Below are 115343 nucleotides of genomic sequence, written 5' to 3'. Positions count from 1 at the left end.
GGAGAGTTTAAAGGGATTATTGGATATACTGAAGATGAGGTGGTGTCACAAGACTTTGTTTCAGAAACAAGAACATCTGTAATTGATGCTGATGCTTGTTTAGAGTTAAACGAGAACTTTTTCAAGGTAATTTCTTGGTATGATAATGAGTATGGATATGCTACTAAAATTGTAGATTTATTAGAGTATTCGGCTTCTTTATAAAAGCATAAAATATTTTGTAATATTGTATTCCCGCCAAAAGCGGGAATACTTTTTTAAACACTATTTATGGAAATAGCAATTATAGCACATGATGGAATGAAAGCTGAAATGGTTCAGTTTTTAAATGAACACAAAGAAGTTTTACGTCAAAAAAGTGTTCGGTTAATAGCTACAGGTACAACAGGAGAAAAAGCAGAAAAAGCAGGTTTTGAAGTAACAAAATTTTTATCAGGACCTATTGGAGGCGATGCGCAAATTGCTGGAAGAGTGGCAGAAGGAAAATGTCAAATGGTATTGTTTTTTAGAGATCCGTTAGCAAAACATCCGCATGAACCCGATATTTCTATGTTAATGCGTTTGTGTGATGTACACGATGTGCCGTTGGCTACAAATCCATCCACCGCAGAGTTGTTGATTAAAGCGATATAATAAAAAATCCACTTTCAAAAGTGGATTTTTTATTTATTCATGTTTTGAGATTGTCTTACTTAACAGCAATCATACTAATTTCTACATTTACAAACTTAGGGAGGTTAGCAACTTCTACTGTTTCACGAGCAGGAGCTGTAGCGTCATTAAAATACTCACCGTAAACAGCATTAATTTTTGAAAAGTTATGCATGTCTGAAATAAAAATAGAAGTTTTAATAACGTTTTCAAAAGTCATACCAGCAGCAGCTAATACTTCTTTCATGTTTTGCATTACTTGTTTGGTTTCTGCTTCAATAGAATCTAAAACTAATTCACCAGTTTCAGGGTTAATAGCTATTTGTCCAGAAGTGTATAAAGTATCTCCACTAAGTACAGCTTGGTTATATGGACCAATTGGAGCTGGAGCTTTGTCTGTTGTGATTATTTTTTTCATTTTAGTTTGAGTTTATAAAGTTGTTTGCTTTGTTAAAAGGGAAAAGTTAGATTTTTCTAACTTCTAAAATAAAACTCTATCTGGTGGTTTATTTTTATCCCACTTTAAATCGCTCAATACTGAAGATTTCACTCCAATAAAGAAATTGTATGAAGAATTAACACCAAAAGGAGTCCAATTAAAATTAAATCGCCAACTATCTAAATCTCTAGAAAAGTTTAATCTAGTGTAGGTGAAAGCGTTGTCTTTAATATCGTAACCAGAAGAAAAACCAACTTTCCATTTAGGCGAAAGCTCAACATCGCCGCTAAACATTAATGTATTATTACCTATTTGACTTGTTAACCCGTTATTTGTATAACTCATACTGTAAGCTAAATTAAGAGTCCAAGGTATTTTGGCTTTGTATAGTTCTGTTTCTTTTGTTTCGCTTTCTTCATTTTTGTTATTAGTGTTGTTAGGAAATCCATTAGTAGGTCCTATACCTTCCCCAAAAACATCAGGAGTGTCTTGTGCTCCATTACCGTTTTTATCATCATCACTATCTCCACCATCTTTGTTTTTTTCAAAATCTTTACTAGAAATAGAGTAATTAGCTGTTACTCCCAAGTTAGTCATTCTAAAGATATTGCCATTAATTTTATTTATTCTTTGGCCTTTACTGTTTACTTGATATGGGTCGAAGGTAGCATTCATATTTAAAGCTAGTTTATCTTTAAAAAAACGTGTACCAGCGTTGGCTCTTACAGGAGACCAACGTACACTGTCTAAGGCTAAATTATAGCTTGTGCTAAAATTTAAGTTGTTAAGAATGGTGATTTTTTTGTCTTCTTCATCACTATCGGGGTCTTTTGGGGCTACTTTAGCTTCTAAAACATTGTTTACAGAAATACCAATAGAGTTTGAAACTCCACTTCCAGGTGTTCCATAAATACCGCCTTCAAAGGGAGAGTAGGTTAGTAAGTCACTTGGATCAGAACTTTGGCGTACTGTTAAATCGTAATCATCAGCAAAATTTGGACGATATCCGTATGAAATAGAGGGTCTAATTGTATGTCGAATAGCCTTTAAACGTCCTTTTTTAAAGTTAAATGTACCATAAATATTGGTAGATAAAGAAACACCAAAATTATATTCATTATAACGTGTAAAACCACTAATAGTGTCGTTAACTGCCGCTCCTAAATTACCGTCTTTGTTTACTGCGGTAGGATCATATCTCTTTTTAATTTGGTCAAAATACCAAACATCTTTATAATTTACACTAGGTGATAATGTAAAATATTTAAAAGCTTTTAAACTGGTGTTGGTGCTTAAATTATGTTGAATCCCTTTTTTTGCCGTTTGAAACATTTTAGCAGTGAAAAATTCGTCATCTGTGGTGTTAATTTGATATTGCCCCTGCATACTATAATTCAATCCCATTTTTTGAATAGGATTCTTTTTAATTCCTCCTTTACCTGCAAATGGATAAATACGATCCATATTAAGTTGTAAAGAAGGAAGCGTCATAGTAATTGATTCTGTATTGGTGTTTTGTGAATGAGTAGCAGTTACGCTAAGGTTAAAAGGAGTGCCTACAAAATTTTTATAATAAGAAATAGACGAATTTAATGTGTTGTTTAAGAACTGAGAACTATTAAATTCATTTAAAGATTGACGGTAGTACTTACTGCTACCTAAGTTAACAGAGGCAGAAAAACGAGAGTTTGGACTCGCCTTAGAATCTTGACTATGAGTCCATCTAAGGTTAAAATTGGTGGATTTTTGATAATCGCTGAGACCACGTATTCCTTGAATAATGTTTTCAAAACGAGCACTAAAACTTCCACTAAATTTATAGCGCACATAATAGTTAGAGGAAGCATTTAACCCCCAACTGCCATTGGTGTATAAGTCTCCTAATACAGTTAAATCAAAGTAATCACTTAGTGCAAAGTAATAACCTCCATTTTGCATAAAAAAACCTTGGTTATTACTTTCCCCCCAAGAAGGAATAATAAAACCAGAAGTTCTTTTGTCTGTTAAAGGAAAATAAGCAAAGGGTAAATATACAGGAGTAGGAACATCTGCTAATACTAAATTACTACCACCAACTATAATTTTCTTACCAGGTACTAGTTTTGCTTTATTTGTTTGAATATAATAATCTGGTATTTTCTTTTTTGAAGTGGTAAATCGTAACCTTCTCATGTATATAGTGGAGTCATTTACTCGTTTTGTTTTTTCACCATAAGTAATAATTCCACCTTGATTTGTTTTAACACCGTAAACTAAAGCTTTTTTAGTTTTAAAGTTAAATAAAATAGAATCTTGTTCCGATTCTTGTCCACCTTGTTTAAACTGAGGTCTTTGATGGTATCCTGTACTATCTTTTATACCTTTAGCATATACCATATTATTCTTATAGTCTAAAATAATAATTCCAGCTTTTAAATCAATATCGGTGTATGTTACATGAGCTTTGTTGTATAAAGTAATTGTTTTATTTTTAGTACTTTGTATGGTGTAATCTTCAGCATCGTGGGTAATAATACCATCAATAACTTCTTTAGGCTTAATAGAGTCATTAACAACTGTGTCTCTTTTCTTATAAACAAGGTCGTTATTTTTTAACCCTATTAAAGTATCTTTAGCAGTATTATATGTAGAATCTTTATTAGTTTTTTGAATATTTATAGCCTCCTTAATAGGTTCTTGGGCAATACTTAATTGAAAACAAAAAAGAGATAGGGCTAAAAGTATGTAAGTTGGATTTGCTCGCAATATTATTAATACTATTTTTGTGTTATATTTAAAAACTTTGGCGTGTTATTTGAATGCCTATATTTTAAAAACCAAAAATAGTTAAATTTTATTGATGCAATTCTTAAATTTCCGTAAATATAATATATCAAAATCATGCTTAATTATTCTTACTTCTTTAACAGTTTTGTTAGGGAGTATAGCGTCGGTTTCAGCTCAAAAAAAGTATACTGTTGTTTTAGATGCTGGTCATGGAGGTAAAGATCCTGGAAACTTAGGGAATGGTTACAGAGAAAAAAACATAGCTTTAAGAGTAGCATTAGATGTAGGAAAAGAGCTATCAACATCAAAAGATATACAAGTAGTTTATACTCGAAAAAAAGATGTTTTTGTAGAATTACATAATCGAGCTAAAATTGCAAATGATAAAAAAGCAGATTTATTTGTATCTATACATTGTGATGCTTTTAGAAGATCTGATCCGCATGGAGCAAGTACGTTTGTTTTAGGATTGAGTGGAAACAAAGAAAACTTAGAGATTGCTAAAAAAGAGAACTCGGTAATATTATTAGAAGACAATTATAAACAAAATTACGATTATGATCCGAATTCACCAGAATCAGTTATTGGATTATCTGTACTTCAAGAAGAAAATTTAGAAAATAGTTTAGGTATTGCAGGTTTGGTACAAAATAACTTTGTAGCAATAAAAAGAAATAATCGAAAAGTAAAGCAAGCAAATTTTTTAGTTTTAAGAGAAACAGTAATGCCCAGTGTTTTAATAGAACTAGGTTTTTTAACAAATAAAAATGAAGGAAAGTTTTTAAACTCTAGAAAAGGGCAGCTAAAGATGGCAAAATCAATAGCGCAGGCAATTAGAAAATACTTTGAACGGTTAAAATTAAATACAATTAGTGAAACTATAACGGTAAACGCACCGCTAGTTGAAAATGAAGTAGTAAATAAGGTTGCAGAAAAAGATATACAAGTTGTAAAAAAAGAGAACATTTTAGAAAAAAAAGCATCTCTATCAAAACCTATATCTGCTAAAGTGATGTTTAGAATACAAGTAGCCGCATCAAGAAAAAAACTTTCAACAAGTAGTTTTAAAGGATTAGAAAATGTAGAGTATTTATTTATAGATAATTATTATAAATATTATTATGGAAACTTACCAAGTTTGTCTGAAATAAAAAAAGTTTTACCCAAAGTAAGAAGTAAAGGTTATAAAGATGCTTGGATTGTAGCTTTTAAAAACGGAAAACGAATTTCAATAAAAGAAGCATTGAAAAACCGTTAATTTAGAGGTATTCTATATATATACTCGCAAAATTATTATTATTTTCGCTCGTATAAATATATTCTATGTCTAAAGAACTAAAAACAGGAATTGTTGCTGTCGTTGTTATTGCACTATTTATTTGGGGTTATAATTTCTTAAAAGGACAAGATTTGTTCAGTGCAAACACAAGGCACTTTTTTGTAGAGTACAATAATATCAATGGTCTAAATGAAGCAAGTTCAGTTACTATTAATGGATTGAAAGTTGGAAAAGTTGATGAAATTCGTTTCAATCAAAACCCAGATAAAAAAGGAAATTTAATAGTGAAAATTTCATTAGACACTGACTTTCATTTTTCTAAAAACAGTATCGCTAAAATATATTCGGCAAGCTTAATGGGAGGGCAAAACTTAGCAATTGTGCCTAAGTATGACGGAGAAGTAGCAAAATCAGGAGATTACTTAAACGGAGAAGTTGAATCGGACATATTCTCATCTGTTGGAGAGAAATTAAACCCCATTCAAGCTAAACTAGAAAACGTATTAGTAGGAGCAGATTCCTTACTTATTGGGTTTAATCAAGTATTAGATGAAAAATCAAGAAAAAGCTTAAATAGAAGTATATTAGGCTTAGAAGGTACCATATATGATGTACGTAAAACTTTAGCTTCGGTTAATACATTATTGGCAAATAATAAAGAAAATTTAAATAAAACCTTTGAGAATACTAAAAAAATTACAGATAACTTTTCAAAAGTATCTGATGATTTAGCGAAAGCTAATTTAGGAGAATCGGTAAAAAAGCTTGAAGCAACTCTTGCAAATGTTAATGGCTTGTTAGCCAACATGAAATCAGGAAAAGGAACTTTAGGAAAGTTAATGACTGATGATAAAATGTATACTAATTTAACAAATGCCTCAAAAGAATTAGAAGAACTATTAAGAGAAATGAAATTAAACCCAAAACGTTTTGTACATTTCTCATTATTCGGAAAAAAGCCAAAACCATATAACGAAGAAAACAATCAAAGCAATACAAGTAACAACTAAATAAAACAACAACTAAAAATATTCTATAACCTCTTAAAAACTGAAGAAGTAAATAGTTATAAATAGAGTAAAAAAATTAATTAAAGACAATGGAGAATTACTTGCCAAACCTCTTTTTTGCAATTATTTTAATTGCAGCTATAGGGTATTTTGTAATGAATGTTCGTAAGCTAATACGAAACATTAAATTAGGAAAAGATGTAGATAGAACTGATAGAAAGCCAGAACGATGGAAAAATATGGCTAAAATAGCTTTAGGACAATATAAAATGGTACGTCGTCCTGTTTCAGGTATTTTACATGTTGTTGTATATGTTGGGTTTATTCTGATTAATATCGAAATGTTAGAGATTGTTATTGATGGATTATTAGGAACACATCGTGTTTTTCAACCAATAATAGGTAATACATTATACGGTTTCTTAATAGGTAACTTTGAAGTATTGTCAGTACTTGTTTTAATATCTGTAACGATTTTTTGGTTCCGAAGAAATATAGAAAAAGTGAAACGTTTTTGGAATAAAGAAATGGAAGGTTGGCCTAAGAATGATGGAAATATTATTCTATATTTTGAAATGGTGTTAATGAGTTTATTCTTAGTAATGAATGCTACAGATGTTACTTTTCAAGAGGCTGGAGTAGGAAATGTAGTTTCTCAATTTATAGCTCCTTGGTTTGATGGTTTTTCTAATGAATCTTTACATACTATTGAGAAAACAGCTTGGTGGCTACACATTATAGGAATTTTAATATTCTTAAATTATTTATATTATTCTAAGCATTTACATATATTACTAGCTTTCCCAAATACATTCTATGCAAATTTAAAACCCAAAGGACAGTTTAATAATTTAGAAGCTGTAACAAAAGAGGTAAAGATGATGATGGATCCAGATGCTGATCCGTATGCTATGCCTGAAGATGGAGAAGAAGAAGGAGAACCTGAGAAATTTGGTGCTTCTGATGTGACTGATCTAAATTGGGTACAGTTAATGAATGCTTACACATGTACTGAATGTGGACGTTGTACTTCATCTTGTCCAGCAAACTTAACAGGAAAAGAATTATCACCACGTGCAATTATGATGAAAACACGTGACCGTTTAGAAGAAGTAGGAAAAAATATTGATGCAAATGGAGGTACATTTAAAGACGATGGAAAACAATTATTAAATGATTATATAACACCAGAAGAATTATGGGCTTGTACAAGTTGTAATGCCTGTGTACAAGAGTGTCCTATTGGTATTGATCCATTATCTATTATTATGGATATGCGTCGTTATTTAGTAATGGAAGAATCTGCAGCTCCGCAAGAGTTAAATATGATGATGACCAATATTGAAAATAACGGAGCACCATGGCAGTATAGTCAAATGGATAGATTAAACTGGAAAGACGAAGAATAATTTTTTAATAATTAATTATGAATTACGAGTAAGAAATAAAGCGTAAGTCATAATTTAAAAACTCACAATTTATGGTAGTACCAACAATGGCAGAAATGAAGGCTCAAGGAAAACAACCTGAAGTGTTATTTTGGGTAGGAGCCGCAGGAAGTTACGATGATAGAGCAAAAAAAATAACAAGAGCCTTCGTAAAAATATTACAACAAGCAGGAGTTGACTTTGCAGTATTAGGCACCGAAGAAAGTTCAACAGGAGATGCAGCAAAACGAGCAGGGAATGAGTTTTTATTTCAAATGCAAGCTGTTACTAATATTGAAATTTTAAACGCTTACGAAATAAAAACAATTGTAACTTGCGATCCGCATTCATTTAATACATTAAAAAATGAATATCCTGAATTAGGAGGAAAGTATAAAGTATATCATCATACTCAATATATTAGCAAGTTAATCAAAGAAGGACGTTTAACTATTGAAGATGAAAATTTAAACGGTAAGCGTTTAACGTATCACGATCCATGTTATTTAGGACGTGCAAATGATGTATATGAAAGTCCACGTGAATTAATTCGTCGTTTAGGAGTAAAAATGACTGAGATGAAACGTCATAAGTCAACAGCATTATGTTGTGGAGCTGGAGGAGCACAAATGTTTAAAGAACCTGAAAGAGGAGATAAAGATATTAACGTGTTAAGAACAGAAGATGCTTTAGAAACAAATCCACAAATTATTGCTACCGGTTGTCCTTACTGTAATACCATGATGACTGACGGTGTAAAATTCAAAGAAAAAGAATCGCAAATACAAGTAAAAGACATTGCAGAGTTAATTGCAGAAGCAAATAACCTTTAGTAAAGAAATATAAAGTTTTCTTAAAAGTGTGTTACGAGAGTAGCACACTTTTTTCTTTGTAGTAAGTTTGTTGAAAAATAATTCAAAAACAAAAAAGAATGAGATACCTTTTTACCTTTTTATGCTTAGTGTTATTAATATCGTGTGATGATACCGATTTATCTCTTGATGGAAATGGAAACTTGGCAACAATAACATTTAATATTACGAGTACAAGTAATGACAACAATGGAAGAATTAAAACTGTTTTTCTAGAATCAGGTTTCTTTAAGTATGATAACACTACAACAACTAATGTTTTTCCTTATAAGAAATCGTATACAGATGAAATTAATTTTGCAGCTAATTTAGCTTTTGAATATGAAGATAAAGCCACAGATAATTTTAGTGTTTATACAATAACAATGGAAATTCTTAGAGATAATGTTTTGGTAGACAAAAGAGAATATTTTATAGATAAACCAGGAACAAAAGTAGGTTTTGATGCTGTAGTAAATAAATAAACGATTCATATAGTTGAAGATAAAAGGAAAGCTTAGCTTTCCTTTTTTTATGTCTAAAAAACTTATCTTTGAAAATCATATTATCTCAATGAAAAACTATATAAAAGCAGCACGTTTACGTACATTACCCTTATCGGTTTCAGGAATTATTTTAGGAAGTTTTTTAGGGGTTTGGCAACCTATACAAACTTCATTAGCTGAGCTTGATGTTGTTGATAAAACATATTTTAAAGTTAAACATATCGAGGTTTTTCCTTCAATATATATATTTTTACTTGCTATACTAACCACTATTGGTTTTCAAGTACTATCTAATTTTGCTAATGATTATGGAGATGGTGTAAAAGGGACGGATAATGAAAGAGAAGGAGAAGCACGTATGGTAGCTTCAGGAGCGATTACTCCAAAACAAATGAAAAATGCAATGATTGTTACAGGAGTTATTACAACTATTATTGCACTACTACTAATTTATGTTTCCTTTGGAAAAGACAACTTTTTGTATTCAATAATTTTTTTCGGGTTAGGGATAGCTTCGATAGTAGCAGCCATAAAATATACCGTTGGGAAATCAGCTTATGGTTATAGCGGATTTGGAGATGTTTTTGTTTTTATCTTTTTCGGATTGTTAGCAGTCGTTGGAACCTATTTTTTATATACAAAACAATTGAACTTTATCATTTTTTTACCAGCAATTACAGTTGGATTGTTGAGTACAGCGGTATTGAACTTAAACAATATGCGAGATAGAGAGAATGATGCGGTATCAGGAAAAAATACGCTTGTTGTAAAAATGGGAGCAGAATCTGCAAAAATGTATCATTACTTTTTAATTGTAGCGTCTTTTATAGTTGCATTACTGTACACGCTAATTACGTTTAAGTCACCATATCAATTCTTATTTATTATAGCTTATATTCCTCTACTAAAACATTTAGTTTTTGTCTATAAAAACAAAGAAGAAGCGTTGTTAGATGGAGAGTTAAAAAAAGTAGCTCTTAGTACCTTTTTATTTTCAATTTTATTCGGATTAGGTCAAATTTTGTAACTTCCCAAGAAAATTTAACACTATGAGAACTATTTTAGTTTTTTTCGGAACGTTTCTATTATTTATTAGCTGTAATAGTAAAGGAGCGAATCCAACCTCTTATGGAGAGCTTAAAACTTCAGGAAATTTTGACATTACCAAAGAAATTGTAGAAGCATCAGAAGTTGCATCAGAGAATAAAGAAGTAACAATTGAAAGAAAACTTATTAAAACAGGAGATATTTCTTTTGAAACAGATAATTTATTAGAAACAAGAAATTATATAGAGCAAGCAGTAAAAAAATATAACGGATACATTTCTGCTGATAACGAGTACAAATCTTCTCAAAATATTACTTCAAATTTAACGGTTCGAATTCCTTCAGAAAGTTTTGATACTTTTTTAAATGAGATTTCATCAAAAGTAGCAAGGTTTGATAATAAGAATATCTCTGTTAACGATGTAACAGAGCAATTTTTAGATGTACAAGCACGTTTGAAAGTAAAAAAAGAAGTAGAACGAAGATATAGCGAAATACTTAATAAAGCTAGTTCGGTAAAAGAAATTTTAGAAGTTGAAAGAGAACTAGCCAACGTAAGATCTGATATTGAATCGATGGAAGGACGTTTGAAATACTTACAAAATCAAGTGTCCTTCTCAACCCTAACAATTCGATTTTATAAAAAAGAAGTAAGTAAAGCTTATTCAAAAACTTTTGGAAGACGTATAGCAGATGCTTTTACTAACGGAATAGACAATATAAAATGGTTTTTTATCGGTTTGGTAAACATTTGGCCATTTATACTTTTAATAGTTTTATTAATAATACTCATAAAGAAACGAATTAAACGAAAAGAATAAATACATGAAAATTACTTTTTACGGTCACGCATGTTTTGGTATTGAAATTAACGGAACACATGTGTTAGTTGACCCTTTTATAACAGGAAACCCTCTAGCTTCAAATATAGATGTAGATAAAGTAAAAGCAGATTATATTTTACTTACACATGCGCATCAAGATCATGTATTAGATGTGGAATGCATAGCAGAAAGAACTGGAGCTACAATAATATCTAATTACGAAATAGTAATGTATTATGAAACGAAAAAATTCAAGGGACACCCAGTAAATCATGGAGGTACATATAAAAATGATGTGTTTTCTGCAAAGTATGTAAATGCTATTCACACTTCTTCATTTGCAGATGGAAGTTATGGAGGGCAACCAGGAGGGTTTGTAGTAACAGCAGGAGAAAAATCCTTGTATATTTCTGGTGATACAGCAGTAACTATGGATATGAAGCTAATACCGATGTCAACAAACTTAACAGCTTCAATATTTCCGATTGGTGATAATTTTACCATGGGAGTTGACGATGCTATCATAGCCAGCGACTTAGTAATTTGTGATAAAGTAATAGGGTGTCATTTCAACACCTTTCCTCCTATAAAAATAGATATAGAAGAAGCTAAAGAAAAGTTTTCACAAGCAAAAAAAGAATTAGTGATTTTAGAAATTGGACAAACAATAACTATTTAGGTAGCCTTTTTGGAGAGGTATTATATATATGAAAATAATCAAAATAATTTTAGGTGTTATAACAGTTTTAATTCTTACATTTTTCTTAACAGGATTAGTGGTACAAGAAGTTGTTTATACCAATGAAGTAACAATTAATAAGCCTGTGAAAGAAGTTTTTTCGGATTTTCAGGATGAAGAATTGATGAAAAAATGGATGCCAGAGGTGAAATCAATTGAAACTCTAGAAGAACAACCTAATAAAATAGGTAGTAAATATAAAGTGGTTGTTGAAAATCAAGGTAAATTGGTAACTATGACAGAAGAAGTATTAGCGTATAAAGAAAATGAAAAACTTACTCTTCACTTTGATGCAGAAAATATGCTAAAAACAGATGATTATACTTTTACTTCAGAAGAAAACTCAACTAAGATATTACAAACTACTACCTGTACTAGTGAATCGTATATAATGAGTTGTTTATTCCCGTACTTTAAAGGAGCTCTTAAAAAAATGAGTCAACAATATTTAGAGAACTTTAAAAAAGCTTCTGAAACTCATAACTAAAACACTTACAATTGATAAAAGCTACCTACCATAAATACTTACTAAACTTTAAACAAGCAAGTGGTACCTCTCGTGGAATTTTAAGAACTAAAGAAACTTGGTTTATAATTTTAGAAAAAGAAGGAAAGAAAGGTTTTGGAGAATGCGGTTTGTTCAGAGGTTTAAGTGCTGATGATAAAACTAATTATGAAGAGAAATTACAGTGGGTGTGTAACAATATTAATTCTGGCTTAGAGAAATTATTATTTGAACTCATAGAGTTCCCATCGATACAGTTTGGATTAGAACAAGCATTTTTATCCTTAGAAAGCAAAACACCGTTTGAATTATTTCCTTCTGACTTTACTAAAGGACAACAACAAATTTCTATAAACGGATTAATTTGGATGGGAGATAAAGCCTTTATGCAGCAACAAATAAAAGATAAGTTGCAACAAGGTTTTACTACCATAAAAATGAAAATAGGAGCGATTGATTTCGATACAGAGATAGCTTTGTTACAATCAATACGAAAAGAATTTTCAGCCAAGGAAATTGAACTTCGTGTAGATGCCAATGGAGCATTTTTGCCACAAAATGCCTTAGAAAAGTTACAAAGACTATCTGAATTAGAACTACATTCTATAGAGCAACCAATAAAACAAGGACAATGGCAAGAAATGGCAAGTTTATGTGAAAAAACACCATTACCAATTGCGTTAGATGAAGAATTGATAGGCGTGTTTTCTTTAGAAGAGAAAGAAAAATGTATAGCTACAATTCAACCCCAATACATTATTTTAAAACCAAGTTTGGTAGGTGGGTTTAAAGGAAGTAACGAATGGATTCAAATAGCATCCAACCATAATGCGGGTAATTGGATAACGAGTGCTTTGGAAAGCAATATAGGATTAAATGCAATAGCACAATGGACACATACGTTAAATAATCCGTTACCACAAGGTTTAGGAACAGGTAGTTTGTTTACCAACAATTTTGAAAGTCCGTTGGAAGTTTCAAATGGAAGTTTAGGGTATAATACGAACAAAAAATGGTACTTTAATATATAACAATGAATTTTATACAACAAGCATATAAAGGAGACAACCAGTGGTACTTATACTTATTAGTTATTTTTATAGTTTTATTTGGGTGGCAGTTTATAGGTGTAATTCCTTTAGCTGTAACTGCAATTTTACATTCTGAAAGTACAAGTGAGTTTTTAAGAGCAGCAGATGATAGCTTTATGAGCTTAGGAATAAATAAAAACATGTTTTTATTTATGATGGTGGTGATGTTTGCTTTTGGATTAGTTTCATTGTTTTTAGGAGTAAAATACATTCATAAAAGAGCTATAAAAACAGTTATAACAAGTAGAAATAAAATAGATTGGAATCGCTTTTGGTTTGGTTTCTTTGTATGGGGAATACTATCTGTACTAGTAGTATCTTCTGAGATTCTTTTAGCTTCTGAAAATTATACATGGAATTTTAAACCTCTGCCTTTTTTTACTTTAATGATAGTATCGTTTTTGTTTTTACCCATTCAAACGAGTTTTGAAGAATTACTTTTTAGAGGGTATTTTATGCAAGGACTTGGTACTTGGTTTAAAAACAGATGGGTTCCATTAATAGTAACTTCTGTAGCGTTTGGTTTACTCCACGGAGCAAACCCAGAAGTAGAGAAGCTAGGGTATATTTCAATGGTTTTTTATATAGGAACAGGTTTCTTTTTCGGAATTACCACACTAATGGATGAAGGAACAGAATTAGCATTAGGTTTACATGCTATTAATAATATTGTAGCTGCATTCTTGGTAACTACAGATTGGACCGTTTTTCAAACGGATGCTTTATTTGTAGATACTTCAGATCCTTCGGTAGGGATAGAGATGTTTTTACCAGTATTTGTTTTATATCCTTTAATGTTGCTACTGTTCTCAAAAAAATATGGCTGGAAAAATTGGAAAGAAAAACTATTTGGTAACATAGAGAAACCTGTAATAACAACAAAGTAGTACTCCAAATAAAGTGGACAATCTAAACTTTCATAATAGTTTTCAGTTAAACGGAAAGTCTTTTTCTAATGAAGATGACTTATTGACTTTTTCGAAGACTATAAACGATTCCGTATATCAATTTTTATCAGATTGGTTTAATGCAGAAGATTTTGTAGTAGTGCAAACATCAGGTTCTACGGGAAAACCTAAACCAATTCGATTGAAAAAAGAGTTTATGATAAACTCAGCAAAAGCCACTGGAACTTTTTTCAGATTAAAAGAAAATACTACAGCTTTATTGTGCTTATCAACCGACTATATTGCAGGGAAAATGATGCTAGTTCGTGCATTAACCTTAGGGTGGAGTATGGATGTGGTTGCTCCAACATCTGAAGTTGAAATTCTAAAAGAGTATGATTTTTCCGCGATGGTACCTTTGCAGTTAAGAAGCTCTTTGTCTAGTATTCATAAAATAAAGAAACTTATTGTAGGAGGAGGTGTTGTAGCAAATGATTTAATTGAAGCTATTCAAAATAAATCAACTGAAATTTATGCCACTTACGGAATGACAGAAACAATTACACATATTGCTGTTAAAAAGTTAAACAATATCATTTCGAACGATAGTGAGAAACCTCACTACAAGACACTTCCTAATGTACAACTCTCTCAAGACAATCGAAATTGCTTAGTGATTGATGCGCCAAAAGTAGCCGAAGAAAAAATTATAACAAACGATGTAATTCGTTTGATTTCTGATACCGAATTTGAATGGTTGGGACGTTATGATAACGTGATTAACTCTGGAGGAGTAAAGCTACATCCAGAGAAAATAGAAGAAAAACTCTCTAAAATTATTTCAAACCGCTTTTTTGTTACAGGTATCAACGATAAAAAACTAGGAGAGAAGCTAGTTTTGATAGTAGAAGGAGAGAAAAACGACGCCATTTCGAACGAAGTTAGAAATCTATTGGGGCTTACGAAGTATGAAATTCCGAAAGAAATTTATTTTGTAGAAAAATTTGTTGAGACAGAAACAAAAAAAATCCAACGTAAAAAAACACTCGCTAAAACTTTACCTCACTAAAAAGTATCGTTCACTTTTCTAATAAACTTGTTTACTCATTTATAGTTTTATAAAAATATAGTGTTAGCTAGTTTTATGTAAACTTTAAAACGAAAAACTATGTTTAAAAAACTATTTTATGTAATACTATTGTTGAGTTCAATAGCACTTACAGCGCAACAAAGAACAATTACAGGTATAGTTTCAGATGAATCAGGTCCGTTACCAGGAGTTACTATTGTGGTAAAAGGAACTACTATTGGAACTGAAACTGATTTTGATGGTAAATACTCTATTTCAGCTACACAAGGAGATGTTTTAGTATTTTCTTTTGTAGGGATGAAAACTGTAGAAGAAAAGGTAAAAGAAAGTTCTGTAATTAATATAATAATGAAGAGTGATAATCTTTTAGAAGAAGTTGTAGTAGCAGCCTACGGTATTTCAAAAAGGAGAAAATCATCGGCTTCAAAAGTTATTAGAATTAGAGGGTATAATCAAATTGAAAATAGAGATTCTTATGCAGGAAGAAGTGAAAATATTTTCAAAAGTCCTATAAATTCTCCCTTGTCTACATTTTCTATTGATGTTGATAAAGCTTCTTACGGTAATATAAGAAGAATGATTAATAGCGGTCAAAAAATACCAAAGGAAGCAGTTAAGATTGAAGAAATGATTAATTACTTTGATTATAACTATCCGCAACCTAAAGGAAAACATCCTTTTTCAATCACTACAGAAATTGTTAGGACTCCATGGAATAAAGACACTCAGTTAATAAGAATTGGGTTAAAAGGAAAAGAGTATAAACAAGAAAATTTACCAGCATCAAACTTAACTTTTTTGATAGATGTTTCAGGCTCTATGTCAGATCATAATAAATTACCTTTATTAAAATCTGCTTTTAAATTATTGGTAAATCAGTTAAGAGAAAAAGATAAAGTAGCAATTGTTGTATATGCAGGAGCAGCAGGGGTAGTTTTAAAACCTACCTCAGGAAATGAAAAAGAAACAATATTAGAGGCTTTGAATCAATTAGAAGCAGGAGGCTCAACGGCAGGAGGAGAAGGAATTGAGTTAGCTTACAAACTAGCAAAGGAAAATTATATAAAAGATGGAAATAACCGAGTTATTTTAGCTACAGACGGTGATTTTAATGTAGGAGCTTCAACCAATGCTGAAATGGAAGAGTTAATAGAAGAAAAAAGAAAATCAGGAGTATTTCTATCAGTGTTAGGTTTTGGTTACGGAAACTACCAAGATGATAAATTAGAAATTTTAGCAGATAAGGGAAATGGAAATCATGCGTATATCGACACGATGCAAGAAGCGCAAAAGGTATTTGGTAAAGAATTTGGGGGTACTTTATATACCATTGCAAAGGATGTGAAAATTCAGGTAGAATTTAATCCAGAAAAAGTAAAAGCATATCGTTTAATAGGATATGAAAACAGATTGTTGAATGATGAAGATTTTGTAGATGATACAAAAGATGCTGGTGAGTTAGGTAGTGGTCATACAGTAACAGCATTGTATGAAGTAATTCCTGTAGGAGTAAAAAGTAAATTTTTGAAGAAACTACCCAAATTGAAGTATACTCAAAATAAACAATTAGATAGTTTTAATAATGAATTATTAACGGTGAAGTTTAGGTATAAATTACCAAAAGGGACTAAAAGTATAGAGTTGGTAAAAACGGTTAAAAATGAAGTATTGGCACCAACGAATGATATGAATTTTATTTCAGCAGTAGCTTTATTTGGAATGCAATTAAGTAAATCAAAATTTAAAAATAAGACAAAAATTGAAGATGTACTTAGTTTGACAGAGGGAGAAATAGGAGAGGATAAAGATGGTTACAAAGCAGAGTTCGTTAGATTAGTAAAAACGTATAATTAAGAATAAAAAAACAGGGTTAAATGCCCTGTTTTTTCTAAAAAATCTTTAGCGTCAAAAGCTTTTTTATAATCAGCTAAACTCATTCCGAATCGTTAAGCATTGTAGTTCTCTTCTTTATCTATTTTATAAAGTTTGCTTTTTCTACTTATTTTTATTGGCCCACTCTTTTTGTTTCGTAGAAAATAGTAATAGTGAAAAGTTTGGTTGAGATAAATATATAAAAAAATCCAACGATTTTTATCGTTGGATTTATATGTTTTGAATAAGAAGATGTTTGTTATTCTTCCATAGAATGGTAGACATTATTTACGTCATCATCTTCTTCCAGTCTTTCTAAAAGTTTGTTTACCTCTTCTTTTTGTTCTTCTGAAATCGCAGTAGTGGTTGTTGGAATACGTTCAAATTCCGAAGAAAGAATTTCAATATTATTTTCTTCTAAATATTTTTGAATAGCGCCAAATTGTTCAAAAGGAGCATAAAGCATTACCGAACTATCTTCTTCGTCGGCAAAAACTTCTTCCACTTCAAAGTCGATCATTTCCATTTCAAACTCTTCTAAATCCATTCCTAAGGAATCTTCTTTTACTTTAAAGTTAACCACGTGGTCAAACATAAAAGCAACTGATCCAGAAGTTCCTAAATTTCCGTTACACTTGTTAAAAGCAGCACGTACATTAGCTACTGTACGGTTATTATTATCAGTAGCAGTTTCTACTAAAACAGCAATTCCATGAGGAGCATATCCTTCAAATAATACTTCTTTATAGTTTTCAGTACTTTTATCAGATGCTTTTTTAATAGCGCGCTCAACATTATCTTTAGGCATGTTGGCAGCCTTTGCATTTTGAATTACAACACGTAAACGAGAGTTGGTTTCGGGGTTTGGACCACCTTCTTTAACTGCCATAACGATATCTTTACCAATACGAGTAAAGGTTTTAGCCATAGCTGACCAACGTTTCATCTTTCTTGCTTTCCTAAATTCGAATGCTCTTCCCATGTGTATTCTGTTTTAATTTTGCTTGGCAAATGTAACTAATGCTATAAAATATTGCAATTAAAAATGTTTTTTGAAAATTACATCACCTGTTTGTTTATCATAAGCTTTCCAAGTTCCACTTTGTTTATCATTTTTATAATGCCCTTTAACTTTTGCTTTTCCGTTTTCATAATAGGACTTATAAGAACCATCTTTTAAGCCATCTTCTAAATCAACTTCAAATTTTAGCTTTCCGTTTTTATAGAACTCTTTGTATGATTTAGCGCTTAGGTCAGAAGGATGTATTGGCGGAAGCTTAAAAAATGTTGTGGAATTTTGAGTACTTGTAGAATCTTTGTAGGGAGCTAACTCTAATAGTAGTTTCTCTTTTAATTCTTTATCTTTTTTAGTGTTTATGTCAATGTTTTTAGGATCTTCAAAAACAAGAGAAATATTACTTTCAAATAAGTCATCAGAAGCAATTAGCTGCATTCCAATTTGTGAAAAGCAAGTAATATAAGGTTTGTTTTTTTGAAGTTCACGTCGAGTTTTGTTGTCAACTAAACTTAAAAGATCTTTATAGGAATTTGGAGTGTTTACATAAGCAAAGACACTAGATTTTTTCTCAAAATGATAATTAAAATCATCGAATTTTTCAGAGTTTTCTAGGGTGTATCCTATTAAGTGGTTGTTAATAATTTCTTTAATAGTATTTGGACTAGTACTAAAAACTACAAAATCATCAATAATGGTAAAGTAAGGTTTCTCCATTTTAGAAAACATGTTTCCTGCTAACATTTTAAAGAATCCTTTTAAATCGAAAAAGTTAATAGGATAACCTCTGTAATCGATTTGCTTGTATTTCAAAGGGGTGTTTTCTTTAATTTTTGAAAGGACAAGCTGAAGATTTTCTTTAGCGTCATCAATATCGTCAGCTTTAATAATAGCAGCGATATCTTTTTTGTTTTTTGAAAGCTCAGTGTTAAAATGAATTAAAGCTATTTCACTACCAATCCAACTATAAATGTTTTCAGAAACATTAATGTCTAACTTATCCTCAATCATCGCAAGTTGATCAGAATACACCTTAAAATCAGCAGGATTTTCTTGTTGGAGTTTCTCTAGATTACTATTGAATGTTTTAAAGTTATCAAAAGCAAAACTAAGGTATAAAGAGGTGTTCTTTGGAGCTACTTTAGCAACGCTACGCTTACCAGCCCCAGACTTTTGTAATACCTTTAAATAAGTTTGTGAATTAGTGTCAACGTTTGTGTAACCAGTAGCTTGAACGATAACTCCTTCCACAATGGATATGTCTAAACCAGAGTAGAAGAATGCTTCTTTATTTAAAAAATCTAAATTGCTAGAACTGGTAAAACAATTTAAATAATCTTTTAGATATTTATGTTGTAAATAGATATTAAAAAATCCATCAGTATCTGTTTTCTTTTTTATTTCTATAAAATTTATATCTCGTCCAATAACAGGATTCAAGTATTGGTCAATTGATTGTTCAACCAAAAGGTGAGTATAAGAAGCTATAACTTGGTTTTTAATAAAAGAAAGGTGTAAAGTTTCTCTAGTCTTCTTATTATACAGTTCTATAATTTCGTGTTCTTTGTATACTCGTTTCGTTACCTTATAGTCTTCTCCAGCCAAATTACTTATAGCTCTTTTTAGAAAAATAAGTTTAGAGAATTTTTGTAAATCCGCAACGTATAATAACCCATATTTTCTAGGACTAAATACATGTACTGAAATAACCAGATTACGTTCCCCAATAAAGTCAAAAATTTCCTTTTTTGCTTTAAAAGTTTCATCTAAACTATGTAGGCCTTCAGATAGTTTATTGATTTGTTGATTCTTTTGAAGATGCGTCCAAATTTCACTTGAGCTTATTTCATCCCAAGTGTCAATAGGTCTTTCAGTATCAACTATGAAAACAGCATCATCAGGAACTAGGTAAATAGACTTGATATTATCATTTTCAGATAAGGTGAAAATATACACTTGATAGATTACAAAGCCTATAACAAGGGCAATAATGCCCCAAAACACTTTCCTCTTCATGCTGTTTTCTGTGTTTTAAACTTGTAAAACTCCTAAATTAAAAGGCTTTTCAATAGGAGCGTGGTCAGCAGCTTCTATTCCCATAGAAATCCATGTTCTGGTGTCTAGAGGATTAATTACAGCATCGGTCCAAATTCTTGCAGCAGCATAGTAAGGAGATATTTGATTATCGTATCTCGATTTAATTTTATCAAATAATTCAGCTTCTTTTTCAGGAGTAATTTCTTCTCCTTTTTTCTTTAAAGCAGCTGTTTCAATTTGTAGTAATACTTTGGCAGCAGAGGCTCCACTCATCACAGCTAGTTCAGCACTTGGCCATGCAAAAATAAGACGAGGGTCATAGGCTTTACCACACATAGCGTAATTTCCTGCACCGTAAGAGTTACCAATAACTACCGTAAATTTAGGAACTACAGAGTTACTAACAGCGTTCACCATTTTGGCTCCGTCTTTGATAATTCCGCTATGTTCAGATTTACTTCCTACCATAAACCCAGTAACATCTTGTAAGAAAACTAACGGGATTTTCTTCTGGTTACAGTTGGCAATAAATCGAGTAGCTTTATCAGCTGAATCGTTATAAATTACCCCACCAAATTGCATTTCGCTAGGTTTGGTTTTTGCTCCTTTTGATTTTACAATTTTACGTTGGTTAGCAACGATACCTACTGCCCATCCATCAATACGAGCATATCCAGTAATAATGGTTTGACCATAGCCTGCCTTGTATTCTTCAAATTCAGAATTATCAACCAAACGCTTGATGATTTCCATCATGTCGTATTGCTCATTACGAGCTTTTGGTAAAATTCCGAAAATATCATCTTCATTTTCTTTTGGAGGAAAAGCTTCTTTACGATTAAATCCAGCTTTGTCATAATCTCCAATTTTATCCATTAAGTTTTTAATGGTATCTAAAGCATCTTTATCATCTTTTGCTTTATAATCGGTAACCCCAGATACTTCACAATGTGTAGTTGCTCCACCCAAGGTTTCGTTATCAATAGTTTCACCAATAGCGGCCTTAACTAAATAACTACCCGCTAAGAAAATACTTCCTGTTTTGTCTACAATAAGTGCTTCATCACTCATAATAGGTAAGTAAGCACCACCAGCAACACAACTTCCCATAACGGCAGCAATTTGGGTAATTCCCATGCTACTCATCACAGCATTGTTTCTAAAAATTCTTCCGAAGTGTTCTTTATCAGGAAAAATCTCATCCTGCATAGGTAAATAAACTCCAGCTGAATCTACCAAATAAATAATAGGTAATTTATTTTCAATTGCTATTTCTTGAGCTCTTAAATTTTTCTTTCCTGTAATAGGGAACCAAGCACCTGCTTTTACGGTAGCATCGTTAGCAACAACAATACATTGCTTACCGCTAACATATCCCATTTTTACAACCACGCCGCCTGAAGGACATCCACCATGTTCTTGATACATGTCTTCACCTGCAAAAGCAGCAATTTCGATAGACTTAGACTTATCGTCTAATAAATAATCAATACGTTCACGAGCTGTTAATTTTCCTTTCTCATGATGCTTGTCAATACGTTTTTGTCCACCGCCTAATTTAACTTTGGTTAAGCGTCTACGTAAATCTGATACTAAAAGTTTATTGTGGTCTTCGTTTTTGTTGAAGTTAAGATCCATGGTAAGTTATTTGTTTGCGTGTGCTAAAATAAGAAAAACAACGTACAAAACAAGGTGTTTAGGTGTACGATTGAATGATGTTTTCAACAGTGTTTTCTATTTCTTTATTTCTAGATTGTTTTAGTAAAATATAAGGTTCTGCCACCCGTTCATTACAGTTTTGTACTGCGCATGTTTCGCAAGTAACACCTACTGTTTTTTTAGTGAAAGTATCTTCATTAAAAAAATGAAGTTTTCTTTTTAAGTGTGGAGAAAGCAACATACCTATGCTAACACTACGATTAATTTTTTCTTTAAAAGGATCGGCAGTAGCCGCAGAAAGTACTAAATACTCTTTTTGAGAATTTTCGTACGACGAAATTTGAATTCCGTAAGCAGATTTTTTTTCTTCTGAAACTTCTAAATCCTGAATTGTTTTAATGGCAATCCATCTTCTGCAATAATGTTCATTGTTACGATTGGCGTGAGGAGACTGTTGTTGTGTAATATGTAGTTCTTTAGAAAGTCTATGTGCCAGAGAACCTTCTTTATGAGTAAAACGTAAAAAGAATAGGTTCTTAATATTAAAATGTCTTGGTAAAATGTTCGTTAAACGTTGATAAAACGTTTCGTCTGAACAATTATAACTTCTAATAATTTTGTGCAATTGTATAGGTTGCCAAGTTTTTAAAGAAAAAAGTTGTGTTAGTTTTTGAATTAAATCATCTTTCGGAATAATTAAAGCACCTGCAAAGTAAGAAGCTACAAAATTATTTAATACTTCATCAAAACTGTCAAATTTAATCCATGGAAATGTATATAACCTGTTTTCAATTTGTAAATAATTATAAGCTATTTCTTTAGCAAAAATGAATGTTCTCTGTGCTTCGTTTATATCGTTATATATAAGAAGTGTTTTGTTTTTTGGAATATAGATGTTTCTTAATTCAGATAATTTTTGATGTTTAGATAGTTCTTCGCTATCAATCGTATAACCGTATTCTTCAATTAAAATTTCTTCTAAGTCTTTTGAAGAAATAGGTTTGTTTGGATTGATTTGATAAGCCTTAATAAAATCTGTAACCTTTGTTTCAATATCCTCAAAATAGTTGTTGTGTGCTTCTTGGTACGAACGTAATGCAGCAAGAAAAAAGCTCTCTCTTGTTAAATTGTAGTTTTGAGAAATCTTAATAATGGTACTTATAAAAGCATTAACCTTTGCAGGAGCATTGGCAATGATGTCAATTAGATTATTTTCTTTAATACCAAATAGGTCAAGAGGAATCTCTTTTAAAATTTTCGATTGTAAAATTTCACCAATAGGGGCTAGGTTTTTATCTAATTTTAGAGATACCAAATGATCATAAGGTACTTCTAGCTTCTCAGAAAGAATAACAATTTTATCAGTTTTTGGATACTTTTTTCCTTTCTCAATTTCGTTTAAATACGATTTTGATAATCCTGTTAGTTTAGCTAATCCAAAGAGTGATAGATTTTTATCTGTACGTATTTGTTTCAGTTTTAACCCAAAAACTAATCTGATATATTCTTCTTCCAATGTGTTTTATTAAAATATTCGTAATTCAAAGGTATAAAAATTAGCGAATTAATAAAAATTTGTAATTTACATGTTTTTAGCGAACGTTCGCTTTTTTGTTTGAGTTCTTTTTTTTAATATTGAACTGTCAATCAATAAGTAAAAAATAAATAGATATGAATCAAGATGTTTTAGCAAAAGAAATTCAATGTGTAGGTTTTGATCAAACCGAGTATAAAAGTGTTTTGACCAATGAAGCCAAAGCATTTTTAATTCAACTTCAAGAAAAATTTAATCCTCAAAGACTTCAATTATTAGCTGAAAGAGAAATCGAACAAGCTTATTTTGATGCAGGAAACTATCCTTCTTTTCCTTTGGAAACGAAAGAGATAAGAGAGAGCGATTGGGTATGTGCTCCGTTACCTGAAGATTTGTTAGATAGGAGAGTAGAAATTACAGGGCCAGTAGAGCGTAAAATGATTATCAATGCATTAAATTCTGGAGCAAAAACGTTTATGGCAGATTTTGAAGATAGTAATTCACCTACAATTCAAAATATTTTAGATGGTCAGGTAAACTTACGAGATGCAGTAAATAAAACAATTTCATTTTACAACGCTGCAAAAGATAAAAGCTATGAGTTGAAAGACAAAGTAGCTACCTTGTTAGTAAGACCAAGAGGATTGCATTTAAATGAAAAACATTTGTTGATTGATGGTGTAGAAATGTCGGGTTCTTTGGTAGATTTTGGATTGTACTTTTTCCATAATATCAAAACCTTACGAGAGCAAGGAAGTGCAACCTATTTTTATTTACCTAAACTAGAACACTACAAAGAAGCACGTTGGTGGAATGATGTTTTTGTATTTGCGCAAGAATATATGGAGGTACCAAAAAAAACCATTAAAGCAACAGTATTAATAGAAACAATTACGGCAAGTTTTCAGTTGGATGAAATTATTTATGAGTTAAAAGATCATATGGCTGGCTTAAATTGTGGTCGTTGGGATTATATCTTTTCATACATTAAAAAGTTCAGAAATCATTCTGGTTTTATTGTGCCAAACCGTTCACAAGTAACCATGAGTAGCCCATTTATGAAGGCATATTCGTTACGAGTTATTAAGTCGTGCCACAAACGAGGTGTACATGCTATGGGAGGAATGGCAGCACAAATTCCTGTGAAGAATAATGAAGAGTTGAATAAAGAAGCTTTTGCTAAGGTTAAGAAAGATAAGGAGCAAGAAGTTAGGAATGGTCATGACGGAACTTGGGTGGCGCATCCTGGTTTAGTAGCAATTGCAATGGACGTTTTTAATACAACAATGCCCAATGCGAATCAGATAGATAAAAAGCTAGAAGATCTAACAATTACAGAAAAAGATTTAGTAGAATTACCAGAAGGTACTATTACTGAGCAAGGAATACGAGAAAATATCAATGTTGGTATTTTGTATGTAGAGTCGTGGTTAATGGGACAAGGAGCAGCTGCCTTGTATAATTTAATGGAAGATGCAGCAACTGCTGAAATATCTCGAACACAAGTATGGCAATGGTTACATAAAAACGTAATGATTGAAGATGGTAGAACGTTTACAGAGGGAATGTATGAGCAATTTAAAAAAGAAGAATTAAAAAAAATAAAAAGTTATGTAGGTGAAGACAGATACAATAACGGAAAGTTTGAGTTAGCTATTCAATTATTTGACGAGTTGATTTTAAACAAAGAATTTGTAGAGTTCTTAACCTTACCGGCATATAAATATTTATAGAGAAAAGCAATTTAAATTAAAAACTAGACTTGAATATTTAAATCTCGATTATCGAGAAAAAAGCCCTCAAAAATGCGGCAACATTTAAGAGGGCAAGCTATCAATAAAAATTAATAACCTTATCAATTACAAAATTATGAAAAATTTAGCACACGCTAATTATAGTTCTGCTTTACAAACAGTAAAAGAATTAAAGAAAAAGTTTGGATCAACTTGGAATTCAGTTTCTCCAGAGAATGCTGCTAGAATGGTAGCGCAGAACCGCTTTAAAACAGGTTTAGATATCGCTAGATATACCGCTGCAATTATGAGAGAAGATATGGCGGCTTACGATGCAGATTCATCTAATTATACACAGTCATTGGGGTGCTGGCACGGATTTGTAGCACAACAAAAAATGATTGCAGTAAAAAAACATCACAAAACAACAAGTAAACGTTATTTATATCTTTCAGGATGGATGGTAGCTGCTTTGCGCTCAGAGTTTGGTCCATTACCAGATCAATCGATGCATGAAAAAACAGCAGTTCCTGCGTTAATTGAGGAGATTTATGATTTTCTACGTCAAGCAGATGCTATTGAATTAAACGATTTATTTAGAAGATTAGAAAACGGAGAAGATGTACAGAGTGAAATTGATAATTTTGAAACACATATAGTTCCAATTATTGCTGATATTGATGCTGGTTTTGGAAATGAAGAAGCTACGTATTTGTTAGCTAAAAAAATGATTCAGGCTGGTGCTTGTGCTATTCAGATAGAAAATCAAGTTTCAGATGCTAAACAATGTGGACATCAAGACGGAAAAGTAACTGTACCACACGAAGACTTTATAGCAAAATTAAATGCAATTCGATATGCCTTTTTAGAGTTAGGCGTAGAAGATGGAGTTATTGTAGCAAGAACCGATTCGGAAGGAGCAGGATTAACTCAAAAATTACCCGTAAGTCAAGAGCCAGGAGATTTAGCTTCTCAATATTTAGCATTTGTAGAAGCTGAAGAAATTACAATTGATGAAGCAAAAGAAGACGATGTATTACTAAAACGTGATGGAAAGCTAGTGCGTCCTGTACGTTTGGCTAATGGTTTGTATAAGTTTAGAGAAGGAACGAATATTGATAGGGTAGTGCTAGATTGTATTACAAGCTTACAAAACGGAGCCGATTTGTTATGGATTGAAACACCTACACCACACGTTGGTCAAATAGCTAATATGGTAAATAGAGTACGAGAAGTAGTTCCTAGTGCGAAGTTGGTGTATAACAATTCGCCTTCGTTTAACTGGACGTTGAATTTCCGTAATCAAGTATATGATGAAATGGTTGCAGAAGGAGAAAATATGACGGGATACGACAGAAACAATTTAATGAATGCGGCTTATGATGGTACAGAATTGTGTCATAGAGCGGATGAGAAAATCCGTACTTTCCAAATAGATGGGGCAAGAGAAGCAGGTATTTTCCATCATTTAATCACCTTACCAACCTACCATACAACAGCGTTACATATGAATGATTTAACAGAAGGTTATTTTGGTAATGAAGGAATGTTAGCCTATGTAAGAGGAGTACAACGACAAGAAATTAGAAAAGGAGTTTCTTGTGTAAAGCATCAACGAATGGCTGGTTCTGATTTAGGAGACGACCATAAAACATTTTTTGCTGGAGATAAAGCGTTAAAAGCTAGTGGAGAAAAGAATACATCTAATCAGTTTGAAGCAGGAGCAAAAGACAAAAGATTAGAAGAAGAAAGTGCCGTAGCAGTATAAAAAATCTTAGTTGTTTGTAAACTTCCTGTTATGTTTGGTTTGTTTCAATTGTTTGTTTGCATAGCAGGAATTTTACTTACTAATTTGATAGTATGAGTTTATAATTAGCAGTTGTAAATTTTATTTTGATGTAGTTAGCTCTCTTTTTAAAAGAGAGCTTTTTACTTTAATGAAAAAGCCTTTATAAGGGCTTTAATATTTTTGATTATCAATAGATTTAGTGATAGGAGTTATTACATCACCAGTGTGTTTGGTAGATTTTGTTTCGATAAGCATAATTAAACAATCTTCCGAAGAACTAACTCTGTGATTTACACCTTTAGGGACTACGTATAAATCTCCTGTTTTCATCGTAAAACTAGGTTGATTTTCTATTTCCATTAAAAGGTTTCCATTGATAATATAAAAAAGCTCATCTTCATTTTCGTGATTATGCCATGGAATATCTTCCCCTTTAATTTTGGCGAGCTTAACATATTCATTGTTAACTTCAGAAATTATTTTAGGAGAAAAGTATTTTTTTAGTTTTTCAGCTTCCTGTAGGATGTTAATTGTTTGAGTAGTATCCATATCGTAAGTTATCAAGACTTTGTTTTTAATTCCATTTTAATATTACAACGTTCGTATGGGCAGTCTTCTTCCACAGGAATTTCTAAAAAGCCGAATTTTCTATAAATGTAAATAGCGTTTTCAAGTTTCGTGTTTGAGTATAAAACCAATTTATCAAACTGTTTGTCTTTTGCAAAATCAATACAATGTTGCATGAGTTGTTGTCCTATTTTGTAACCCCTGTGTTTTGGTGAAACAGCCATCTTTGTTAATTCATAAATATTAGGTTCACTCATAGGCATTAAAGCTACAGTACCCACAACTTCATTATTTAATTTAGCAAAGAAAATATGACCTCCTTTGTCAATAATATATTTGTGAGGATTGCTTAAAACTTCTTCATCATAAGGTTCTACGTAGAAAAATGTTTGTAACCATTCAATGTTCAGATTGTAAAAAGATGAGTTGTATTCTTCCTTAAATGTGGTAATCGTTACAGTACTTTGTGTTGTATTCATTTTTATATGTTCTATAATAGCTTCGCTGAAAGACTTTTCATCGAACTTAGTCTCTAATTCATTTATAAGTTCAGTTAGTGATTCAGCCTTTATATTAGTGTACTTTTTAATAGTGTGTTCAATGCTGTTCCATATAGGAGTTACATTTTCTATGAGTTGCTTTCCTTTGTTAGAAATAAAAATAACTTTTTTTCGCTTATCCGATTTATCTTCTTTGAGGGTGATAAGTCCTTTTTTATGAAGCTTATTAATAGCTTGAGTAGTAGCAGGCTGCGATGTTTTTAAACTGTTGGTAATCTCAGTATTAGTAACACCATCTTTGTTTTTTATAATTTTAAAAGTAGGAAATAGGTAAGGGTCAAAATCAATATTAAACTCATCGTACACCAATTGTGTTTCGCGCATCATGTATTCGCTAGTCCTTTTTAACCTAGAACCTAATCCAATTTCTCCTAATCCTTTAAGTGCGTCCATTTTTAATAAATATAAGCGCTTATATAAATACAAATATATGTTTTTTTTGATTTATAATCCTTGTGTATTATTATTGATAAATGTCTAGGTGATATTTACCATGGAAAATAATAAAAACATTTTTATATATTTGTAAATGAATTTTAATAACAAACAAAATGAAAAGAGATAAAATTATTTTTTATGTAGCTACAGGGTTATTAACATTATTAATGTTTTTTTCAGCAGGAATGTATTTTTTTAATCATGCAGAAGTAGCTAAAATGTTTACAGCATTTGGGTACCCAACATACATTATTTACCCATATGCAGTAGCTAAGCTGTTAGGTTTAATAGCTTTATGGTTTTTTAGAGGAAAGTTTTTAAATGAATGGGCGTATGCAGGTTTTTTCTTTGCATTTATTCTAGCTTTTTTTGCTCATTTTATGATTGGTGATGGAGAACAAACAGGAGCTGTAATAGCAATCGTACTATTAATAGTTTCGTATATTTATAGTAAAAAAATATAATGAGCAACAATCCAACAGCAACAGTTACTTTAACTGACCGAAATTATTTAGCAGAAGCAAAAATGAGAAATCATTTTGCTGTTATTGATGAGCCTTTAGACAAAGGAGGAGACGATAATGGACCAACTCCAGTAGAATATTTACTAACTGCAATTGGTGGATGTGTGTCTATTACTTTGAGAATGTATGCAGAGAGGAAAGGATGGGACTTAGGAAAAGTTACAGTAAATGTTAGCCAAAAAGAACAATTAACTCCAGAAGGAATTAAAAAATCATTAGTAGAAGAAATTTCATTCGAAAAAGAAGTTACAGAAGAGCAGCATACTAAACTATTAGAAATAGCAGGTAAATGCCCAGTAGCTAAAATGGTGAAAGGTGAAACAGAAATTGAGTCAAAAATAACAACATAGATGAAAAAAATAATCGCTTTCGCAGGTAGTAACAGCAAAAAATCAATAAACAAACAATTAGTAACATATGCTTCTAGCTTATTAGGTGGAATTGAAGTTTCAGTATTAGATTTAAACGATTATCCATTACCTATTTATGGAATTGATAAAGAAATAGAAGAAGGTGTACCAGAAAATGCCGCAATATTTCTAGAAAAAATTAAAGAAGCAGATGGAATAGCTGTATCGTTAGCAGAACATAATGGTAATTTTACGGTAGCTTTTAAGAATATTATAGACTGGATGTCGCGTATAGAACAAAAAATATGGCATAATAAACCAATGCTATTATTATCAACTTCTCCTGGAGGTAGAGGAGGGGCGTCGTCAATGGCAATAGCTAAAAATGGATTTCCTCATATGGGAGCAAATGTTATAGCAGATTTTTCTTTACCGAAATTTCATGATAACTTTAATGACGGAAGGATTGTAAATGAGGAGTTTAATGAAAAAATAAAAGAAGCAGTTACAACTTTCCAAAAAGCAGTATAAACATAAAATTTTAAGTTATGTCAGAAGCAAAGGAAATTGTAAAGAACTATAGTAATAATGATATTACTGTAGTTTGGAGGCCAAACAAATGTATCCATTCAAAAAAATGTTGGAAAGGCTTGATACAGGTTTTTAATCCACAAAATAGACCTTGGATTAAGATGGATGGAGCTACTACAGAAAGAATTAAAAAGCAAGTAGAGGAATGCCCATCAGGAGCTTTATCATACATTTCAAAAAGATAAGGGAGTCAAGCAGCAGCTCATACAGAAACTAAGGTAGAAGCATTAGAAGATGGTCCTTTATTAATTTACGGAACTCTGCATGTAACTAATCCGGACGGTACAACAGAAAAGAAAAATAAAACAACTGCTTTTTGCAGGTGTGGGGCTTCTCATAACAAACCATATTGTGATGGTACACATGTAAAAGTTGAGTTTAAAGGATAATGATGAAAGTACAGCAAGAAGACAATGATAAAAAAGGAGAGTTCTATATTGAAGTTGAAGGGAATAGAGCTGCTTTAATGACGTATACTTGGGCAGGTAAGGATAAATTAATTATAGATCATACTGAAGTTGGTGATGATTTAAGAGGAAAAGGAGCAGGATATAAGTTAGTAGCAGCCTCAGTAGAGTTTGCTAGAAGTAAAAATATCAAAATACTTCCATTATGCCCATTTGCTAAATCAGTTTTTGATAAAAAGCCTGAATACTCAGACGTTTTAGCTTAAATAAAATTCCTTTTCAATATTTGTAAAGAATTTATATTCCTTGGTATATAAATGTGTGTTTTGTATTTTTGTACTCAAAATAAGGAGGTTAAAAATGAAGATAGTTTTATATGGTAGAAAAGGACATGCACATACAGTTGCATATAAAAACTTTTTAAAATCTGCAGAAGTACCATTTGAATATAAAGATGTTTCTGTTGATGATGAAGCAAAAGAACACACGAAAGAATTATATGAAGGTCAAGTTAAATATCCAACACTATTTGTTGATGATGAAGTGTATCTAACACCATCATCAGATACTTTCAACAAATTAATGCAAGACTTAAAGTTAAAAGGATAATCTTATTTTAATAAAAAAGGCTAATAGCTAACAGCTAATTACCAAAGCAATGGGAGATATTTCAAAAGATATTAATTCAAAGTTTCCAAATAATAAAATTAAAGCGTTTATCAATATTAAATACACTGCTAACTGGATAAACAGTCAAGAAAATGAGTTTTTTAAGCAGTACAGTATTTCATCTCAACAATTTAATATTCTTCGTATTTTAAGAGGAGCAAAAGAAGCGATAAAAGTTCAAACAATAAAAGATAGAATGATTGAACGAGCTCCAAATGCTACGAGATTAATGGATAAATTATACGAGAAGAATTTAATAAATCGTGAAAGGTGTAAGCATGATAGAAGAGTAGTTTATATAAGTATTACGCAACAAGGAAAAAAGTTATTAAAAGCAATAGATGATAAGTTACATTTAGATTTTATTGAAAATTTAACGGAAGAAGAAGCTACACAACTTAGTGGTTTACTAGATAAAATTAGACAATAGATTTTGTATTTATAGTTAATAAAAGGGAAATATAGATTAAAAAATACGCCTTTTAAGAAATAGAAATTACATGAGTGTATAAAAAAGTTATTATCCTTTTAAAAATAAGAGGTTTATCTTGTGTTATAAGTAGTCTTTTACCTAGGTATTCCTAAATAATACTTAGATATATTTGAGTTGATTAATTAACCCAAACTCAATTTTATGAAGACTTTAAAAACCCTAATGTTTGTAAGTATCTTTTTTATGGTATTTACATCATGTCAAAATGAAGAAACTGTATTATTAGACGAAACTCAAACAGAAACTTTAGATACTAAAGCAGCAAAATCAGCAGAAGACTTAAAGCTAGATTATCATGAAGATTACGGAGTAGTTAGAGCAGATGAATACCCAATGAATCCAAATGGGCTAGAAAAACCTACTTTAGATTTATTTTTAGAAAGAGGAAACCTTAAAAAAGAAGATTTAAAAAGTTACCGTATCGTAAAAGATGAATTTTCAGGTGTTGGTTTGGCAGAGCACAGAATGAAAGATGGTAATGTGATACAAGTACCTCATGAGTATCAAAGACAACCAGTTTACAGGTTTGAAGCCGAATTAAACGATGGAACCAAAGTTAGGATTATTATAATCATTATATGTTCAAATGGTTTAATCATAATATTTTGGTGGTAAAAATACCCTAAAAGCATAAAAAGACCCTATACAACGTATAGGGTTTTTTTATATAAAAAAAATATAATAAAAAATATGTATCTTGCAATTTGTTATGCATGCATAATATTTTATAAAAATTCAACAATGAAATACAAACATATTTTTGAGCCGTTAGATTTAGGTTTCACTACTTTAAAAAATCGAGTGTTAATGGGATCTATGCATACTGGTTTAGAAGAAGAAAAAAATGGAATTAAACGCATTGCTTCTTACTATGCAGAGCGTGCACGTGGTGGGGTAGGTTTGATTGTTACAGGAGGAATTGCACCGAATATTCAAGGATGGACAGCACCTTTTTCTGCCCGTATGAGTACAAAAAAGCATGCCCGTGAACACAAAGTAATTACAGAAGCAGTTCATAAAGAGGGCGGTAAAATATGTATGCAAATTTTACACTCAGGACGTTATGGATACCACCCATTTAATGTGGCACCTTCAAAAATCAAATCACCAATAACGCCTTTCAAACCATTTGCATTAAAGCAATCGGGAATACGAAGAACAGTAAAAGACTTTGTAAACTGTGCTAAATTATCACAAGAAGCAGGATATGATGGTGTAGAAATCATGGGGTCTGAAGGATATTTAATTAATCAGTTTATAGTAACGAGAACTAATAAAAGAACCGACGATTATGGAGGTAAGTATGAAAATAGAATTCGTTTAGCAGTAGAATTGGTTCGTAAAATTAGAGAAGCTGTTGGAGAGAACTTTATCATTATCTATCGTTTATCGATGCTAGATTTGGTAGAACAAGGAAGTTCTTGGGAAGAAGTAGTACAGTTAGGAAAAGAAATAGAAAAAGCTGGGGCTACTATTATCAATACAGGTATTGGATGGCATGAAGCACGAATTCCTACTATTGCAACCTCAGTACCTAGAGCTGCGTTTACTTGGGTAACCAAAAAAATGAAAGAAGAACTATCTATTCCATTAGTTACTTCTAACCGAATAAATATGCCAGATACTGCTGAAAAAGTTTTGGCAGAAGGACATGCAGATATGATTTCAATGGCACGCCCATTTTTAGCAGATCCAGAATGGGTAAACAAAGCTAAAGAAGAAAGAATAGATGAAATAAATACTTGTATAGCTTGTAATCAAGCTTGTTTAGACCATGCATTTCAAAAGAAAGTAGCAAGTTGCTTGGTAAACCCAAGAGCATGTCACGAAACAGAACTTAACTACAATCTAACTTCAAAAAAGAAAAAAATAGCAATTGTAGGAGCAGGACCAGCTGGTTTAGCAGCTTCAACAGTAGCAGCTCAAAGAGGGCACGATGTAACCTTATTTGATGCCGATAAAGAAACAGGAGGTCAGTTTAATATAGCAAAACAAATTCCAGGAAAAGAAGAGTTTTATGAAACCATTCGTTACTTTAATAAGCAATTAGAATTGCATAAGGTAAATGTAAAGTTAAACACAAGGGTTACTGCTGAAGATTTATACAATGGTAATTTTGATGAGGTTGTTTTAGCAACTGGAATTACACCGAGAACCCCAAGAATAGAAGGGGTTGATCATGAAAAAGTATTGAGTTATATTGATGTTGTGAAATTAAAGAAACCTGTAGGTAAACGTGTTGCGGTTATTGGAGCGGGAGGAATTGGTTTTGACGTTTCAGAATATTTAGCTCATGAAGGAGAGAGTACTTCTCAAAATATAGATGCTTGGTTAAAGGAATGGGGTATTGATAAAACATTAAAATCACGTGCAGGAATAGAAGGTGTTACTCCTGAAGTTCATTCTTCATCAAGAGAAATATATATGTTTAAACGTAGTTCAGGAAAGTTTGGAGGAAATTTAGGAAAAACTACAGGATGGATTCATCGTTCAGTATTAAAAAGAAAAAAAGTACAATTTATAAATGAAGTACAGTATACAAAAATAGATGATGAAGGTTTACACTATGTTCAAAATGAAGAACAAAAAGTATTACCAGTTGATAATGTGATTATTTGTGCAGGTCAAGTTCCATTTAAAGAATTGTTAGAGCCATTAGAAGCCAAAGGAATGAAAGTACATGTAATTGGAGGAGCTGATGTTGCGGCAGAATTAGATGCAAAGAGAGCCATAAACCAAGGAAGTAGGTTAGCTGCTGAACTCTAGTATGTATATAAATTTAAAATCACTAAAAAGTCTTGCATTGGTAAGACTTTTTTTATGCGCAAAACTACAGTGAATAAGTCTAAATAATTACCGATATTTGTAGCTCACATTTTATTGAAAAAAGTAAATTATGGCAATGAACAAAAACACTGTCCTAGGTTGGGCAACGCTTATAATGGTATTAATGGGGGTTTTACTTATTGGATTAGCAGTATTTAAATATGATGAAATAGCAGGGTATGGATTTGGAGCTGTTGGTTTAGGTTTTTTTGCAAATGCATGGGTGTTTAATGCCCTAAAAGGAAGAGTTTAATTAAAGAAAATATAGAGAAATGAGCGACGATAAAAAAGTCATTTTTTCAATGAATAAGGTCTCTAAGACCTACCAAAGTACAGGAAAACAGGTTCTTAAAGATATCTATTTAAGTTTCTTTTATGGAGCTAAAATTGGTATTTTAGGTTTAAACGGTTCAGGTAAGTCTACTTTGTTAAAAATTATAGCAGGAGTAGAAAAAAACTACCAAGGAGATGTTACGTTCTCTCCAGGTTATAAAGTAGGATATTTAGAACAAGAACCTCAGTTAGACGAAGATAAAACCGTTTTAGAAGTTGTTAAAGAAGGAGTAGCAGAAACAGTTGCTATTTTAGATGAATACAACAAAATAAACGATATGTTTGGCTTAGAAGAAGTATATTCTGATGCAGATAAGATGCAAAAGTTAATGGATCGTCAAGCTGAACTACAAGATAAGATTGATGCTTCTAATGCATGGGAATTAGATACCAAGTTAGAAATAGCGATGGATGCTTTGCGTACGCCAGAAGGAGATAAGAAGATCGGAGTATTATCTGGAGGAGAGCGTCGTCGTGTTGCTTTATGTCGTTTATTATTACAAGAACCAGAAATTTTATTACTAGATGAGCCTACCAACCACTTAGATGCAGAATCTGTACATTGGTTAGAGCATCATTTAGCACAATATAAAGGAACGGTAATTGCAGTAACACACGACCGTTATTTCTTAGATAACGTTGCAGGTTGGATTTTAGAATTGGATAGAGGTGAAGGTATTCCATGGAAAGGAAACTATTCATCTTGGTTAGACCAAAAATCTAAACGTTTAGCTCAAGAAAGTAAAACAGCTTCTAAGCGTCAAAAAACTTTAGAACGAGAGTTAGAATGGGTACGTCAAGGAGCAAAAGGTCGTCAAACAAAGCAAAAAGCACGTTTGAAGAACTACGAAAAGTTAATGAGTCAAGATCAGAAGCAGACGGAAGAAAAATTAGAAATATACATTCCTAATGGTCCTCGTTTAGGAACGAACGTAATAGAAGCTACAGGTGTTTCTAAAGCTTATGGAGACAAATTATTATACGAAAATTTAGAGTTCAACCTACCACAAGCCGGAATTGTAGGAATTATTGGTCCGAACGGAGCTGGTAAAACCACTATTTTTAGAATGATCATGGGAGAAGAAACTCCTGATGCGGGAAGCTTTAAAGTAGGGGAGACAGCTAAAATAGCTTATGTAGATCAGTCACATTCTAATATTGATCCAGAAAAATCTATTTGGGAGAACTTCTCTGAAGGTCAAGATTTAGTGATGATGGGAGGTAAACAAGTAAATTCAAGAGCTTATTTAAGTCGTTTTAACTTCTCGGGAAGTGAGCAAAATAAAAAGGTAGCAACCTTATCAGGAGGAGAGCGTAACCGTTTGCATTTAGCAATGACGTTAAAGGAAGAAGGTAACGTATTGTTATTAGATGAGCCAACAAATGATTTAGATGTAAATACTTTACGAGCTTTAGAAGAAGGTTTAGAAAATTTTGCAGGATGTGCTGTGGTAATTTCGCACGATAGATGGTTTTTAGATCGTATTTGTACACATATCTTAGCTTTCGAAGGAGATAGTCAAGTGTATTTCTTTGAAGGTTCTTTCTCTGATTATGAAGAGAACAAGAAGAAGCGTTTAGGAGGAGATTTAATGCCTAAGCGAATTAAATATAAGAAGTTAATCAGGTAAATAAAACATTTATAAAATAAAACTCGAAGCTATTAACTTCGAGTTTTTCTTTTTCAATAACAATCATCCCCTCAAATTGCAAAACTGTTTTAGTAGATAGTTTTCCATAGTAGTAGTTATTATGTTAATGTTTTGTTAGTAACAACTATTATGCCGAAATGAAAAATATTCAATAAAAATAGAATTAAATATTTTTTTTAAATGTTTTAGAGGGTTTTAAATGTAAAAAAAATAAATAATTAACTAAGTTTAACAAAATTTAAAATTTGCTGTGATAAAAAAAACAATAAAAATAATTGTAATAATAGTAGTCCTATTTTCGGTCTTAATTTTGAGTCTGAACTATATAGCAGCAGGTAAAATTGAAAAAAAACTGACAGAAACCTTAGTTAAAAAACATATTAATTATACAGGAAAAGTAAAAGCTAATGTATTATTAGGTAATATTAGTATTGATGATTTTTTTTTAGAAAAAGATAGTATACATCTTAAAATAAATAACTTAAGTGTAAAAGGAGTTTCTTATTATGCTTACTTTATTAAAGATAAACTATCAATCGATAAAATGGTCTTAAATAGTTCTATTATAAAAGGAAAAATACCTAAAGATATATTTAATGCTAAGGAAAAAGATACCATACATAAAAAAAAGAGAATGCCAATAACTATTGATGAGTTAGAAATTAAAAATTCAGCTTTAGCTATTATAAATGATAAAAATTACCCTATTACTATAGATAACTATAGGTTAAAACTTACAAAATTAGAATACTCAAAAGATTTAAAAACGACAATTCCTTTTCTATATGAAAAAATTTCATTGAAGCTTAATGCTTTTGATGCACAGGGTTCAGAAATTCAATCTTATAGCATAGCTAATCTTAAATTGGAGGATAATTTTCTTAAACTTGATAGTGTGAAAATTACTCCTCTTAAACCTAGAAAGAACTACATATATCATGTTCCTTATGAAAAGGATATATTAGATTTATTTATTAAAAAAATAGAAGTACCTAAAATAAAATTAACAAATAAAAAAAAGTTACTTTTTACTATTGACAAAATATTAATAAGTGATGGAGACTTTGGTGTATACCTAGATGCAACAGTTCTTAATCATAGAAACAAAAGAAAAGACTTATATAGTAAGAGTCTAAGAGAACTACCAATTAACTTTGTAATTGATAGTATTAAAATAAAGGATACTAAAATTACTTATGAAGAGCTAACTAATAAGGAAAGAAAAGCAGGATTGGTAAGTTTTGAAAACATTGATGCAATTGTAACTAACTTGACAAATGTTAAAATAAAAGATAGCATTCCAACTACAATTGTTAAGATTAAAAGTGACTTTATGGGAACATCTCCTTTATCAATTGATTGGAGATTCAATATAGCAGATGTTAATGATGCTTTTACAATTAAAGGAAAACTTTATGAAGTAAGTTCAAAAAATATAAACTCATTTATAGAGCCTGCACTAAATATAAAGTGCGAAGGTAAAATAGATAAGTTGTTTTTTAATTTTTATGGTAATGATAATTTTTCTAATGGAGATTTTGCTATAGCATTTAAAAACCTTGAATTGAAAATGCTCAATAAGCAAAAAGGAGTAAAAAAAGTAGTTTCTTGGTTAGCTAATTTATTTGTGAAAAATTCTTCAAAAAATAAATTAGAAAAGGTAGAAATAAAAAACTTTGAAAGAGATCAAACTCGTTCTTTTTGGAACTTTTTGTGGAAGAATGTAGAAGAGGGGTTAAGAAAATCACTTATTTAGCTAGAAAATAGGGCTCGTATTAAAAAGTAACTAGAATTCAAAAGAAGAGAGTTTCATTTATTATAATGGAATTATAAATACTTCACTATTAACAGTATTTTATTATGGATAACACTTGTATATGAACAATAGCTATAGGTACACTTCATAAAAATCAATAACAAAAAAGTAATTATAGAGAACAAAAGATAAGACATATAAAAAACAAAACCTCATTATTATATGAGGTTTAAAATATTATTTTTTAACTATGAAAAGCAGCGTTATGAACTAGCTTTCCACCACAACTCTTACATTGGCCTGAATTATCTGAACCAATAGTACAACCGTTAGAACAAGTATAATGATATTGTCCAGCTGCATTTGGACCAGAAGTGGGGGGCGTTACAGGTGTTGATATTGGTGAGTTAGAAGTTTTGTTTTGGGTATTATGAAAGCCTTGGTTATGAGCAAGAGGAGTTTTACAAACAGGGCAAGAGGTGCCTTGAACATTTGAAGTTCCTCCTTTACATTTGTTAGGGCATATATAATGTGCACCTCCAATAACATTAGTAGAAATATTTCTAGTATTTGGAAGTTTTGGTATAGGACGTTCGTTTAAGGGAACCGTTAATGGGTTTAAAGGAGTTTTTTTTTCTTCTGTTTTACAAGAATAAAAACAGCATAATAAAACGAATATTGGGAGTATTTTTTTCATATTCAAATATAAAAAAACCTCGCCAAAAATGACGAGGTTATAGTTATATAAAGTTTGAGAATTTTATAAGTGGATTACTTCATCATAAGCGTCAGCAACAGCTTCCATAACCGCTTCACTCATTGTTGGATGAGGGTGGATTGCTTTTAATACTTCATGACCAGTAGTTTCTAATTTACGGCCTAAAACAGCTTCAGCAATCATATCGGTAACACCAGCACCAATCATATGGCATCCTAACCATTCACCGTACTTAGCATCAAAAATAACTTTTACAAATCCGTCAGGAGTTCCAGCAGCTTTAGCCTTACCAGATGCAGAGAAAGGGAATTTACCAATCTTTAATTCGTAACCTTTTTCCTTTGCTTGCTCTTCAGTTAAACCAACAGAAGCAATCTCAGGAGTAGCATATGTACAACCAGGAATGTTTCCATAGTCAATAGCTTCAGTATGTAAACCAGCAATCTTTTCAACACAAGTAATTCCTTCTGCTGAAGCAACGTGTGCTAATGCCGGACCAGGAGTTACATCTCCAATCGCATAGTATCCTGGAATGTTCGTTTGGTACCAGTCGTTTACTAAGATTTTATCTCTATCAGTAATAATTCCAACATCTTCTAAACCGATGTTTTCAATATTTGTTTTAATTCCAACAGCAGATAAAACGATATCAGCTTCTAAAACTTCTTCTCCTTTTTTAGTTTTTACAGTTGCTTTTACTCCGTCACCAGAAGTATCAACAGACTCTACAGAAGAACTTGTCATTACTTTAATTCCCGCTTTTTTGAAAGAACGCTCCATTTGTTTAGAAACATCTTTATCTTCAACAGGAACAATTGTTGGCATAAATTCAACAACAGTTACATCAGTTCCCATTGAGTTATAGAAATGAGCAAATTCAACTCCAATAGCACCTGAACCTACAACAATCATCGATTTAGGTTGCGTCGGTAAGCTCATAGCTTCACGGTAACCGATTACTTTTTTACCATCTTGAGGTAAACTTGGTAACTCACGAGAACGAGCTCCAGTAGCTATAATAATATGATCTGCAGAATATTCAGTTACTTTACCATCTTTATCGGTAACATCTACTTTTTTTCCAGCTTTTACTTTACCAAAACCGTCGATGATATCAATTTTGTTTTTCTTCATTAAGAACTGAACACCTTTGCTCATTCCTTCAGCAACACCACGACTACGTTTAATAACAGCTTCGAAATCTTTATCGATAGCTTCTGCTTTTAAACCATACTCATCAACATGTTTTAAATAATCATATACTTGAGCAGATTTTAATAATGCTTTGGTAGGAATACATCCCCAGTTTAAGCAAATTCCACCTAAGTTTTCCTTTTCAACTACAGCGGTTTTAAATCCTAATTGAGAGGCTCTAATAGCAGTTACATAACCTCCAGGACCACTTCCAATTATTAGTACGTCGTATTTCATGTTGTTTACTTTTTACTTGTTGTTTGTTAATTTATTACATTCTTTCAGGAACTTGAATTCCTAATAATTTGAATGCAGATTTTATAGTGTCAGCTACTTTTTTAGATAACTGAACTCTAAATACTTTTTTATCTTGATTTTCTTCTCCTAAAATGGATACATTTTGATAGAATGAGTTGAACTCTTTTACCAAATCATATGTGTAATTGGCAATCACAGCAGGAGAATAGTTACCCGCTGCTTGCTGAATTACTTCAGGGTATTGTTCTAATTGTTTGATTAATTCTTTTTCTTTCTCGTGTAATTCTACTGATACAGATGAAGAATAATCGAAATTAGCTTTACGTAAGATAGACTGAATTCTTGCATACGTATATTGTACAAACGGACCTGTATTTCCTTGGAAATCTACCGAAGCTTGTGGGTCAAACAAAATTCTTTTTTTAGGGTCTACCTTTAAAATAAAGTATTTTAAAGCACCTAATCCGATAGTTTTATATAACTCTTCTTTTTCTTCGGTTGAATATCCTTCTAACTTTCCTAATTCTTGAGAGATTTCACGAGCAGTGTTCGTCATTTCATTCATTAAATCATCGGCATCAACTACCGTTCCTTCACGAGACTTCATTTTCCCAGAAGGTAAATCTACCATTCCGTAACTTAAATGGAATAATTGTTTTGCCCAAGAGTATCCTAATTTTTGTAAGATTAAGAATAACACTTTGAAATGATAATCTTGTTCGTTACCTACGGTATATACCATTCCGTTTACATCAGGAAAATCTTTAGAGCGTTGAATAGCAGTACCGATATCTTGTGTCATATACACGGCAGTTCCGTCTGAACGTAATACTAATTTTTCATCTAGTCCTTCGTCAGTTAAATCACACCAAACAGAACTGTCTTCTTTTTTGTAGAAAACTCCGTTTTGTAAACCTTCCTCAATAATATCTTTTCCTAATAAATAGGTGTTACTTTCATAGTATAATTTATCAAAGTTAACTCCGATGTTTTCATAAGTAACGTCGAAACCTTTGTATACCCATCCGTTCATCATTTCCCAAAGAGCAACAACTTCCTTATCACCAGCTTCCCACTTACGTAACATTTCTTGTGCTTCAACAAATAAAGGAGCTTGCTTTTTAGCATCGTCTTCAGAAACACCAGAAGCGACTAGGTTGCTAATTTCTTTTTTATATTCTTGATCGAATTTTACATAGTAATTTCCAACCAGTTTATCGCCTTTTAATCCAGTAGATTCAGGAGTTTCTCCTTCTCCAAATTTTTTCCAAGCCAACATGGACTTACAAATATGGATACCACGATCGTTGATAATTTGTGTTTTGTAAACCTTATGTCCCGCAGCTTTTAAAATTTCTGCAACAGAATATCCTAACAATACATTACGAACATGTCCTAAGTGTAAAGGTTTGTTAGTGTTAGGAGAAGAATATTCCACCATACGTGCATCTGTTTTGTCTTCTTTTACAAAGCCATAAGTTGCATCAGTAGCTATTTGATTAAAAAAGTTTACATAGAAAGAATCATCAACCACTAAGTTTAAAAAACCTTTTACGACATTGTAGCTAGTAATTTCGTTGATGTTCTCGACTAAATATTTTCCTAAATCTTCACCAATTTGAACAGGATTTCCTTTTTTGTACCGTAGTAATGGGAAGACAACTACTGTAATGTCACCTTCAAAATCTTTACGGGTTGCTTGAAATTCTACACTAGGAATTTCTACATCATACAAGGCTAAAAATCCTTCTTTTACTTTCGTTTCTATTAACGATTGAATATTCATTGGTTCTTTTTAATTGTCGCACAAAATTAGTGTTTTTAATTTTTTCTTCCCACGATTTGCCTTATGATTTTTTAAGGCAGAATAATGTATGACTTCAAAGGTGCTTTCGTACCTTTGCACCATGGATAAAGACCTTGAAAACTTACCAAAATTAGCCAAAGACGCTTTACAAGAAAATAAGAAGTATTTTCAACGATTAAAAAAGCGTACCCCTAAACGCTTAGATTTATTAATGCAAGAATTGCATGAGGAAGAATTTGAGCGTACCGACTGTTTAGAATGTGCTAATTGTTGTAAAACGACTTCACCAATTTTTACTGAAAAAGATATAGAGCGCATTGCAAAACACTTAAAAATGAAGGTGATTGATTTTACTAATCAATATTTACAGCGAGATGAAGATAATTTCATGGTCTTACAATCTGCTCCGTGTACTTTTTTAGATGAATCAGATAATACGTGTTTTATTTATGATGTGCGTCCAAAAGCTTGCTCAGAATATCCACATACCAATCGTAAAAAGTTTATCCAATTAGCAGATTTAACTATTAAAAATACGGAGGTCTGTCCTGCAACTTACCGAATAGTAGAGGAGTTGAAAAAGAGATTACCACAATCGGGAAGTTCTAAGAAATAAGTTTTTATAGATATTTTTTCTATTTTTAGGAAAAATATATCATAGTGGAAACTCTTATACATTATTTTGAAACGATTCCTTCTAGTCATAGAAGTATTATTTTAGTTGGCGGAATTACTTTCTTTTGGTTATTGGAAGGCGCTGTACCATTATTTAGTTTTAAATACAATAAATGGAAACACGCATGGCCTAATTTATTTTTCACTGCAACTACGGTAATTATCAATTTTGTATTGGCATTCTTATTATTAAAGACAGCCGATTGGGTGCAAGCAAATGACTTTGGATTAATCAACTGGCTACCCGAAATGCCATTGTGGTTGTACGTATTGTTAGGTGTATTATTTTTAGACTTCTTCGGAGCTTATTTAGCACATTTAGTTGAACATAAAGTAAAACCTTTGTGGATGGTACATTTAGTTCACCATTCTGATCATAAAGTGGATACCACAACAGCAAACAGACATCACCCGATAGAAAGTGTAATTCGTTTTACATTTACTTTAGTAGGTGTTTTTTTAGTCGGGACTCCAATAGCTATAGTAATGTTGTACCAATCAATATCGTTAGTGTTTACGCAGTTAACACATGCTAATATAAAAATGCCTAAAAAGTTAGATAAGGTATTGAGTTATGTGATTGTATCACCCGATATGCACAAAGTACATCATCATAATTTATTACCTTATACAGATTCTAACTACGGAAATATCTTTTCTATTTGGGACCGTTTATTAGGAACGTATATGGAGTTAGATAGAGAAAAAATAGTGTATGGAGTAGATACATTTCCAGATGAAGAAAAAAACTCTAGTTTAAAAGAGTTGTTAAAACAGCCGTTTCAAGGCTATCGAAAACCTACGAATTTAAAGGAGTTATAAGAAGAAAAGGAACTGTAATTTTAAAAATTTTACAGCTCCTTTTTGAGATAATTATGCAGTGAACTTTGTTATTGCTGAGGCAGTAACTTCTGCGTTAGGTGTACAATGAATACCAGCGTCTGGATAAGAAGCATCTATTGTAGAATCATAAAGTGCACCTGTTTTATCCCAACATGTATATTGAAGATTTCCAGTATAATGACCTCCTTGAGTTTCTTTTAATTGAGTGTTATTTAACTCATTAACACCTTTTTGTAGTAAAATATTTTTTAACATAATTTAAAATTTATTTGGTTAATAATTTTTCAGTTTATATGGGGGTACCCATGCCATAATTAGTACCATTTGTTGGAGCTTTATAAGTGTTATCGTACGCATAACAAGAAGTAGTTGGAGATGAAAGGTCTACAGGAGATAAAAAAAATGTACTACCTGAGTTGTTTCGAAAACACTTCCATGTAATGTGTGATCTAGCTTTGTCAATGTTAACTATATGACCACCTACTAGTTCCTTTTGTTCAACTGTGTTTAATTTTTGAACACCGTTTAACTTTAAAATGCTTTTTTTCATAATAATATAAATTTGATTGTTAATAATATTAAAAGTTAAAGAATAACAGTTTTTATAAAAAATTAGAATACTTCTATTAATCTCACAATACTTAACGTTCTCATTTTATATTGAAAATAAAAGAAGGTTATCTACCTTATTGAATTACAGGTTGACAATATTCATACCCTTGAAAGTCTTCAACACCAGGATTTCCAACGTTATAAATAATATCATATTGAGAAGTAATTCTGTTCCAACATCTCCATGACACTACAGTTTTAAGAGGAGTAAGAGGAGTTGTATTTGCCATTCCTCCATTTATAGGAATTTTAGCTCCTCCATATATGTTTTTTTGATTTTTTTCAGATAATAATTGAAAACTTTTTAAGTTTAAAATGCTTTTTTTCATAATAATATAAATTTGATTGTTAATAATGACTCAAACCTAAAAAGTTTTTAAAAAAGGTTACGAATTAACTTTGTAAAGGATAGGAATTAATTTATAAAGAGGTATTTTTTAGGTTAAAAAAGGGTTTTGCCTGTGTTTTAAATAGCTGTTTAACTGGTGTTTGTGTTTTTTAGTTCATGTAAATTTGATTTCATAATTAACCCCGAAAACTATTATTTTATGAAACAACTACAAAACTTTGTATTAGTAAGCGTCGCCTCTGATGCTACAAGCATGGCAAAAAGAAGACACTGCAAACGAACTGTTAAACAACAAAAACTTAGAGGTAAAAGAGATTTTCTCGAAACTTAGGGAAGGGAATAACGATGAAGATAATGGTATGATAGCATTCAGAAATGAAGGCGAGTCATTACGATTGGTATTTTCTAGAAGTTTAGAAGAAGATTTCATTATCTCAGAAGATATATCTCTAAGAGACTATATTGCAAAGGAATTAGGTAAAACTAATATTACTTTACAAGCAAATAAATACGTTGTAGATTATTCTCGTTTTAAAAACGAAGAGGTTTTAATACCTCTAAAAAAAAATAAAAAACTAACTAATCAAACGAATAAATTCTTAGTAGATGCTAAGGATTTTAAAAAATAAGAAAAAATGAAAAAACAAAATTTTTTATGGATGGCAGTAATGTGTTTTACATTACTTTTTAGCTGTCAAAGTGAAGAAATAATTGAAAATGAATCAAAAAAAGAAGAATTACAATTAGCAAAAGGAAGTACAGTAACTATTAATCATACGTACGATTATTATGGAAAACAATTTAAAATATCTTATGTATATAATGAAGAAAGTGGAGAAGTATTGAAGGCAGATGGAGATGTAGATTTTGCTCAAGAAATTTTTGGTAATGAAGAAAAAGCTCCAAAATCATTGTTTTTTAATAATCCAGAAGAAGGAAGCACTGATATTGAAGTAAAAGTTTTCGATAATACAGAAGACTTAAAAAAATACACCTCAAAAGTAGCAGAAGGTTTCCCAGGAGATCAAGTTTCAACAGAAGGGAAGTCATCAAAATGTAATAGCTATGATGTGTATGGCTCAGGTAACTTTTATTTCTATAAACATGCCTACTATAACACAGAAATGACAGGCATGAGAAGGCAAAAACGCTATTATTACAGAGACCATTGGGTTGGGTCAGGAAATAACGACCAATTATCTTCTTTAAAAATTAGAAAACCAACTTATAGACGACAAGTAGTATATTTATACCAACACTCTTGTTATGGAGGAAAAGTTATAGGTTTTTATTCACCAACAGGTTATTTAGGGTTAAACGTAGGGAATCTTAAATGGTACACCATGTCTGGTTGGTGGTGGTGGAAGAAGTCTTGGAACGACCAGGTTTCTTCTACATCAGGCTGGGCTTGGTAATAAAATAAACGATATCGTATTTAGTTGCTTGTAAAATAATAAAAGAACCTCAGAAGATTTTTCTTCTGAGGTTTTATAATTGTTTTTGGTCTTTATGTTTCTCAATCAACTCCAATACTTTCTTCCCTCTGGCTTTACAACCTTTACTTTCATGAATCACTTTTGTTCGAATAATATGTTCCAGTTCAGGATGTACCCAGTCTTTTTGTAAACCAAATAAATATAAAGTATTCATGGTGTAGGCTTTAACTGCTATTTTTTGATCGGTAATTAACCAATCGAATCCAGTTTCTATAATTAAATCGATATCAGTTTCTGTTAACTGTTCTTTTATACCATTGGTTGTTTTTGAGGAAAAAGCAGTTGCTAAATGTTCACAAATTTTAGCACAAGGTCTTATAGCGCTATCAAAGTGTACTCTATATATATTTTTTGTAAAAATAGGGAGATAAGGAATAATATATTCAATTCCATTATGTGTACAAATCCATTCCAGTACCCAAGCAGCTTTAATAGATAGTTTATTATCAACATCGAAAGTAACATCAACTAAAAACTTTACTAATTCAGGTTGCTTTAATACAATATTTGCAGCATTATTTCTGTTTACTCTAGCAGGATTATCAACATTTTCTAGCACAGAAATTAAAAAATCAAGACTCATATTGGTATGGTTTATGTAAATTTGAATTGTAAAAGAAATTATAGTATGATAAATATAAAAAGGATATTTTCAACAACACTTTTGTTATCGGTATTTTTTATAACAGCTACTCAAGCACAAAAAATAAATAAATTTGATACTAATGGAAAGAGGCATGGAGTTTGGAAAAAATATTATGATGATAATAAAAACAAAATAAGATATTCAGGAGAGTTTAAAAATGGAAAAGAGATAGGTACATTTAATTTTTATGAACCTAATTCTTACGGAATTCCTTCTATGACTAAAGAGTTTTCTGCAAAATCCGATAGTGCCTTTGTGCAATTTTTTACGCCTAACGGAAAAATAAAAACAAAAGGATGGATGATAGGAAAAAAACGAGTAGGAAAATGGACGTATTATTTTTCAGACGGAAAACTTTTTTCAGAAGAAGAATATACTAACGGTAAATTAGATGGAGTTTTAAAAAACTACTATAGAAATGGTAAGTTAACTGAAGAAAGTATTTATAAAGATGGTAAGAAAAATGGACTTTCTAAGATTTTTACTGAAGAAGGAGTGATGATTGAAGAAGTGTATTATGTAAATGGTAAATTAGAAGGAGAAGGGAAATACTACGATTTAAAAGGAGATTTAAAAGAAAAAGGGATGTATAAAAATGGTAAGAGAGATGGTAAATGGCAATTTTACATGGATGGAGAAGTAGTTACCGACAAGAGAAAGAAAAAAGCGTTTTCAATTCCTAAAAATTAAATTATAAATATTAATAATTTAAATAACACTAGAAAAGAAAATAAACTGAGCCTTATCAGAGATTAGAATTCATCAATTTTAGTAATGAAGCCATCAATTATTTCCATAATATAAACATTTATTATTTCGTAAATTTGCAGCTTCAAAAGTATAAAATGAAAAGAGTAGTAGTAGGACTTTCAGGAGGCGTAGATAGTAGTGTAACAGCGTATTTACTAAAAGAACAGGGATACGAAGTTATTGGATTGTTCATGAAGAACTGGCACGATGATTCAGTAACCATTTCTAATGAATGTCCATGGTTAGAAGATAGTAACGACGCCATGATTGTTGCAGAAAAATTAGGAATTCCATTTCAAACAGTTGATTTAAGCGAACAATACAAAGAACGTATTGTTGATTATATGTTTAATGAATATGAAAAAGGACGTACACCTAATCCTGATGTATTATGTAATCGAGAAATTAAGTTTGATGTGTTTATGGATATCGCGTTAAGTTTAGGAGCTGATTATGTAGCAACAGGGCATTACTGTAGAAAAACAGAAGAAATAATTGATGGAAAGCCTGTATACAAGTTATTAGCAGGAAAAGATACGAATAAAGATCAATCATACTTTTTATGTCAATTATCACAAGAACAACTGTCAAAGGCATTGTTTCCAATTGGAGAATTGACAAAACCAGAAGTTCGTGAAATAGCCAAAGAAGCAGATTTAATTACAGCTGATAAAAAAGACAGTCAAGGCTTGTGTTTTATAGGAAAAGTAAGACTTCCAGATTTTTTACAACAAAAACTACAACCGAAAGAAGGAGATATTGTCCGAATTCCAGATGAATTTGAGCAGTACAATCGTTTAGTTCCAGAATTTGAGAATAAAGAAGCGGAGTTAGCATATTTTTCAACGAAGTTCTCTTATAATAAAGAAGATGGAAAAGTAGTAGGTAAACATCAAGGCGCACATTATTTCACCAAAGGACAACGTAAAGGGTTAGCAGTTGGAGGTACCAAAGAACCATTGTTTGTGATTGAAACCGATGTAGATATCAACATTATTTATACCGGAGAAGGAAAAAATCATCAAGGATTGTATAGAAGTGTATTATTTGTATCAAATGAAGAACTACACTGGGTACGTGAAGATTTAGCTTTACAAACTGATGAATCTATGGAAGTAGAAGCACGTATTCGTTACCGACAACCATTAGAAAAAGCTACTCTGTATAAAGTAGACAATGGAATTTATGTTGAATTTGAAAATCCACAATCGGCTATTCAAGAAGGGCAGTTTGTTGCTTGGTATAAAAATGAAGAGCTATTAGGTTCTGGTGTGATTTCTTAAAAAGGGAAAAAATAAAACTATGAAAAAGATATTCTTATTATTGTTGGTGTTCATAAATATTAATGGATATTCACAGAAAGACTCTATTATAAATTATTTAGACAAGAAAGGTAATATAATCAACAATAAGGAGAAAGCAATGTCTTTTGAAATTATTACTAAGAGTGCAGATTCATTATGGTTGGTAAGGAAGTATAAACGTAGCGGAAAACTATATAACTATACACATTATCTAACAAAGGAGAAAAAGATTAAAATAGGAGAGTCAGTTTCGTTCAATAAAAATGGAAAAATATCAGCATTAACTTTCTACAATAAAAAAGGTAAAAGAAATGGGAGAATACAAACATGGTTCGATAATGGGAATAAGGATATTGAAGGAGTTTATATAGATGGTAAGAGAGAAGGAGTATGGAAAATTTACCATTATAATGGTAAATTGGCAGGTAGAGGAATCGCCAAAAGCGATTCGATAATTAAAACAACTTATTATAATGACAAGGGAGAAAAGATTGATGATTTAAAAAACATTACAAAAGAAAAGAGACCAACTTTTAAAGGGGGTAAGGATAAATATTACAAGCAACTTAAAAAGTTAACAAGTAAGATAAGTTACAAAGTTAAAGGTCAGATTATAGTTGAATATGTAATTGATATAAAAGGAGCAGTAAGAGATGTTACCATCAATGAAAAGGTTCCTAAAAAGTTAGAAAATGAAATTGTTCGTTTTTTTGAAAACTTAAAAGGGTGGGAGCCAGCGATACATATGAATAGAAAGATTCCTTTCAACTTTTCTCAACCATTAAACTTCAGAGGATAAAAATGCAAAACAGAATTACCAAACTATTTAATATACAGTATCCAATTGTTCAAGGTGGAATGATTTGGGTTTCAGGATGGAAGCTAGCTTCTGCAGTGTCAAATGCAGGTGGATTAGGGTTAATTGGAGCAGGATCTATGTATCCAGAAGTACTTCGTGAACACATTCAAAAATGTAAAAAAGCAACGGATAAGCCTTTTGGGGTAAATGTGCCAATGTTGTATCCTGATATAGAGAAAATCATGGATATTATTGTTGAGGAAGGGGTGAAAATTGTGTTTACTTCCGCAGGTAATCCAAAAACATGGACCTCTTTTTTAAAGGAAAAAGGAATTACGGTGGTGCATGTAGTAAGTTCAGTAAAATTTGCCTTAAAAGCAGAAGCAGCTGGAGTAGATGCTGTGGTATGTGAAGGATTTGAAGCAGGAGGTCATAACGGACGTGAAGAAACGACTACGTTTACGTTAATTCCTATGGTTAAAGAACAAGTGAAGATCCCGGTAATTGCAGCAGGAGGAATAGGTTCAGGTAGAGGAATGTTAGCAGCAATGGTGTTGGGAGCAGACGGAGTGCAAATAGGAAGTCGCTTTGCAGCTACGGTAGAATCTTCAGCACATGATAACTTCAAAAAAACAATTGTTGAAGTAAAAGACGGTGGCACACATTTAACTTTAAAAGAGTTAGCGCCAGTTCGTTTGGTGAAAAACAAGTTTTATCAAGAAATACAAGAGTTATATCAGCAAGGACCATCAGTAGAACAATTAAAAGAATTGTTAGGGCGTGCGCGTGCTAAAAGAGGTATGTTTGAAGGAAACTTGGACGATGGAGAACTAGAAATAGGTCAAGTAGCAGGGCTTATCCATGAAATTAAACCAGCAAAAGAAGTGTTAGAAGCAATTGTAGAAGAATATCAGCAAGTGAAAAAAGAACAGTTGTTTTAATCGCAGAGCGATTGCCAAAAAAAAATAGAAACGTCATTCCGACGAGGTAGGAGTAGGAATCTTATAAAGATGAGTTATAAACATGCTCTTCTCGTACTAACGAATGAAAATTAAGGTAAAACAAAATAATAATGCTTAAACAATTAATCAGTATTCTGTTTTTAATTATAGGCATTTACCAGCTATTTAAGTTAGTTAATTTAATTGAAAGCAATAAGGAGTCTTTTAAGATATTTATAGGTTATAGTAAAAATAAGTTATCCTAACCAAAAGGTTCAGAGATGTTCTTCAAGTTATTTTTTAGATACTTTCTACTTTTTTTAATTAGCATGTTTATATTTGGTCAACTTGTTTAGCTTTTCCTAAAGGAGACGAGAATTAGTAATTAGATTTTTTTAATCAGTACTTTACAAGAATAAATCTAATACTATTTTCAACACTTTTGAGAACTAACAAATTTCTCTTTAATAATTTGTGCCACAGGTTTATTTTCAATCTTACTTTCAAGCCAAGAAAGGATGTCTAAATATAAAAAAGCTCTTTTTTCATAAGGATGATTCTCATAAACCTTAAGGCGACTGTGTACTTTTTTTAACTCCTTTTTTATTTGATGTGGATATACATCTCCCAACGCTTTTATAGAAGAAATAAACTCTTTTTGAACCTCTTGTAAATTTTCCATTTTTAGTAAAAAGCGATAGGTATCTTTAAACTGTCGTTCCAAATCATAATCCAAGCCACATTCGTAATGAGCAATTAAAGAAAGCACCCTAGCAAAACACTGTAAATCGTTAGCTACTTGAATATTTTTAGGTTTAATGATCTTATTTAAATACAAAATACACTCTTTGTTTTTACCCATACCAAAGTACAAACAAGCAATTTTATAGTAAAATACAACGATATGATGATTATCAAGACGATCCTTATAACTATTAATCTTATCATTAATAATAGCCACTAAGTATTCACCCTCAGAAAAACTACCCTCTAAGAAATGTAAGTGCAATTTGTTAGCATAATAGTATAGAAAAGTTAAAATTTCAGTATTACTATTTTGCGGAATACTTTTTTCTTCAATTTCCTTTTCAAATAAAGAAAGCTCTTCTTTAAACTTATCATAATGCTTTATAAAAAATAAGCTCTCTAATAAGTAGTTTTTTCCTTTTAAATAAAAAACAGGATGCAAAGAAATATTCTTAGTATCATGCTTAAATAAATCTACCCATTTGTTAGCATACTTATAACTCTGTAAAAAATCTTGTGTTAAAAAGCTATGCCACAAATGTGCTTTGTATAACCATAACTTTTCTCTAAAACCCAAGTCTTCATACGTATATTCAGGAAGCTTAGAGTAAAAGTAAGTATTCACTCGCTGTAATTCCTCGTCATTTTTTACGTAGCCATTTTTCAACAACGTTCCATACAATTGTAACGACAAGTTAGATAGTTTACTAGCGATAACATTTTGCATGCTAAGTTCTTTTGCCTGAACAGTTAATTCGTCAGAACGTGTATCAATACTTCGGGTTATATACTGACTTTCAATAACTTTTTCAAGCTCAACAATTTCATAGGCAATATTCTTCTCTTCATTCTCAATCGCCATATTTTTTGCTTTGTCAAGCAGCTTTAAACTCTGTTTGTATAGTCCTTTCTGATATAAAACAGTAGCAAAATCTAACTGCTCACGTATTTGAATTCTAATGTTTTTATGAGCAGGATTCATACGAAGACTAGTTAGTATTTGCTTGTATAAATGCGCTTTTAAGTTAGATAACTGTTGCTTACTCACCACACCGCTATCAATAATAGCCTTTTCGTTATAACTCTTTTGTTTTTCAAGTAGTTTAAAAAGTGCAAAAAATTTAGCATCTACATTACCTCCTAAACGACCAACATATAAATTAAACTGACGTTTTTCTGACTTTGATAAAGACTTAATCAAAACAAACAAAGCGTCATTTTGTTGGTTGGAGAATGTAATTGGTTTACGCATAACTTTTTGTTTTTCAGTATTTTATTTTTGTTTTTTGTCGTTTTGATATCGTAACTAACCCATTAAAAAAGAGCCTGATAGAAAAGCCAATATATACATTTGGTTTTTATTTTGATAATCATAGTTAGATTTATGCAAAGCGATAAAATTCAAATTTTCGATACCACATTACGAGACGGAGAGCAAGTCCCAGGATGTAAATTAGATACCCAACAAAAACTAATTATTGCAGAAAGACTCGATTTTTTAGGAGTTGATGTAATTGAAGCAGGATTCCCAGTATCAAGCCCAGGAGATTTTACTTCGGTACAAGAAATAGCTAAATTAGTTAAAAATGCTACTGTTTGCGGATTAACAAGAGCCGTTAAAAAAGACATAGAAGTAGCAGCAGATGCTTTAAAGTTTGCTAACAAGCCTAGGATTCATACGGGGATTGGTACCAGTGATTCACATATTCAGTATAAATTCAATGCTTCGAAAGAAGAAGTGATTAGGCGAGCAAAAGAAGCTGTTTCGTATGCTAAAAACTTTGTAGACGATGTGGAGTTTTATGCAGAAGATGCAGGTAGAACCGATAATGCTTTTTTAGCCAAAGTTTGTGAAGAAGTTATAAGATCAGGAGCAACAGTGTTGAATATTCCTGATACTACAGGGTATTGTTTACCTGAAGAATACGGAGAAAAAATTAAATACCTAAAAGAGAATGTAAAAGGCATTGAAAATGTAATTATTTCTTGTCACTGCCATAACGATTTAGGATTGGCTACAGCAAATTCTATTGCAGGAGCTATCAATGGCGCACGTCAAATAGAATGCACGGTTAACGGAATAGGAGAGCGAGCAGGAAATACAGCATTAGAAGAGGTGGTGATGATTTTAAAGCAGCATCCATATTTAAACCTTCAAACAGATATCAATACCAAATTACTGTACGATACAAGTATGATGGTTCGCGAGCGTATGGGAATGCCTGTGCAGCCTAACAAAGCTATTGTAGGAGCAAATGCCTTTGCTCATAGTTCAGGAATTCATCAAGATGGAGTAATCAAGAATCGTGAAACCTATGAAATTATCAATCCAGCAGATGTAGGAGTCACAGAAAGTGCTATTGTATTAACCGCAAGAAGCGGAAGAGCAGCCTTAGCATACCGAGCAAAAAAGATAGGATATGAGCTGACTAAAATTCAGTTAGATACAGCTTATAAAACATTCTTACAGTTTGCTGACAGGCAAAAAGAAGTAATCGACGAAGACATTCACCAGATTATGAAACAAGTAAATAAAATTTCAAAAATAGTCATAGCTTAATGGGAAAGACATTATTTGATAAAGTATGGGATGCGCATGTGGTGGATACTGTTAAAGACGGACCACAAATTTTATATATAGACAAACATTTAATTCATGAAGTAACTAGTCCGCAGGCATTTAATGAGTTAAAAGAGCGTAAGATTCCGATTGCACGACCAGACAAAACAGTAGCAACAGCCGATCATAATACGCCAACCGTAAATCAACATTTACCAATAAAAGACGAACTGTCAAGGCATCAACTAGAGCAGTTAACACAAAACTGTAAAGAAAACGATATAACCTTGTATGGGCTTGGACATAGATACAACGGAATTGTACACGTTATGGCTCCCGAATTAGGGATAACACAACCGGGAATGACCATGGTTTGTGGAGATAGCCATACCTCAACACACGGTGCTTTTGGTACCATTGCTTTTGGTATTGGAACAAGCCAAGTAGCTCAAGTATTTGCAAGTCAATGTTTGTTATTAGAAAAGCCAAAAAGTTTGCGTGTAAATGTAAACGGTAAGCTTAAAAAAGGAGTGCTACCTAAAGATGTAATCCTGTATATCATAGCACAATTAGGAACAAATTCAGGTACAGGATACTTCTGCGAATATGGAGGAAATGTGTTTGAAGAAATGTCTATGGAAGGACGTATGACTGTGTGTAATATGAGTATTGAAATGGGAGCAAGAGGTGGTATGATTGCTCCAGATGAAACTACTTTTGAGTATGTAAAAGGACGTGAGTTTGCACCAAAAGGAGAAGAGTTTGATAAAAAAGTAGCCTATTGGAAAACATTAAAAACAGATACAAACGCAGTATTTGATAAAGAGTATTCGTTTAATGCGGAAGACATAGAACCAATGCTCACTTACGGAACTAACCCTGGAATGGGTATAAAAATTTCAGAGAACATTCCCCAATTTGATGATGCTTCCTTTGAAAAGTCATTACAGTATATGAACTTTAAAAAAGGAACATCATTAATAAATACGCCCGTTAACTATGTATTTATAGGAAGTTGCACAAATTCAAGAATAGAAGATTTTAGAGTTGCAGCAGACTATATAAAAGGAAAGCAAAAAGCAGCGAATGTAAATGCGTGGTTAGTACCAGGTTCACAACAAGTGGCAAAACAAATAAAGCGAGAAGGTTTGCAAGAAGTTTTTGAAGCAGCAGGATTTCAATTACGACAACCTGGATGTTCAGCATGTTTAGCAATGAATGACGATAAAATACCAGAAGGAGAATACTGTGTATCAACTTCAAACAGAAACTTTGAAGGACGTCAGGGACAAGGAGCAAGAACCATTTTAGCAAGTCCGTTAATGGCTGCAGCAACAGCAGTAGAAGGAAAAATTACTGACTTTACAAAACAATTAAACTAATGGAGAAATTTGTTAAACTAATAGATACCGCTGTACCACTATCAACCGAGAATATAGATACCGATCAAATTATACCCGCACGATTTTTAAAATCAACCAATAAAGAAGGATTCGGAGATAATGTATTTAGAGATTGGCGTTACAAAAAGAACGGAAGTATAAATGAAGACTTTGTGCTAAATAACCCAAATTATGCAGGAAGTATCTTAATAGCAGGAGATAATTTTGGTTGTGGTTCAAGTAGAGAACATGCTGCATGGGCATTAGCGGGTTACGGATTTAAAGTAGTTATCAGTAGTTTTTTTGCGGATATATTTAAAGGAAATGCACTTAACAATGGAATATTACCAGTACAAGTACCCAAAGAATATTTAGCAAAACTGTTAAAAAAAGTAACTGAATTACCAGATACAACCATTATAGTAGATTTAGAAAATCAAACACTAAAAACACCTGTAGGTAATGTAGATTTTGAAATCAATCCATACAAAAAGCTATGTATGATAAATGGTTATGACGACATAGATTTTTTAATTAGTAAAAAAGATACAATAACAGCTTTTGAAGCAACAATGAAATAAAAAGTAAAAAGATGAAGTACAATATAACGGTAATACCAGGAGATGGAATAGGACCAGAAGTAACAGAACAGGCAAAAAAAGTGCTTAGAGCTGTTGGTAATGTGTTTGACCACACATTTTTATTTACAGAAACATTAATGGGAGCCTGTGCTATTGATAAAACAGGAAACCCGTTGCCAGATGAAACCATTGAATTGTGTAAAAAGAGTGATGCTATTTTATTTGGAGCTATTGGAGATCCAAAATACGATAATGCCCCTACAGCAAAAGTACGTCCAGAACAAGGATTATTACGTTTAAGAAAAGAATTAGGATTGTTTTGTAATGTGCGTCCAGTAAAAGCATATGATACGTTACTTCATAATTCACCATTAAAAAAAGATAGAATAGAAGGAACCGATATTACTATTTATAGAGAATTGACTGGAGGAATCTATTTTGGAATTAAAGAATTAAGTGACGACGGACAGCATGCTTTTGACGGTTGTTCATACACCGTAGAAGAAATTGAACGAATGGCGCATTTAGCTTTTCAAGCAGCTCAAAAAAGACGTAAAAAACTAACATTGGTAGACAAAGCTAATGTATTAGAAACGTCAAGGTTATGGCGTAAAGCAGTGACAGCACTGGCTACACAATATCCAGATGTTAAAGTTGATTTCTTGTTTGTAGATAATGCTGCAATGCAATTAATTTTAAATCCAAAACAGTTTGATGTAATTTTAACAGAAAACCTTTTCGGAGATATACTTTCAGATGAAGCAAGTGTAATAGGAGGTTCCATAGGTTTGTTAGCATCAGCTTCAGTAGGAAAAGAAAATGCATTATTTGAGCCTATTCATGGATCTTTCCCACAAGCAAAAGGAAAAGATATTGCAAATCCGTTAGCTTCTATTTTATCGGCAGCAATGTTATTAGAGCATTTAGGTTTAATGCAAGAAGCTAAAGTAGTAGAAGTAGCCGTTCAAAAATCATTAGAATTAGGAATTACTACCGAAGATATCAATTCAGAGAATCCATTTTCTACTAGTAAAGTAGGAGATTTTATTGCGGACTACATCTATAATCAAGAAGATAGTGATATGAACTTCCAAAACATACACATGGGGCAAAGCACTATTATATAAGTTATAAATACTGTAAATTAACCGTAAACTTCCTTTAACTATTTCTGTTAAAGGAAGTTTTGTTTTTAAGTAATTGATATCGTGTTTTTTAATTGTTTAAAAAATCGCTTATTTGTTTGGTATTTAATATTTTATGATTTTTCTGTTTAAATATTCTTTTTTTTAACGTTTTTTTAGGTTTTATTTTAAATATTTAGTTCTAAAGTGTAGATTTACAGTGAATTATAAAACCCTTCATATTATGAAAAAAACAAAGTTAGCCCTAATTATGGGCTTGTCAGTAGGTGTGTTCTTCACCTCATGTTCAAGTGAAAACGAACAAATTAAAGAGCCGGATGCTATACTACAATATAGCGATAACCCAGGGCTCAAACCTGTACCTCAAGAGGTTGTTGATGCTGCAGCTAAATTAGAGTTAAATGTAGATCATATTCGTTATGATAATTTTTACTTTCCTGACGGAACATCAGAAGTGCGCTTATTTTTAGAAGAAGATGTAGTAATGACAGAACAAGAGTTATTTACTTTAGCAAAGGCTAAGGATGATAATCAATCTGGACGTCAATACTCAACCAATAACTTAGTATCTCAAGGTAGAAATATTTCTATTATCGGATATACAGGTGGTGGTGGATATGGTCTTTCTAGTAAAGAGCAAACAGCACTACAATGGGCGGTAGACAATTACAATAATTTAAGCGGAGTATCTATTAGTTTTACTTTAAGTTTTGGAACTGATTATTCCAATAAAGATATGGTAGTATACCGTAATCCAAATCAATCTGGATCAGGTGGTAGCGCAGGTTTTCCAAGTGGAGGTTTACCTTACAAGTGGGTGCAAATCTACGGATTATCAGGGTACACAACAAATGTAAACGAGCATGTAATTACACATGAAATAGGACATTCAGTAGGATTTAGACATACTGATTGGTTTAGCCGTCAAAGTTGTGGACAAAACACTAACGAAGGAACTGCTGGTGTAGGAGCTAACCATGTGTCTGGTACACCAACAGGATACGATTCAACTTCAGTTATGTTAGCTTGCTTTAGCTCTAACGAAGACGGAGAGTTTAATGGTAACGATATTACAGCATTACAAAACATGTACTAAGAAATAACTAACCTTAATACATATTTTTAAACCACCGAATTAAAGTCGGTGGTTTTTTATTGTTTATATTCCTTAGTTTATCATTTATTTTCCTGAGTTTATAAAAAAGACGTTTTAAAGAATGTAAGCCTTAAATACTTTTGAGGTATCTAATTATAAAACATACCATGATGAACCCAAAAAGAGAACTTATTTTTTTAAGAACATTTGCAGTAAGTATAACAGCACTAATAGGAGTTTTAACTACTGTAGCCTTTAAAAATAAAGGAAATACACAATTTGATACCATTGACGTAAAAAGAATTAATATTATTGAAAATGACGGAACGGTAAAAATGCTTATTACTAACGCAGCAAACTTTCCTGGCAAAGGCGATAAGATTAATGGAAGAGTATATCACGAAAGAAAAAAGAGGGCAGGAATGCTTTTTTATAATGAAGAAGGTATAGAGTGTGGTGGATTTATTTATGATGGTAAAAAAACTGAAAAAGGACATAGTTCAGGATTATCGTTAACGTTTGATCAATACGATGGAGACCAAGTAATGCAACTCATAACTACCGATGCTAAGAAAAATGGGAAAAGGTACAAAGCAGGTAGGTTAGTGTTTAATGATCGAGGAGACAACGAAACCCAAGAAATGACCCTAAAAATAGGAGAGGAATTAAGAGCTATTAATGATCCGGCTGAAAGAAGAGCTAAGTTTAAAGAATATCAACAAAAAGGAATGATAGGAGGAGTACCTAGGGTAGCTTTAGGACAAACACCAGGAAAACAAAATGGATTGTTTTTATATGACACTAATGGAAAAACAAGAGCTAAGTTTATTATAGACGAGGATAATAAAATAAAACTAGAAGCCTATGATGAGAAAGGAAATACAGTAAGTACTTGGCCAGAAGATAAATAGAAATACTAGAGTTTGCGGTGAGATTCTTTCAAAAGTTTCATCGCAAATTTGATATATTTGTGAGTACTGATATGAAAACAAACACATCCTTTTTTAGAGAAAATGCTACATTTTTAATCTTTCTCTTCACCTTTTGCTTAATATTTATTTTAAAAAATCAATTTGGGAATTCAGATTCTTGGAAGGATTTCATCTTTTACCCTGATGCTCCTTTTTGGTATTTCTTTAAAGCAGTTTTTATTTTTTGGTGGATTAGTTTTATTAAAAAGAGTATTAATAAAAACTCAAAAAAACAAACTTCATTAAGTAGGAGATATGTGCGTTTTTTTGGAATAGGCTTGTTAACATATTTAGTGATAGGAAATAGTTTTGGATTAATTGTCGCGTTCATTTTTGATACCTATTCCAGAAACTTTGGTTCTGTTTATCATATAATATACGTCAATATAAACTCTGTAATTGACTTTGTTATTTTTGGAGGATTTTCATTAGCCTACTTGTATTACAAAGAAAATGTAGCGTATCAAAAACAGGTAGCTGCCTATGAAATAAGTAAAGCTAAAAACGAGATTACACAATTAAAAAACCAATTAAACCCTCACTTTCTATTCAATAATTTAAATGTTTTAGATCAGCTTATTGATGAAGACACGGAAAGAGCTTCTTTGTTTTTAAATCGATTTTCAGAGTTGTATAGGTATAGTTTACATAGTGCAGATAAGCAATTGGTTTCATTAAAAGAAGAGTTGTTTTTTGCTGAAGGATATTTTAAGATAATGGAAGAAAAATATCAGGGGTATTATCAACTACACATAGCACCAGCATTGTATATAAAAAATAGTGTAGTACCACCATTTTGTTTACAAGTTCTTATAGAAAATGCCATTACTCATAATAAAGGAACCTTTGAATCTCCTGTACAAATTACCATTACAGAAGATAAAGGAATCAAAGTAACGAATAACAAAGCGTTGTATTCTAAAAAAAGAAAAAGTAATGGAGTGGCATTGGCTAACCTATCAAAACAATTTGAACTGCTTACTGAAAATACTATTAAGATACGCGAAACTGAAAAAGAGTTTGAAGTTGTTTTACCGTTAATACTACCTCATAAACCTGTTTAGAAATGATAAAAGCACTTATAGTTGAAGATGAGTTACCAGCTAGAAAAAAGCTGAAAAAGTATATAGAAAGTTATCATAAACCTATTACTGTGGTAGAAGAGCTTGAAACGGTAGAAGAGGTGCTTCAGTTTTTTGAATCAACTTCTGATATTGATTTGATTTTTTCTGACATAGAACTACGAGACGGTAATGTTTTTGAAGCCTATAAAAAACTAGCAATTCAAACACCAATTATTTTTATTACAGCTTACAATCAGTTTTGGATGCATGCTTTTGAAACCAGTGGAATAGAGTATTTATTAAAACCATATTCGTTTGAACGGTTTGAAAAAGCGGTAGATAAGTACTCAAGCTTAAAAAACTCAATGAAGGTTGAAAATGACCATAATGTTTTACAAAAATTAGATGCTTATTTAGCAAATCAAACAGCTCAAACTCCTAAAAGCTATCAAGATTTTATTGCTGTTAAATCCTCTCAATATACTTATTTTTTAAAGGTGGATGAGGTAGTGTATTTTCAAGCAGATTATGGAATTGTAACTGCATACGATATAAGTAATAAAAAGCATGTATTAAATCAATCTTCTTTAAAAGCATTAGAAGAAATAATAAATCCTAACGTGTTTTTTAAAATTAATAGAGGCGAATTACTCAATAGAAACTATATAGAAAAGATAAGTAGGTATAATAAAAATGTAGTAGCCATCAATCTAAAAAACAGCAAAACAGTTTTAAAAACCAGTCAAAATAAAACAGCAGAGTTTACGAAGTGGTTAGGATTATAAAATAGGCAATTACCGTCATTCCGAACGATAGTGAGGAATCTCTATCAAATGAGAAAAATTATTAGGCTTGTTGTTAGTAATAAAAACAAAGCGGTTTAGATAAACATCCAAACCGCTTTTGTTTATAAGGTTATTCTACATGCGTAAAAACCTTAGCTACAATTTTCCATTCATTCTCTATTTTGTTTAGAGATAAATAGTCATAGTAATTATAACCCAACATAGGTACATGTAACTTTGCCATGGCTATTTTCCCCATAATATCAACCCCTACAATTTTCATGTTAAAAGTTTCTTTTAAATCATTTGGACTTTGCCTGTTAGCAACCCCTTCAATATAATTTTCAGAACTTTTAAAATAGTCAGCGCCTTTAATATCTCCATAAATAGGAGTATTGTTATGAAAGCATGATTGAAGTTTTTGAGTATCTCCATAAAAAATACCTTCAAAGTAGTTCGTTACTAAAAGCTCTATTGCTGTTATATTCTCTTTATACATCTTTTTTAGTTTTAAATAGCATGACCCACAGTGTGTCCACCAGCCACATTCATAGTTTCACCTGTAACAAAATTTGAAAAAGCTAAATAGTATGCAGCTTCAGCAATATCAGTTACCTCACCAATACGGTTTAACAAGTGTAAACCAGCTAAACTATCAGCATCTTCAATACCTATTTTTCCTTGTAATGGACTTCTAATAATACCCGGAGCAATTGTGTTTACTTTGATATTATCATTTCCAAACTCAGCAGCGAGTTGTCTGGTTAAGGTATGAATTGCACCTTTGCTCATTAAAGGAGCAGTAGCAGGGAAACCAGCTATAGCATAATCTACTAAAACAGTTCCTATATTTATAATAGCTCCATTTTTTTGTGCTACCATACTCGGAATAACAGCTTGAGAGGCAAAATAAGTTCCTTTTAAATTCACATTCCAGTACAACTCTAAATCGCTTTCTTCAACCTCTAAAAAAGGTTTAGGAGCAAAGATTCCTGCGTTGTTAATGAGTACATCTATACTATTGAATTTTTCTAAAGCTAAGGCTACTAATTGTTTACTTGTTTCTTGTTTACTAATATCTCCAACAAGAAGCGCAGCGTTTAACGGACTACCTAACTCTTCATAAGCTTTTTGTAGGTTTTCTTCATTAGAAGCATTCATTACTACATTGCATCCTTTTTCTATAAAAAGTTTAGCAATTTCTTTACCAATACCTGTTGAAGCTCCTGTAATAATTGCGGTTTTGTTCTTCATGAGTCTTATTTTTTAGTTCCTAAATACTGTTTACCATCGTGCCCCCAATTACCCATAGGAACTTCTTCAATAACAATATGGGTAGTTGCAGGATTTTTTTGGAGTACATCAACTAAAAGCTGTGTTGTTCCTTCAATAAGTTGACGTTTTTGTTCTTGGGTTACCTGTTCGTCGGTAACTTTAATGTTTACAAAAGGCATAATAATATGTTTTAAAATTATGCTACAAAGTTGCAGTGGACGCACAACTTTAGACAGGAGCTATGTCACACCTTTAAAGTGATGTATGTCACATGCAAACAATAAGAAATATTAAAAACTAAGAATTAAGCCTGCTAAGAGTTTCTCTAGAAACCCCTAAATAAGCAGCAATCATTTTTTTAGGAACCCGTTGAAAAAGGGTAGGGTATTGTTCTAACAACTGATCATATCGTTCTTTTGCAGAATTTTGTAAGAGCGATACAATTCTTTTTTGAAGAGCTATTCTGCCCATTTTACTCTTTTTAGCCCAAAAACGTTCCATTTTGTGCAAAGAGGAAGTTAGTTTATCACGGTTTTCGTAAGTAATGTATAGTAGTTCGCAATCTTCAATACAATCAATTGCTGTTTTAGAAGGTAGTTGCTTTACAAACGATTCATAATCGGTAATCCACCAATTTTCCATAGCAAATTGAAGAATATGCTCTTTACCGCTATCTTCAATAAAATAGCTCTTTACACAACCTTTAACCACCCAATATTCTTTATTGGCAGTTTCACCTTCTTGCAGTAAATATTGATGTTTACGTTTAGTAATAGGCTGAAAAAAACTTAGAATATAGGCGAATTCCTCATCAGTAAGAGGTATAATTTCTTCAATATGTTGTCGTAAAGGATGTCTCATTAAGACGATACTATTTTCTTTTTACTATATGCAAATATAGCTGTAAAGTAAGTAGTATAAGTAAAAATACTTTTACAAACCATCATTCCGAGGAAGGTATGACGAAGTAATCTATTTATTTAGAGTCCCAAACATAAAAACTACCACGTTTGTCTCATAACAACGTTATAAAGAGAAGTTTTTCCTCAAAGATTATTGTGGTATTCTTTTTCTTGATAAAAAGAAACAAAAATCAAGACTTACAATAAAATCGTGAGAAAATACTACGACATCCTCCACTGATAAAAAGAACTCGCTATCGCTCAAACAGCTTTTTATCTTACATCCATCACTGCTGTCTTGATTTTCAAAGATTTTCTTGTAGGTCACAAAATATACCGTTATTCCGAACGTCACTGAAATTAAGATATATTTTAATTGAAAGTATGTTGCAAAGCAACTGAGAAGGAATCTCATTGAAAAGTGTTACTCTTTTTTTATTGTAATCACTGTCAGTTCGAGTGATTTTTATTGAGTGATAACGAAATAAAAATAGTATCGAGAACTATTAGAAAACTTCTCGATACAAAATTATTTTTATTTCATTTCAATAATTTTACTCGAAGTGACACTGGATGATAAAAAGAATATAGAAAAAAGAGAATAGAACAAAGACCTATAAATAAGTCTTTACTCTAACAGCGAAGCGGTCTATTCTCTTGGCTCTAAAAAACAACCGTCATAACGAGTAGCAATAGCGACGTAGTTATCTCATTATTTAAAATCCATACGCTAACAACTAAGCATTCTTTCAAAGTATTTAACCCTAAACAAAGTTAGTAGAAGTACCTATTAAGTACAAACAAAGTACACGATCCGTATTTGCTTAGTACAAAGAGATTTAATAATAAATATGCTAGCTTTTTAAATAGAAAAATTGTAGGTTTGATACGTTGAAATTGCTAAAGATTACTTCAACAAGAAAAAAATATAACTAAAAAAGATGCTATGAAATATAGAACTATGCTGTTGTTTAATAACAGAGAGATAGAAGTACTAACCTATAACTTTGGTTTTAATAGAAACATAAACGTTTCTGACCAACCCACAAGCTCCGCTAACTTTGCAGGTTTAGAATTAGAAATAGAATCAGGTAGTAATACTGATTTTGAAGAATGGGCTTGTAAAGAAAATGCTATAGACCAACTAGAGTTAAAAATATACTACCCATATTTAAAAGGGGGCTCTAAAACAATGACTTTTTTTGATTGCTACCTAAAGAAATACGAAACAGTATTTTCTAATACAAACGATCAGCCTATAAAAGACCGATTAATTATTACGTGTGCAGGAGTAAAAATGCCTAATTCTTCGCTAGAATATTCTACGTACTGGAGAAAAACGCTTTCTGGAACGCAAACAGAAGTAACTAAAAATGGTAGTACCGTTTCTAGCGACGGTACAAACTTTAGTGTAACCCCAAAATTATCGTAATATGCCAAGTTTTGTCCCCCTAGGAATTGCTGATTACAGCGGAAATAGTGAAAGAGGCTTTGTACAATTTACTTACCAAATAGCCGATAATAATGCCAAGGAACTAACGCTACAAATTAGAGATGGAAGCTCGGTGATTTTTGAAGAAAAAATAACTGATGCTAACAAACTAAAACAAGGAGAACACATTTGGAAATGGGATGGGTTTGATAGTGGAGGAATTTTAGACACTGCTAAACTAACACAATACGAAAATTTAAATCTGTATACTATTGGTGTAGATAGCTCAAATAACTACAGCAGAAAAAAGTTAGATTTTAGTATGCGTTACGATGAGGTTAAATGGGTAGATGTAAAGATTGATAAAAACTCTAAAAGAATAGATGTTACATTACGTGTTAATTTAAAAGATGGAGGAGCAAAAGGAATAGAGTGTTATGAAAAAGATATTGACCCTGACCCAAAACTTAGAGTTCCAATGAAAGTATGTCCTTGGGATAAAATACCAGAAGAAGATTTGATAGCTGGTAAATCTCCTTTAACAACACGTACAAGAAGTTTTGAAGATTTAGAAAGGTTGGCTTTAAATGGTATTAACTATCACTGGGGCAGAAACAGGGAGCACTACATAGCAAAAGATATTGATATTGATGGTGAGAAATATGAAGTTTATGTAAATGCAGTAAATACAACGGAGAAAACAATGGATGATGTTAGTTTAATCTTTAATACAAATGGTGATTGGATTAGATCTATGAACCCAGGAAGTGTTAATGGAATAGTATCTTTTTTTGGTCAAGTAATGCCTGAAAGGATAGTATATAATTATGGGTATATTAAAGGGAGCAAAAAATGGTACTGGTTAGGAAATAATATTTCCAATGTGGATAATGATTTTTCATACACGGCGGCGCATGAAATTGGACATGAAATATTAAAAGCATTTTCTAAAGCAGCTTTTTTTTCGTATAAGCATAAAGGTAGTTCTACTCTTTCTGAGACATTGCCTGTGAATGATGGAGGAAGTGATTATCCGATAACAAATGAAATTGATTTAATGAAATATTATAATAATGACCCATATTGGTATGACTTTAAAAGAATAGTTGCAGATAATAAAGACTTAACCGGGTTACTATGGTTAACTAAATTAGAAATAAAATGAGATTCTACTACTTACTATTAATAGCACTTTTTTTGAATTCTTGTTCGTCAAGAATAGAAAGACCAGAAATTAAAGGAACGCTATACGATTCTTTAACATACAAACCAATTAAAGGTGTATTAATACAGATTGATGATGAACAGATAAAGTCCGATAACCAAGGAAAGTTTACCATACAGAGAGTAAAGAAAAGAGTGATGTTTAATTTTGAAGGTGGTCATATTCCTTTATTTTATTCAATGGAATTAAAACATCCAAAATATAAGAGTATCAAAATTGAAAAAGGAACAAGAGGGAGTTTTGGAGAAGAAACAATATTGTATGATTCAATTTTCCTAAAGCCACTTGAAAAGTAAACGTATTCTAGATACGCTGTGCATCTAAAATGAAAAACGTATTATTACTAACACTATTACTTTTAACAGTTTCTTGCAAACAAGAGCTATGTGATTGTTATCACGGCTATGTATTTGATGAAAATAAAAAGCCAATAGATAATGTAAAAGTTTATGAAGAAGCAGCGTTGTCGAATTCCATATACACAAATAAAGAAGGATATTTTAAACTAGATAGAGATTCATTTATAGCAAATTTAATTTTTAAAAAAGAAGGATTTGAAATAGATACAATAAGCCCTTATATAGAGTTTAGAGGAGGAGATAAAACAATCTTTATAACTAAAAAGTCAGACACTTTATTTATGAAGAGGAAAGAATAAAATGAGAAAACTTTTATTCATATTTTTCATGGCTTTATTATTATCCTGTAAAGAAAAAAGACTTTTTTATCATGGGGTTGTTTTAGATGAAAATAATAGACCTTTACCAAATATAGAAGTAAAAGAGTTAGACTTTAATAATTCAACATTATCTGATTCTAAAGGGTATTTCAAATTAAAAAAAGACATCAACTTCATCTCTAAATTATCCTTCTCCAAAAAAGGCTATAAAACTAAGATAGTAAGAACGGTTTGGACTCATAGTGGTGAAGTAGTAGGGTACACATTTCTAAATAAAAAAGCAGATACTGTAATTCTACAGAAGAAAGCAATACTTCCTTTAGAAGACTAAGGTTAGGTTCTAATAAATAAAACATGGTAAAAATTTTCCTCATACTATTTGCACTAGGTTCTTTAATATTAATTCTTAGTTCTCGATTTAGAAAACAAAAGCTATATTTAAAAGTACTTATTTACCTCTCTTTTACTATTGTATCAGTTTTTATATTCTTTATAACTATTATATATTTATGGAACTCTAGTGAAGATTATCACAAACGAAGGCATTTTATGGGGATTTGGAATATACAAGTTTTAAATACTACGGAAACCCCGATAAAAAACGTTAAAGTAATTAATCTAAGAGAACCAACAGATACAATTATATCAGATATTGATGGAACTGTAAATCTATATGAGTTTAGAGAAGGCTTGGTAGTACTTCAGGCAGAAGGCTATATTCCAGACACCATAAATGTAGCTGAAATGCCAAGTACAAAGGTGTATTTAAATAAGCTAAAATAAGTTTCTTTTTATCCTCATTACGAGGAGGATACGACGAAGTAATCTGTTTATTTAGAACTCAAAACATAGAGATTGCTTCGTTTTAGTCTATCTTGAGCAACAGCCGAAAGGCTCGCAATGACGTTAACAAATAACGGTAGTGAGGAATCTTATTAAAAGGTGTAACTCATTGCCTTGAGACCTCTCACATAGGTTCGAGGTAACACGATGAAATTAGAATTTTGTTAGATTTTAATAGAACTCATAAAACTGTTATATAAAAAGAGGTTATTCTTAACAAATAACCTCTTTTTATGTATTATTTCTTTACTGTTCTTGACCCTAAGGAGAACTTATACCCAAATTGAAACTGATAAAAAGCCTCATCGCTTTCGCTTCCTTTGTAATTATAGGTTACTAATCTTGCAAAAATAGCTTGATTAGGGTTTTTGTTAGGATGGTAAAATACTTCTGCTTGATTTTTCACTACAGGTACTTTAAAATCTAAATCTATAGTACTAGACCCGTTATAGCTTTTATAATCAAACCAGTGAAGTCCTAATTTATAATTGAAACCGAAGTTGTTAAATCGTTTTGATGATAAGCTTATTCCTCCTCCATAACTCAATGCTTTTAAGTTTTCTACTCCTTGGGTATCGTTTTGAACTCTCGTTAGATTATAGTCTATCGTACCAAAAAAGTTCATTTTCATAGGATAGTTTTTTTGATACACTTCAAAGAAGTTTACTTCTCCACCTACGGTTAAAAAGCGTTTTTCTACCAAGTCTAACGTATTTCCTATTACACCACCTGTTGCGGTAACTAAACCTTTGTCTTCTTCAAACTTAGCATAGTGTACATAAGGTGTAATTGATTTTAAAAATTCGTATTGCATTGAAGAACTAAAGATTTGCCTTGAAAAAGGAAATACATAAAACTTTGCACTTCCTTCTAACTGCACCAATCCGTTGTCAGACTCTCCAAAGAGTGCTAAAAAATCAGTATAAGCACGTAGCTCTACTATTTTATCTAAATAGGTTTCCTCCTTTATTTGATAGGTTACTGGTGCTGTTAGGTTGGTTTCGTTTCCATCTATATCTTCTTTAGGCAGTTCTAACGTTAAGTCGTGTGGTACGTAGTTGTTTCCTATTTTATACTTATACATGAGTACATCACTTAAACGAATACGAAGGTTTTCAAACTCTTTTTCATCAACGTTGGTTGTTGGTTGTTTTTGTGAGTAAAAAAGATAGTTTTTAGATGCCCAATATCCATATCGTAAAAAGCTTACTCCTACATAGTTTTCAAACAACAGCATGCTTCCTTTGTATTCTACCAATACCTGAATATCAGCTAAGCTACCATCGCGAATTTCAATATCTATCTTTTTAAACCTATACTTTAATGTGTCTTGGCGTTCTTCATCATTATTATAAAAACAAAACTCCTGTCCTTCTTTAGGTATGGTAATATCTCCAAAATAAGTTTCTTGGTTTACTTGTTTTAATACCTGATTGAACACCTTTTTCTCTCTAGATGTCCTCTCAGCTCCGTTAATATCTTCACTAATAATTACATCTTCATTAAAATAGCTGTAGGTTACAGGTTCTTCTACTGTTTCTTCTTGTTCAGCTTCTTTGGCTATGGTTTCTCGTGTAGGTGGTTCTTTATGAGGAAACCAACTAGCTATTGAATCTGCAGGAATGTTGGTACACACGTTTTTATAGCTAGTAAATTTAACGTATGTAAGGTTTAGTGAATCTATATACGCCTTTCTGTCTTTAATTAAAGTACTGAGCTTGTCTAAGCTTTCTTGAGTAATCGACTTTTTGGTTTCGTCTATTTCTTGCTTCTTTTCTTCTAATGTTTTGTTGTAGTTTTCATAGGTACTACTCAACTTTTTTATTTCGGATTCACAGTTAATAGTTTGTGTTTGTCCGTTAACGCAAAGCACATAAAAAAAGAGTGCTAAGCAGGTGCTTAGAGTTTTCATAATGTTTAGTTAGTTTGGTTTGTTAATTGTTGTTATACGCAGCTATACTCGTTTTATGTTGGTAGTACAACACGTTTTAAAATTCTGTATAACTGTATGTTAACGTTTTAAAAGTAGTAAAATATCGTTAGTAATAACAACTGTTATATTATTAAATGGTAATTATATGTGTAATAGCAGGTGTTTTGCGGAAATCCGTAATTTAGGTTACGGAAAACCGTAAGGTTTTGCACCTTTAGTTTTATAATTTGTCGACTTATTTTACAGTACGGGTTAACAACTTTTCCCTTAATTATAAGGTAACAAAACAAAAAAATAACGTAAATAAACTAATCTAATAATGAGACTACATAGATTAAAAATTAAAGGATTCAGAAGATTAAAAGATGTTGAAATACTTTTAGGTGATGCAACATTTTTAATTGGTCAAAATAATACAGGAAAGAGTTCTATTTTAAAAGCAATAGAGATACTATTATCTGCAAAAAAACAACTCAATAGTTCTGATTATCATTCAATAATTGATGAAGAAACAGAAGAAACAAAACCTGATACAACCACAATTGTCATTGAAGGAGAGTTTAGAAATTTACCAGTAGAAGCCAATAACTGGAGAGGGTTTAAAGGAAGAATATTCAAATATGAATCAGATAAAGAAACAGGGTTGTCTGTAACATACAGAAAAACATATAATTTAGGGAGGGATGTTATTATTGAATTCAAATCAAAAGTAAGAGAATTAAAAAAAGAGTTTGTAGACTGTAAAAAACCACAAGATTATATTGATGCTGGCATTGGAGCTGAAATAATAACTGAACTATTTCCAGAGTTAGATAAAGCTGTTGGTAAGAGTAAAGCGGCAAAGGAAAAATTAGAATCAATCGATGAAATTTGGGAACTAAAAGATGAGGAAGAATGGTTTCAAAACCCTGGTGGTATTCCTGGGAACGTATTAAAAATGCTACCTCGTTTCTTGCTTATTCCTATTGATACTTCCATTAATGAGATACAAGGTTCAAGTAATGGTGTTTTAGGAAAAACCTTAGTTGAACTATTTGATACTGTTAGAGAAGGTTCAGATAACTTTAAATCTGCTCAAGAGTACTTAGACAAACTTGCTAAAGAACTTGACCCTTCAGATGATAAATCAGATTTTGGAAAAATGATGATTGAATTAAACGATGTATTAAGTAGTATTTTTCCCGATTCAAAATTACACGCCACTACTGACTTAAGTGATCCTACAAAAGTTCTTAAACCATCATTTAATGTAGAAATGTCTAGTAACATTAGAACATCTATACAAAATCAAGGAACTGGTATGGTAAGAGCAGCAGTTTTTGGTATGTTAAGATTCCGTCAGAAATGGTTATCTAAAAAAGAAGATGAAACTACTCGTTCTTTAATCATTTGCTTTGAAGAACCTGAAATCTATCTTAATCCTAGTGCCGCAAATCAGATGAGAGATACAATCTATGATTTAAGTAGTTCTTCCTCACAAATAATTGCTTCAACTCATTCTCCATTTATTATTGATATTTCAAGAAAACCTAGACAAGTTCTTAATAGACTTAGTGAAAATGGTAATTCTATTATCGGAGAGGCTTTTTCTGTTAGTGATGCCTTTAAGTCTCTCCAAGAAGAGCATAAGGACTATGTGAAAATGCTTTTAAAAATTGATGACTATATCGCAAGAACATTTTTTACAAATAATATTATAATTGTTGAAGGAGACACTGAAGATATTTTAATCCGAGAAACATTATCTAGATTACCAAAAGAAGACTTTCTTAAAATCAAATCTAACTTTGAAGTTATAAAAGCAAGAGGGAAAGCAGCAATAATAGGGCTTATAAAATATTTAACTTCTATGGGGTTAAAACCAATAGTTGTACATGATAGAGACAATGGAACTGAAGGGGCTGTAAAATTTAACGCACCTATAAACCAAGCTTTAAATGGAAATGGAAGAATAATAATGATGGAAGAAAATGTCGAAGACGAAATTGGATATACAGCTACGCATGAAAAACCTTTTAAAGCATACCTACAGACTCAATCTTGGGGTGAGAACTGGACTGATATACCTGAAAGATGGAGAATAAAAATGAAAGAGATTTTTAATGAATATGTACCATAATAAATATATTATACCAATTTATTTAACTTTACAATATGCTAACTAATAACAAAAATATTATAAAAAACAACCATTATTAACACGGGTTCCACATCCGTGTTTTCTATTTACATACCATCTAAAACGTTAAAAAACTCATAAAGTCAGACGGTTAAAACGAAAAACAACTATTTTAGTGTCAGCTATAAAAATTGTTTGTAAAAAGTAAATTGCTATCTCTTATTACTATTCAACCACATTCAATTTTACAACATCTTTACGAAGTTAATGCTATAAAGGTACTCTTGTACCTGATTGTTTGGTGATGAATAACACCAAGGTTAGTAATTGTTTTGGCATGTATTGGTTATTGCTCCAATACCCCAACTGTTACTACCCAAAAAAGGATTCAAAAGGAAAAGTAAATAATTTAAAAATCAATATGATGAAGTACTATTTAATTGAAAACAAGTTAACCGATGAAACCAACTACTCAGCACGCATATTAACAGAGCGTACTATTAATCAAGACGAGTTGATTGATAAAATGTTGAGCAAAAGAAACCTAGTAAGTAAAACCGATATTGTGGCGGTGCTTAATTCTTACTATGAAGAAATTATCGAGTCGATAGAAGAAGGCGATAACATTAACCTACCTTTATTAAATATTGGCTACTCTATTTCTGGGGTTTTTGATACCGAGGAGGATGGTTTTAATCCTGATACTCATAAACTACACGTAAACCTCAACAGCGGAAAGTTAATCAACGAAATTAAAGACGATATTCCGCTACAAAAAGTAACTGCTCCTATTACCAACACGGTTATTACTAATTTAAAAGATATTACCACAGCAACTACGAATACCGCCTTATCTGCTAACGGATTATTTGAGCTGAACGGTTTGCGTTTAAAGGTTGCGGGTGACTTACCCGAGGTTGGTTTGTATTTTGTTGCCGAAGACGGTACCGAAACCAAAGTGTCTTATTTGGCACAAAACAGCTATAAGAAAATTATTGGTCAAGTTCCAGCCCTTACTGCGGGTAACTACCGTGTTAGAGTTAAAACGCAAGCAACGAGTAGCATTGATATTTATTTAAAAGATATTCGTGTTTCTGATTCTTCTTTTACAGTTACTGTAGCTTAAGATAAAAAGTAACTCTTTTTTAAAGCCTAATACGTTATACCACTAACGTATTAGGCTTATTTATTATTAAAACGTTTCTATTAGGCATCAAATATCACTTCCACTAGGCACTAAATGTCTTTTCCATTAGGTACGAAAAGGCATTTCCATTATACATATCAAGTTTAATAGTACTTTATAAACTGAACTTTGTGGTAGAAGTAACGTGTAATTAATTACTCTTAGCCTTAATAAAATCAGAAATTAAGTAGCTAATGTATTTTCCTACTTGCCCGTTAGCTATTTTATCTTTAACAACTGCTGGGGCTCCCTCACAAATATGTAAATAAGAAGCATTTAGTAGCTTTCCAAAATAATGTGTAAATCTACGAGCTTGTTGTGGAGTAAATCCGCTAGGTGTCATAGCACTACTTGGAAAATGCTGCACACAATCCAAATCAATTTCAATTCCGAAAGGAGCATTTTCTATAAAACTTTCAGCACGTTGTAATTCGCCTTTAAAAGAAGTAGTGTGATACACTTCTAACTCTTCAAACGTATTATACTCTAAGTTTAAACTATCATGAATCATTTCAAACACATATTGAGGCGTGTAGTTTTCATGCAACCCGAACATAAAGTAATTTTGAATAAAGCCTTCTTGTAAAGCGTACGAAAATCCGTTACCACTATGACGCTCTTCCAAACGACGTAAATCGGTATGCGCATCTAAGTTAATCACATTTACAGGTTGATTTTTCCCTTCAGAAAGCCCTTTAATATTTCCGTAAGCATTGTTGTGTCCACCACCAATGATAATAGGAGTTTTACCACTCTCAACAATTATTTTAATAAGCTTAGAAAGCTCTTTATCTATTGCTTTTACTAATAAATCACCTTTTTCTCTGTCAGAAACATCAAAACTATATACATCGTCCAAACAATCCAAATATCCTAACACTAGGATGTCGTTTCCATTAATAAATTGATTTTGCTGGGTGTTTAAAAACGACTTTAAAGCAGGAATAAAAGCAGTGTGTGCACCACCATTTCCGCCATTCATACGAACACCAATATCTTCTGGAATTCCTAAAATAACAAAAGAAGCAGAGGAATTTTTAAGTTCTGATTGTAGTTCTTTTTTGGAGTCGATTACTGCAACGCACTCACCTAATTTTGTTTCGCCTTCACGTGGGGCAACAAACTCTTGTATGTCTTTTTTGTTGAATATTGTTAGCATATTGTTGTATTGTCTTTTTAGAAAACGTCATTCCGAACTGAAGTGTAACGAAAGGAGAAATCTCAAGAATGTTCGTAACTCATCTTAATGAGATTATACGTTGTCACTTGGAATAACAGTGTGCAATTTAAACCTCTTTTCCGTTGATAAATACAGCGTCGATTAAGTTACTTCCGAAGGAGTACGGTAAAAATCCATACGAAGGAATTTCTTTTGTAAGGATTAAATTCGCCTTTTTTCCCTTGGTAATACTTCCAACCTCGTTTGATAAATTCATCGCATACGCTCCGTTAATAGTTGCTGCATTTATAGCCTCTTCTGGTGTCATTTTCATTTTAATACAAGCTGTTGCTACCACAAAATTCATATTTCCTGATGGTGTAGACCCTGGGTTGTAATCGGTAGCTAAGGCTAACGGTAACCCTGCATTTATAATATCACGAGCAGGGGTGTATGGAATACTTAAAAAGTACGAACAAGAAGGTAAGGCAACAGGCATGGTTTGCGTTCCTTTCAAGGCTTCAATGTCTTCTGTGTTCATTACTTCTAAATGATCTACTGACAAGGCATTGTGTTTTATGCTCACTTGAACCCCGCCAATAGTTGTAAACTGGTTTACGTGTACTTTGGGTGTTAATCCGTATTGTTGCGCAGCAGTTAAAATTCTGTCGGTATCTTCTACTGAGAAGTATCCCGTTTCGCAGAAAGCATCTACAAAATCCGCTAGATTTTCCTCAGCAACTTTAGGTAACATTTCTTCAATAATTACATTGATATATCCTTCTCTGTTGTTTTTGTATTCAGTAGGGAAGGCGTGTGCCCCTAAAAAAGTAGCTTTTACAGGAATGTTATAATTCTCTCGTAGCTTTTTTATAACACGTAGCATTTTTAACTCAGCATCTACGGTTAAACCATAACCAGATTTTATTTCAACAGCACCAGTACCTAAAGCAATTACTTCTTCTAAGCGTTTTGCTGATTGTTGGTATAGCTCTTCTTCTGAAGTTTCTTGTAATTTCTTAGCCGAATTTACAATACCACCACCACGATTGGCAATTTCTTCATAACTCAAACCATTAATTCTATCTACAAACTCTTGTTCACGATTGCCTGCATATACAATGTGTGTATGAGAATCGCACCAAGTAGGCAACATCATTTTACCAGTACAATCCACCGTTTTATCAGCAGAAATAGGAGCTTTTTTCATGCTACCATAGTCGGTAATAATACCATTTTCAACCAATAAAAAAGCATTTTTTATAGTAGGTAAAATGTTCATCGAAGCTCCAGCTACTTTTTTAGTGCTTGTTTCTCTAATTTGTATTAATTCTTTAATGTTTATGAATAAAGTTGTCATGTTGAATACTTAAATTTGTTAGACAAACTTACGGTAAAAACTACAATGTATGATACATTTTTTAAGGCTGGTTGGATTGTTAATAGGACATCTAGGTTAGGTAAGCGTTGTTTTTACTAAATACTATTTATTCTTATAGGTTTTAATGTTTTTAGACTATAACCAACTTAATAGTTTTTGTTTAGTTGTTAACTTTAGTGTTTTTATAGCTTACTAAAAGTAATTTGACGTATAACCTTATAAACGCAAACTATTTAGTAAATAAAAACGAACTCTGTTGATAACTATATTAACAGAGTTTTTTATTTTTTCTGGCGAAATACTATTTTAGCACAGACTTCAATTCACACAATTTTTTATGACGCAAGAAACACAATATACCGAAGACAATATACGCTCGCTCGATTGGAAGGAACATATTCGTATGCGACCAGGGATGTATATTGGTAAACTGGGAGACGGATCATCTCCAGACGACGGAATTTACATTTTGGTTAAAGAGGTTTTAGATAACTCTATTGACGAATTTGTCATGGGAGGAGGTAAAACCATAGAAGTTTCTGTACAAGGGAATAAAGTAATTGTGCGAGATTACGGACGTGGTATTCCGCTAGGAAAAGTAGTGGACGTGGTTTCGAAGATGAACACAGGAGGAAAGTACGACTCCAAAGCCTTTAAAAAATCAGTTGGATTAAATGGAGTTGGTACGAAAGCAGTAAATGCGTTATCAACCTATTTTAGGGTAGAGTCTAACCGTGACGGTAAATCAGCTTCAGCAGAGTTTGAGAAAGGAAACTTAACCAATCAAGAATTATTAGATGAAACATCACGCCGTAGAGGTACTAAAGTAACCTTTATAGCTGATGAAACCATCTTTAAAAATTACAAGTACCGTCCTGAATATATTTCTAAACTATTAAAAAACTATGTGTACCTAAACCCAGGGTTAACCATTGTTTTTAACGGAGAAAAGTTTTATTCAGAAAACGGGTTAAAAGATTTATTGGAAGACAACAACAATAAAGAAGATATGTTGTATCCTATAATTCATTTACGAGGCAGTGATATTGAAGTAGCAATTACACACAGTAGAACACAATATTCGGAAGAATACCATTCGTTTGTAAACGGACAAAATACTACACAAGGAGGAACGCACTTAAACGCATTTAGAGAAGCAGTAGTAAAAACAGTTCGAGAGTTTTTTGGAAAGAATTTTGATGCTTCTGATGTACGTAAATCAATTATCGGTGCTATTTCTATTAAGGTAATGGAACCAGTTTTTGAAAGTCAAACAAAAACAAAATTAGGTTCTACAGAAATGGGAGGAGACTTGCCAACCGTTAGAACGTATATTAATGATTTTATAAAAACACAGTTAGATAATTACTTACATAAGAATACGGAAGTAGCCGACAAACTTCAAAAGAAGATATTACAGGCAGAAAAAGAGCGTAAAGAATTATCAGGAATACGAAAATTAGCTCGTGAACGTGCCAAAAAAGCAAGTTTACACAACAAGAAATTACGTGATTGCCGTATTCATTTTGGAGACACTAAAAAAGATGGATATTTAGACACTACGTTGTTTATTACGGAGGGAGATTCGGCAAGTGGATCTATAACAAAATCACGTAACGTAAACACACAAGCAGTATTTAGTTTAAAAGGAAAGCCATTAAACTCGTATGGGTTGTCTAAAAAGATAGTGTACGAAAACGAAGAGTTTAACCTACTACAAGCAGCTTTAAACATTGAAGACGGACTGGAGGACTTACGTTATAACAATATTGTAATTGCTACCGATGCCGATGTTGATGGTATGCATATTCGCTTGTTATTAATAACCTTTTTCTTACAGTTCTTTCCAGAAGTAATCAAAGAAGGACACCTGTATATTTTAGAAACACCGTTATTTAGAGTACGAAACAAAAAAGAAACCATTTATTGTTATTCAGAAGAAGAAAAGCAAGATGCGATAAACAAACTAAGAGGAAAACCAGAAATAACTCGATTTAAGGGGTTAGGGGAGATTTCTCCTAACGAATTTGTCCATTTTATTGGAGATGATATTCGTTTAGACCCAGTAATGTTAGACAAAGAAATGTCGATAGAACAAATGTTAGAATTCTATATGGGTAAAAATACTCCAGACAGACAAAAGTTTATTATTAACAACTTAAAGGTTGAGTTAGATTTAGTAGAAGAAAATTAATATGAAAGAATTAAAGAAAGTAATTATAATAGTATCATTGATAATGATTATTGCGTGTGCTTTAATGATTTATTTTGGTAGATCATCAAGTCAAAATTCATATATAGAAACATTATTAATGTTAATTATGACTTTAATATTGGGTTTATCTATTAAAACGACAAAGAATAAAAACATCAGATAAAAAATGGGTAAAAAATTATACAATTCAGTAAAAACCTTATTGTTAACATGTTTTATAGTAGTTTTATATAATTGCTCTTCAAACGAAGAGGAAGAATGTTTAAAAACAATTACCATTCCCCAACTTTATTGGGTAGGAAACCAATCGTATCGTTACGATATAGAACAAGAAGTACCATGTGATTTAGAGTTAATTACAGAACCAGTAAATATAGAGCCTCCATCGTTAGAAAATTTCACATACGAGCTATTAAGTTTTGAGTATATATCTAACACAGGGAATAATACTTCTAAGTTAGCGTTTGAAGTAAAATTAAATAATTTAAACAGTTATTCGGTAAAAGGAATTCCTTACTTTACTATGTCAATTGATGGTGTCGAGTTTTCTACTACCTATGCAGAGTTTCTTTCTCCTTCATGTGAAAGTATACTTGCCAATTCAAGCTGTACTGTAAGTGTAGAAATTGAAGAAAATCGAGATATTGGTTTTGCAAACTCAGTAGAAATTCTAGAGGTAGAATATTATTTGACTAACTAAACCACAAAAAACAATTTTAACTATAAACGTTTATAGAATTCATACATGAGTGAAGAAAACAATAAGTACGAACATGACGAAGAACTAAATAAACCTGTTGAAAGTACAGAAACCATTACCAAGGTAACAGGTATGTACAAAGAATGGTTTTTAGACTATGCTTCATATGTAATTTTAGAACGTGCAGTGCCATCAATGGAAGATGGGTTTAAACCCGTGCAACGTCGTATTATGCATTCAATGAAAGACTTAGATGATGGACGCTATAATAAAGTAGCAAACATTGTTGGTCACACAATGCAGTATCACCCTCACGGAGATGCATCAATTGCCGATGCCATGGTACAAATGGGACAGAAAGAATTACTAATCGATATGCAAGGTAACTGGGGAAACATTTTAACAGGAGACCGTGCAGCGGCTTCTCGTTATATTGAAGCACGTTTGTCTAAATTTGCACTAGATGTTGTTTTCAATGCCAAAACTACCGAATGGCAAGCCTCGTATGATGGACGTAAAAAAGAACCTGTAAACTTACCTGTAAAGTTCCCTTTGCTATTAGCTCAAGGAGCAGAAGGTATTGCAGTAGGATTATCAACTAAAATATTACCGCATAACTTTAACGAGTTAATAGATGCTTCTGTAAAATATTTAAAAGGAAGAAGTTTTACGATTGTACCCGACTTTTTAACTGGAGGAATAGCAGATGTTACCAATTATAACGATGGTAAACGAGGAGGAAAAGTAAGAGTACGAGCAAAAATATCGGCACTTGATAAAAAAACGTTGGTAATTACTGAAGTGCCTTTTGGTACTACCACATCATCATTAATTGATAGCATTTTAAAAGCGAACGATAAAGGTAAAATTAAGATCAAACGTATTGAAGATAATACCGCGGCTAATGTTGAAATTTTAGTGCATTTACCAGCTAATGTATCGCCAGATAAAACAATTGATGCCTTATACGCTTTTACCAGTTGTGAAAATTCAATTTCTCCACTGTGTTGTATTATTGAGGATAATAAACCTGTGTTTATTGGAGTAACAGAAGTTCTAAAAAAATCAACAGACTTTACAGTAGAGTTACTTAAACGTGAATTAGAAATTCAATTACATGAATTAGAAGAGCAATGGCATTTTGCTTCTTTAGAACGTATTTTTATTGAGAATAGAATTTACCGTGATATTGAAGAAGTAGAAACTTGGGAAGGAGTAATAGAAGCAATTGACCTAGGGTTAAAACCGCATACTAAGCATTTAAAAAGAGAAGTAACCGAAGAAGATATTGTTCGTTTAACAGAAATAAGAATTAAGAAAATCTCTAAATTCGATATTGACAAAGCAAAACAATTTATTGAAAGTTTAGAAGAGAAAATAGCTGAGGTTAAACATCATTTAGATAATTTAATTGATTTTGCAATAGACTATTTTAAAGAGTTAAAAGCAAAATACGGAAAAGGAAAAGAGCGTAAAACAGAAATCCGCATTTTTGATGATATCGTAGCTACCAAAGTAGTTATGCGTAACTCAAAACTTTATGTAAATAGAGAAGAAGGATTTATAGGAACATCGCTACGAAAAGACGAGTACGTTACCGATTGTGCAGATATTGATGATGTTATAGTGTTTAGAGAAGATGGTTCAATGGTAGTGACGAAAGTAGATTCTAAAACCTTTGTAGGAAAAGGAATTATTCATGTTGCAATATTCAAGAAAAAAGATAAACGTACAGTTTACAACATGATATATCGTGATGGAGCGAAAGGACCTTCATATATGAAGCGTTTTAACGTTACATCAGTTACTCGTGATAAAGAGTACAACTTAGCCAACGGAGATTCAAAATCAAAAGTATTATACTTTACAGCTAACTCTAATGGAGAAGCTGAGGTAGTAACTATTTTACTTAGAGCAGTAGGAAGTGTTAAAAAATTAAAATGGGATATTGATTTTGCAGATTTAGCCATAAAAGGACGTAGTGTTAGAGGAAACTTAGTAACCAAGTACTCAATTAAAAAAGTAGAGTTTAAAGAAGCAGGAGTTTCAACTTTAAAACCTAGAAAAATTTGGTTTGACGATACAGTACAACGTTTAAATGTTGATGGGAGAGGAGAGTTGTTAGGTGAGTTTAAAGCAGAAGATAAAATATTAATAGCAACTCAATCAGGAAAAATCAAAGCAGTATCACCAGATTTAGCGATGCATTTTGAAAATGATATGATTGTGTTAGAAAAATGGAAGCCTAATAAGCCAATTTCAGCAATTTATTTTGACGGGGTTAAAGAACGTTATTTTGTAAAACGATTCTTAGTTGAAACACCAGATAAAGAAGAACTTTTTATATCAGAAGATGAAAAATCGAAGTTAGAAATCATAGCTACAGATTATCGTCCTATGGCAGAGGTAATTTTCTCAAAAAGGAGCCTAGAAAAAATAAAAGTGAACTTTGAAGACTTTATAGCAATTAAAGGAATTAAAGCTCAAGGAAATCAATTAACAACAGATAAAATAAGAACAGTAAACTTATTAGAGTCATTACCTTACGAAGAACCAGAAGAGGAAAAAGTTGAGGATATTGAGGTAACTGATGAAGAAGAAATTAAAGAAGAAGCATTACCTTTGAATGTAGAAGATACTACGCCTAAAGATAAAACGTTTGTAGAGTCTAAAGAAGATAAAGCAAAAAAAGCATTAGAAAGAGCACTTCAAAAGAAGAAAAAAGATAAAGACGACGAAAGTCAAACAGCATTATTTTAATGGATAAGTTTTTACCATATCGTTTTAACCTAGATACCTTTTTTGGAGCGTTAGGATATATTATAGTGGTATTCTTAGTGTCTTGGGGTATTTCTAGGTTGGTAAGAGCGATTATTTGGCAACTTATTAAAAGCAAGAAAGAAGATCGTTTTGGTAGAACAAGTATTCAATTTTTACGTAATTCAGTATCGTTTGTAATTGGACTTTTAAGTGTCATTTATGTAATTATGGCGGTGCCTGCTTTTAGAAGTAAAGCGACTTTAATTTTTTCTGGAGCCGGTATTTTAGCCGCTATTATAGGTTTTGCTGCACAAGCAGCACTATCTAACTTAATAGCAGGAGCTTTCATAGTTATATTCCGCCCCTTTAGAGTGGGCGACTATATTAAACTGGATGAAACTAGAGTTGGTATTGTTGAAGACATAACGTTGAGACATACTGTAATAAATAACTTTGAGAATAAGCGGTTAATTATACCCAATTCGGTAATTAGTACAGATTCTATTTTAAATCATACCATAGAAGACTCTCATGTATTAAGTTTTAACAATTTTAAAATAGGATTAAAAGCAGATATTGATTTAGCAAGAAAAATTATACAAGAAGAAGCTGTTAAGTTACCAACTGTTATTGATTATCGTACACCAGACCAGGTGATTAGTGATGTGCATCAAGTAGATGTTCGTGTTATTGATATATATCCAGACCATATTCATATGCGTGCTTATGTATGGTTAAACGAACCGTTTCAAGAATTTAAAACTAAATGTGCTTTAAAAGAAGCTGTTCATAAACGCTTTCTATTAGAGGGTGTACATTTACCAATACCAATCAATATAAATGAGATAATTAAAAGAGTAAACTAAAAAAATATTCTTTATGGGAGGAGGTGAGTAGTTTGTATATTTTTATAGGTAGTATAAAAAGAATTTTTACCCCTTAAAAATAAATCCTAGTCCTAACCTACTTAAAAACTTCTTTTCAAATTCCCAAAAAAACTTAAATTGTCCAAATAACCAACCAATTAAGGGTAATGTTGTTTGGTAAATAGGAAAAACTAGTAGAATTCTTAAAGGATAATATAACCAAGGATTTAAGGTTTCAGGAGATAACCCTAGCAAATTTGTAATAGGTTTAGCAACCCAAGCTGCAAATGATCCATTTATAGCAAAAACTATAAAAATAGCAGTTAAAGCCCAATTGCTTTTTATACCCCAACGATGTTTAAGTTTTTCCATAAGTACTAATATGCTGCAAAAATAACCAAAAGAAAAGGGGGAAACAAATGTTTCCCCGTTCATTATAAATTATAGCAAAATAAAATTATTTTTTTCCAAACACACCACCTAAAAGTCCTCCTAAAAGTCCTCCTGATTTTTGTTGATTATTACCAGCGTTACCTAAAATCATTCCAGCTACATCATCAACAATACTACCATCTCCATCAGCATCAAGTATCTGTTCTAAGAAGCTTTGTTCTTTTTGAGTAGAGTTACCGCCTAGTAAACCACCTAGAAGTCCACTTAAATCACTTGAATTATTTACATTTTCTTGACGAGATTGCTTACCAAGTAACCCCATTAAAATAGGAGCAGTAGTTTTCAAAATATCAGCAACAGCACCAGTATCCATTCCTGCTTTTTGACCAATAACTTGTTCAACTCCTTGCTGTTTATTTCCTAAAACATGACCTAAAATTTTACCACCGTCTTGTAAAACATCAGAATTTACACCACCATTAAATAAATCACCTAAATTATCTAAGATTCCACCATCATGCTTATTTAATGCGTTCTTTAAACTTTCAGCACCTTGAGGAGTGGCAGCATTTCGTTGCATTGCTTTCATTAAAACAGGTAATGCCATTGTTAGTACACTACTAGTTTTATTAGTGTCTTGCCCAGTTGATCCGGCAACACCAGATATAATTGTTTTTCCTATATCGCTATTTAATAAATCTAAAATTCCCGTCATTTTGTTATTTTAATAAAATTAGTACTCAGTTTATAATAATTGGACACAAGATACGAACTGAAGGTCACTTTTTTTAAATATTTCTTTATACCTTACGGCCAGTTAAAAAATAATAGATTTATAGATTATATGAAGAGACTTGCACTACACTGGCAAATTTTAATAGGAATGATTTTAGGTGTCTTATTTGGGTTAGTGATGACCTTTACAGACAATGGGGCGTCATTTGTATCGGACTGGATAAAGCCTTTTGGAACAATTTTCGTAAAATTATTAAAACTAATAGCAGTACCGTTAATTATCGCTTCTCTAGTAAAAGGAATTTCTGATTTAAAAGATATTTCAAAATTTAAAAACATTGGTATACGTACCATATTAATTTATATAGGTACTACGGTAATAGCAATAACAGTGGGGTTAGTATTGGTAAATGTTGTACAGCCTGGAGAAGGAATTTCAGAAGATACAATAGCTAAATTAACAGCAGATTACGCAAACAGTGAAGGGGTACAAGCTAAAATAGTAGAAGCGAGTAAACAAAAAGAAAGTGGTCCACTTAAGTTTTTGGAAGATATGGTTCCAGATAATGCTATACAAGCAATGAGTAATAATAAAGCAATGTTACAAGTAATTTTCTTTACTATTATTTTAGGAATATCAATGTTATTAATAGGAGAAAAAAAGGCTACACCATTAAAAAACTTTTTTGATTCGTTAAATGAAGTTGTGTTAAAAATGGTTGATTTAATCATGTTAACAGCACCTTTTGCGGTATTTGCATTATTAGCAAATGTTGTGGTTACCTCTAATGATCCTGATTTATTGTTAGCATTATTAAAATATGGAGCAACTGTTATTGGAGGTTTATTATTAATGGTAGCACTTTATATGGTTTTAATAAGTGTATTTACCAAAAAGAACCCATTATGGTTTTTAAAACAAATAAGTCCAGCACAATTATTAGCGTTTTCAACAAGTTCTAGCGCGGCAACATTACCAGTTACGATGGAACGAGTAGAAGAACATATTGGAGTAGATAAAGAAGTATCGAGTTTTGTGTTACCAGTAGGAGCTACTATTAATATGGACGGTACTAGTTTATATCAAGCAGTAGCAGCAGTATTTATATCACAAGCTTTAGGTTTCGATTTAACTTTTGTTGATCAACTCACAATTATTTTAACGGCTTTATTAGCCTCAATAGGTTCAGCAGCTGTACCAGGAGCAGGAATGGTAATGTTAGTAATCGTATTAGAGTCAGTTGGTTTTCCAGCAGATAAATTAGCCATAGGTTTAGCATTAATTTTTGCAGTTGATAGACCATTAGATATGTGTAGAACAGTTATTAATGTAACGGGTGACGCCACAGTATCAACTTTGGTAGCTAAGTCTGTAGGGAAGTTAGGAAAGCCACACCCACATGAATGGGATGAGCATTATGATGAAGTAAAATAAAGTAATATGCTTACAGTAAAATCACCTATAGTTTCTGTTGATTGGTTGCACGATAATTTAAGTGCAGATAACTTAATAGTTCTAGATGCAACTATTCAGAAAGTAGGAGTCAAAACAGATAATAAAAAAGAAAAACAGCAGATTAAAGATGCTGTTTTCTTTGATTTAAAGAGTGTCTTTTTAGATGTTGAAGCAGAATATCCTAACACAATTCCGTCAGAAAAATATTTTGAAACTGAGGCTCAAAGATTAGGGATAAATAATGATAGCTGTATTGTTGTTTACGATGATTTAGGAGTGTACTCATCTCCTAGAGTTTGGTGGTTGTTTAAAGTGTTTGGTTTTGAAAATGTCGCAGTTTTAAACGGAGGTTTACCTGCTTGGAAAGACGCTGGTTATACAGTTGAGTCTAAAAAAGAAATAGAATTCTTAACAGGGAACTTTAAAGCTAACCTTAATAAGGGTAAAATAAGTGTTACAGAGGAAGTATTAAAAGCTTCTCGTGATAATAGAATTATATTAGACGCTCGTTCAAAAGGAAGGTTTTATGCTACGGAACCAGAACCAAGAAAAGATTTAAGAGGAGGTCATATTCCGAATTCTAAAAGCTTACCTTATACAGAATTGCAATTAGAGGGAAAGATGAAATCGAAAGAAGAGCTTCAGAAAATATTTTCAAATATGAATCCGAATAAAGAAGAAATGATTCTTTCTTGCGGGTCAGGAATTACAGCATGTATACTTGCTTTAGGAGCTGAAGAGGCAGGAAATAATAATAATTATAGTGTATATGATGGTTCTTGGACAGAATGGGCAAGTAGATTAGAATTGCCTGTTGAAAAATAAAAAATAACAAACATAAAAAAAGCCTCAATATTGAGGCTTTTTTTATATCAGTTTTTTGACTTCTTGTTTTAAAAAGGAAATAGCTGTGTTTGCTGGACTTTCCTGTTGCGAGTAGTCAATTAATACATTTTCACGTAAATCTTTAGCAGTTTCAGAACTTTCTGCTGTATTTCGAAGTTTAGCTATAATAGCTAATTTAGCTGCTAAAACAGCTTTCCAACTATCATCCGAAATATATAATTGCTGCACTAAATTATGTTCAAACTCTTGTTCTATATTACCAATTAAAAGTTGGAGGTAGTTATCAGTATCATCTCCTATAGGATTTACTCTTAACAGTAATTTTGATGGGTTGATACGCTCACAAAACAACAACATACGTTCATAAGCTTGTAGCTTTGTGGGTAAACTTTCACGCTTTTTTTCAACTAAAGCATTGAATGTTTTTTCTTTATTGTCTTGTTCAATAAAGCGGCCTAAAATTAAGTAAGCTACACCGCCAGTTACTAATGCTGGTAGGGCATAAGCAAGCCCCTCAATAATTTTATCTTCCATAATGCGAATATACGAGTCCTGTTAAAATTGCCAATCCAAAACTTAGTAAAGTTCCAATCAGTACATATTCAGTAAGTTTTCTGTCTTTTGATGCTGTTAAATCTCCAAATCTAAATATAGATTTTGCCGCGAGTAAAAATCCAACACCTGCCCATTGGTTAATCGCGATAAAAACAAAAATTAATATACGTTCTAAAAAACCAATATACTTACCTGCATTGGCTAACGATTGTTCTGTTGATTTATTACCTTTTTCTGGATTCCATTTAGAAATTAATGTATTTATAATAATAGACGAAGTATAAGTGACAAAAATTAAACAAGCAAAAAGTAATAAGTTTTGTTGGGTTAAAATAGCATCTATGCTAACTTTAAAAGGAGAGTATATATATGTGGCTAAAACCAAAAAAAATATATGTAAAACCTGATCTAAAAAGAAGAATAAACGTTTGTTCTTCTTTCTTTGAAGATATAGTTTTCCAAGATCTACTAAATAATGAGAAACAATTACAAGTAAAAAAACACTCCAGTATGTAGAATTGAATTGTAATAATAATAGTAATAAAATAGCATGAACACCTATGTGAGCATAGAGTTTAATAGATTTTATTTTCTTTTTCTCCTTATCTTTTACCCAATTTTTAGGTTGTAGAACAAAATCACCTAATAAATGAGCAACGAGTAGTTTTAAAAACAGTATCATATTTTAGTTAGTTTCTGATTCATAAGTTTTCTATAACGTTTTTCTAGTTTCATAATTTCATCAAACCCAGAACGTTTTCTTCGTTCACTAGCGCTACTTTCTGAAATAGCTAGTTTTTTAGCGATAATTTTTTGAGTAGACTCAGGGTTTTGTAGAGACATATATACAAAAGCAGCAGAATTAGTTGTCCAATTGTCCATTATTAACAAACTTAAGCTTATAGAAACTTCAAACTCGTCGTTAATATCTTCCCAAGGAGTTTTCAAAGCTAAATTTTGCTTTTTAAGTAAATAATCAAAAGCATACCCAGAATTTATAAAAGCTTCACCGTTGGCTTCGGTAATTTTTTCTGTATCAAAGCTTTTATTACCGATACCAATAGCTAAACGAATGTCTAAATCTTTTATTTTTTTAATAGTAGATTTTAGCTTAAAAATAAAAAGAAGAGCTTCAGCAATATTTTCAATTTCAATTTGAAAACTATCTCCTCGAAAAAGCTCCCATGTTTTTGGTGTTTTCCCGATAGTATTGAAGGATTCTTTCAGTACAGGAAGCCATGTTTCAGCAGAAACACCTCTAGAGTTTATAATATCACCAGTAATTACACTTGTCATGTATTCAATTTTTAGTAAAAATAGCTTTTCAAATTGAAAACCCCAAATAATTCGGGTTTTAAAACGAATATTTTAAAATAAGGGTTATAAGACGAATTTCTGTTAATTCGGATTTTAGCTTGAATTTATAGGATTAAAAATTAGTGAATAAAAAAAAGGGTAGAATCTTTAAAAAACCTAAAAGATTGGTTAATTTTCCATTTTTAAAATACTTTCAATTTAATTTCCATTGAATACTTATTTAGAGCAACTTAACGAACCACAGAGAGCAGCTGTTTTACAAAAAGACGGCCCAATGATAATTATAGCAGGAGCAGGATCGGGTAAAACGAGAGTGCTGACTTATAAAATTGCTTATTTAATGGAGCAAGGAGTAGATGCTTTTAACATTTTATCGTTAACATTTACCAACAAGGCTGCCCGTGAAATGAAAGATCGTATTGGTAAAGTAGTGGGGTATAGCGAAGCTAAAAACCTTTGGATGGGAACATTTCACTCAGTTTTTGCACGTATCTTACGTTCAGAGGCTGATCGATTAGGCTATCCGTCAAACTTCACCATTTACGATACACAAGATTCAGTTCGATTGATAACGGCGATTATCAAAGAAATGAATTTAGATAAAGATCGATACAAGCCAAAACAAATTTTAAGCAGAATATCGTCTTTTAAAAACAGCTTAATTACGGTTAGAGCGTATTTTAATAACTCTGATTTACAACAAGCCGATTTAGAAGCGAGTAGACCGAGAACAGGTGATATCTATAAAGAATATGTAGATAGATGTTTTAAGTCAGGAGCGATGGATTTTGACGATTTATTATTGCGTACCAATGAATTATTAGCACGTTTTCCAGATGTGTTGGCAAAGTATCAAGATCGTTTCCGATATATTTTGGTAGATGAGTACCAAGATACCAACCATTCGCAATATTTAATTGTACGTGCGTTGGCTGATCGTTTTCAGAATATTTGTGTGGTAGGAGATGATTCGCAAAGTATTTATGGATTCCGTGGAGCGAATATTCAAAATATCTTGAACTTCCAGAAGGATTACCCAGATGTAAAAACATTCAAGTTAGAACAAAATTACCGTTCAACAAGTAACATCGTACGCGCTGCGAATAGTGTAATTGATAAGAATAAAACGAAGCTAGATAAAGAAATTTGGACAGCTAACGATGCAGGAGATAGTGTGAAGGTAATGCGTACAATTTCTGATGGAGAAGAAGGGCGTTTTGTGGCTCAATCTATTTGGGAAAACCAAATGAATCATCAGTTAACAAGTGATCAATTTGCAATTTTATATCGTACCAACGCACAATCAAGAGCTATAGAAGATGCATTACGTAAAAAAGATATTAAGTATAAAATTTACGGAGGTATTTCATTCTACCAACGTAAAGAAATTAAAGACTTACTATCGTATTTACGAATTTTAATCAATCCGAATGATGAGGAAGCATTAAAACGTATTATTAACTACCCAGCAAGAGGGATTGGAGCTACAACGTTAGATAAACTAACAATTGCAGCGAATCACTACAAAAAATCAATGTTTGATATTTTAAAAAATATCAGCACAGTAGATATCAATCTTAATTCAGGAACTAAAACAAAGTTGCAGAATTTTGTAAACATGATTCAGCGTTTTCAAATTGAAGCACAAACAAAAAATGCTTTTGAAATTGCTGATTTGGTAGTTAAACAAACCCAATTAGTCAAAGATTTACAAAAAGATGGAACTCCAGAAGGCGTTAATAAGGTTGAAAACGTTCAAGAACTTTTAAACGGAATAAAAGACTTTATTACCGATAAAATAGAAACAGGAGAAGACGCATCGTTAACTTCATTTTTAGAAGACGTCGCACTAGCCACTGATTTTGATTCCGATAAACAAGATGAAGAACCTAGAGTTTCGTTAATGACAATTCACTTATCCAAAGGGTTAGAGTTTCCTTACGTGTACATTGTAGGTTTAGAAGAAAGTTTATTCCCTTCAGCAATGAGTATGAATACTCGCAGTGAGTTAGAAGAAGAACGTCGTTTGTTTTACGTAGCGTTAACAAGAGCTGAAAAAGGAGCGTATTTAACTTATGCACAAACACGTTATCGTTGGGGTAAATTAACTGATGGTGAGCCAAGTAGGTTTTTAGAAGAAATAGATGAGCAATATTTAGAGTATTTAACGCCAAAAGTACCTGAACCATCAGTAAATAGGTTTATTGATGCTAGTTTATTTGAAGACGATTCACCAAAGAAAATACGTTTTCAAAAACCAATTCAAAAGAAAAGAAAAGAGTTCTTGGCGAAGAAGGAAAAACCAAATATGGTTCCTCCAAAAAGTAAAATGAAGAAGGTTTCAGAAATGAGCCCAAAAATGAATTTGTTTGATGGAGAAATCACAGTAGGAAACGTAGTAGAACATAACCGTTTTGGTACTGGAAAAGTAGTAGCTTTAGAAGGGAAAGGACCCAATAAAAAAGCAGAAATAGAGTTTAGTACCGTAGGTAAAAAGAAATTATTGTTACAATTTGCAAAATTGAAAGTAATCGGGTAGTTAATTCATAATAATTACCTATTTTGCATAGATAAAATATAGAGAAATGACGTTTGATTTAGAATACAATTCGAAAAGATCCAAATTAATTATCCCAGAATATGGGAGGCATATACAAAAGCTAGTGAATCATTGTATCGCTTTAGAAGATAAAGAAGAACGAAATACAATGGCTAAAGCTATTATTGATGTAATGGGTAATTTACAGCCTCACTTACGCGATGTGCCTGATTTTAAGCATAAACTTTGGGATCAGTTACATATAATGGCAGATTTTCAGTTAGATGTTGATTCTCCTTATGAAACACCTTCAAAGGAAGAGTTACAAGAATCTCCTGAGCGATTGCCATATCCAAAATCAGCATCAAAGTATCGTTTTTATGGTACAAATATTCAAACCATGATTGATGTAGCATTAACATGGGAAGAAGGAGAAATGAAAGAAGCTTTGGTATTCACCATTGCTAATCATATGAAAAAATGCTATTTAAACTGGAACAAAGACACAGTTGAAGATAGTGTTATTTTTGATCATTTATATGAGCTGTCTGAAGGGAAAATAGATATTCGAGACATTGATGAGGACTTAACAGATAGCAAAAGCCTGTTAAGAAAACGTAGCGGGCAAGGACAGCACAAATCAAAAGGAAAAACAAATACTAAATACAGAAAAAAGTAAATGGCATCATTTAAAATAGAAGGAGGTCACAAATTAAAAGGAACAATAACACCACAAGGAGCAAAAAATGAAGCATTACAGGTAATATGTGCGGTGTTGTTAACGTCAGAAAAAGTAATTATAAACAATGTTCCTGATATTATTGATGTTAATAAACTGATTTTTATTTTAGGAGAATTAGGAGTTAAAATAGAAAAATTATCTAAAAACTCATATAGTTTTCAAGCAGACGATATCAATTTAAAATATCTAGAGTCACCAGAATTTAAAAGAGATGGAAGTTCTTTAAGAGGGTCTATTATGATTGTTGGCCCGTTATTGGCTCGCTTTGGAAAAGGATATATTCCTCGACCAGGAGGCGATAAAATTGGGCGTCGTCGTCTAGATACCCACTTTGAAGGATTCATCAATTTAGGAGCAAAATTTCGTTATAATCGTGAAGAATATTTCTATGGTGTAGAAACAGAAACAGGATTAGTAGGAGCAGAGATGTTGCTAGATGAAGCTTCGGTAACTGGTACAGCAAATATTATTATGGCTGCAGTATTAGCCAAAGGAACCACAACAATATATAACGCAGCTTGTGAGCCTTACATTCAGCAATTGTCAAAAATGCTGAACTCAATGGGAGCAAAAATTACTGGAGTAGGATCTAATTTACTCACTATTGAAGGAGTGGAAACTCTAAAAGGCTGTGAACATACTATATTGCCAGATATGATTGAGATTGGTAGTTGGATAGGTATGGCTGCTATGACGCGTTCGGAATTGACAATTAAGGATGTAAGTTGGGATGATTTAGGACAAATTCCTAATGTATTTAGAAAACTTGGAATTCAATTAGAAAGAAAAGGAGACGATATTTACATACCAGAGCAAGAAAGCTACGAAATTCAAAGTTATATTGACGGGTCAGTATTAACTGTAGCAGATGCACCATGGCCTGGGTTTACACCAGATTTATTGAGTATTGTTTTAGTGGTAGCGACACAAGCTAAAGGTACGGTATTAATTCATCAAAAAATGTTTGAAAGTCGTTTGTTCTTTGTAGATAAGCTGATTGATATGGGAGCAAAAGTAATTTTATGTGATCCTCATAGAGCTACAGTAATAGGTCATGACTTTAAATCGCAGTTGAAGGCAACAAAAATGACCTCTCCAGATATCCGTGCAGGTATCTCATTATTAATAGCAGCACTTTCAGCAAAAGGGACAAGTATTATTAATAATATTGAACAGATAGATAGAGGTTACGAAGATATCGAAGCACGTTTAAAATCTATCGGAGCAAAGATTGAACGAATTGATAGTTAAACTAGCTAGAGTTAAAGTTGTAGAAATCTCTCAGTGAACTAAAAGTTTGTTGAGAGATTTTTTTAAATCTAGTTCATATTTTACTACTTGAGTTTTTTAATAAGAACAACTAACTTTTTTATACAGTATAAAGTTTTAAATTTGAAGGTCACTTTTTTTAGTTATCATACTTTGTTCTTACTCTAATGCTATTTCAGGATGAAACATGAATAAGGAATAAACACTTTCTTATATAACAGAGATTTTTTTGTAGTATGATTTGTTATTTGTACCTTCAAACTTTGAAAAAGCAAAAGTAATCCTCACTACATTCCTTTTATTTTTTTAATAGAGCTAAGAGTACACTACGCATAGGTGTAAAAGTGTATTGTCGTGGTTTATGTGTTCGGAAACACAAAGAGTAATTGTAAAAAAGTAACTACTAAAAATCTAAATAAATAATTATGACAAAGACAGAAAATAATAGGAAAGGGGTAATAGGTATTACCCAACAAGCAAGTTTAATAGATAAGAATATTGGTTCATATAAAGAGCATTTTATAAACGAACATTTTGGATACACCGTAAAATTATCTAACGGAGCAATTCGTATACCAAGAAAAACCGCTGAGGATTATGAGGTACAAAAAGGAATTGTTACTAATGAAAGAATAAAAGAAATAGCTAAAACCTATACATATCAAGAGATATAATTTATTTTAAAAGTTCGTTAAACAGAAAACCATAACATTTTGTTGTGGTTTTCTATTTTTTAAGCTTATTTTGATGATTATTTTGTTCGCTAATACTTAGTTAATCATCGCCCAAAATAAAAAACTAAAGCATCATTTAAAAAATAAAGTATTCTATGTATGCTTTTACTTTATAATGTGGAAAATTGTTAGTTTATAAATAAAATTTATAGAGTAATGGTTTGAGGGAAAAAGAATCACGGTTTAAAATAATACCCGAAATTGTTAAATTTATTTGCCTTAAGTTTGTTTTTTGAAAAATAATTAATGGTTTTTGCTATAGCAGGGTTTTGTAAGCTGTGCCTAGAGTAAGCTAAACCTACTTCTCTATAATAACGAGGGCCTTTATACTGCCTAGTTTCAAAACCATACCAACCATCAATAAAATACTCAGGTAAAAAAGTTAAACCTAAACCCGCCATTAATAAAGTTAAAGTTTCAGTTTTTGTACTACAATTACCTACAGTATTAATAGTTTTATTAGCAAAATTTAGGATAGAAATACATTGTTTATGAGCTTCACAAGGAGGACAATGAATGAAGTTTTCATCTTTTAAATCTGCTACCAAATCAATTTCGTTTTTGGCTAATAATTTATGTCCATTGGGAATACATAATAAATAATCTTCTTGCCATAGTGGTAAAAACAAATCTTCTTCTTTCTTCCATTCTTTAACTAATAAATTAATCTCATTATTTTCATTACAATGATTTACTGTCCAAAATACATTACTATTTAATTCATTAACCTTTTTTATAAATTGTAGTTTGTATTCTTGTGGTAAACTATCTGCAATACCAATTTTAACCTCATTTTTAAACGCACTTTTTGTAAATATGTTAGGTAAATCATTTAATTCATTTAAAATTCTTTTAGCTATGGGGTATAGGTAGTGTGCTTCGTTTGTAGGCTCGACACCTCGTTGATGTCTTTTAAATAAAGTACAATTCATTTTACTCTCAAATAATTTTATTCCGTTAGAAATATTAGGTTGAGAAACAAAACATTTATTGGCCGCACGTGTAAGGTTTTTTTCTTCATATACAGCAATAAAAAACTTTAATAAACGCTCTTCCATTATAATTATAAATTATGATTAAGATACAAAAATAGTATTTTGAGTAGTTTTTTTTGAAATGTACCTTTGTAAAAGCTAATAAAATAGTTAGCTAGTAGTAAAGTTGAATTTAAATTAGTATAAAAAATAATTATAACAAAGGAATGATTTATGGAAGATAAAAAATTAGTAGTTATTACTGGAGCTAGTTCTGGTTTTGGGTTAGAAATGGCTAAAATGTTTGCAGAAGACGGATACCCTCTTTTATTATTAGCAAGAAGGGTAGAAAAGATGGAGGCTTTAAACTTACCTAATACCTTGTGTAAAAAAGTTGATGTAACTGATAAAACGGGATTAGAAAAAGCAATAAGAGCGGCTGAAGCTGTTTATGGAGAAACTGATTTATTGATAAATAATGCAGGGGTTATGTTATTAGGATCGATTGAAACACAAAATGCCAATGAATGGCAAAAAATGTTAGATGTTAATGTAATGGGAGTGATGCATGGTATGCAAACGGTAATACCAAGTATGAAGGCTCGTAAAGGTGGAACTATAATAAATTTGTCATCTATGGCAGGCTATCAAGCTTTTGAAAATCATGCAGCATATTGTGCTAGTAAGTTTGGTGTTCGTGGGTTAACACAAACAGCGAGATTAGAGTTATCTCCCTTTAACGTGCGAGTAATAACAATTGAACCTGGTGCGGTTAAAACAGAATTGCTCGAGCATACTACGGATGATACAATAGTTAAAGGATATAATGAGTGGAAAGAGAGTGTAGGAGCTGTTAATATTACAGCTAAAGATGTTGCTAAGACTATAAAGTTTGCATATGAGTTACCACAATCTGTGTTGTTAAGAGAAATTGTTATTTGTGATACTATGCAAGATGCTTAGTCTTTTCTTTTAGGGTAACATTATTTTAGAATGAGATAATATAATATGCAATAAAAAAACCACAACATTTTGTTGTGGTTTTTTTATATCTATGGTAAGTAAAGCTTTTATGATTTTAAGCTACCTGTCATATCTTCTGGTTTTACCCATTCGTCATACTGTTCTGGAGTTACGTATCCTAAACGTACTGCTTCTTCTTTTAAAGTAGTTCCGTTTGCGTGTGCTGTATTTGCAATCTCAGCAGCTTTGTAATATCCAATTTTAGTATTTAATGCCGTAACTAACATTAATGAGTTATTTAATAACTCAGTGATTCTTGTTTGGTTTGGTTCAATACCAGCAGCACAGTTTACATCAAACGATACACAAGCATCCCCAATTAATTGAGCCGATTGTAATACGTTAGCTGCCATCATAGGTTTAAAAACGTTTAATTCGTAGTGACCTTGAGTACCACCAACAGTTACCGCAACATCGTTACCCATTACTTGTGCACAAACCATAGTCATAGCTTCTGCCTGAGTTGGGTTTACTTTTCCTGGCATAATAGAAGATCCTGGTTCATTCGCAGGAATAATGATTTCTCCAATTCCTGAACGAGGTCCGGAAGCCATTAAACGAATATCATTTGCTATTTTATTTAATGAAACGGCTAATTGTTTTAGCGCTCCGTGAGTTTCAACTAATGCGTCATGAGCAGCTAAAGCTTCAAATTTATTTTCAGCAGTTATAAATGGTAATCCTGTAAACTCAGCAATGTATTTAGCAACTAACACATCGTAACCAGCAGGTGTATTTAATCCAGTTCCTACCGCTGTTCCACCCAACGCTAATTGTGCTAAATGTGCTAAGGTGTTTTTTAAAGCGTTTAACCCGAAGTTTAATTGAGCAACATATCCAGAAAACTCTTGACCTAAGGTTAGGGGAGTAGCATCCATTAAATGTGTACGCCCAATTTTCACCACATCTTTAAAAGCTTCAGCTTTTGTTTGTAAAGTATCACGCAATTGTTCAACACCAGGAATGGTTACTTCTACAATTTTTTTGTAGGCAGCAATGTGCATTCCAGTAGGGAAGGTATCGTTAGAAGATTGCGATTTGTTTACATCGTCGTTTGGTTGGATGGTTTTTTCACCTTCACCAATTACATTCCCAGCGATTTCGTGAGCACGGTTAGCAATAACCTCGTTTACATTCATGTTAGATTGTGTACCAGAACCTGTTTGCCAGATTACTAATGGGAATTGGTCGTCGTGCTTTCCAGCTAATATTTCATCACATACTTGTGCAATCAAATCACGTTTTTCAGTAGCTAATACACCTAACTCAGCGTTAGTGAAAGCAGCTGCTTTTTTTAAGTATGCAAATCCATATACAACTTCTAATGGCATAGAGGCAGTAGGACCAATTTTAAAATTGTTACGAGAACGCTCGGTTTGTGCTCCCCAATATTTATCAGCAGGAACTTCTACTTGTCCCATTGTATCTTTCTCAATTCTATATTTTGTCATTTGGAATGATTTAAAATGCTTAAAATTAATGATGTTCAAAATTACAAATTCTAATAGTTTTTAATAGTGATTTTTATCAGATTTTATTGGAGGAAAAGAAAAATAGTTATAATTTTGTGGCATAACAATTATTAATAAGAAGCAAATGTTAGATTTTTCAGAATTTTCAGGATTGGTATTATTCATGTTTATTTTTACAGCTGGATTTTGGTTGTTAATTTTCTTATTAACATTTGTAGTTCCTTACTGGATTGGTGGAACTATCTGGGAAAACATGAAGTTGAAAAGAGAAGCTAAAAAAGCTGCTGAAGAAGGTAAGTAAGCTTTTAATATGATATAATAAAAAAGCTCGCAATTTTGCGAGCTTTTTTTATGTATAAAATAGAAAGCTTATCTTTTCATTAAGTACTTATTAAAACTTTTTCCGTTTATTTTAGTGTATTTAGAGTCTATATCAAAAGCTACTTCCATTCCAGTAATATCAAACTCTCCTGATACTTTTGTGTATTTAATATTTAAGTCTTCTTCAAACTTTACATTTCTAAATGATACACCATCTTTAAATTCGGTATATTTAAAAATAGCACTTTCATTGAAAACAGAGTTTTTAAAGCTTACAAAACGGTTAAAATCTGCATACTTAAATGTAGCTGGTTCCTCAAAAGAGGTGTTTTCGAAAGTAATATCTCTATCAAATTTTGCGTACTTAAATGTTGAGTCACCTTTAAATTTAGTGTTAGAAAAGTTTGTGTTTCTCTCAAAATCTGAATATTTAAACATCGCTTTTTGTTCAAAAGTACAATCTTTAAATACAACAATATCTTCAAAATTAGCAACAAAAGTATATCCACTTTTCTCATGAGGAATGTAGGCTAAAACATCATCATCAAAAACACAATTTACAAAAGAAACTTTATTTGTAATTTGTTTTTCAACGGTGTTAGATCCTCCATTATTCCACCAACTTTTTCTTTTAGGTAATTTAGGTAACGCTTCATTCATAAAAGTAAAGTCTAATGTACCTTTAATAGTAGTGTTAGAAATTTCTATTGCTTTTCCGTTTTTAACATCTCTCATAATATCAGATGCATTTATAACTTTTTGAGCAAAAGCAGTTGAAAAGCAAAGTAAAAGTCCTGTAATAGTAACTATAATTTTCATTTTTAATGTTTTTTTAAGTTCTATATAAAAGACAACTAACTTTTGGTTTTTGTGACACTTAAAAAAAAACAGTATTTAGTTGCCTAAATACTGTTAGTATATTTTCTTAAAAGAGGATATTAGTTTACTGAGTCACTTAAACCAGCACCAGCTTTAAATTTAACTACGTTTTTAGCAGCAATTTTTATTTCTTTTCCTGTTTGAGGGTTTCTACCAGTTCTAGCAGCTCTCTTAGAAACAGACCAAGTTCCCCATCCAACTAAAGCAACTTTATCACCTTTCTTTAAAGTATTAGTTACGTTAGTAGTTAAAGAATCTAATGCAGCTTTAGCGGCAGCTTTAGAAATTCCTGCATCAGCAGCCATCGCATCGATTAAATCTGATTTGTTCATAATTTAAATAGATTTTAAAATTAATTAATATTTTTTTGCTTCAATAGCTCAACAAATATAGACGGAACGTGAGATTGTGCAAGATTTGACTTGAAAAAAATACTCTTTTGTTAATAAGTTACCTTAAATTGTTAATAACCACTCATCTTTTTTTGTTAAAAACGCTAAAACCCCATGGATAAAGGGCTAGAGAACTTTTGCATCTTTTTCGAATTGAAAACCGTTTAATAAACTCTGAACATCCATTAACTTTTTACCAGAAATTTTAATTTGATGAATATTTAAGTAACCATCTGTAACAGCAATTTTTAACTCCTTTTTAGTGGTAACGATAGCACCAACCTCAAGATTATGAGAAGTAGGGTCTTTACTAACTCCGTATATTTTAGCAGAAAGTTCATTATCTCCATTTACAATGGTAGTCCAAGCAGCAGGATATGGATTTAATCCGCGAATATGATTATAAATATCATTTAAAGATTTAGACCAATCTATCTTACAGTTATGAGGGTACAATTTGGGAGCAGATTTCTCTTCTAATTCAGGTTGTTTAGTAGTTGTAACATCTCCTTTAGCAATTAAGTTTAAAGTTTCAGCAACTAGTTTAGCTCCTAAGTGCATTAATCTGTCGTGTAACTTACCAACAATTTCATTTTCTTTAATAGTTACCTCACTTTGTAATATGATTTCTCCTGTATCAATTTTATCATCAATAAAGAAAGTAGTAACACCTGTTTTCGTTTCACCATTTATAATTGCCCAATTAATAGGTGCAGCACCACGATATTCTGGTAATAGTGAAGCATGTAAATTAAAAGTACCATATTCTGGTAGTGCCCAAACGGATTTAGGTAACATTCTAAAAGCAACAACTACTTGTAAGTTAGCATCCCACTTTTTTAAATCTTCTTGGAATTCTTCGTTCTTTAAGTTTTTGGGTTGAAGAATAGGCAAGTTTTGAGAAAGTGCATATTTTTTTACAGCAGATTGATTAAGCTTACGACCTCTACCAGCAGGTTTATCTGGAGCAGTAATAACTCCTACTACATTATAATCATTCTCCACTAAATGCTGTAAAATGGTAGCAGCAAAATCAGGAGTTCCCATAAAAACGATGCGTAAATCTCTCATTTATTTTAAAAAGTATTTATTGTTTTTTGTGTGTATTTTTTCTTCGGAAAGAAGCTCTCGCAAAAGTATTAAAATGTTCGTTTCTTTTTCATTTAATAGCGAGCAGATTTCAGTAACTGTATAGGTTTTTTCTTTTTGTAAGTTAGAAAGAATATCTTTTTGGCTTATACTAGTTTTGTTTTTTCTTTGCAAACAAACATCACAGATTCCACAACTTTGAGAGCTGTGTTCACCAAAATAGGAAAGAAGTTGTACGCTTCTACAAACCGAATTGTTTTCTACAAACTGAAGTAAGTCTCTATTTTTTTGTTTTTTCTGTTTAATGTATTGTTTAATGTTTAGAGAAATTCGGTTGATGGTTTTATCATCTTCTCTAGGGTGTAAAAAGAAAAGTTCCGAATTGTTAGTAGCTTTTGTATAAGCTATTAATTCTTTTTGAGCTAACTTTTCTAAAGTATTGATTACGAACCAAGAGGTAGTACCTAGCTTTTTAGCAATGTAAAATTCATCAATTTTTACAGGGTTTTCAAAAATGCCACCATACATACGTAAAATTTGTTGGACAAAATTTTTAATTTGGGAGTTTTGATTTGTATGTGATATAACTTGTTTGCTTGAGGCTAAAAACTGAACTGTAGATTTTTGTTGGAAGCTATGATTTAATTCAATAATGCCATTATTATTGAGTATTTGAAGAGCATTGAATGTTTTATTGGGGATGAAATTATACTTGTTACAAAAAGCTAAAAAATTAAAATCGAAAGCAGTTTCGATTAATTCACCTTTTGCAATTTGAAAATGTTGATATAGTTTTTGGTGAATAGTTTTTATTTCATCAATGGTTGGTAATGATTTTTCAAGTAATTCACTACTTAAAGAAATATCACTATCGTTAGTTAATACTACAGAGAAAGACTTTACTCTATCACGTCCACCACGACCTGCTTCTTGAATATAGTTTTCAATAGAAGAAGGTAGGTTAAGATGAATAACAACTCGAACATTGGGTTTGTCTATTCCCATACCAAAAGCATTGGTAGCAACTATAATTGGAGTTTTCTCTGTCATCCAATTATCAAAAGCTAACTTTTTTTCTACAGGAGAAAGACCTCCATGGTAAAAAGAACTTTTAAATCCATTAGCATTTAAGTAACTACTAATTTCTTTCGTTTTACTACGAGTATTTACATATATAATTGAAGGAGCTTTTGTTTTGGTAAAAACCTGATTGAGCTTACCAAGCTTGTCTTCAGTTTTAAAAATTTGATAGGCTAAATTCTCTCTAAAAAAAGATTTTTTGAAAACGGTAGGTTTTTCTAATTCAAGAGAAGAAACAATATCTGAAATTACTTTTTGAGTTGCCGTAGCTGTTAAAGCAATTATAGGGATTGTTGGTAGTAACTCTTTTAAAACAGTAATCTCTTGATAAGAAGGACGGAAATCGTGTCCCCATTCAGATATACAATGTGCTTCATCAATAGCTATTAAGTTTACATTTAGTTGCTTTATTTTTTCTTGAATAAAACGAGATTGCAACCGTTCAGGTGAAATGTATAAAAACTTAGTATTTCCAAACCGAATATTATCAAAAAGTGTAATAATATCGTCTTGTGAGCTTCCAGAAGATATTAAAGTAGCTTTTATGCCTTTATCAATAAGATTAGCAACTTGATCTTGCATTAAGGCAACTAAGGGAGAAACTACTATACAAACTCCTTCCTTAACCAATGCGGGTACTTGAAAACAAATAGACTTTCCACCTCCTGTAGGAAGTAAAGCAACAACATTGTTTCCTGTTAAAACTTCAGTAATTATTTCTTGTTGAGGTTTTCTAAAAGAAGTATAGCCCCAATAATGTTTTAATATTTGTAGCGATTTATCATACATCGTGTTTTAACGAATGTAAAATAAAATCACAGCGCTCTTGTACCGAACCAAAAGGAACATCAATAATATTATAGCCTACTTCTTCGTAAGCTTCTTTTAAAAAGGTATCTATTTTTACTGACTGCTCGAAGGTTTCATAACGTTCGTTGTCAGATTTATAAATAGCCTCCCAAGGAGCGCACATAAATACTTTATTGTATAAATATTTATTGCTTTTTTTAATAAAAACATCTGGGTAGTCAGAACCTAAATAATTCATATAAGCGTGTACATCAGGAATCCCTCTATCAAAAAAGATAATCTCAGCATCACTTTGGTGAGCTTCTAAGTACTGTTGCTCTCTTCCTTCTAATAATAGTTGGCTAAATAATAAAGGTTGCTCTAAAAAAAGTTGATCAATACCATCTTTTTGAGCTTTAAGTGTAACCTCTCTTGAAATCTCTGGCATACATTCATACCCACGTCTAATAAATTCTCTTAAAATAGAGGATTTACCTGTACCAGGACCACCTATTAAAACTATTTTTTGTTGCATGGGGCAAAAATAAAAGTTTCAAGTTATAAATATAATAAATAGTGTAATTTTGTGCATCATCACTACATGCTTTAAATTTTTGATGAGTTTTTATAAAATAGTAATTTCTGAGTTATGCAAGATAGAGAAGCTTTTTACGCAAAATTAAAATCACAATTAGAAGATACCACAACGTTTCCAGCTAAGTATTTATATAAATTTATTGTTCCTACTGACGGTAGTCAGGAGAAAGAAGTACAAGACTTATTTAATAATGCTGGAGCAGTTATCAATACAAAAAAATCTAAAACAGGAAAATACGTAAGTGTATCAATACATATTACAGTAAAGAGTTCAAACGAAGTTATTTCGTATTATAAAAAAGCAGAGGCAATAAAAGGTATTATTTCTTTGTAAATTTATAACAAAAAAAGTTTTACACTTTCATTTTTGGATGTAGTTTTTCTTTTAAAAAAAGAAAAATTATGGCTAAAAATCTTTTACTAAGCTAAAAGTATGGCAAAGAACTTGATGCAATAAAAAAGATAAGTAATTATTTCTAGTAAGGAAAAGAATGATAAAAAAGCTATGAAACAACTATATGGTTAGAGTAAGAAAAGGGGATTAATAAAATTTAAGAATACGTTTAACCAATAATACAAAGTGAGAAAATATATTTTTTTAACAACATTATTTATAATCGTTTCATGTGATCTTGTTAGTTTAAAAACTAAAAGGGTTACGAGTGAAAGACCAATTGCTACTGTTTATAATAAACATCTATACAAAAAAGATATTGCTGGTTTATTGCCAAAAAATCTTTCACCCAAAGATAGTTTAGTTATAGTAAAAGGTTTGATTAATTCTTGGGCTAAACAAGAATTATTGTACATTAAAGCAGAAGAGAATATCTCAGAAGTAAACAGTGAAGAAATACAAAACTTAGTTAACGATTATAAAAAGAGTTTATACATTAACGGCTATAAAGAACGTTTGATAAAACAACAATTAGATACGGTTGTTACTGAGGAAGAAATAGAGTTGTATTATGAGGAAAATAAAGAGAATTTTAAAGTAAGTGAAGAACTTGTACAATTTGAATATGTACATTTTGGTAAAGATTACCTGGATAAAAAAGAAACAATAAAGCAGTTTAAGTCAGAAAAAGAAGAGGATAAAGAAGATTTAGAAAGACATTTATTAAATTTTAAATCATATCGATTACAAGATTCAACTTGGGTAACTTTTGAATATTTAAAGAAAAAAATTCCACCTTTTCGTAACGAAACGAAAGAAAACTTGTTAAAAATATCAAAATTCATACAAAAAGAAGATAGTTTAGGAGTATATTTGGTCGCTGTAAAAAATATGTTACCACAAAACGCTACGGCTCCACTGAGCTATGTAAGCGCTAGAATAAAACAGATTATTTTACATAAAAGAAAATTAGAATTAATACGAGATATTGAAAAAACGCTGATAAATGATGCAATTGAAAACAAGAACTTTAAAGAATATTAGTATAGTATTTACGTTGTTTTTAGCAGGCTTAACAACAGTTAATGCACAAGGAACAAAAGTAGATGGTGTTGCTGTGGTGGTAGGTAAAAACATTGTTTTAGATTCTGATATAGATAAGTTTAAGCAAGAAGTAGAGTTGAGAAGTGAAGGAAAAGTAAAGATATCTGACTGTGAAATGTTAGAAGAATTAATGCAACAAAAACTATTAGCTCATCATGCAATTATTGATAGTGTAACAGTATCTCAATCTGAAATTGATAGTAGAGTAGATAGAAGTATTGCTTTTTTTACACAAGAATATGGAAGTGAAGAAAAAGTGGTTGAAGCTTATGGTTTTAATGATGTTGAAGATTTAAAGAAAGAACTAGGTAGAGTTCAAAGAGAGAATTTACTAATAGAAAAAGAACAGCAAAAGATCACTGAAAATATTGACGTAACTCCAGAAGAAATTCGCATCTATTTTAAAGGATTACAAGATAAGGGAGAGCTTCCTGAAATACCAGCTGAAGTTCAATTGCAACAATTAGTAGTAAAAGCAGAACCAACAGAAGAAGAGAAAGAGCGAGTAATAAACAAATTAAAAGAAATAAAAAAAGAAATAGAAAACGGTGCAAGTTTTAAGTTGAAGGCAATTATTAACTCAGAAGATCCAGGAGTAGCTCAAAATGGTGGGAAATATGTAATTACAAAAGATAGTCCATTTATTAAAGAGTTTAAAGAAACAGCATTTTCATTGGATGTAAATCAAATCTCAGAGCCTATTAAATCAGCTTTCGGATACCATATACTTCAACTGCATAAAATTAAAGGTAATCAACGAGAAGTATCTCATATTTTAATGCAACCTGAAGTTTCAGATGAAAAATTAAATGAAACTAAAGAACAAATAGAAAAGATAGTAGCTGATATAAAAGAAGAGAAAATAACTTTTGAAGAAGCTGTAAAGAAATATTCTGAGGACGAAGAAACAAAAAATAGTGCAGGTATTATAATGAATCCTTATACTCAAGAACCAACTTTTGAGTTAACGAGAATGCCGCCTGAGTTATTCGCAAGAATTAGTGAGTTAAAAAAAGGTGATTTGTCTGATATTTTTTATGATGAAACACGAGAAGGAGAAAAAATGTATAAAGTAATCTTATTAAAAGATAAAACAGATACACATAAAGCTGATTTAGTAGATGACTATGTAAGAATGCAAGAATTTGCTCTTGCTAAGAAAAAAGAAGAAGAAATTACAAAATGGACCAAGGATAAAATCCAAGAAACTTACCTAAAATTAAGTAACGATTATAAGAAGTGTACTTTCAAGAAAGATTGGAAGAAAGAAAACAAATAAGAAATAATAAATTTAGTATATTGTCATTCCCGCGAGAGCGGGAATTTCATTTTATAAAAGTTTGTAATTAAATTTATTGAACAAAGAAAAATTTTGATTTATGTCTGACGTAACAGCAGTAAACACACTTGTAGAAAAATATAGTCAACTACAACAAGAAATAGGTAAGGTTATAATAGGTCAGCAAGAAGCTGTAAACTATACATTACTTTCAATTTTTTGTGGAGGACATTCGTTGTTAATTGGAGTACCAGGATTGGCAAAAACCTTATTAGTAAATACAATTTCTAGCGCATTAGGGTTGAATTTTAATAGAATTCAGTTTACTCCAGATTTAATGCCTTCTGATATTTTAGGAAGTGAAATATTAGATGAAACGCGTCATTTTAAATTTATAAAAGGACCAATTTTTTCAAATATCATTTTAGCAGATGAAATAAATCGTACACCACCTAAAACACAAGCAGCTTTACTAGAGGCTATGCAAGAAAAATCGGTAACTGTAGCAGGACATCATTATAAGTTAGAGCTACCATTTTTTGTATTAGCTACACAAAACCCTATTGAGCAAGAAGGAACATATCCGTTACCAGAAGCGCAACTAGACCGTTTTATGTTTTCAATCAACTTAGAGTATCCAAGCTTTGAAGAAGAGGTACAAGTGGTAAAAAATACGACATCAATAGCTGAACAAACAGTCAACGCTATTTTTTCTTCAGAAGAAATTATTGAAGTCCAAAAGTTAATACGTAAAATTCCTGTAGCAGATAATGTAGTTGAGTATGCTGTTGGTTTGGTGGGTAAAACACGTCCTAATTCAGATAAAGCTACTGAATTAATTAAAAAGTACATTGATTGGGGAGCAGGACCAAGAGCTTCACAAAACTTAATTTTGGCAGCCAAAGTACACGCAGCGGTACATGGAAAATATTCTCCAGACATTGAAGATGTTCAAGCGGTAGCAATTCCTATCTTATCACATAGAATTGTGAAGAATTATAAAGCAGAGGCAGAAGGAGTGACTATAAAATATATTATAAACTCTCTATTTTAAAATGAAAAAGTTTTTAAGTATTGTTTTTTTAGTGATATTATTTGCTTCATGTAAGCAAGAAGCAGCCAAAACCGTTTCAGAAGAAACAGAAAAACAAGAGATTTTATCGGTGATGAAGGCACAAGAAGAAGCTTGGTCAAATCACGATTTAGAAGGTTTTATGCAAGGGTATTGGAAGAGTGATTCATTAAAGTTTTACGGACGAAATGGAGTTACTTTTGGATGGCAAAAAACCTTAGATAATTATAAAAAAGGGTATCCAACAAAAGAACACTCAGGAACATTAACTTTTAAGATTAATGACATTTCTAAAATTACTGAAGGAGCTTATTCAGTTATGGGGGAATATCATTTAAAAAGAACAGTAGGAGACGCTAATGGCGTTTTTATGATTATTTTTAAGAAGATACAAGATGAGTGGAAAATCATAGCGGATACTTCGTGTTAAATAAAGAGAGATGAAAAAGGAAAAAGTTATAGTAATACTACTTCTAATAATTGCAGTATTCTCATGTAAAAGTACAGAAAATGAAAAGGAAGTAGTCTTTTTTAATAAGTCAAAAGAAGTTGTAGAGAGTAAGTTTCCTTCTCCGATAGGTTATGTGAATGATTATGAAGATATGTTCACAAATGATGAAGAGCAAAAATTGGAAAAACTAATTGATGATTATGAAAAAGAATCAACAAATGTTATAGCAGTTGTTACTTTAAGTAGTTATCAACCTTATGATAATATTGAAGATTATTCTTTAGCGTTGGCTAATGATTGGGGAGTAGGGAGAAAAGACAAGAATAATGGCTTAACAATTGTTATCAATAAATTAAAAAGAGAAATACGAATATCTACAGGGTTAGGAACAGAAGAAACGCTTACCGATGAAATTTGCAAAAAGGTAATAGATAGTGTAATTGTTCCTGAGTTTAAAAACGAAAACTACTATAGAGGAATTGAAAAAGGAATCGGTAGTTTAATAAAACAATGGTAAAGTATTAGCTCTAAAAAAGCTTCTGAAAGTATTTTCACTACTTTCTCAGCTTTTCTATTTTCAGAATAATCGTAAAAAGCTATTAGATAAACTTATAATTTAGGAAACTAGTCTTTAGTTTACTATGATGGGGGTAATCATCTTTTCAGTTATATTTAGGAAAAGGAATTTTCTTATGCTCCATGTAATCAATTCCCCAAGCATGTAATGGGGCTAAAGCATTGACTAAATCATTGCCAAATGGAGTAAGAGAATACTCAACTCTTGGAGGTACTTCAGCATATATTTTTCTGTTAATAATTCCATCAGTTTCTAACTCTTTTAACTGGCTAGTTAACATCTTTTCTGAAATTGTTTCACATGCAGTCTTGATTTGTCCATACCTAAGTGGTTTTTCAACAAGCCTAGAAATGATAAATAACTTCCATTTTCCACTTACAACTTTTGTCGCATAAGTTAAAGGGCAATAATCAGGTGAAAATTTTTTCATTTTTTTTTCAATTCTATCTTTTTGGTACTAAAAAAACTAACCAAAAGGTGCGTAAGGTACAAAAATGTAACGTATTGTTTCTTGTTTAAAAGTGCTTTAGTTTCGTGGCTTTATAAGAAAAAAAACATATAAAAATGAAGAAACGTTATCAATTGCTACTCGTAATTTTAACCATGATTAGTGCGTGTAAAACAACTAATAAAACAAGAAGAGAAAACACAACAAAACTGGAATATATACGACAGGCTACGGTGTTTTTAGAAGTAAATTCAAAAAAAATATTAATAGACCCTGTTTTGTCAGATAAGGGAACACAAGACCCAATTCCTTTTTCTAATGATAAACGGATTCCTATGAATGATTTACCGATACCTAAAAATAAAATTATAGAACAAGCCGATGCTGTTTTGATAACGCATTACCATCCAGATCATTTTGATGCTGATGCTGAAAAATTACTTCCTAAAAACATACTTATTTTTTGCCAACCTTTTGATGTAGAAAAATTAAAATCAAAAGGATTTACAAACTTACAAAGCATAGAGCAGGTTGTAAATTGGTCTGGAGTATCGATAAAACGCTACGAAGCACATCATCATGAAGGAGCAACAGGAGCAATGCCTTTTGGCGAATCATCTTCTTTTTCTTTAACATTTAAAGAAGATACAATATTTATTACAGGAGACGCCGTTTTAGATAGTCTTTTAAAGAATGCTTTGAAAATTGAAAAACCTACTCATATTATTGCAAATACAGGGGAGTGTACTTTTAGCAAGCCAAACCCTGTTTTAGAACCAGGTAAACATATGACGTTAACTAAAGAAGAATTACTAAGGATAGCTGTTGAGAATAAGAAAGCTATTTTAATAGCAATTCATATGGACGCAATAAATCATTGTGGATTAACGAAAGAGGAGCTTCGCTTATTTTTAAAAGAGCAAGAAAAATCTATTCAAGATAAAATTGTAATCCCTAATGAAGGTGAAGTATTACAATTATAAAACAAAAAGAAGCCCAAAAGGCTTCTTTTTGTTTTATATTTTTCTTAGTTTTTAAGAAAACATCTTCGCAACTTTCTCTGCTTTTCTACTTTCTGAATAATCATAAAAACCTTCACCAGATTTAACACCTAATTTACCAGCTGCAACCATGTTTACTAATAACGGAGATGGAGCATACTTAGGGTTTTTAAATCCATCATACATTACGTTTAAGATAGATAAACAAACATCTAACCCAATAAAATCGGCTAATTGTAATGGCCCCATTGGATGTGCCATTCCTAATTTCATTACGGTATCAATTTCAGCAACACCAGCAACACCGTTGTATAACGTTTCAATACTTTCGTTAATCATTGGCATTAAAATACGATTGGCAACAAAACCTGGGTAATCATTTACTTCAACAGGAACTTTATTTATTTTCTTAGTTAAATCAACTGTAAAGTCCATTACTTCATCAGAAGTGTTGTATCCTCTAATAATTTCAACCAATTTCATAATTGGCACAGGATTCATAAAGTGCATTCCAATTACTTTTTCAGGTCTATTGGTAGCTGCTGCAATTTGAGTAATTGAGATTGATGAAGTGTTGGTAGCTAAAATAGTATCCTCAGCACAAGCTTCATCTAAATCTTTAAAAATCTTAAGTTTTAAGTCAATATTTTCAGTAGCAGCCTCAACAACTAAACTAGTATTCTGTACACCTTCTTTAATAGAAGTGTAGGTAGTAATATTGTTTAAGGTATTATTTTTATCGTCTTCAGTAATTTTTTCTTTCGCTACCATTCTATCTAAGTTTTTAGTAATGGTTGCTAAACCTCTATCTAAGGCAGCTTGCGAAATGTCGATAAGTTGAACATTGTATCCAAATTGAGCAAACGTATGCGCAATTCCATTTCCCATTGTTCCTGCTCCAATTACGGCGATATTTTTCATGTTGTTGTGTTTTGGTATTTATATGGGCGTTCCCCCTATGGGGCGGGCTTTCCGCTACAATCTTTTTTGTTATAATCTTTGCTTTGCGCAGCATAACAAAAAAGGATTTTCACTGCAATCCCTAACGCGGTTGTTACTTATTTACTTTATTCTAAAAACAGTCTATAATCTGATGTGCTACACGTAAAGCCTCAGTACCTTGACGTAACGAAACAATAGGCGTAGTATTATTGTGAATAGCATCTGCAAACGATTCTAATTCATCTAAAATAGCGTTGTTAGCTACTACTTCAGGATTATCGTAATAAATTTGCTTTTTAACACCTTCAGCATTCTGCAAAATCATAGCAAACTCATCAGGTTTTTCTGGTACGTCTTTCATTCTAACAACTTCTGATTGCTTTTCTAAGAAGTTTACTGAAATGTATGCGTCTCTTTGGAAAAAACGGCTCTTACGCATGTTTTTCATCGAAATTCTACTTGCTGTTAGGTTCGCAACACAACCATTTTCAAATTCAATACGAGCATTAGCAATATCAGGAGTTTCTGAAATTACTGATACACCACTTGCATGCACACTTTTTACTTTTGAGTTTACAACCGATAAAATAATATCAATATCATGAATCATTAAATCTAAAACTACAGGTACATCTGTTCCTCTAGGGTTAAATTCAGCCAAACGATGTGTTTCAATAAACATTGGCGTGTCAATCAAGTCTTTTACAGCCATAAAAGCAGGGTTAAAACGCTCTACATGTCCAACTTGACCACGAACATGGTGTTGACTTGCCAACGTTCTTATAGCTTCAGCTTCTAACACTGTATTCGTAATAGGCTTTTCAATAAAAATATGTTTTCCTTTTTCAATGGCTTGTTTGGCACAATCGAAGTGAGAAAGTGTAGGAGTAACAATGTCAACTACTTCAACAGCATCAATTAACGCTTCTACTGAATCGAATAATTTATAGCCAAATTCATCAGCTACTTTTTGTGCATTTTCTGTAAAAGGGTCATAAAACCCTACTAATTCATATTTTTCTGATTGTTGTAACAAACGCAAATGGATTTTTCCTAAGTGACCTGCGCCTAAAACTCCAGCTTTTAACATAAGTGAAAGATTATTAGTTATTTGATTGGTTTGTTGAAAAAGAAATGATTTCTACAAAAAATCAACGCAAACAAAGATACACTTTTATACAGATTTATTACTACTTTTATCCTCCTGAAATTTTATAATTAGTGAGAGATACAACCAAACACCAAGGACTTAGAAATCAATTAGCAAACGTTTTAGAAGTAAAAGGAATTAATGACGAGAGAGTATTAAAAGCTATCAGAAAAATTCCAAGACATTTGTTTATGGATAGTAGTTTTGAAGCGCATGCGTATCAAGACAAAGCTTTTCCTATTGCTGCTGAACAAACAATTTCTCAGCCTTATACAGTAGCGTTTCAATCACAAGTATTAGAAGTAAAGCCAGAAGAAAAAGTATTAGAAATAGGAACTGGATCTGGATACCAAACGGCAGTATTATTAGAATTGAATGCTGTGGTGTATTCAATAGAAAGACAACATGAGTTATTTAAAAAAACTTCAATGTTTTTGCCAAGACTTGGATATAAGCCAAAAAGGTTTATTTTTGGTGATGGTTACAAAGGATTACCAGAAGAAGCTCCTTTTGACAAAATTATTGTTACAGCTGGAGCACCGTATGTGCCTAAAGCATTATTGGCGCAAATTAAAGTAGGAGGTAGGTTGTTGATTCCTGTGGGGGATCAAGAGCAAGTAATGACACTTTTTATAAGGAAATCACCAAAAGAATTTGAAAAGCATGAGTTAGGTGATTTTAGGTTTGTGCCAATGTTAAAAAAGAAAAATTAATCATTAAAACTAAATTATATTATGAAAAAAGAGAATGAAACAAAATATTACGTTATTACATGTGTAGGAGTTATGTTGTTATTAGTAATGGTGTTTGCCTTTGAAAAGGGTGCTCTGTTAGGAGAAATTATAGCAAAGTAAAAAACTAACACATATAAGATAAGCTCAAATCCTTTTCTAAAATAGAAAAGGATTTTTTGTTATGAGAAAAATCAAAATAAAAAAATCCGCCTAAAAAAGCGGATTTATTGAATTTGAATAAAGAAACATCAACTTATTCAGCGATTGCTATTTCAGTTGCATCTGCAACTACTATCTCTTGTTGTTGATGTTGTTTTTGTTTGTTTTGATTAGTTTTTGCTAATCCACAAGGACTAGTACTTCCGCAAGAAGAAAAACCTAATAAACTAACAGTACAAATTGCAATAAATACTACTTTTTTCATCATTATTCCGTTTTATAAAAATCAAATATACATATTTCTGATTAAGTCACCAGAATTTTCCTTCTTTTCAATAACGTTGAACTCCACCATTTTATTTTGTATGTCCGTAATTAAATTTTCGGAAATAGCTTCGCCGTCATTCCATTCAGTAATAGATAACCATTCCTGAATATCATCTATTTGTTGTTCATACCTATTGGAAAGAACTTTATCAATATTATCGAAGTCTTTAAAGTCTTTAGTACAAGCGTTAATGATATCGTGTACTTTTTTTACTTCTTCAAAATTATTTTCTAAGATTTCATCACGAACAGCAATTACAAAACAAGGCCATGGGGTAGGGCAGTTACCAACTCGCCTAAAAGTACCGTTATCAACCAATGGTTTTGTGGTAAAGTGCTCCCACATAAAATAATCGGCTTCTCCATTAGTTAAAGCGTCTATTCCTCCTTGTAAATCTCCAACTACTTTAAATTGTAGTTTATTAACATCCCAACCATTGTTATGGGCATTTACAATTGCCATAAGTTGAGAACCTGAACCAAATCGGCTAATAGCTACTGTAGCATTCTCTAAGTCATTAATGGTTTTGAATTTTGAGTTCGCAGCAACATGAATTCCCCAAACAAGTGGACTTTTTACAAAAGTTTGTGTAATTTTTGAAGGATTTCCATTAATAATATCTTTAATAATTCCTTCAGTAAGCACCAGGGCAATGTCAACTTCACCAGAGCGTAAAGCTTTCGTCATAGCTCCAGTACCTCCAGGATAATCTTTCCAGCGTAAGTTGATTCCTTCTTTGGTGTATTCTTTATTTTTTAATGTAATGTACCATGGGTAATTAAAATGTTCAGGAACACCACCTATTTTTAATTTCAGCATTTATTCAACTAATTTATCTAGGGTATATGCAATCAAATCATTTACTACTTTATACGGATCTTTACTAAATGTTCCGTTGGCTCTGTTAGCAATAATTGCATTCATTGATGCTGCATTATGACCTAGTAGTTTAGCCAACCCATAAATGGCTGATGTTTCCATTTCAAGGTTGGTAATTCGATTGTTATTATAGTTAAAACTATCAATCTTCTTATTTAAATCGGGGTCTTGCAAAGGTAAGCGTAAAACACGTCCTTGAGGACCATAAAAACCACCAGCGGTAGCTGTAATTCCTATATATACTTTGTTAGATATTAATTTATCTTCTAAAGGTTTTCCATTAGAAATAATTAACGGATATGATTTTTTTGCACTCCAATTGGTATGTTTTATGAAAGCTTCTTCTATATCTGGATGTGAAATTTCATCCACTTGATACGATTGTAACATTCCGTTTAAATCCAATCCATGAGAGCTTAATAAAAAACTATCTACAGGAATATCAGCATGTAAAGAACCAGAAGTTCCAATTCTTGTAATGTTTAATTGTGTATGTTTTTCTTTAGGTTTACGTGAGTTTAAGTCGATATTAACTAAGGCGTCTAACTCGTTTAAAACAATATCAATATTATCAGGGCCTATTCCTGTAGAAATTACAGAAATTTTTTTTCCTTTATAGGTACCAGTAGTGGTTTTAAATTCTCTTTTTTGTGTGCTAAATTCTATAGTATCAAAGTGTTTGGTGACTTTGTCGACACGATATTGGTCTCCAACAAAAATGATATCGGTAGCAATATGTTCAGGTCTTAAATTCAAATGGTAAATACTACCATCTGGATTTAAGATGAGCTCAGAATGTTGTATACTCATTTACGATGTTATTTTTAACAGCTTATCAGTAGAGTTTACGTAGAGATAGCTGTATTTTTTTGCGCCACCAAGATACGAAAAATCAGAACGAATTTTAGCATAATAGTTTGTTTGGTTTTGCAATACTTTCTTACCTGTTTTACTAAGTTTTACAGGATCAAAAGAGGTAAATAGCTTTTTAAGGCTTTCAAGTTTGTTAACGTATTGAATATCACCAAACCCATAGTTTTCTTGATGAGTTAAAAGACTTCTAAGCAGTTCATCTTGGTTTGCAAATGTATGCTCGTTAGCAACCTTTAAAATATTATTTTCTATATAATTTAATCCATTTTCAATTGAAGGAAAACGAAGTAAATGTGCTTTTATAGCGTTTTCTAGATATACAAAAGGTGATTTTGGATTAAATTTATGTGCATTTTCAAGAGGTAACGGACTATCTGAGCAATATAATTGCCATATATAGTCAGCATATTCTATATCATCTTGAGAAAGCTCTATTTTATTTTTAAAGTGCTCTTTTAATTGATCGTCAGATAATTCTCCTAAACCATATAACTTTTTAGAGTTATCTATTTTACCACTTGTAACTAAAGATATTTTGTGATTTTTACGGTATCTTTTTAGCCAGCTTATTACTGCTAACATATTTACTTGACAAAATAAATCGTATTCAAACCATAAAACAATCTCATCTTGTTGTTTTTGATTACATAGGTTTCGGTATTCTTTAAGGGTATAATCTATAAACTTCTTCTTAGTAATTTTATAAGTAGTTTTTAAAAAGTCAAAACGTGTTTTCCAGAAGTCTTCACTACCTACGTCTACTGATGTTTTTCCTTCACATAACATTTCACGCCACGTAATAATATCACCTTCAATATTTAGTTCTTGAAGTCTTTGAGTTGTAACGTCTCCATTGGTTATGTGTAATAAAGAATGTTTCATAATTTTAGGGAATTGGTTGATTTCTTTATTTATGTAAAATAAACGATTTATTTTATACGTTATTATTTACTGGTTGGTATTTAACACTTTACAAAAGTTGTAAATATAAAAAAAATGTCGAAGAATCAAATCTTCGACATTTTTTACTTATCCACCAACGCGTTTTACGTTGAATCCTTTATCTTTTAAAAGTTGCATTATAGTATCTCTATAATCACCTTGAATTATGATTTTATCATCTTTAAAACTACCACCAACACTTAGTTTGGTTTTGATTTCTTTTGCTAATTTTTTAAAGTCTTGGGTAGCCCCATTATAACCGTCTATTATAGTAACAGGTTTCCCTTTACGTTTTTCATACTTACAAAGAATGGGTTCATCTTGTAACCAGACGTCAGGTTTTTTTTCTTCAGGTTTTTCCTCAAACTGATGATCTGGGAATAAATTTTTTAATTGATCTTGTAAATCCATTAGATTTATTTTTTCAATCCTAATTCGCGTAAACGTTCATCTAAAAACTCACCAGCAGTAATATTTTCAAACTGCTTTGGATTGTTTTCATCAATACAGTTTTCTAAAACATCTAATTTCATATCAGAAACAGGATGCATGAAAAATGGAATTGAATAACGTGATGTTCCCCATAATTCTTTAGGAGGGTTAGTTACACGGTGAATTGTTGATTTTAACTTGTTGTTACTATGGCGTGATAACATATCACCTACATTAATCATTAACTCGTCATCTTCTGCTATAGCATCAATCCATTCACCTTTATGGTTTTGAACTTGTAATCCTTTTCCTTGAGCTCCCATTAATAAAGTGATTAAGTTAATGTCACCATGAGCAGCAGCTCTTACAGCTCCTTTAGGTTCTGTAGTAATAGGAGGGTAGTGTATTGGACGCAAAATGCTATTTCCGTTTTTGATGTAGTTGTCAAAATACGTTTCTTCTAAACCTAAATGTAAGGCTAATGAACGTAAAACGTATTTAGCTGTTTTTTCTAACATTTGGTAAGCTTCTTTACCCACTTTGTTAAATTCAGGTAATTCTTCAACTTCAACATTTTCTGGGTATTCTTTTGCGTATTTTGAATCTGCATCAACATACTGACCAAAGTGCCAAAACTCTTTTAAATCTCCTTCTTTCTTTCCTTTAGCACTTTCTTTACCAAAAGAAACATACCCTCTTTGACCTCCAATACCTGGAATTTCATATTTTTCTTTTACATCTGTAGGTAAATCAAAAAACTTTTTGATTTCAGCATATAAGTTATCTACTAATTCATCGTCTAAAAAGTGTCCTTTTAATGCTACAAATCCTATATTCTCGTAAGCGTCACCAATTTCATTGATGAATTTTTGTTTTCTTTCAGCATCGTCCGATAAAAAATCTGCTAAGTTTACGCTTGGAATTTTATTCATTGTTAATAAGTTTTATTATTCAGGCGGTAAAGTTAGTGAAATCAAGCGTATGCTGATAATTTATTTATTAACAAAAGGAATTAAGTACGATATTGTATAGTTGAATCCGAAGCCTGTACTGCTTTCAAAAACACGATTAAAACCTGGTGTATATAGCGTTTTAAAGCCTTTTTGATCGTCAACACTTAACATAATTTTATATGAAAAGCTAAAACCAATAAACAAGTTTTTAAAAGTTTCTGCTTTTATACCTAGTTGTAACTCAGTCCAATGAGCGGTAAGTCCGTCGTCAGACATAGGTGTTGTAACAGGGTTTGAAGGAAAATAAGGAGGTAAGTTTTCAGTACCTGAAGAAACATTAGGTTGGTAGCTATTTAAGGTATGATCAAATATGGCAAAACCATAACGCATACCAACATAAATTTCGTTATTCATATCTAACCAATTCTCGTAAGCGTTGTAGTTTGCTCCAAGTCTAATATAACTTCCTTTTGAACTAGAAGAAGAAAAATCTTCATAGGTGGTTTCATCTTCAAAACCTAATTCAGTAGCGATGTACCATTTTTTTGATACTCTATAATCACCTACTAATTCAAGTCCGCTATAACTTTTATCAATAATGGCAAGACCAGGTTTACTAATGTCTAATCCAATACGTAAGCCATATCCTGTTTTATATGTAACGGTATCTTTTTTTTCTTTGGTTTCTTCTTTAGATGTATTTATTTGTGAGTATCCGTTCACAAATACAAAAACGAAACATAGACTAATGAAATACTTGTACATGGGCGCTAGCTTGATTATCGATTAATGGAATTTCTGTAGTTGATAAACTGTTTATCCAACCTGTATCATTTAAAGTTACATTTTCATAAATAATTCTGAAACCACATGAACGAGACACAAAGTCTTCTTTAGGATTGTACTCAATGGTAAGTGTAGCCGTTTGGTTATTAACTATATTGCCATCTACATCATTCATTTTTAGTGTATAGACTGTTTTTTGAGATAGGCTGTTTAAAGGAATAGCAATACTGTCTACTGTTCTATCGGTAAAAAGGCTATCAGTTTTTCCTTCTGCAATTACAGATAAACGTTCTACATTTTTTAAATCATTCGTATTATCCAT

General features: G+C 31.7%; 119 protein-coding genes and 1 pseudogene (2 of these 120 cut by a window edge). 74 read left to right on the top strand and 46 right to left on the bottom strand.

The annotated features are described in order from the left end of the window. Both gap and AC3VJB_RS06315 read left to right on the top strand, forming a co-directional pair. Window positions 1-204 carry the end of a type I glyceraldehyde-3-phosphate dehydrogenase gene (gap, locus tag AC3VJB_RS06320; protein ID WP_047789123.1) on the top strand. It extends 789 nt beyond the left edge of the window, so 204 of the gene's 993 nt are visible here — the last part of the coding sequence; its start codon lies off the left edge, out of view; the stop codon is at window positions 202-204. A 66-nt stretch (window positions 205-270) separates the two neighbouring features. Continuing rightward, entirely contained in the window at window positions 271-633 is a 363-nt protein-coding gene (locus AC3VJB_RS06315) for a methylglyoxal synthase (RefSeq protein ID WP_047789122.1), read from the top strand. A gap of 55 nt (window positions 634-688) precedes the next feature. Here AC3VJB_RS06315 and AC3VJB_RS06310 read toward each other — a convergent pair whose 3' ends face one another. After that, entirely contained in the window at window positions 689-1069 is a 381-nt protein-coding gene (locus AC3VJB_RS06310; RefSeq protein ID WP_047789121.1) for a RidA family protein, read from the bottom strand. Window positions 1070-1132: 63 nt separating this feature from the next. Beyond that, window positions 1133-3835, bottom strand: coding sequence for a putative LPS assembly protein LptD (locus tag AC3VJB_RS06305; RefSeq protein WP_497666918.1), 2703 nt, complete (start codon window positions 3833-3835; stop codon window positions 1133-1135). 94 nt (window positions 3836-3929) lie between these two features. Between AC3VJB_RS06305 and AC3VJB_RS06300 the strand changes: the two genes are divergently transcribed. From AC3VJB_RS06300 to AC3VJB_RS06240, 13 genes are all read left to right on the top strand, one after another. Then, a complete protein-coding gene (locus AC3VJB_RS06300; RefSeq protein ID WP_437825044.1) occupies window positions 3930-5114 on the top strand; it encodes an N-acetylmuramoyl-L-alanine amidase family protein in 1185 nt (394 codons plus the stop codon). Between the two features lie 65 nt (window positions 5115-5179). After that, window positions 5180-6145: an MlaD family protein gene (locus AC3VJB_RS06295; RefSeq protein WP_497666917.1), complete on the top strand. Its 966-nt coding sequence runs from the start codon at window positions 5180-5182 to the stop codon at window positions 6143-6145. 89 nt (window positions 6146-6234) lie between these two features. Next, window positions 6235-7554: a 4Fe-4S dicluster domain-containing protein gene (locus AC3VJB_RS06290; RefSeq protein ID WP_047789119.1), complete on the top strand. Its 1320-nt coding sequence runs from the start codon at window positions 6235-6237 to the stop codon at window positions 7552-7554. Between the two features lie 71 nt (window positions 7555-7625). Then, window positions 7626-8405: a (Fe-S)-binding protein gene (locus AC3VJB_RS06285; protein WP_497666916.1), complete on the top strand. Its 780-nt coding sequence runs from the start codon at window positions 7626-7628 to the stop codon at window positions 8403-8405. 98 nt (window positions 8406-8503) lie between these two features. Next, entirely contained in the window at window positions 8504-8908 is a 405-nt protein-coding gene (locus AC3VJB_RS06280) for a hypothetical protein (RefSeq protein ID WP_167713582.1), read from the top strand. 88 nt (window positions 8909-8996) lie between these two features. Next, the gene (menA, locus tag AC3VJB_RS06275) at window positions 8997-9956 is read left to right on the top strand and encodes a 1,4-dihydroxy-2-naphthoate octaprenyltransferase (protein WP_437824987.1); all 960 of its coding nucleotides are present in this window, start codon (window positions 8997-8999) and stop codon (window positions 9954-9956) included. Window positions 9957-9978: 22 nt separating this feature from the next. Then, window positions 9979-10797, top strand: coding sequence for a DUF4349 domain-containing protein (locus AC3VJB_RS06270; protein WP_437824985.1), 819 nt, complete (start codon window positions 9979-9981; stop codon window positions 10795-10797). 4 nt (window positions 10798-10801) lie between these two features. Further along, on the top strand, window positions 10802-11479 hold the full coding sequence (locus AC3VJB_RS06265; protein ID WP_437824983.1) for a metal-dependent hydrolase: 678 nt from the start codon (window positions 10802-10804) through the stop codon (window positions 11477-11479). 28 nt (window positions 11480-11507) lie between these two features. Next, the gene (locus AC3VJB_RS06260) at window positions 11508-12026 is read left to right on the top strand and encodes an SRPBCC family protein (RefSeq protein ID WP_497666915.1); all 519 of its coding nucleotides are present in this window, start codon (window positions 11508-11510) and stop codon (window positions 12024-12026) included. A gap of 11 nt (window positions 12027-12037) precedes the next feature. Continuing rightward, window positions 12038-13075: an o-succinylbenzoate synthase gene (locus AC3VJB_RS06255; RefSeq protein WP_497666914.1), complete on the top strand. Its 1038-nt coding sequence runs from the start codon at window positions 12038-12040 to the stop codon at window positions 13073-13075. A 2-nt stretch (window positions 13076-13077) separates the two neighbouring features. Beyond that, window positions 13078-14022: a CPBP family intramembrane glutamic endopeptidase gene (locus AC3VJB_RS06250; RefSeq protein WP_497666913.1), complete on the top strand. Its 945-nt coding sequence runs from the start codon at window positions 13078-13080 to the stop codon at window positions 14020-14022. Window positions 14023-14035: 13 nt separating this feature from the next. After that, a complete protein-coding gene (locus tag AC3VJB_RS06245) occupies window positions 14036-15091 on the top strand; it encodes an AMP-binding protein (RefSeq protein ID WP_497666912.1) in 1056 nt (351 codons plus the stop codon). A gap of 99 nt (window positions 15092-15190) precedes the next feature. After that, window positions 15191-16966, top strand: coding sequence for a vWA domain-containing protein (locus AC3VJB_RS06240; protein WP_497666911.1), 1776 nt, complete (start codon window positions 15191-15193; stop codon window positions 16964-16966). A gap of 277 nt (window positions 16967-17243) precedes the next feature. On the opposite strand, the gene AC3VJB_RS06235 is transcribed toward AC3VJB_RS06240, so the two are convergent. Genes AC3VJB_RS06235 through AC3VJB_RS06220 form a run of 4 tightly spaced genes read right to left on the bottom strand, consistent with a single transcriptional unit; the run spans window position 17244 to window position 23211 of the window. Further along, entirely contained in the window at window positions 17244-17966 is a 723-nt protein-coding gene (locus AC3VJB_RS06235; RefSeq protein WP_047789109.1) for a YebC/PmpR family DNA-binding transcriptional regulator, read from the bottom strand. A gap of 57 nt (window positions 17967-18023) precedes the next feature. After that, window positions 18024-20015 carry a DUF3352 domain-containing protein gene (locus AC3VJB_RS06230; protein ID WP_159491489.1) on the bottom strand — a complete coding sequence of 664 codons (1992 nt, stop codon included), beginning with the start codon at window positions 20013-20015 and terminating at the stop codon, window positions 18024-18026. A 15-nt stretch (window positions 20016-20030) separates the two neighbouring features. Further along, window positions 20031-21674, bottom strand: a complete 1644-nt coding sequence (locus tag AC3VJB_RS06225; protein WP_047789107.1) for an acyl-CoA carboxylase subunit beta — start codon at window positions 21672-21674, stop codon at window positions 20031-20033. A gap of 58 nt (window positions 21675-21732) precedes the next feature. Continuing rightward, on the bottom strand, window positions 21733-23211 hold the full coding sequence (locus AC3VJB_RS06220; RefSeq protein WP_047789106.1) for a helix-turn-helix domain-containing protein: 1479 nt from the start codon (window positions 23209-23211) through the stop codon (window positions 21733-21735). Between the two features lie 155 nt (window positions 23212-23366). On the opposite strand from AC3VJB_RS06220, the gene aceB reads away from it, so the two are divergent. Together aceB and AC3VJB_RS06210 are read left to right on the top strand one after the other, a co-directional pair. Then, window positions 23367-24962, top strand: a complete 1596-nt coding sequence (gene aceB / locus AC3VJB_RS06215) for a malate synthase A (protein ID WP_497666910.1) — start codon at window positions 23367-23369, stop codon at window positions 24960-24962. Window positions 24963-25098: 136 nt separating this feature from the next. Further along, window positions 25099-26730, top strand: a complete 1632-nt coding sequence (locus tag AC3VJB_RS06210) for an isocitrate lyase (protein WP_159491485.1) — start codon at window positions 25099-25101, stop codon at window positions 26728-26730. A gap of 192 nt (window positions 26731-26922) precedes the next feature. Here AC3VJB_RS06210 and AC3VJB_RS06205 read toward each other — a convergent pair whose 3' ends face one another. After that, window positions 26923-27315 (bottom strand): cupin domain-containing protein, encoded by a 393-nt coding sequence (locus AC3VJB_RS06205; RefSeq protein WP_497666909.1) that lies wholly within the window; start codon window positions 27313-27315, stop codon window positions 26923-26925. After that, complete coding sequence (locus tag AC3VJB_RS06200; protein ID WP_497666908.1) at window positions 27312-28271, bottom strand: bifunctional helix-turn-helix transcriptional regulator/GNAT family N-acetyltransferase; 960 nt, start codon at window positions 28269-28271, stop codon at window positions 27312-27314. The genes AC3VJB_RS06205 and AC3VJB_RS06200 overlap by 4 nt, the downstream gene beginning before the upstream one ends. Window positions 28272-28429: 158 nt before the next feature. Here AC3VJB_RS06200 and AC3VJB_RS06195 point away from each other — a divergent pair, with 158 nt between their 5' ends. The 13 genes and pseudogenes from AC3VJB_RS06195 to AC3VJB_RS06135 all read left to right on the top strand — a co-directional run bounded on the left by AC3VJB_RS06195 (window position 28430) and on the right by AC3VJB_RS06135 (window position 37917). Then, entirely contained in the window at window positions 28430-28780 is a 351-nt protein-coding gene (locus tag AC3VJB_RS06195) for a DoxX family protein (RefSeq protein ID WP_047789103.1), read from the top strand. Continuing rightward, window positions 28780-29190, top strand: coding sequence for an OsmC family protein (locus AC3VJB_RS06190; RefSeq protein WP_047789102.1), 411 nt, complete (start codon window positions 28780-28782; stop codon window positions 29188-29190). The genes AC3VJB_RS06195 and AC3VJB_RS06190 overlap by 1 nt, the downstream gene beginning before the upstream one ends. Beyond that, on the top strand, window positions 29191-29721 hold the full coding sequence (locus AC3VJB_RS06185; protein ID WP_464848852.1) for an NADPH-dependent FMN reductase: 531 nt from the start codon (window positions 29191-29193) through the stop codon (window positions 29719-29721). A gap of 17 nt (window positions 29722-29738) precedes the next feature. Continuing rightward, the gene (locus AC3VJB_RS06180) at window positions 29739-29966 is read left to right on the top strand and encodes a (4Fe-4S)-binding protein (protein WP_497666907.1); all 228 of its coding nucleotides are present in this window, start codon (window positions 29739-29741) and stop codon (window positions 29964-29966) included. Window positions 29967-30026: 60 nt separating this feature from the next. Next, window positions 30027-30170, top strand: a pseudogene (locus AC3VJB_RS06175) (CDGSH iron-sulfur domain-containing protein); the annotation flags it as partial. After that, window positions 30170-30454 carry a GNAT family N-acetyltransferase gene (locus AC3VJB_RS06170; RefSeq protein WP_317166143.1) on the top strand — a complete coding sequence of 95 codons (285 nt, stop codon included), beginning with the start codon at window positions 30170-30172 and terminating at the stop codon, window positions 30452-30454. The pseudogene AC3VJB_RS06175 and the gene AC3VJB_RS06170, both read left to right, overlap by 1 nt. A 94-nt stretch (window positions 30455-30548) precedes the next feature. Next, complete coding sequence (locus tag AC3VJB_RS06165) at window positions 30549-30797, top strand: glutaredoxin family protein (RefSeq protein ID WP_047789098.1); 249 nt, start codon at window positions 30549-30551, stop codon at window positions 30795-30797. Between the two features lie 49 nt (window positions 30798-30846). Continuing rightward, window positions 30847-31287: a MarR family winged helix-turn-helix transcriptional regulator gene (locus tag AC3VJB_RS06160; RefSeq protein ID WP_253057336.1), complete on the top strand. Its 441-nt coding sequence runs from the start codon at window positions 30847-30849 to the stop codon at window positions 31285-31287. Window positions 31288-31491: 204 nt separating this feature from the next. Beyond that, window positions 31492-31965 carry a hypothetical protein gene (locus tag AC3VJB_RS06155; protein ID WP_047789096.1) on the top strand — a complete coding sequence of 158 codons (474 nt, stop codon included), beginning with the start codon at window positions 31492-31494 and terminating at the stop codon, window positions 31963-31965. A 126-nt stretch (window positions 31966-32091) separates the two neighbouring features. Beyond that, window positions 32092-34116, top strand: a complete 2025-nt coding sequence (locus AC3VJB_RS06150) for an oxidoreductase (protein WP_437824959.1) — start codon at window positions 32092-32094, stop codon at window positions 34114-34116. A 136-nt stretch (window positions 34117-34252) separates the two neighbouring features. Continuing rightward, on the top strand, window positions 34253-34429 hold the full coding sequence (locus AC3VJB_RS06145) for a CAL67264 family membrane protein (protein ID WP_239180883.1): 177 nt from the start codon (window positions 34253-34255) through the stop codon (window positions 34427-34429). Between the two features lie 19 nt (window positions 34430-34448). After that, window positions 34449-36140 carry an energy-dependent translational throttle protein EttA gene (gene ettA / locus AC3VJB_RS06140; protein WP_047789093.1) on the top strand — a complete coding sequence of 564 codons (1692 nt, stop codon included), beginning with the start codon at window positions 34449-34451 and terminating at the stop codon, window positions 36138-36140. A gap of 331 nt (window positions 36141-36471) precedes the next feature. After that, window positions 36472-37917: a hypothetical protein gene (locus tag AC3VJB_RS06135; RefSeq protein WP_437824957.1), complete on the top strand. Its 1446-nt coding sequence runs from the start codon at window positions 36472-36474 to the stop codon at window positions 37915-37917. A gap of 244 nt (window positions 37918-38161) precedes the next feature. Here the strand turns inward: AC3VJB_RS06135 and AC3VJB_RS06130 are convergent, their stop codons facing one another. The 3 genes from AC3VJB_RS06130 to argS all read right to left on the bottom strand — a co-directional run bounded on the left by AC3VJB_RS06130 (window position 38162) and on the right by argS (window position 41873). After that, entirely contained in the window at window positions 38162-38614 is a 453-nt protein-coding gene (locus tag AC3VJB_RS06130; protein WP_437824955.1) for a heavy metal-binding domain-containing protein, read from the bottom strand. A 63-nt stretch (window positions 38615-38677) separates the two neighbouring features. After that, the gene (gene lpdA, locus AC3VJB_RS06125) at window positions 38678-40066 is read right to left on the bottom strand and encodes a dihydrolipoyl dehydrogenase (protein WP_239180833.1); all 1389 of its coding nucleotides are present in this window, start codon (window positions 40064-40066) and stop codon (window positions 38678-38680) included. 34 nt (window positions 40067-40100) lie between these two features. Beyond that, window positions 40101-41873 carry an arginine--tRNA ligase gene (argS, locus tag AC3VJB_RS06120; protein ID WP_497666906.1) on the bottom strand — a complete coding sequence of 591 codons (1773 nt, stop codon included), beginning with the start codon at window positions 41871-41873 and terminating at the stop codon, window positions 40101-40103. Window positions 41874-41994: 121 nt separating this feature from the next. On the opposite strand from argS, the gene AC3VJB_RS06115 reads away from it, so the two are divergent. Both AC3VJB_RS06115 and AC3VJB_RS06110 read left to right on the top strand, forming a co-directional pair. Then, window positions 41995-42510, top strand: coding sequence for a YkgJ family cysteine cluster protein (locus AC3VJB_RS06115; RefSeq protein WP_047789088.1), 516 nt, complete (start codon window positions 41995-41997; stop codon window positions 42508-42510). A 44-nt stretch (window positions 42511-42554) separates the two neighbouring features. Further along, window positions 42555-43391 (top strand): sterol desaturase family protein, encoded by an 837-nt coding sequence (locus tag AC3VJB_RS06110; protein WP_253057345.1) that lies wholly within the window; start codon window positions 42555-42557, stop codon window positions 43389-43391. Between the two features lie 51 nt (window positions 43392-43442). On the opposite strand, the gene AC3VJB_RS06105 is transcribed toward AC3VJB_RS06110, so the two are convergent. The 3 genes from AC3VJB_RS06105 to AC3VJB_RS06095 all read right to left on the bottom strand — a co-directional run bounded on the left by AC3VJB_RS06105 (window position 43443) and on the right by AC3VJB_RS06095 (window position 44353). Further along, entirely contained in the window at window positions 43443-43667 is a 225-nt protein-coding gene (locus AC3VJB_RS06105) for a hypothetical protein (protein ID WP_073183744.1), read from the bottom strand. Window positions 43668-43701: 34 nt separating this feature from the next. After that, window positions 43702-43962 (bottom strand): hypothetical protein, encoded by a 261-nt coding sequence (locus AC3VJB_RS06100; RefSeq protein WP_073183742.1) that lies wholly within the window; start codon window positions 43960-43962, stop codon window positions 43702-43704. Between the two features lie 136 nt (window positions 43963-44098). Then, on the bottom strand, window positions 44099-44353 hold the full coding sequence (locus AC3VJB_RS06095) for a hypothetical protein (protein ID WP_497666905.1): 255 nt from the start codon (window positions 44351-44353) through the stop codon (window positions 44099-44101). Window positions 44354-44615: 262 nt separating this feature from the next. On the opposite strand from AC3VJB_RS06095, the gene AC3VJB_RS06090 reads away from it, so the two are divergent. After that, window positions 44616-45002 (top strand): hypothetical protein, encoded by a 387-nt coding sequence (locus AC3VJB_RS06090; RefSeq protein ID WP_497666904.1) that lies wholly within the window; start codon window positions 44616-44618, stop codon window positions 45000-45002. 6 nt (window positions 45003-45008) lie between these two features. Beyond that, window positions 45009-45788: an ABC transporter permease family protein gene (locus tag AC3VJB_RS06085; RefSeq protein WP_073183735.1), complete on the top strand. Its 780-nt coding sequence runs from the start codon at window positions 45009-45011 to the stop codon at window positions 45786-45788. A 73-nt stretch (window positions 45789-45861) separates the two neighbouring features. Here AC3VJB_RS06085 and AC3VJB_RS06080 read toward each other — a convergent pair whose 3' ends face one another. After that, window positions 45862-46452: an adenylosuccinate lyase gene (locus AC3VJB_RS06080; RefSeq protein WP_159491454.1), complete on the bottom strand. Its 591-nt coding sequence runs from the start codon at window positions 46450-46452 to the stop codon at window positions 45862-45864. A gap of 45 nt (window positions 46453-46497) precedes the next feature. On the opposite strand from AC3VJB_RS06080, the gene AC3VJB_RS06075 reads away from it, so the two are divergent. From AC3VJB_RS06075 to AC3VJB_RS06060, 4 genes are all read left to right on the top strand, one after another. Beyond that, window positions 46498-47205 carry a toxin-antitoxin system YwqK family antitoxin gene (locus AC3VJB_RS06075; protein ID WP_253057351.1) on the top strand — a complete coding sequence of 236 codons (708 nt, stop codon included), beginning with the start codon at window positions 46498-46500 and terminating at the stop codon, window positions 47203-47205. A gap of 155 nt (window positions 47206-47360) precedes the next feature. Next, complete coding sequence (gene mnmA, locus AC3VJB_RS06070; RefSeq protein WP_389863956.1) at window positions 47361-48548, top strand: tRNA 2-thiouridine(34) synthase MnmA; 1188 nt, start codon at window positions 47361-47363, stop codon at window positions 48546-48548. Window positions 48549-48567: 19 nt separating this feature from the next. Then, window positions 48568-49368, top strand: coding sequence for a toxin-antitoxin system YwqK family antitoxin (locus AC3VJB_RS06065; RefSeq protein ID WP_497666903.1), 801 nt, complete (start codon window positions 48568-48570; stop codon window positions 49366-49368). A 2-nt stretch (window positions 49369-49370) separates the two neighbouring features. Further along, the gene (locus AC3VJB_RS06060; RefSeq protein ID WP_437824945.1) at window positions 49371-50309 is read left to right on the top strand and encodes an NAD(P)H-dependent flavin oxidoreductase; all 939 of its coding nucleotides are present in this window, start codon (window positions 49371-49373) and stop codon (window positions 50307-50309) included. Between the two features lie 433 nt (window positions 50310-50742). On the opposite strand, the gene AC3VJB_RS06055 is transcribed toward AC3VJB_RS06060, so the two are convergent. Next, entirely contained in the window at window positions 50743-52308 is a 1566-nt protein-coding gene (locus AC3VJB_RS06055; RefSeq protein ID WP_497666902.1) for a hypothetical protein, read from the bottom strand. Between the two features lie 132 nt (window positions 52309-52440). Here AC3VJB_RS06055 and AC3VJB_RS06050 point away from each other — a divergent pair, with 132 nt between their 5' ends. The 8 genes from AC3VJB_RS06050 to AC3VJB_RS06015 all read left to right on the top strand — a co-directional run bounded on the left by AC3VJB_RS06050 (window position 52441) and on the right by AC3VJB_RS06015 (window position 60640). Next, a complete protein-coding gene (locus AC3VJB_RS06050) occupies window positions 52441-53616 on the top strand; it encodes a 2-isopropylmalate synthase (RefSeq protein ID WP_497666901.1) in 1176 nt (391 codons plus the stop codon). Further along, window positions 53616-54998, top strand: coding sequence for a 3-isopropylmalate dehydratase large subunit (leuC, locus tag AC3VJB_RS06045; RefSeq protein WP_047789077.1), 1383 nt, complete (start codon window positions 53616-53618; stop codon window positions 54996-54998). The genes AC3VJB_RS06050 and leuC overlap by 1 nt, the downstream gene beginning before the upstream one ends. Further along, on the top strand, window positions 54998-55579 hold the full coding sequence (gene leuD / locus AC3VJB_RS06040; RefSeq protein ID WP_497666900.1) for a 3-isopropylmalate dehydratase small subunit: 582 nt from the start codon (window positions 54998-55000) through the stop codon (window positions 55577-55579). The genes leuC and leuD overlap by 1 nt, the downstream gene beginning before the upstream one ends. An 11-nt stretch (window positions 55580-55590) precedes the next feature. Continuing rightward, complete coding sequence (gene leuB / locus AC3VJB_RS06035) at window positions 55591-56706, top strand: 3-isopropylmalate dehydrogenase (RefSeq protein WP_437824938.1); 1116 nt, start codon at window positions 55591-55593, stop codon at window positions 56704-56706. A 241-nt stretch (window positions 56707-56947) separates the two neighbouring features. Then, window positions 56948-57820 (top strand): M57 family metalloprotease, encoded by an 873-nt coding sequence (locus AC3VJB_RS06030; protein WP_047789074.1) that lies wholly within the window; start codon window positions 56948-56950, stop codon window positions 57818-57820. A gap of 167 nt (window positions 57821-57987) precedes the next feature. Then, a complete protein-coding gene (locus AC3VJB_RS06025; protein ID WP_437824936.1) occupies window positions 57988-58731 on the top strand; it encodes a hypothetical protein in 744 nt (247 codons plus the stop codon). 71 nt (window positions 58732-58802) lie between these two features. Further along, the gene (locus AC3VJB_RS06020) at window positions 58803-59855 is read left to right on the top strand and encodes a sensor histidine kinase (RefSeq protein WP_497666899.1); all 1053 of its coding nucleotides are present in this window, start codon (window positions 58803-58805) and stop codon (window positions 59853-59855) included. Window positions 59856-59857: 2 nt separating this feature from the next. After that, a complete protein-coding gene (locus tag AC3VJB_RS06015; RefSeq protein WP_497666898.1) occupies window positions 59858-60640 on the top strand; it encodes a LytR/AlgR family response regulator transcription factor in 783 nt (260 codons plus the stop codon). Window positions 60641-60770: 130 nt separating this feature from the next. Here the strand turns inward: AC3VJB_RS06015 and AC3VJB_RS06010 are convergent, their stop codons facing one another. The 4 genes from AC3VJB_RS06010 to AC3VJB_RS05995 all read right to left on the bottom strand — a co-directional run bounded on the left by AC3VJB_RS06010 (window position 60771) and on the right by AC3VJB_RS05995 (window position 62776). Further along, a complete protein-coding gene (locus tag AC3VJB_RS06010; protein WP_047789070.1) occupies window positions 60771-61139 on the bottom strand; it encodes a nuclear transport factor 2 family protein in 369 nt (122 codons plus the stop codon). 11 nt (window positions 61140-61150) lie between these two features. Next, the gene (locus tag AC3VJB_RS06005) at window positions 61151-61894 is read right to left on the bottom strand and encodes an SDR family NAD(P)-dependent oxidoreductase (RefSeq protein ID WP_497666897.1); all 744 of its coding nucleotides are present in this window, start codon (window positions 61892-61894) and stop codon (window positions 61151-61153) included. Window positions 61895-61899: 5 nt separating this feature from the next. Beyond that, the gene (locus AC3VJB_RS06000) at window positions 61900-62094 is read right to left on the bottom strand and encodes a tautomerase family protein (protein WP_073183706.1); all 195 of its coding nucleotides are present in this window, start codon (window positions 62092-62094) and stop codon (window positions 61900-61902) included. 118 nt (window positions 62095-62212) lie between these two features. Next, window positions 62213-62776, bottom strand: a complete 564-nt coding sequence (locus AC3VJB_RS05995; RefSeq protein ID WP_394420848.1) for a Crp/Fnr family transcriptional regulator — start codon at window positions 62774-62776, stop codon at window positions 62213-62215. A 987-nt stretch (window positions 62777-63763) separates the two neighbouring features. Here AC3VJB_RS05995 and tssD point away from each other — a divergent pair. From tssD to AC3VJB_RS05965, 6 genes are all read left to right on the top strand, one after another. Next, a complete protein-coding gene (tssD, locus tag AC3VJB_RS05990) occupies window positions 63764-64249 on the top strand; it encodes a type VI secretion system tube protein TssD (protein ID WP_349265266.1) in 486 nt (161 codons plus the stop codon). 1 nt (window position 64250) lies between these two features. Then, window positions 64251-65414: a hypothetical protein gene (locus tag AC3VJB_RS05985; protein WP_497666896.1), complete on the top strand. Its 1164-nt coding sequence runs from the start codon at window positions 64251-64253 to the stop codon at window positions 65412-65414. Then, window positions 65411-65770: a hypothetical protein gene (locus AC3VJB_RS05980; protein ID WP_497666895.1), complete on the top strand. Its 360-nt coding sequence runs from the start codon at window positions 65411-65413 to the stop codon at window positions 65768-65770. Before AC3VJB_RS05985 ends, AC3VJB_RS05980 begins: the two co-directional genes overlap by 4 nt. A gap of 29 nt (window positions 65771-65799) precedes the next feature. Next, window positions 65800-66132 (top strand): peptidase associated/transthyretin-like domain-containing protein, encoded by a 333-nt coding sequence (locus AC3VJB_RS05975; RefSeq protein ID WP_497666894.1) that lies wholly within the window; start codon window positions 65800-65802, stop codon window positions 66130-66132. Between the two features lie 28 nt (window positions 66133-66160). Beyond that, complete coding sequence (locus AC3VJB_RS05970) at window positions 66161-66484, top strand: carboxypeptidase-like regulatory domain-containing protein (RefSeq protein ID WP_520980981.1); 324 nt, start codon at window positions 66161-66163, stop codon at window positions 66482-66484. A gap of 218 nt (window positions 66485-66702) precedes the next feature. Continuing rightward, window positions 66703-66936: a hypothetical protein gene (locus AC3VJB_RS05965; RefSeq protein WP_159616462.1), complete on the top strand. Its 234-nt coding sequence runs from the start codon at window positions 66703-66705 to the stop codon at window positions 66934-66936. A 298-nt stretch (window positions 66937-67234) separates the two neighbouring features. Here AC3VJB_RS05965 and AC3VJB_RS05960 read toward each other — a convergent pair whose 3' ends face one another. After that, on the bottom strand, window positions 67235-68812 hold the full coding sequence (locus AC3VJB_RS05960; RefSeq protein ID WP_520980980.1) for a hypothetical protein: 1578 nt from the start codon (window positions 68810-68812) through the stop codon (window positions 67235-67237). 436 nt (window positions 68813-69248) lie between these two features. Between AC3VJB_RS05960 and AC3VJB_RS05955 the strand changes: the two genes are divergently transcribed. Then, the gene (locus tag AC3VJB_RS05955; RefSeq protein ID WP_497666891.1) at window positions 69249-71048 is read left to right on the top strand and encodes an ATP-dependent nuclease; all 1800 of its coding nucleotides are present in this window, start codon (window positions 69249-69251) and stop codon (window positions 71046-71048) included. Between the two features lie 424 nt (window positions 71049-71472). Continuing rightward, window positions 71473-72174: an HU family DNA-binding protein gene (locus tag AC3VJB_RS05950; RefSeq protein WP_497666890.1), complete on the top strand. Its 702-nt coding sequence runs from the start codon at window positions 71473-71475 to the stop codon at window positions 72172-72174. Between the two features lie 211 nt (window positions 72175-72385). Here the strand turns inward: AC3VJB_RS05950 and AC3VJB_RS05945 are convergent, their stop codons facing one another. Together AC3VJB_RS05945 and hutI are read right to left on the bottom strand one after the other, a co-directional pair. Then, on the bottom strand, window positions 72386-73393 hold the full coding sequence (locus AC3VJB_RS05945; protein WP_497666889.1) for a formimidoylglutamase: 1008 nt from the start codon (window positions 73391-73393) through the stop codon (window positions 72386-72388). 127 nt (window positions 73394-73520) lie between these two features. Then, on the bottom strand, window positions 73521-74753 hold the full coding sequence (hutI, locus tag AC3VJB_RS05940) for an imidazolonepropionase (RefSeq protein WP_159491400.1): 1233 nt from the start codon (window positions 74751-74753) through the stop codon (window positions 73521-73523). A 358-nt stretch (window positions 74754-75111) separates the two neighbouring features. On the opposite strand from hutI, the gene AC3VJB_RS05935 reads away from it, so the two are divergent. The 4 genes from AC3VJB_RS05935 (at window position 75112) to AC3VJB_RS05920 (ending at window position 81315) form a co-directional block, all read left to right on the top strand. Further along, entirely contained in the window at window positions 75112-76968 is a 1857-nt protein-coding gene (locus tag AC3VJB_RS05935; RefSeq protein ID WP_047789051.1) for a DNA topoisomerase IV subunit B, read from the top strand. A 187-nt stretch (window positions 76969-77155) separates the two neighbouring features. Beyond that, window positions 77156-77689: a hypothetical protein gene (locus AC3VJB_RS05930; protein WP_047789050.1), complete on the top strand. Its 534-nt coding sequence runs from the start codon at window positions 77156-77158 to the stop codon at window positions 77687-77689. Window positions 77690-77734: 45 nt separating this feature from the next. Beyond that, window positions 77735-80449: a DNA gyrase/topoisomerase IV subunit A gene (locus tag AC3VJB_RS05925; protein ID WP_497666888.1), complete on the top strand. Its 2715-nt coding sequence runs from the start codon at window positions 77735-77737 to the stop codon at window positions 80447-80449. Further along, entirely contained in the window at window positions 80449-81315 is an 867-nt protein-coding gene (locus AC3VJB_RS05920) for a mechanosensitive ion channel family protein (RefSeq protein ID WP_073183681.1), read from the top strand. Before AC3VJB_RS05925 ends, AC3VJB_RS05920 begins: the two co-directional genes overlap by 1 nt. A 66-nt stretch (window positions 81316-81381) precedes the next feature. Here the strand turns inward: AC3VJB_RS05920 and AC3VJB_RS05915 are convergent, their stop codons facing one another. Then, window positions 81382-81687, bottom strand: a complete 306-nt coding sequence (locus AC3VJB_RS05915) for a DUF6787 family protein (protein ID WP_073183678.1) — start codon at window positions 81685-81687, stop codon at window positions 81382-81384. Between the two features lie 85 nt (window positions 81688-81772). Continuing rightward, on the bottom strand, window positions 81773-82423 hold the full coding sequence (locus AC3VJB_RS05910) for a DUF937 domain-containing protein (RefSeq protein WP_167713621.1): 651 nt from the start codon (window positions 82421-82423) through the stop codon (window positions 81773-81775). 129 nt (window positions 82424-82552) lie between these two features. Here AC3VJB_RS05910 and AC3VJB_RS05905 point away from each other — a divergent pair, with 129 nt between their 5' ends. Beyond that, on the top strand, window positions 82553-83878 hold the full coding sequence (locus AC3VJB_RS05905; RefSeq protein WP_047789045.1) for a dicarboxylate/amino acid:cation symporter: 1326 nt from the start codon (window positions 82553-82555) through the stop codon (window positions 83876-83878). A 6-nt stretch (window positions 83879-83884) separates the two neighbouring features. Then, window positions 83885-84724: a sulfurtransferase gene (locus tag AC3VJB_RS05900; protein WP_497666887.1), complete on the top strand. Its 840-nt coding sequence runs from the start codon at window positions 83885-83887 to the stop codon at window positions 84722-84724. 42 nt (window positions 84725-84766) lie between these two features. Here AC3VJB_RS05900 and AC3VJB_RS05895 read toward each other — a convergent pair whose 3' ends face one another. The 3 genes from AC3VJB_RS05895 to AC3VJB_RS05885 are packed head-to-tail and all read right to left on the bottom strand — an operon-like array spanning window position 84767 to window position 86596. Then, window positions 84767-85279 (bottom strand): DUF7935 family protein, encoded by a 513-nt coding sequence (locus AC3VJB_RS05895; protein ID WP_073183674.1) that lies wholly within the window; start codon window positions 85277-85279, stop codon window positions 84767-84769. Then, on the bottom strand, window positions 85269-85982 hold the full coding sequence (locus tag AC3VJB_RS05890; protein ID WP_239179427.1) for a DUF3307 domain-containing protein: 714 nt from the start codon (window positions 85980-85982) through the stop codon (window positions 85269-85271). The genes AC3VJB_RS05895 and AC3VJB_RS05890 overlap by 11 nt, the downstream gene beginning before the upstream one ends. Continuing rightward, a complete protein-coding gene (locus tag AC3VJB_RS05885; RefSeq protein ID WP_349264900.1) occupies window positions 85979-86596 on the bottom strand; it encodes a SatD family protein in 618 nt (205 codons plus the stop codon). The genes AC3VJB_RS05890 and AC3VJB_RS05885 overlap by 4 nt, the downstream gene beginning before the upstream one ends. A 229-nt stretch (window positions 86597-86825) precedes the next feature. On the opposite strand from AC3VJB_RS05885, the gene AC3VJB_RS05880 reads away from it, so the two are divergent. The 4 genes from AC3VJB_RS05880 (at window position 86826) to AC3VJB_RS05865 (ending at window position 91841) form a co-directional block, all read left to right on the top strand. Next, window positions 86826-89156, top strand: coding sequence for an ATP-dependent helicase (locus tag AC3VJB_RS05880; protein WP_159615749.1), 2331 nt, complete (start codon window positions 86826-86828; stop codon window positions 89154-89156). A 46-nt stretch (window positions 89157-89202) separates the two neighbouring features. Beyond that, the gene (locus AC3VJB_RS05875) at window positions 89203-89835 is read left to right on the top strand and encodes a DUF4290 domain-containing protein (RefSeq protein ID WP_047789038.1); all 633 of its coding nucleotides are present in this window, start codon (window positions 89203-89205) and stop codon (window positions 89833-89835) included. Further along, on the top strand, window positions 89836-91149 hold the full coding sequence (murA, locus tag AC3VJB_RS05870) for a UDP-N-acetylglucosamine 1-carboxyvinyltransferase (protein ID WP_047789037.1): 1314 nt from the start codon (window positions 89836-89838) through the stop codon (window positions 91147-91149). It abuts the gene before it with no gap. A 443-nt stretch (window positions 91150-91592) separates the two neighbouring features. After that, complete coding sequence (locus AC3VJB_RS05865; protein WP_047789036.1) at window positions 91593-91841, top strand: hypothetical protein; 249 nt, start codon at window positions 91593-91595, stop codon at window positions 91839-91841. 236 nt (window positions 91842-92077) lie between these two features. On the opposite strand, the gene AC3VJB_RS05860 is transcribed toward AC3VJB_RS05865, so the two are convergent. Continuing rightward, window positions 92078-92959, bottom strand: a complete 882-nt coding sequence (locus tag AC3VJB_RS05860; protein ID WP_253679991.1) for a LysR family transcriptional regulator — start codon at window positions 92957-92959, stop codon at window positions 92078-92080. Window positions 92960-93109: 150 nt separating this feature from the next. Here AC3VJB_RS05860 and AC3VJB_RS05855 point away from each other — a divergent pair, with 150 nt between their 5' ends. After that, window positions 93110-93838 (top strand): SDR family oxidoreductase, encoded by a 729-nt coding sequence (locus tag AC3VJB_RS05855; protein ID WP_253679992.1) that lies wholly within the window; start codon window positions 93110-93112, stop codon window positions 93836-93838. Between the two features lie 107 nt (window positions 93839-93945). Here AC3VJB_RS05855 and fumC read toward each other — a convergent pair whose 3' ends face one another. Then, window positions 93946-95349, bottom strand: a complete 1404-nt coding sequence (fumC, locus tag AC3VJB_RS05850; RefSeq protein WP_167713674.1) for a class II fumarate hydratase — start codon at window positions 95347-95349, stop codon at window positions 93946-93948. 145 nt (window positions 95350-95494) lie between these two features. Here fumC and AC3VJB_RS05845 point away from each other — a divergent pair, with 145 nt between their 5' ends. Then, the gene (locus AC3VJB_RS05845) at window positions 95495-95671 is read left to right on the top strand and encodes a hypothetical protein (RefSeq protein ID WP_164505156.1); all 177 of its coding nucleotides are present in this window, start codon (window positions 95495-95497) and stop codon (window positions 95669-95671) included. Window positions 95672-95739: 68 nt separating this feature from the next. On the opposite strand, the gene AC3VJB_RS05840 is transcribed toward AC3VJB_RS05845, so the two are convergent. The 5 genes from AC3VJB_RS05840 to AC3VJB_RS05820 all read right to left on the bottom strand — a co-directional run bounded on the left by AC3VJB_RS05840 (window position 95740) and on the right by AC3VJB_RS05820 (window position 100455). After that, window positions 95740-96510: a pentapeptide repeat-containing protein gene (locus AC3VJB_RS05840; RefSeq protein ID WP_047789031.1), complete on the bottom strand. Its 771-nt coding sequence runs from the start codon at window positions 96508-96510 to the stop codon at window positions 95740-95742. 119 nt (window positions 96511-96629) lie between these two features. Next, window positions 96630-96902 carry an HU family DNA-binding protein gene (locus tag AC3VJB_RS05835; RefSeq protein WP_047789030.1) on the bottom strand — a complete coding sequence of 91 codons (273 nt, stop codon included), beginning with the start codon at window positions 96900-96902 and terminating at the stop codon, window positions 96630-96632. A gap of 186 nt (window positions 96903-97088) precedes the next feature. Beyond that, window positions 97089-98033, bottom strand: a complete 945-nt coding sequence (gene fmt / locus AC3VJB_RS05830) for a methionyl-tRNA formyltransferase (RefSeq protein WP_497666886.1) — start codon at window positions 98031-98033, stop codon at window positions 97089-97091. Next, the gene (locus AC3VJB_RS05825) at window positions 98034-99920 is read right to left on the bottom strand and encodes a RecQ family ATP-dependent DNA helicase (protein WP_497666885.1); all 1887 of its coding nucleotides are present in this window, start codon (window positions 99918-99920) and stop codon (window positions 98034-98036) included. After that, window positions 99913-100455 (bottom strand): AAA family ATPase, encoded by a 543-nt coding sequence (locus tag AC3VJB_RS05820; protein ID WP_047789027.1) that lies wholly within the window; start codon window positions 100453-100455, stop codon window positions 99913-99915. Before AC3VJB_RS05820 ends, AC3VJB_RS05825 begins: the two co-directional genes overlap by 8 nt. Window positions 100456-100569: 114 nt before the next feature. On the opposite strand from AC3VJB_RS05820, the gene AC3VJB_RS05815 reads away from it, so the two are divergent. From AC3VJB_RS05815 to AC3VJB_RS05790, 6 genes are all read left to right on the top strand, one after another. Next, window positions 100570-100851: a DUF493 family protein gene (locus AC3VJB_RS05815; RefSeq protein WP_047789026.1), complete on the top strand. Its 282-nt coding sequence runs from the start codon at window positions 100570-100572 to the stop codon at window positions 100849-100851. Between the two features lie 246 nt (window positions 100852-101097). Next, window positions 101098-101955, top strand: a complete 858-nt coding sequence (locus AC3VJB_RS05810; protein ID WP_047789025.1) for a hypothetical protein — start codon at window positions 101098-101100, stop codon at window positions 101953-101955. Then, the gene (locus tag AC3VJB_RS05805) at window positions 101918-103294 is read left to right on the top strand and encodes a peptidylprolyl isomerase (RefSeq protein ID WP_239180557.1); all 1377 of its coding nucleotides are present in this window, start codon (window positions 101918-101920) and stop codon (window positions 103292-103294) included. The genes AC3VJB_RS05810 and AC3VJB_RS05805 overlap by 38 nt, the downstream gene beginning before the upstream one ends. Before the next feature lie 100 nt (window positions 103295-103394). After that, window positions 103395-104348, top strand: a complete 954-nt coding sequence (locus tag AC3VJB_RS05800) for an AAA family ATPase (protein WP_173360048.1) — start codon at window positions 103395-103397, stop codon at window positions 104346-104348. 1 nt (window position 104349) lies between these two features. After that, complete coding sequence (locus AC3VJB_RS05795; RefSeq protein WP_173360047.1) at window positions 104350-104796, top strand: YybH family protein; 447 nt, start codon at window positions 104350-104352, stop codon at window positions 104794-104796. Window positions 104797-104806: 10 nt separating this feature from the next. Then, the gene (locus AC3VJB_RS05790; RefSeq protein WP_497666884.1) at window positions 104807-105334 is read left to right on the top strand and encodes a TPM domain-containing protein; all 528 of its coding nucleotides are present in this window, start codon (window positions 104807-104809) and stop codon (window positions 105332-105334) included. Between the two features lie 145 nt (window positions 105335-105479). Here the strand turns inward: AC3VJB_RS05790 and AC3VJB_RS05785 are convergent, their stop codons facing one another. Then, entirely contained in the window at window positions 105480-105824 is a 345-nt protein-coding gene (locus tag AC3VJB_RS05785; protein WP_047789021.1) for a winged helix-turn-helix transcriptional regulator, read from the bottom strand. A gap of 134 nt (window positions 105825-105958) precedes the next feature. Between AC3VJB_RS05785 and AC3VJB_RS05780 the strand changes: the two genes are divergently transcribed. After that, window positions 105959-106825 carry an MBL fold metallo-hydrolase gene (locus AC3VJB_RS05780; RefSeq protein ID WP_082118634.1) on the top strand — a complete coding sequence of 289 codons (867 nt, stop codon included), beginning with the start codon at window positions 105959-105961 and terminating at the stop codon, window positions 106823-106825. Between the two features lie 51 nt (window positions 106826-106876). On the opposite strand, the gene AC3VJB_RS05775 is transcribed toward AC3VJB_RS05780, so the two are convergent. Both AC3VJB_RS05775 and AC3VJB_RS05770 read right to left on the bottom strand, forming a co-directional pair. After that, the gene (locus AC3VJB_RS05775; RefSeq protein ID WP_497666883.1) at window positions 106877-107764 is read right to left on the bottom strand and encodes a 3-hydroxybutyryl-CoA dehydrogenase; all 888 of its coding nucleotides are present in this window, start codon (window positions 107762-107764) and stop codon (window positions 106877-106879) included. A gap of 151 nt (window positions 107765-107915) precedes the next feature. Next, on the bottom strand, window positions 107916-108875 hold the full coding sequence (locus AC3VJB_RS05770; protein WP_159611666.1) for a Gfo/Idh/MocA family protein: 960 nt from the start codon (window positions 108873-108875) through the stop codon (window positions 107916-107918). 131 nt (window positions 108876-109006) lie between these two features. Between AC3VJB_RS05770 and AC3VJB_RS05765 the strand changes: the two genes are divergently transcribed. Beyond that, the gene (locus AC3VJB_RS05765; RefSeq protein WP_159611664.1) at window positions 109007-109648 is read left to right on the top strand and encodes a protein-L-isoaspartate(D-aspartate) O-methyltransferase; all 642 of its coding nucleotides are present in this window, start codon (window positions 109007-109009) and stop codon (window positions 109646-109648) included. Between the two features lie 274 nt (window positions 109649-109922). On the opposite strand, the gene AC3VJB_RS05760 is transcribed toward AC3VJB_RS05765, so the two are convergent. The 8 genes from AC3VJB_RS05760 to AC3VJB_RS05725 all read right to left on the bottom strand — a co-directional run. Further along, a complete protein-coding gene (locus AC3VJB_RS05760) occupies window positions 109923-110096 on the bottom strand; it encodes a hypothetical protein (RefSeq protein ID WP_156167015.1) in 174 nt (57 codons plus the stop codon). A gap of 18 nt (window positions 110097-110114) precedes the next feature. Continuing rightward, window positions 110115-110975 carry a substrate-binding domain-containing protein gene (locus tag AC3VJB_RS05755; RefSeq protein ID WP_047789016.1) on the bottom strand — a complete coding sequence of 287 codons (861 nt, stop codon included), beginning with the start codon at window positions 110973-110975 and terminating at the stop codon, window positions 110115-110117. After that, window positions 110976-111845 carry a nucleoside phosphorylase gene (locus AC3VJB_RS05750; RefSeq protein ID WP_497666882.1) on the bottom strand — a complete coding sequence of 290 codons (870 nt, stop codon included), beginning with the start codon at window positions 111843-111845 and terminating at the stop codon, window positions 110976-110978. Then, complete coding sequence (locus AC3VJB_RS05745; protein WP_159491368.1) at window positions 111846-112790, bottom strand: DUF1835 domain-containing protein; 945 nt, start codon at window positions 112788-112790, stop codon at window positions 111846-111848. Between the two features lie 147 nt (window positions 112791-112937). Further along, window positions 112938-113261 (bottom strand): translation initiation factor, encoded by a 324-nt coding sequence (locus tag AC3VJB_RS05740; protein WP_073183642.1) that lies wholly within the window; start codon window positions 113259-113261, stop codon window positions 112938-112940. A gap of 5 nt (window positions 113262-113266) precedes the next feature. Further along, the gene (locus AC3VJB_RS05735; protein WP_047789012.1) at window positions 113267-114214 is read right to left on the bottom strand and encodes an isopenicillin N synthase family dioxygenase; all 948 of its coding nucleotides are present in this window, start codon (window positions 114212-114214) and stop codon (window positions 113267-113269) included. Between the two features lie 60 nt (window positions 114215-114274). Next, on the bottom strand, window positions 114275-114958 hold the full coding sequence (locus AC3VJB_RS05730) for a DUF6048 family protein (protein ID WP_231128405.1): 684 nt from the start codon (window positions 114956-114958) through the stop codon (window positions 114275-114277). Window positions 114959-114980: 22 nt separating this feature from the next. Next, on the bottom strand, window positions 114981-115343 hold the 3' portion of the coding sequence (locus tag AC3VJB_RS05725; protein WP_159491364.1) for a DUF6452 family protein. Its footprint extends 114 nt past the window's final position; only the last 363 of its 477 coding nucleotides appear in the window; its start codon lies off the right edge, out of view; it ends in the stop codon at window positions 114981-114983.

Source organism: Tenacibaculum sp. TB-53, assembly GCF_059716285.2.
Note: the sequence above shows the minus strand (reverse complement) of the source record. Positions and strands in the feature narration are given on the sequence as shown.

Coding starts and splice junctions, on each gene's coding strand:
- AC3VJB_RS06185 (WP_464848852.1), top strand. CDS start 29,191: ATGAAAAAAATAATCGCTTTCGCAGGTAGTAACAGCAAAAAATCAATA.
- mnmA (WP_389863956.1), top strand. CDS start 47,361: ATGAAAAGAGTAGTAGTAGGACTTTCAGGAGGCGTAGATAGTAGTGTA.
- AC3VJB_RS05950 (WP_497666890.1), top strand. CDS start 71,473: ATGAAGTACTATTTAATTGAAAACAAGTTAACCGATGAAACCAACTAC.
- AC3VJB_RS06065 (WP_497666903.1), top strand. CDS start 48,568: ATGAAAAAGATATTCTTATTATTGTTGGTGTTCATAAATATTAATGGA.
- murA (WP_047789037.1), top strand. CDS start 89,836: ATGGCATCATTTAAAATAGAAGGAGGTCACAAATTAAAAGGAACAATA.
- AC3VJB_RS05815 (WP_047789026.1), top strand. CDS start 100,570: ATGCAAGATAGAGAAGCTTTTTACGCAAAATTAAAATCACAATTAGAA.
- AC3VJB_RS05995 (WP_394420848.1), bottom strand. CDS start 62,776: ATGAGACATCCTTTACGACAACATATTGAAGAAATTATACCTCTTACT.
- AC3VJB_RS06060 (WP_437824945.1), top strand. CDS start 49,371: ATGCAAAACAGAATTACCAAACTATTTAATATACAGTATCCAATTGTT.
- AC3VJB_RS05930 (WP_047789050.1), top strand. CDS start 77,156: ATGGGTAAAAAATTATACAATTCAGTAAAAACCTTATTGTTAACATGT.
- AC3VJB_RS05860 (WP_253679991.1), bottom strand. CDS start 92,959: ATGGAAGAGCGTTTATTAAAGTTTTTTATTGCTGTATATGAAGAAAAA.
- AC3VJB_RS05835 (WP_047789030.1), bottom strand. CDS start 96,902: ATGAACAAATCAGATTTAATCGATGCGATGGCTGCTGATGCAGGAATT.
- AC3VJB_RS06180 (WP_497666907.1), top strand. CDS start 29,739: ATGTCAGAAGCAAAGGAAATTGTAAAGAACTATAGTAATAATGATATT.
- AC3VJB_RS06235 (WP_047789109.1), bottom strand. CDS start 17,966: ATGGGAAGAGCATTCGAATTTAGGAAAGCAAGAAAGATGAAACGTTGG.
- AC3VJB_RS05820 (WP_047789027.1), bottom strand. CDS start 100,455: ATGCAACAAAAAATAGTTTTAATAGGTGGTCCTGGTACAGGTAAATCC.
- AC3VJB_RS06290 (WP_047789119.1), top strand. CDS start 6,235: ATGGAGAATTACTTGCCAAACCTCTTTTTTGCAATTATTTTAATTGCA.
- AC3VJB_RS05740 (WP_073183642.1), bottom strand. CDS start 113,261: ATGGATTTACAAGATCAATTAAAAAATTTATTCCCAGATCATCAGTTT.
- AC3VJB_RS06160 (WP_253057336.1), top strand. CDS start 30,847: ATGGGAGATATTTCAAAAGATATTAATTCAAAGTTTCCAAATAATAAA.
- leuB (WP_437824938.1), top strand. CDS start 55,591: ATGAAGTACAATATAACGGTAATACCAGGAGATGGAATAGGACCAGAA.
- AC3VJB_RS05910 (WP_167713621.1), bottom strand. CDS start 82,423: ATGACGGGAATTTTAGATTTATTAAATAGCGATATAGGAAAAACAATT.
- AC3VJB_RS05800 (WP_173360048.1), top strand. CDS start 103,395: ATGTCTGACGTAACAGCAGTAAACACACTTGTAGAAAAATATAGTCAA.
- fumC (WP_167713674.1), bottom strand. CDS start 95,349: ATGACAAAATATAGAATTGAGAAAGATACAATGGGACAAGTAGAAGTT.
- AC3VJB_RS06080 (WP_159491454.1), bottom strand. CDS start 46,452: ATGAGTCTTGATTTTTTAATTTCTGTGCTAGAAAATGTTGATAATCCT.
- AC3VJB_RS05775 (WP_497666883.1), bottom strand. CDS start 107,764: ATGAAAAATATCGCCGTAATTGGAGCAGGAACAATGGGAAATGGAATT.
- AC3VJB_RS05750 (WP_497666882.1), bottom strand. CDS start 111,845: ATGAGTATACAACATTCTGAGCTCATCTTAAATCCAGATGGTAGTATT.
- AC3VJB_RS06265 (WP_437824983.1), top strand. CDS start 10,802: ATGAAAATTACTTTTTACGGTCACGCATGTTTTGGTATTGAAATTAAC.
- AC3VJB_RS05805 (WP_239180557.1), top strand. CDS start 101,918: ATGATGCAATTGAAAACAAGAACTTTAAAGAATATTAGTATAGTATTT.
- AC3VJB_RS06015 (WP_497666898.1), top strand. CDS start 59,858: ATGATAAAAGCACTTATAGTTGAAGATGAGTTACCAGCTAGAAAAAAG.
- AC3VJB_RS05760 (WP_156167015.1), bottom strand. CDS start 110,096: ATGATGAAAAAAGTAGTATTTATTGCAATTTGTACTGTTAGTTTATTA.
- AC3VJB_RS05770 (WP_159611666.1), bottom strand. CDS start 108,875: ATGTTAAAAGCTGGAGTTTTAGGCGCAGGTCACTTAGGAAAAATCCAT.
- AC3VJB_RS06025 (WP_437824936.1), top strand. CDS start 57,988: ATGATGAACCCAAAAAGAGAACTTATTTTTTTAAGAACATTTGCAGTA.
- AC3VJB_RS06150 (WP_437824959.1), top strand. CDS start 32,092: ATGAAATACAAACATATTTTTGAGCCGTTAGATTTAGGTTTCACTACT.
- AC3VJB_RS05920 (WP_073183681.1), top strand. CDS start 80,449: ATGGATAAGTTTTTACCATATCGTTTTAACCTAGATACCTTTTTTGGA.
- AC3VJB_RS06020 (WP_497666899.1), top strand. CDS start 58,803: ATGAAAACAAACACATCCTTTTTTAGAGAAAATGCTACATTTTTAATC.
- AC3VJB_RS06030 (WP_047789074.1), top strand. CDS start 56,948: ATGAAAAAAACAAAGTTAGCCCTAATTATGGGCTTGTCAGTAGGTGTG.
- AC3VJB_RS05795 (WP_173360047.1), top strand. CDS start 104,350: ATGAAAAAGTTTTTAAGTATTGTTTTTTTAGTGATATTATTTGCTTCA.
- AC3VJB_RS06260 (WP_497666915.1), top strand. CDS start 11,508: ATGAAAATAATCAAAATAATTTTAGGTGTTATAACAGTTTTAATTCTT.
- AC3VJB_RS06240 (WP_497666911.1), top strand. CDS start 15,191: ATGTTTAAAAAACTATTTTATGTAATACTATTGTTGAGTTCAATAGCA.
- AC3VJB_RS05945 (WP_497666889.1), bottom strand. CDS start 73,393: ATGCTAACAATATTCAACAAAAAAGACATACAAGAGTTTGTTGCCCCA.
- AC3VJB_RS05885 (WP_349264900.1), bottom strand. CDS start 86,596: ATGACAAGTGTAATTACTGGTGATATTATAAACTCTAGAGGTGTTTCT.
- AC3VJB_RS06095 (WP_497666905.1), bottom strand. CDS start 44,353: ATGAAAAAAAGCATTTTAAACTTAAAAAGTTTTCAATTATTATCTGAA.
- AC3VJB_RS05975 (WP_497666894.1), top strand. CDS start 65,800: ATGAAAAACGTATTATTACTAACACTATTACTTTTAACAGTTTCTTGC.
- AC3VJB_RS06190 (WP_047789102.1), top strand. CDS start 28,780: ATGAGCAACAATCCAACAGCAACAGTTACTTTAACTGACCGAAATTAT.
- hutI (WP_159491400.1), bottom strand. CDS start 74,753: ATGACAACTTTATTCATAAACATTAAAGAATTAATACAAATTAGAGAA.
- AC3VJB_RS05825 (WP_497666885.1), bottom strand. CDS start 99,920: ATGTATGATAAATCGCTACAAATATTAAAACATTATTGGGGCTATACT.
- AC3VJB_RS05895 (WP_073183674.1), bottom strand. CDS start 85,279: ATGGAAGATAAAATTATTGAGGGGCTTGCTTATGCCCTACCAGCATTA.
- AC3VJB_RS05865 (WP_047789036.1), top strand. CDS start 91,593: ATGACAAAGACAGAAAATAATAGGAAAGGGGTAATAGGTATTACCCAA.
- AC3VJB_RS06165 (WP_047789098.1), top strand. CDS start 30,549: ATGAAGATAGTTTTATATGGTAGAAAAGGACATGCACATACAGTTGCA.
- AC3VJB_RS05925 (WP_497666888.1), top strand. CDS start 77,735: ATGAGTGAAGAAAACAATAAGTACGAACATGACGAAGAACTAAATAAA.
- AC3VJB_RS05915 (WP_073183678.1), bottom strand. CDS start 81,687: ATGGAAAAACTTAAACATCGTTGGGGTATAAAAAGCAATTGGGCTTTA.
- AC3VJB_RS06105 (WP_073183744.1), bottom strand. CDS start 43,667: ATGTTAAAAAATATTTTACTACAAAAAGGTGTTAATGAGTTAAATAAC.
- leuC (WP_047789077.1), top strand. CDS start 53,616: ATGGGAAAGACATTATTTGATAAAGTATGGGATGCGCATGTGGTGGAT.
- AC3VJB_RS05855 (WP_253679992.1), top strand. CDS start 93,110: ATGGAAGATAAAAAATTAGTAGTTATTACTGGAGCTAGTTCTGGTTTT.
- AC3VJB_RS05790 (WP_497666884.1), top strand. CDS start 104,807: ATGAAAAAGGAAAAAGTTATAGTAATACTACTTCTAATAATTGCAGTA.
- AC3VJB_RS05845 (WP_164505156.1), top strand. CDS start 95,495: ATGTTAGATTTTTCAGAATTTTCAGGATTGGTATTATTCATGTTTATT.
- AC3VJB_RS06315 (WP_047789122.1), top strand. CDS start 271: ATGGAAATAGCAATTATAGCACATGATGGAATGAAAGCTGAAATGGTT.
- AC3VJB_RS05905 (WP_047789045.1), top strand. CDS start 82,553: ATGAAGAGACTTGCACTACACTGGCAAATTTTAATAGGAATGATTTTA.
- aceB (WP_497666910.1), top strand. CDS start 23,367: ATGAATCAAGATGTTTTAGCAAAAGAAATTCAATGTGTAGGTTTTGAT.
- AC3VJB_RS06300 (WP_437825044.1), top strand. CDS start 3,930: ATGCAATTCTTAAATTTCCGTAAATATAATATATCAAAATCATGCTTA.
- AC3VJB_RS05935 (WP_047789051.1), top strand. CDS start 75,112: ATGACGCAAGAAACACAATATACCGAAGACAATATACGCTCGCTCGAT.
- argS (WP_497666906.1), bottom strand. CDS start 41,873: ATGAATATTCAATCGTTAATAGAAACGAAAGTAAAAGAAGGATTTTTA.
- AC3VJB_RS05875 (WP_047789038.1), top strand. CDS start 89,203: ATGACGTTTGATTTAGAATACAATTCGAAAAGATCCAAATTAATTATC.
- AC3VJB_RS05955 (WP_497666891.1), top strand. CDS start 69,249: ATGAGACTACATAGATTAAAAATTAAAGGATTCAGAAGATTAAAAGAT.
- AC3VJB_RS05980 (WP_497666895.1), top strand. CDS start 65,411: ATGAGATTCTACTACTTACTATTAATAGCACTTTTTTTGAATTCTTGT.
- ettA (WP_047789093.1), top strand. CDS start 34,449: ATGAGCGACGATAAAAAAGTCATTTTTTCAATGAATAAGGTCTCTAAG.
- AC3VJB_RS06280 (WP_167713582.1), top strand. CDS start 8,504: ATGAGATACCTTTTTACCTTTTTATGCTTAGTGTTATTAATATCGTGT.
- AC3VJB_RS06000 (WP_073183706.1), bottom strand. CDS start 62,094: ATGCCTTTTGTAAACATTAAAGTTACCGACGAACAGGTAACCCAAGAA.
- AC3VJB_RS06195 (WP_047789103.1), top strand. CDS start 28,430: ATGAAAAGAGATAAAATTATTTTTTATGTAGCTACAGGGTTATTAACA.
- AC3VJB_RS05840 (WP_047789031.1), bottom strand. CDS start 96,510: ATGAAAATTATAGTTACTATTACAGGACTTTTACTTTGCTTTTCAACT.
- AC3VJB_RS06085 (WP_073183735.1), top strand. CDS start 45,009: ATGAAAAAACAAAATTTTTTATGGATGGCAGTAATGTGTTTTACATTA.
- AC3VJB_RS06170 (WP_317166143.1), top strand. CDS start 30,170: ATGATGAAAGTACAGCAAGAAGACAATGATAAAAAAGGAGAGTTCTAT.
- AC3VJB_RS05970 (WP_520980981.1), top strand. CDS start 66,161: ATGGCTTTATTATTATCCTGTAAAGAAAAAAGACTTTTTTATCATGGG.
- AC3VJB_RS06115 (WP_047789088.1), top strand. CDS start 41,995: ATGGATAAAGACCTTGAAAACTTACCAAAATTAGCCAAAGACGCTTTA.
- AC3VJB_RS06130 (WP_437824955.1), bottom strand. CDS start 38,614: ATGAAAAAAATACTCCCAATATTCGTTTTATTATGCTGTTTTTATTCT.
- AC3VJB_RS06200 (WP_497666908.1), bottom strand. CDS start 28,271: ATGGACGCACTTAAAGGATTAGGAGAAATTGGATTAGGTTCTAGGTTA.
- lpdA (WP_239180833.1), bottom strand. CDS start 40,066: ATGAAATACGACGTACTAATAATTGGAAGTGGTCCTGGAGGTTATGTA.
- leuD (WP_497666900.1), top strand. CDS start 54,998: ATGGAGAAATTTGTTAAACTAATAGATACCGCTGTACCACTATCAACC.
- AC3VJB_RS05785 (WP_047789021.1), bottom strand. CDS start 105,824: ATGAAAAAATTTTCACCTGATTATTGCCCTTTAACTTATGCGACAAAA.
- AC3VJB_RS05890 (WP_239179427.1), bottom strand. CDS start 85,982: ATGATACTGTTTTTAAAACTACTCGTTGCTCATTTATTAGGTGATTTT.
- AC3VJB_RS06285 (WP_497666916.1), top strand. CDS start 7,626: ATGGTAGTACCAACAATGGCAGAAATGAAGGCTCAAGGAAAACAACCT.
- AC3VJB_RS06250 (WP_497666913.1), top strand. CDS start 13,078: ATGAATTTTATACAACAAGCATATAAAGGAGACAACCAGTGGTACTTA.
- AC3VJB_RS06310 (WP_047789121.1), bottom strand. CDS start 1,069: ATGAAAAAAATAATCACAACAGACAAAGCTCCAGCTCCAATTGGTCCA.
- AC3VJB_RS06225 (WP_047789107.1), bottom strand. CDS start 21,674: ATGGATCTTAACTTCAACAAAAACGAAGACCACAATAAACTTTTAGTA.
- AC3VJB_RS05780 (WP_082118634.1), top strand. CDS start 105,959: ATGAAGAAACGTTATCAATTGCTACTCGTAATTTTAACCATGATTAGT.
- AC3VJB_RS05965 (WP_159616462.1), top strand. CDS start 66,703: ATGGGGATTTGGAATATACAAGTTTTAAATACTACGGAAACCCCGATA.
- AC3VJB_RS06155 (WP_047789096.1), top strand. CDS start 31,492: ATGAAGACTTTAAAAACCCTAATGTTTGTAAGTATCTTTTTTATGGTA.
- AC3VJB_RS06050 (WP_497666901.1), top strand. CDS start 52,441: ATGCAAAGCGATAAAATTCAAATTTTCGATACCACATTACGAGACGGA.
- AC3VJB_RS06090 (WP_497666904.1), top strand. CDS start 44,616: ATGCTACAAGCATGGCAAAAAGAAGACACTGCAAACGAACTGTTAAAC.
- AC3VJB_RS06230 (WP_159491489.1), bottom strand. CDS start 20,015: ATGAAGAGGAAAGTGTTTTGGGGCATTATTGCCCTTGTTATAGGCTTT.
- AC3VJB_RS06270 (WP_437824985.1), top strand. CDS start 9,979: ATGAGAACTATTTTAGTTTTTTTCGGAACGTTTCTATTATTTATTAGC.
- AC3VJB_RS06055 (WP_497666902.1), bottom strand. CDS start 52,308: ATGCGTAAACCAATTACATTCTCCAACCAACAAAATGACGCTTTGTTT.
- tssD (WP_349265266.1), top strand. CDS start 63,764: ATGAAATATAGAACTATGCTGTTGTTTAATAACAGAGAGATAGAAGTA.
- AC3VJB_RS06295 (WP_497666917.1), top strand. CDS start 5,180: ATGTCTAAAGAACTAAAAACAGGAATTGTTGCTGTCGTTGTTATTGCA.
- AC3VJB_RS06210 (WP_159491485.1), top strand. CDS start 25,099: ATGAAAAATTTAGCACACGCTAATTATAGTTCTGCTTTACAAACAGTA.
- AC3VJB_RS06010 (WP_047789070.1), bottom strand. CDS start 61,139: ATGTATAAAGAGAATATAACAGCAATAGAGCTTTTAGTAACGAACTAC.
- menA (WP_437824987.1), top strand. CDS start 8,997: ATGAAAAACTATATAAAAGCAGCACGTTTACGTACATTACCCTTATCG.
- AC3VJB_RS05985 (WP_497666896.1), top strand. CDS start 64,251: ATGCCAAGTTTTGTCCCCCTAGGAATTGCTGATTACAGCGGAAATAGT.
- AC3VJB_RS06145 (WP_239180883.1), top strand. CDS start 34,253: ATGAACAAAAACACTGTCCTAGGTTGGGCAACGCTTATAATGGTATTA.
- AC3VJB_RS06005 (WP_497666897.1), bottom strand. CDS start 61,894: ATGAAGAACAAAACCGCAATTATTACAGGAGCTTCAACAGGTATTGGT.
- AC3VJB_RS05735 (WP_047789012.1), bottom strand. CDS start 114,214: ATGAATAAAATTCCAAGCGTAAACTTAGCAGATTTTTTATCGGACGAT.
- fmt (WP_497666886.1), bottom strand. CDS start 98,033: ATGAGAGATTTACGCATCGTTTTTATGGGAACTCCTGATTTTGCTGCT.
- AC3VJB_RS05755 (WP_047789016.1), bottom strand. CDS start 110,975: ATGCTGAAATTAAAAATAGGTGGTGTTCCTGAACATTTTAATTACCCA.
- AC3VJB_RS05900 (WP_497666887.1), top strand. CDS start 83,885: ATGCTTACAGTAAAATCACCTATAGTTTCTGTTGATTGGTTGCACGAT.
- AC3VJB_RS06075 (WP_253057351.1), top strand. CDS start 46,498: ATGATAAATATAAAAAGGATATTTTCAACAACACTTTTGTTATCGGTA.
- AC3VJB_RS05745 (WP_159491368.1), bottom strand. CDS start 112,790: ATGAAACATTCTTTATTACACATAACCAATGGAGACGTTACAACTCAA.
- AC3VJB_RS06100 (WP_073183742.1), bottom strand. CDS start 43,962: ATGAAAAAAAGCATTTTAAAGTTAAACGGTGTTCAAAAATTAAACACA.